67 protein-coding genes and 1 pseudogene are annotated in these 83,991 nt (G+C 43.4%); 4 read left to right on the top strand and 64 right to left on the bottom strand.

Annotation, left to right across the window (positions count from 1 at the left end):
* Positions 1 to 337: 337 nt before the first annotated feature.
* The 4 genes from AC58QM_RS32865 to AC58QM_RS32880 all read right to left on the bottom strand — a co-directional run bounded on the left by AC58QM_RS32865 (position 338) and on the right by AC58QM_RS32880 (position 3,433).
* Positions 338 to 976, bottom strand: coding sequence for a hypothetical protein (locus AC58QM_RS32865; protein WP_497288964.1), 639 nt, complete (start codon positions 974 to 976; stop codon positions 338 to 340).
* 301 nt (positions 977 to 1,277) lie between these two features.
* On the bottom strand, positions 1,278 to 1,775 hold the full coding sequence (locus AC58QM_RS32870; protein ID WP_497288965.1) for a phosphoglycerate mutase family protein: 498 nt from the start codon (positions 1,773 to 1,775) through the stop codon (positions 1,278 to 1,280).
* A 347-nt stretch (positions 1,776 to 2,122) separates the two neighbouring features.
* Positions 2,123 to 2,698: a dihydrofolate reductase family protein gene (locus AC58QM_RS32875; protein ID WP_497288966.1), complete on the bottom strand. Its 576-nt coding sequence runs from the start codon at positions 2,696 to 2,698 to the stop codon at positions 2,123 to 2,125.
* Between the two features lie 213 nt (positions 2,699 to 2,911).
* The gene (locus tag AC58QM_RS32880; RefSeq protein WP_497288967.1) at positions 2,912 to 3,433 is read right to left on the bottom strand and encodes a hypothetical protein; all 522 of its coding nucleotides are present in this window, start codon (positions 3,431 to 3,433) and stop codon (positions 2,912 to 2,914) included.
* A gap of 188 nt (positions 3,434 to 3,621) precedes the next feature.
* On the opposite strand from AC58QM_RS32880, the gene AC58QM_RS32885 reads away from it, so the two are divergent.
* Positions 3,622 to 4,578, top strand: coding sequence for a stalk domain-containing protein (locus AC58QM_RS32885; RefSeq protein WP_497288968.1), 957 nt, complete (start codon positions 3,622 to 3,624; stop codon positions 4,576 to 4,578).
* Between the two features lie 91 nt (positions 4,579 to 4,669).
* Here the strand turns inward: AC58QM_RS32885 and AC58QM_RS32890 are convergent, their stop codons facing one another.
* The 16 genes from AC58QM_RS32890 to AC58QM_RS32965 all read right to left on the bottom strand — a co-directional run bounded on the left by AC58QM_RS32890 (position 4,670) and on the right by AC58QM_RS32965 (position 28,534).
* The gene (locus AC58QM_RS32890; protein ID WP_497288969.1) at positions 4,670 to 5,137 is read right to left on the bottom strand and encodes a hypothetical protein; all 468 of its coding nucleotides are present in this window, start codon (positions 5,135 to 5,137) and stop codon (positions 4,670 to 4,672) included.
* A gap of 64 nt (positions 5,138 to 5,201) precedes the next feature.
* Positions 5,202 to 5,732 carry a stalk domain-containing protein gene (locus tag AC58QM_RS32895; protein ID WP_497288970.1) on the bottom strand — a complete coding sequence of 177 codons (531 nt, stop codon included), beginning with the start codon at positions 5,730 to 5,732 and terminating at the stop codon, positions 5,202 to 5,204.
* Positions 5,733 to 5,909: 177 nt separating this feature from the next.
* Entirely contained in the window at positions 5,910 to 6,209 is a 300-nt protein-coding gene (locus tag AC58QM_RS32900; RefSeq protein WP_497288971.1) for a hypothetical protein, read from the bottom strand.
* A gap of 26 nt (positions 6,210 to 6,235) precedes the next feature.
* Entirely contained in the window at positions 6,236 to 6,736 is a 501-nt protein-coding gene (locus AC58QM_RS32905; protein ID WP_497288972.1) for a hypothetical protein, read from the bottom strand.
* A gap of 269 nt (positions 6,737 to 7,005) precedes the next feature.
* Positions 7,006 to 8,028, bottom strand: a complete 1,023-nt coding sequence (locus AC58QM_RS32910) for a glycoside hydrolase family protein (RefSeq protein ID WP_497288973.1) — start codon at positions 8,026 to 8,028, stop codon at positions 7,006 to 7,008.
* 5 nt (positions 8,029 to 8,033) lie between these two features.
* Entirely contained in the window at positions 8,034 to 13,304 is a 5,271-nt protein-coding gene (locus AC58QM_RS32915) for a polysaccharide lyase family 8 super-sandwich domain-containing protein (protein WP_497288974.1), read from the bottom strand.
* A 201-nt stretch (positions 13,305 to 13,505) separates the two neighbouring features.
* Complete coding sequence (locus AC58QM_RS32920; protein WP_497288975.1) at positions 13,506 to 16,511, bottom strand: chondroitinase family polysaccharide lyase; 3,006 nt, start codon at positions 16,509 to 16,511, stop codon at positions 13,506 to 13,508.
* A gap of 119 nt (positions 16,512 to 16,630) precedes the next feature.
* Positions 16,631 to 18,253: a type 2 periplasmic-binding domain-containing protein gene (locus AC58QM_RS32925; RefSeq protein ID WP_497288976.1), complete on the bottom strand. Its 1,623-nt coding sequence runs from the start codon at positions 18,251 to 18,253 to the stop codon at positions 16,631 to 16,633.
* Between the two features lie 34 nt (positions 18,254 to 18,287).
* On the bottom strand, positions 18,288 to 19,172 hold the full coding sequence (locus AC58QM_RS32930; protein ID WP_497288977.1) for a carbohydrate ABC transporter permease: 885 nt from the start codon (positions 19,170 to 19,172) through the stop codon (positions 18,288 to 18,290).
* Positions 19,173 to 19,190: 18 nt separating this feature from the next.
* A complete protein-coding gene (locus tag AC58QM_RS32935) occupies positions 19,191 to 20,090 on the bottom strand; it encodes an ABC transporter permease (protein WP_497288978.1) in 900 nt (299 codons plus the stop codon).
* Between the two features lie 214 nt (positions 20,091 to 20,304).
* Positions 20,305 to 22,563 (bottom strand): helix-turn-helix domain-containing protein, encoded by a 2,259-nt coding sequence (locus tag AC58QM_RS32940; protein ID WP_497288979.1) that lies wholly within the window; start codon positions 22,561 to 22,563, stop codon positions 20,305 to 20,307.
* Positions 22,564 to 22,755: 192 nt separating this feature from the next.
* Complete coding sequence (locus AC58QM_RS32945) at positions 22,756 to 23,886, bottom strand: glycoside hydrolase family 88 protein (protein WP_497288980.1); 1,131 nt, start codon at positions 23,884 to 23,886, stop codon at positions 22,756 to 22,758.
* A gap of 33 nt (positions 23,887 to 23,919) precedes the next feature.
* On the bottom strand, positions 23,920 to 25,332 hold the full coding sequence (locus tag AC58QM_RS32950) for a sulfatase family protein (RefSeq protein WP_497288981.1): 1,413 nt from the start codon (positions 25,330 to 25,332) through the stop codon (positions 23,920 to 23,922).
* Between the two features lie 6 nt (positions 25,333 to 25,338).
* Positions 25,339 to 26,217, bottom strand: a complete 879-nt coding sequence (locus AC58QM_RS32955; RefSeq protein ID WP_497288982.1) for a carbohydrate ABC transporter permease — start codon at positions 26,215 to 26,217, stop codon at positions 25,339 to 25,341.
* Positions 26,218 to 26,251: 34 nt separating this feature from the next.
* Complete coding sequence (locus AC58QM_RS32960) at positions 26,252 to 27,142, bottom strand: carbohydrate ABC transporter permease (RefSeq protein WP_497288983.1); 891 nt, start codon at positions 27,140 to 27,142, stop codon at positions 26,252 to 26,254.
* 72 nt (positions 27,143 to 27,214) lie between these two features.
* Positions 27,215 to 28,534 carry an ABC transporter substrate-binding protein gene (locus tag AC58QM_RS32965; RefSeq protein ID WP_497288984.1) on the bottom strand — a complete coding sequence of 440 codons (1,320 nt, stop codon included), beginning with the start codon at positions 28,532 to 28,534 and terminating at the stop codon, positions 27,215 to 27,217.
* Positions 28,535 to 28,662: 128 nt separating this feature from the next.
* Between AC58QM_RS32965 and AC58QM_RS32970 the strand changes: the two genes are divergently transcribed.
* Positions 28,663 to 30,138 (top strand): sensor histidine kinase, encoded by a 1,476-nt coding sequence (locus AC58QM_RS32970; protein ID WP_497288985.1) that lies wholly within the window; start codon positions 28,663 to 28,665, stop codon positions 30,136 to 30,138.
* Positions 30,139 to 30,173: 35 nt separating this feature from the next.
* On the top strand, positions 30,174 to 30,860 hold the full coding sequence (locus AC58QM_RS32975) for a response regulator (RefSeq protein ID WP_497288986.1): 687 nt from the start codon (positions 30,174 to 30,176) through the stop codon (positions 30,858 to 30,860).
* Positions 30,861 to 31,035: 175 nt separating this feature from the next.
* Here the strand turns inward: AC58QM_RS32975 and AC58QM_RS32980 are convergent, their stop codons facing one another.
* The 44 genes and pseudogenes from AC58QM_RS32980 to AC58QM_RS33195 all read right to left on the bottom strand — a co-directional run bounded on the left by AC58QM_RS32980 (position 31,036) and on the right by AC58QM_RS33195 (position 82,547).
* Positions 31,036 to 31,872, bottom strand: a complete 837-nt coding sequence (locus AC58QM_RS32980) for a DUF4362 domain-containing protein (RefSeq protein WP_497288987.1) — start codon at positions 31,870 to 31,872, stop codon at positions 31,036 to 31,038.
* 56 nt (positions 31,873 to 31,928) lie between these two features.
* Entirely contained in the window at positions 31,929 to 32,267 is a 339-nt protein-coding gene (locus AC58QM_RS32985; protein WP_497288988.1) for a DUF3139 domain-containing protein, read from the bottom strand.
* Between the two features lie 221 nt (positions 32,268 to 32,488).
* Positions 32,489 to 33,571, bottom strand: a complete 1,083-nt coding sequence (locus tag AC58QM_RS32990; RefSeq protein WP_497288989.1) for an MraY family glycosyltransferase — start codon at positions 33,569 to 33,571, stop codon at positions 32,489 to 32,491.
* A gap of 45 nt (positions 33,572 to 33,616) precedes the next feature.
* The gene (locus tag AC58QM_RS32995; protein WP_497288990.1) at positions 33,617 to 35,212 is read right to left on the bottom strand and encodes a DUF5050 domain-containing protein; all 1,596 of its coding nucleotides are present in this window, start codon (positions 35,210 to 35,212) and stop codon (positions 33,617 to 33,619) included.
* 160 nt (positions 35,213 to 35,372) lie between these two features.
* Positions 35,373 to 35,630 carry a hypothetical protein gene (locus tag AC58QM_RS33000; RefSeq protein WP_497288991.1) on the bottom strand — a complete coding sequence of 86 codons (258 nt, stop codon included), beginning with the start codon at positions 35,628 to 35,630 and terminating at the stop codon, positions 35,373 to 35,375.
* Positions 35,631 to 35,781: 151 nt separating this feature from the next.
* On the bottom strand, positions 35,782 to 36,522 hold the full coding sequence (locus AC58QM_RS33005) for a class I SAM-dependent methyltransferase (protein WP_497288992.1): 741 nt from the start codon (positions 36,520 to 36,522) through the stop codon (positions 35,782 to 35,784).
* A 59-nt stretch (positions 36,523 to 36,581) separates the two neighbouring features.
* Entirely contained in the window at positions 36,582 to 37,004 is a 423-nt protein-coding gene (locus AC58QM_RS33010; RefSeq protein ID WP_497288993.1) for a hypothetical protein, read from the bottom strand.
* A gap of 149 nt (positions 37,005 to 37,153) precedes the next feature.
* Entirely contained in the window at positions 37,154 to 38,128 is a 975-nt protein-coding gene (locus AC58QM_RS33015) for a phosphotransferase enzyme family protein (protein WP_497288994.1), read from the bottom strand.
* A gap of 33 nt (positions 38,129 to 38,161) precedes the next feature.
* Positions 38,162 to 38,830: a carboxylesterase family protein gene (locus AC58QM_RS33020; protein ID WP_497288995.1), complete on the bottom strand. Its 669-nt coding sequence runs from the start codon at positions 38,828 to 38,830 to the stop codon at positions 38,162 to 38,164.
* A 65-nt stretch (positions 38,831 to 38,895) separates the two neighbouring features.
* Positions 38,896 to 39,168: a hypothetical protein gene (locus AC58QM_RS33025; RefSeq protein ID WP_497288996.1), complete on the bottom strand. Its 273-nt coding sequence runs from the start codon at positions 39,166 to 39,168 to the stop codon at positions 38,896 to 38,898.
* A 4-nt stretch (positions 39,169 to 39,172) separates the two neighbouring features.
* The gene (locus AC58QM_RS33030) at positions 39,173 to 39,517 is read right to left on the bottom strand and encodes a hypothetical protein (protein ID WP_497288997.1); all 345 of its coding nucleotides are present in this window, start codon (positions 39,515 to 39,517) and stop codon (positions 39,173 to 39,175) included.
* A complete protein-coding gene (locus tag AC58QM_RS33035; protein ID WP_497288998.1) occupies positions 39,495 to 39,851 on the bottom strand; it encodes a hypothetical protein in 357 nt (118 codons plus the stop codon). Before AC58QM_RS33035 ends, AC58QM_RS33030 begins: the two co-directional genes overlap by 23 nt.
* Positions 39,852 to 39,980: 129 nt before the next feature.
* Complete coding sequence (locus tag AC58QM_RS33040; RefSeq protein WP_497289030.1) at positions 39,981 to 41,015, bottom strand: aminoglycoside phosphotransferase family protein; 1,035 nt, start codon at positions 41,013 to 41,015, stop codon at positions 39,981 to 39,983.
* 150 nt (positions 41,016 to 41,165) lie between these two features.
* Positions 41,166 to 42,356: a hypothetical protein gene (locus tag AC58QM_RS33045; RefSeq protein WP_497288999.1), complete on the bottom strand. Its 1,191-nt coding sequence runs from the start codon at positions 42,354 to 42,356 to the stop codon at positions 41,166 to 41,168.
* 88 nt (positions 42,357 to 42,444) lie between these two features.
* Positions 42,445 to 43,239: a creatininase family protein gene (locus AC58QM_RS33050; protein ID WP_497289000.1), complete on the bottom strand. Its 795-nt coding sequence runs from the start codon at positions 43,237 to 43,239 to the stop codon at positions 42,445 to 42,447.
* A gap of 144 nt (positions 43,240 to 43,383) precedes the next feature.
* The gene (locus AC58QM_RS33055) at positions 43,384 to 44,715 is read right to left on the bottom strand and encodes an LLM class flavin-dependent oxidoreductase (protein ID WP_497289001.1); all 1,332 of its coding nucleotides are present in this window, start codon (positions 44,713 to 44,715) and stop codon (positions 43,384 to 43,386) included.
* Between the two features lie 16 nt (positions 44,716 to 44,731).
* Positions 44,732 to 45,262, bottom strand: coding sequence for a GNAT family N-acetyltransferase (locus AC58QM_RS33060; protein WP_497289002.1), 531 nt, complete (start codon positions 45,260 to 45,262; stop codon positions 44,732 to 44,734).
* A 12-nt stretch (positions 45,263 to 45,274) separates the two neighbouring features.
* Entirely contained in the window at positions 45,275 to 45,751 is a 477-nt protein-coding gene (locus tag AC58QM_RS33065) for a DinB family protein (RefSeq protein ID WP_497289003.1), read from the bottom strand.
* Positions 45,748 to 46,938: an amidohydrolase gene (locus AC58QM_RS33070; RefSeq protein ID WP_497289004.1), complete on the bottom strand. Its 1,191-nt coding sequence runs from the start codon at positions 46,936 to 46,938 to the stop codon at positions 45,748 to 45,750. Before AC58QM_RS33070 ends, AC58QM_RS33065 begins: the two co-directional genes overlap by 4 nt.
* 14 nt (positions 46,939 to 46,952) lie before the next feature.
* A complete protein-coding gene (locus AC58QM_RS33075; protein ID WP_497289005.1) occupies positions 46,953 to 47,969 on the bottom strand; it encodes an LLM class flavin-dependent oxidoreductase in 1,017 nt (338 codons plus the stop codon).
* Positions 47,970 to 48,001: 32 nt separating this feature from the next.
* Positions 48,002 to 48,754 (bottom strand): amino acid ABC transporter ATP-binding protein, encoded by a 753-nt coding sequence (locus AC58QM_RS33080; RefSeq protein WP_497289006.1) that lies wholly within the window; start codon positions 48,752 to 48,754, stop codon positions 48,002 to 48,004.
* Positions 48,751 to 49,461, bottom strand: a complete 711-nt coding sequence (locus AC58QM_RS33085; protein ID WP_497289007.1) for an amino acid ABC transporter permease — start codon at positions 49,459 to 49,461, stop codon at positions 48,751 to 48,753. The genes AC58QM_RS33080 and AC58QM_RS33085 overlap by 4 nt, the downstream gene beginning before the upstream one ends.
* The gene (locus AC58QM_RS33090) at positions 49,458 to 50,234 is read right to left on the bottom strand and encodes an amino acid ABC transporter permease (protein WP_497289008.1); all 777 of its coding nucleotides are present in this window, start codon (positions 50,232 to 50,234) and stop codon (positions 49,458 to 49,460) included. Before AC58QM_RS33090 ends, AC58QM_RS33085 begins: the two co-directional genes overlap by 4 nt.
* 49 nt (positions 50,235 to 50,283) lie before the next feature.
* Positions 50,284 to 51,159: a transporter substrate-binding domain-containing protein gene (locus AC58QM_RS33095; protein ID WP_497289009.1), complete on the bottom strand. Its 876-nt coding sequence runs from the start codon at positions 51,157 to 51,159 to the stop codon at positions 50,284 to 50,286.
* A gap of 44 nt (positions 51,160 to 51,203) precedes the next feature.
* Positions 51,204 to 53,231, bottom strand: coding sequence for an ABC transporter ATP-binding protein (locus AC58QM_RS33100; protein WP_497289010.1), 2,028 nt, complete (start codon positions 53,229 to 53,231; stop codon positions 51,204 to 51,206).
* 17 nt (positions 53,232 to 53,248) lie between these two features.
* Positions 53,249 to 54,142, bottom strand: a complete 894-nt coding sequence (locus AC58QM_RS33105; protein ID WP_497289011.1) for an ABC transporter permease — start codon at positions 54,140 to 54,142, stop codon at positions 53,249 to 53,251.
* Between the two features lie 41 nt (positions 54,143 to 54,183).
* The gene (locus AC58QM_RS33110; protein WP_497289012.1) at positions 54,184 to 55,110 is read right to left on the bottom strand and encodes an ABC transporter permease; all 927 of its coding nucleotides are present in this window, start codon (positions 55,108 to 55,110) and stop codon (positions 54,184 to 54,186) included.
* Between the two features lie 21 nt (positions 55,111 to 55,131).
* Positions 55,132 to 56,784 carry an ABC transporter substrate-binding protein gene (locus tag AC58QM_RS33115; protein ID WP_497289013.1) on the bottom strand — a complete coding sequence of 551 codons (1,653 nt, stop codon included), beginning with the start codon at positions 56,782 to 56,784 and terminating at the stop codon, positions 55,132 to 55,134.
* Positions 56,785 to 56,816: 32 nt separating this feature from the next.
* A pseudogene (locus tag AC58QM_RS33120) lies at positions 56,817 to 58,151 on the bottom strand (LLM class flavin-dependent oxidoreductase).
* Positions 58,152 to 58,286: 135 nt separating this feature from the next.
* Positions 58,287 to 59,180: a LysR family transcriptional regulator gene (locus AC58QM_RS33125; protein ID WP_497289014.1), complete on the bottom strand. Its 894-nt coding sequence runs from the start codon at positions 59,178 to 59,180 to the stop codon at positions 58,287 to 58,289.
* A gap of 32 nt (positions 59,181 to 59,212) precedes the next feature.
* Complete coding sequence (locus AC58QM_RS33130; RefSeq protein WP_497289015.1) at positions 59,213 to 59,506, bottom strand: HPr family phosphocarrier protein; 294 nt, start codon at positions 59,504 to 59,506, stop codon at positions 59,213 to 59,215.
* 293 nt (positions 59,507 to 59,799) lie between these two features.
* Entirely contained in the window at positions 59,800 to 60,792 is a 993-nt protein-coding gene (locus AC58QM_RS33135; protein ID WP_497289016.1) for an alpha/beta hydrolase, read from the bottom strand.
* 40 nt (positions 60,793 to 60,832) lie between these two features.
* Positions 60,833 to 61,831 (bottom strand): LacI family DNA-binding transcriptional regulator, encoded by a 999-nt coding sequence (locus tag AC58QM_RS33140; protein ID WP_497289017.1) that lies wholly within the window; start codon positions 61,829 to 61,831, stop codon positions 60,833 to 60,835.
* Positions 61,832 to 61,903: 72 nt separating this feature from the next.
* Complete coding sequence (locus AC58QM_RS33145) at positions 61,904 to 64,216, bottom strand: FAD-dependent oxidoreductase (protein ID WP_497289018.1); 2,313 nt, start codon at positions 64,214 to 64,216, stop codon at positions 61,904 to 61,906.
* A 254-nt stretch (positions 64,217 to 64,470) separates the two neighbouring features.
* Entirely contained in the window at positions 64,471 to 67,740 is a 3,270-nt protein-coding gene (locus AC58QM_RS33150; RefSeq protein WP_497289019.1) for a polysaccharide lyase family 8 super-sandwich domain-containing protein, read from the bottom strand.
* A 166-nt stretch (positions 67,741 to 67,906) separates the two neighbouring features.
* Positions 67,907 to 69,736: an FAD-dependent oxidoreductase gene (locus tag AC58QM_RS33155; protein WP_497289020.1), complete on the bottom strand. Its 1,830-nt coding sequence runs from the start codon at positions 69,734 to 69,736 to the stop codon at positions 67,907 to 67,909.
* Positions 69,737 to 69,832: 96 nt separating this feature from the next.
* Entirely contained in the window at positions 69,833 to 71,275 is a 1,443-nt protein-coding gene (locus AC58QM_RS33160; protein WP_497289021.1) for a hypothetical protein, read from the bottom strand.
* A 27-nt stretch (positions 71,276 to 71,302) separates the two neighbouring features.
* Positions 71,303 to 72,145: a carbohydrate ABC transporter permease gene (locus tag AC58QM_RS33165; RefSeq protein WP_497289022.1), complete on the bottom strand. Its 843-nt coding sequence runs from the start codon at positions 72,143 to 72,145 to the stop codon at positions 71,303 to 71,305.
* A 13-nt stretch (positions 72,146 to 72,158) separates the two neighbouring features.
* Positions 72,159 to 73,052 carry a carbohydrate ABC transporter permease gene (locus AC58QM_RS33170; protein ID WP_497289023.1) on the bottom strand — a complete coding sequence of 298 codons (894 nt, stop codon included), beginning with the start codon at positions 73,050 to 73,052 and terminating at the stop codon, positions 72,159 to 72,161.
* A 207-nt stretch (positions 73,053 to 73,259) separates the two neighbouring features.
* Complete coding sequence (locus AC58QM_RS33175; RefSeq protein WP_497289024.1) at positions 73,260 to 76,748, bottom strand: polysaccharide lyase family 8 super-sandwich domain-containing protein; 3,489 nt, start codon at positions 76,746 to 76,748, stop codon at positions 73,260 to 73,262.
* Positions 76,749 to 76,861: 113 nt separating this feature from the next.
* Positions 76,862 to 78,232 carry an ABC transporter substrate-binding protein gene (locus AC58QM_RS33180; RefSeq protein WP_497289025.1) on the bottom strand — a complete coding sequence of 457 codons (1,371 nt, stop codon included), beginning with the start codon at positions 78,230 to 78,232 and terminating at the stop codon, positions 76,862 to 76,864.
* Positions 78,233 to 78,342: 110 nt separating this feature from the next.
* Complete coding sequence (locus AC58QM_RS33185) at positions 78,343 to 79,596, bottom strand: response regulator (RefSeq protein ID WP_497289026.1); 1,254 nt, start codon at positions 79,594 to 79,596, stop codon at positions 78,343 to 78,345.
* Complete coding sequence (locus AC58QM_RS33190; RefSeq protein ID WP_497289027.1) at positions 79,593 to 81,389, bottom strand: cache domain-containing sensor histidine kinase; 1,797 nt, start codon at positions 81,387 to 81,389, stop codon at positions 79,593 to 79,595. Before AC58QM_RS33190 ends, AC58QM_RS33185 begins: the two co-directional genes overlap by 4 nt.
* A gap of 276 nt (positions 81,390 to 81,665) precedes the next feature.
* Positions 81,666 to 82,547, bottom strand: a complete 882-nt coding sequence (locus AC58QM_RS33195; protein ID WP_497289028.1) for a helix-turn-helix transcriptional regulator — start codon at positions 82,545 to 82,547, stop codon at positions 81,666 to 81,668.
* A 117-nt stretch (positions 82,548 to 82,664) separates the two neighbouring features.
* Here AC58QM_RS33195 and AC58QM_RS33200 point away from each other — a divergent pair, with 117 nt between their 5' ends.
* Positions 82,665 to 83,681 (top strand): Gfo/Idh/MocA family protein, encoded by a 1,017-nt coding sequence (locus AC58QM_RS33200; RefSeq protein ID WP_497289029.1) that lies wholly within the window; start codon positions 82,665 to 82,667, stop codon positions 83,679 to 83,681.
* The last annotated feature ends 310 nt before the right edge of the window (positions 83,682 to 83,991 follow it).

Below are 83,991 nucleotides of genomic sequence, written 5' to 3' on the forward strand. Positions count from 1 at the left end.
AACGAAACATCCTAATATATCTCGCTATCTTTCATTCGTCATTGATATCTAAAGGATGAAATCCTGCGAATAGACGAGCTTGCGTGAGGAAATTAAATCATACCGAGGGAGCTGAATAAAGGATAAGGAATTAAAGAATATCTTGTCAAAATCGGGAATGGGATAAAGTTCTTGTCAATTGGCCGTGACAACCACTTTATCCCATTAAACAGAAAACTGCGATGTAACTCCCTGTATGTGGGATCAGCTAACTTACGGAACTAGCATAGGTTAAATCGGAAAGGGTCAGAGTTCCTGTCTGCGACCAGGAAACACTTTATCGCTTCAAAATCAGCGTTTATGTTAAGAAAGTTATCTCTCTTGTACATTGATTATAGGCGACTTTATACGTCTTCCCAGCATTAAGTCCCAGCCTACGAATGTTAAGTGGGTTTAGGCGGAAATCGTCATTAGAAATGTCCGGAATACGAACATAGCGAAGCCGTAACTGCGTTGTATTGTGCTTCAAAGTTAGAAGTCGTCCTCCCCCAGGTAAAGGTAAGTAGATACCCATCGAATTCGCCAGTCCGTTTCCAATAACGACGCTTCCTATCCTTGCCTTCGAACTGGAATTCACCAATATGTTACGGACCGTCACTGGTTTTCGACGCAAGGTTAATGTTTTGTTTGCAGGATTGTATGTCCCTATGAAGCGTGTGTCAGGTTTGAAGTGAAATGTTTTTGCTAAAGTCTTACCTACAATCATAAAGTTAGCAGTACATTCACTTGAACCTTCTTGTGTAACCGTCACCTTGCGAGCTATCGTTCCGCGACGCAGCGTAATAACGGCACCGTCTGGAATTATACTCAAATTATTTTCAATGGCACCGCCACATTCTGTATTAAGAACTACTTCCGATGTGAAATCGGTTCCTGAGACGAAAACATCAATCTCTCCGGAAACTGTTTTTTGGACTTGCTTGATTTTTGTCGCCATAGAATTACACTCCTTGGAAATTTCAAATTTCACTTCCAAGGATAAGGTATGCATTCTTACAAGGTGAAGCGTGGGATTTAGTTATGCTTTAATCAAATTCGGGTAATTTTTTTCATACTCTCTTTAGGTATCGTTATAAATGACCACTATCAATTTTTTCTATTTTCACTGCAAACACACTTGACAAAATTATACCGTATTTATCGTAAAGGGTTGCACTAATCTGCCCGTTACATTAATGAAAACAGGGAGCTGCTGTGGCAAGCTGCTCCCCATTTGTTAGTGTACTATCGTTCCTACGTTAGTTTAAATGACAAGTGCTATTGGAAAATTTTAAAATATCTGCTTTGGGATGATAGTGTAATAAATGAATCCCGGTGTTGTTGGTATGGAACCAGACATTATTATTTGAAGGTAACTGGAGGAAATTTTCAATGAGTTTCGTAATAGTTCCTCCGTGAGAAACAATGGCAACTCTTTTATATTGGCTACTATTCTCTTTTATGTAAGAAAAGATTTGTTTGATTCGCTCATAAAATTTTATGTCGCTTTCATCAACTTCCTGCTCGCATAGATTATCAAGATATCTCACTTCACAATCAACGATACTCGCTAAAATATCCGCCGTTTGCCTTGCACGTTGAAATGTACTTGACCAAATAAACTCTGGTGGAAATTCTTTTGAAACACGTGCAGACATTTTTTTACTTTGCTCAATTCCTAAGCTTGTTAACGGTTCAAGTACATTTACTTTCTCATCCTCTGATTCTCCATGTCGAATTACTAATATCTCCATCATTAGTTTCACCTCAATTAATTACTTTCGCTAATTTTACCATCTGGATAATCGTTCTCCGATAGTTGAATGACTTTCCAGAAATAATAAGTAGCTCGTTACTTATCAAATCTGATAAATAATCGTAACTAAGCTCACCAACCTGGACTGCCTCACGGCAATTCCAGTTTAAAGTTTCGATATTGGTAAAACGTTATTTCTCTCATAAATTAAGACGCTAAAAATAAACGAATGTTACGTTATCCTACCCGATACTTGAATGAAAAAAAGGGAGCAACTGCCACGGCAGTTTGCTCCCTTCTAATTGTACTATCGTTTCTTGTTAGCTTACTCTACTTTAGGAGAAAAGGTCATCTAACCGTCTGGTAAACGAGGCCAAGAGCTCCAGAATCGAATGTCTTGTTTTCGATAAGTTTAAGATTGACCTTCTCCTTGAGGCCTTGGAATAACGGCAACCCACTGCCGACTAGGACGGGAGAAACCGTAATTTTATACTCATCTATTAAATCAAGCTGCATAAGGTAGTGTGCTAACCTAGGGCTACCGAGGATGACCATATCCTTGCCTGGCTGCTGTTTGAGGTTCTTGATCTCTTCCTCGACATCTTCTTTCACCAGTCTGGAATTGTTCCATTCGACGTTCTCCAGCGTCGTGGAAAAAACAATTTTGGCTGTGTTTTCGATCCACTCGGCATGATCCCGTTCATGCTGTGAGGATGATGGGTCCGAAGGCACAGATGGCCAGTAACTGTGCATCATCTGATAAGTCCCACGTCCCCAAATGACCGTGTCGGCTGTACTCAGAATTTCTTTCGCGTGTTTCTCCAATTCAGCATCGTAGGAAACCCAGCCAATGTCCATTGCACCGTTCGGCCCTTCTACAAAACTGTCAAGCGATGCGTGTAGAAATAGAACAAGTTTTCTCATTTTCAGTTCTCCTTTTTTTCATGAGGGATGTCTACATTATACATGAACTACTAATCTAAACTGCCATTCGTAATCCTGCACTTCAAACTTCTAATTCATTGTTTTGTCCTGCTGTTACATTCACTATAAATCATTACGTAACGTAAGGTTCAAGAGGGAATCTGATTTTTTTTGCAGACAACTCTATTGTGCTAAACTCTACTGGTTCCCATACTAACTCATAGATGCAATATCATATCGTATTTGGTCTACCTCATTGTCAACATACCAAAATTCCAAAGTTTCCTTCCCATCAACATACCCAATTATACTCCCACCTTGTTCCCACCTTGTATAGTAGCTAGAACCATATAATTGCTTTACTTTGTCAATTGATTCTCCAATGCCTATTCCTTTGTTTGTTCTTAATGATTCGGCATTTAAAGATGTAATACTAATACGGATAATTTGATCGTTACCCTTTTTTGTAGCAATCACCAGACCATCATTTAATTTGTAATAGTCAAAAAGTGCATTTTCTATTCTTTCATATTCCTTACCGTATTTACCGATAAACCAATCATCCTTCATACTTTGATGTAGCTTTAAACCATTGATATTTTCATTACTTAAATTTGTATTGTCTGTAATAAAAGTGTAGTAATATCGTGGGGAAAAATTAGAACCCCAGAAGTAGATAGAACCCATAACGATTAGAATTAATATTGTAATTCCAATCCTCTTCCTCTTCTTCATTTGTTTACCCCCTAAACGAAATCCATGGTTTATTGGAACACCCCTTATATATTTTACCGCAATTTGGAAATTTTTCACCTTTCCATTTACAATTAATACAAAAAGAAAAAGAAACATTTATGATTTTAAATACTCTAACATATGTGGAAACAATTTAAATTTCATTTTCAATAAAAGGAGTCCTTCCAATGACTTTACGCTCGTTTAGAAGAACTAAGCTACTAATGCTTACAATTGCTTCAATTGTAGCCTTAGGTGCAAACGTACCACTTGTAGAAAAAACCGCATATGCTGAAGCAAATACTACTACAAGCGAGACTATCACGTATATCAACGGAATTATCAGAAACCAAAGCACACTAGCTCCGCTACGGCCGTTTGCCGAGTCGTTGGGATTTACGGTCGACTGGAACGCAGAAACCCAATCCGTTACCGCTCGAAAAGATGGTAAAACCATTCAATTGACATTAAATAAGCATACCTTTTATGTAAATGGAAAAGCATTTGAATTGGACATCGTACCTCTAGTGCATCGAGACATGACAGAGGTTCCCGTTCGTTTTATAAGCGAAGCCTTTGGAGCTAATGTTCAATGGGACAGCATCAACCAAAGAGCCATCATTGATAATAGAATCATGATCCTGATAGAACCAAATGACCAAGAACTTTTTCAAAAAATGCTAGAAGATCCCCTTGCTCCTGTCGGAAATGTATACCTGCGACCTGCAATCGAATTCCTAGATGAAGAAACGATTAGGTTAAAGATCATTATTCCCGCTAATTTGAGTAGTTCAAATGAGCCTAGCTATGTTACATATACCTTTCGTCGGAGTCATACAGGATGGAGCATTTCTAACGTCAAAACGGATCACTCCAATGACTTCGATTTGCAAATTGATGAGAATGAAGCCATTTATCTGACCTGGCAAACAACGACTGACATCATTGTTAAAGCCCAAGGATCTTATGCATTTAGACCAGCTAATAACAATATGAAATGGGACGGAGACTCTTTCATGTTTATTACCCAGTCGCCAAATGGGAGTTATCGTACGGTCTTAGTAGATATCCATACAGGGCGCACAGCAAATTTTTCCGGTTTTACACATGATGCACCACAAATTGCAAAAACTCTTGGCCCATAGACAGAAAGTGACTTAACTAGCATCAAAACTAAAAACAGACCCAACGATATCTCGTTATCTCGTTGGGTCTGTTTTTATGACGGTACATGTCTTACACCGTGCCTGAGGAATCCGGTACGTCCGGACCATCGACGACATCGATCACACCGATAGCCAGAATGCTGATAGCGGCCGCTTTTCCAAGCTTTTTCACACCGTTTTTCAACCGCGCTTTATCGCTGTCCTTGAAGCCTGTCACGACATCTTTTCCGCTATCAACCACATACTCGATGCCATGGCCAACTCCTCTTGCCGTCGTAATGGCCGTTTGTTCAAGTTCATGGAGTCCAGCTTTCGCTTGCCGCTTATCCGCGGTAATTAAGCCTGCGCCTACATCCCATACTCCGCTCGCTGCATGGCCTGCGATCTTACCCGTTTTGACCGTTACCTGTTCTACATCATTCCCGATTTCCTTGATATAATCACTGCGAACAAGCTCCCCTGCCACACGGACAGTTCCTCCAAGCACTTTGCCTGCCACATCGCCTGCCAGCTTGCCTAAATCCTTTAGAAAATCCATCTCAAGCACCTCCATTCCTCAGTATATGCTATATTACGATTGTCGAAACACTTGGTTAACCTAACTATTCGCTATAGATAAAATGATGCTTTATTGAATTACTCGAAACGCAAATGGTCACGTTTTGATTATTACCGTCAGTTCCTGTAATGAAATAGTATACCGGGGTCAAATCTGAAGCATCTGGCGGGATTTGTTTTTGTTCCTGATTACTAAGTATCCTTATATTAAATTGTTCATCAACATGAACAAGATGATATGTCTCATATGCAACAATCTTCGCTTGATCTGGTGTAACTTTTGGGCCTAGCACTTGGCTAGAATCAGACGAGCTATGCGTAGTTAAGATGACTGTGGACGTTTCAGCCTCATATTCAATTGAACCTGAGATCTGATTAGCAATAAACCGAATGGGTGCGTAAAGATGACCGTTGTAGTTTAAGGTAGCGTATTCGTCTTCAGTATCAACATGTTTTGAATTAATAACGTAATGAACTGTCTGAAAAACAGGATTAGATACTCCACTATAACTGAACGCATCGCTTGAATTCGAAAGTACAATCAGTATGGTGACAATGAATAACAACTTCTTCATAAAAGCACTCCTTCAAAAGTAACTAATAATTAAACTTATGTTGAACTATCGTTCCGTGGATTTGTCACCGTTTAAGCTCAATAGCCTTCCACATCGTACGTCCATCTTTGTCATAACCAGTCATCTCTGTGGCGTTAAACATCTCTCCTGTTCTACCATCAAAGAATACGTTCATTCTCAAACTCTCATTTTTACTATTTTGAGAATTTTGCTAGTCATTTGAATAAGCAAAGGTTCTTCTTCTGTATTCTTCTTTGCTTCTTCATATCCAAGGTGTAACGCTTCCAATGCCGTATAGGTATTTTTTACGTTCGTCTTCTCAGGGGTTGCTGATGCAACCGGTTGCTCATTGGATACCGTTGTAGTTTCGTGAGAAGAACTTACGAATGGGACGATCTTGAGAGCGTACAATAGGAAGACCACACTAATTATTATTATAGAAACACCTATACCAACAACATAACTCTTTTTTATCAAGGTCGCTTCTCCCCCGATTAGATGAACTAAGATTGTTCTATGGGTAATTGGCTTATTTCATACCAACCAGATTTACCAAAGGAATGGAGCAGTTGGTTGAGCCTCTTCTCATCAAATTTCTCGAAATTGTACCGCTCCTGCATCTTCTCCTCCCTAAGATACCACTTACCAGCAATGGTCTTAGCAGAAAAATAGTCCTTATATTCCGATACTCCATCTTTTACATACTCGAATTGCAAATAATATATATTTTCCACGTCATCTACTGGCAGCTGACCTGGCTGTTTGGATGCAATCATAAATTTGTACGCTATGATTGTGTCTGGATCAGAAATAACCTGAATCAGCATCGGTTGAGACTTCTGCGGATGCTTCGTGGAATATAGCGAGATGTTGATGTTTTTGATTTCCGGCTGCGAAATTCCCCCAGGCTCCCCTGTCGCGATGTCAGGTGAACGCTCTACCTGAGGAGACGGGATAGTTGTTACCGTTGCTGGGGACTTGTCTGTCTGTGACGAACATCCCACCAATAACAACACTAACAGTATTAAAATGAAGTAATTGTACTTCAGGTTAATCCCCCCTTGCCCACTACATATTACACCAACTTTTTAATTAGACTCATAACACTAAGCAAAAGTTACAGTTATTCCCAAAATTATTTTCTATCCATTTCAATTCAAGCGGGAATGTCGAAATTGCGGCTGGCCCATCTTTTGAACAATAAAAAGCTGACACTCCTCATTATGGAGGGCGTCAGCTTTACCAAACCTACTATTTACATTTTGTATGCTTTTCAGTTTCCAAGAGGAATGACCATATTCCATGTGTTCCGACCGCCAAAATTCCCATCACCATCGGCCGTAGCCGCGAACAGATGCGTTGGTCTGCCATTTCGGAACAGCAGAAACGGCCTCTCAAAATTGCCCATCTGTTTCTTGGTCCCATCATCCCAAGTGACATGCCGTGAATACGCTTTGGGATGCTCAGCAATCTGCCAATTCAACCCATCCCGTGAATAGGCCTGAATGCCGCCGTGCCTTTCGTTACAGATGTTACCCTTCATATCCTTGGCGATCATTGCGTAGCCATCTTCCGTTTTCCAAATAAAAGGATCTTCCAAATGAACATCCGCCGGGGGAAAAATTGGTTTCTCGCTTAAAGAGCGGTAAGCTCCGGTATAGTGATCCGCCCAAGCTGCACCAAGCGCCATATCACTGAACGTATGGCCTTGATAGGCTCTGGATTTGTAAATGAGCAGCACCGACCCGTCTTCATGTACACATGGTGCCGGATTCGACGTTAAATAGCTGTCAAACTTCCCAGGGCGAACATCCAAAATTGGCTCGTCCCGCCGCACCCACGGTCCTTGTACCTGTTCAGCAACTGCCAGTCCGATTCGTTTGTTAGATCTGGCTACAATGCAGCGGGGATCATCCAATCCGTAGGCTTCTCCTGGCTTGACATCTGCGAATGGGTACGTAGTACCCATATAAAAAAGAAGATATTTACCATCGTGTTTGACGATGTGCGGATTGTGCGTGCTGCGACCGTCCCAGAATTCGGCTCCTCTTGCGGGAAGTACAACCTCCTCGAACATGTAAGGCCCTTCAGGCTTATCGGATACGGCCCGCACGACTTCGGAATGCACTAACCATCCGGGATGCATGGGCAGATGCTTGGGCCAACGCGAAGCAAACATATGAAATTGCCCGTCCTCCCCATGCACAACCGAACCGCACCAGACCCAGTAACCCGACATTTGGAATCCTCCGTTTATGGGAGCCGGCAACAGCCGTTCATATAAGTTTGTGGTCATCGAATCTACTCTCCAATCCATGCCAGATTGTATAAAGCTTTAACTGTTTCCATTCGCAAAGCTGTTGAAGAAGGCGAGAGGATTTCGTTGGATCTTCCTGAAAGAATGCCGATTTCGATTGCCTTATTCACATCTGCTAATGCCCAGGTTGATATTTCACTTTGGTCCGTATAGCTGCCAAGTTTATGTTGGAATGACGTATAGCTGCCATTCAAATACTCATAAGCTCTAACTAATAAGACGGCCATCTGTTCACGAGTCAATTCTGCATTAGGATCAAATGTCTGATCAGTGACTCCCGACACCAAACCAGCCTGACTAGCTGCTGCAACATCTTGGGCATACCATGCGTCTGGCTTCACATCATCAAATACGGAAGTCACCACGTCTTGCTGCTGTAGGTGCAACGCGCGTACCAATAATGCAGTAAACTCTGCTCGAGTGGTCTTCCCATTGGGGTTAAACTCACTTGAAGTAACGCCTTCAATGATGTGCTTCGCTGACAATACTTGTACCGCTCGTAAAGCCCAATGCTTATCAGGCATATCTTCAAACTTTTTATCGTATTCGAACACCGCATAAATGCCCGGTTGTTCCGGTGTGAATGTAGCTTCGTTAGTCGTTAGATCTATCGTCCCACCGACATATTTCCATTTTCCACTAGCTTGATTATAACTGTACACACCTAGCAGTTCGGGATCCTTGCCTGTAGGATCAAACGGCAGAACGACTTCAACGCCTGAGTGAAGATTGTTGACTGACCACGTTTTGCCCTCATCTGAGCGAATGCTTAGATCCAATTCAATGGCTTGACTTGCCAGATTGACACGAGCTTTAGGATCTGTCGCTCCAGCCTGAGTGATCGAAGTATCCGTGACTGGCCGCGATGTTATTTCGAGTGTTGTTTGATGAACTTCCCCATCTACTCTCGCAATGAGCGCCTTGATTAATTCAGGGTGAAGTGTCATCTGTGCATGCTCTCCATGAATTTCCAGAGGAACATTCGGAATCTGCTCCGTTGGTACAGAGACAGTATCCTTGTCAGGTCCCATATTCACCGTAGCTTTACCGTCTTTCACGATGACGATAACTGGGTGAACATGGGGTCCAGAATTCGTTGTGCCAGATCCTGATTCCCCTTCAGGATCCGTTGGATTAGCCAACGTAGACACAGCTACATCAAGGAATGCAGCGCTCCAGTTTCCTGCCGCATCTCTCCCTTTCACCTGGAAGGTACACAATTGATTTGGCAATAAACCTTCAATTTGTTGATCATGGAGGTGACCTGGAACTAATACAGTTTGGTCTCCCCACTGGATTTGATATTCTGACACCCCTACATTATCTTCAGCTGGCGTCCAATGCAAAGTCACCTTGGATGAGGTCACATTCGATGTTGTCGCGCTTGCATCATGCCCCCACGTAGGTGCGGTCGTGTCGGGTACTGGCACCATTTGCAAAGAAATTAGCTGCGATTTCCCCATTGTATTTTGCACATTAACTTTCAATTTCACCTTAGGACTTAGCTGTTGAATCTGTATCCGATCATCTTGGCTAATCACACTTTGCGCCGACTTATCGAGTTCAAGCTCAATAAAGCCATTATTCTCTAATGTCGGATCTGCCACCGCTAACTCATAAAGCCCGGTGTACTTATTGCTATGCATGAGAACGGATGCTTTGCTATTTACGGTCAAGCCGTCTACGGTCGTCACTTTATCTTTCCAAAAGTTAAAGCCAACCAATCCAAGCTTATTCTCGCGAACCGCTTGCACATCCTCTGAATTGGCCACAACTGTGTAATCTGGAGATGAAGCGTACTTAGACGTTGCTGCCTTGCTGGCATTCGGCAAAATGGCATATTCATAGCTTGCTTGGTTAGGATTGGAGCCATGATCAAACCACATGGTTAAGAAATTATTATTCAAAAGCTCGGTTGGCACCGTTGATTCTGGCGGATTACTCAGGTTCGTATCAGAATATCTGCCTTCTTGCTCCGCACGCATCAGTTTCAGAGGTTGCGTTCCAGGGAACACATAACCGATATCAGCTCCCGCTGCATTCCCTTGCAAATGAACCCATTCCGGTTGCTCCACCGTTTCTTCCCCGAAGAAACCACTCTTGGATTCACCATTTACATAGAGTTCATTCGCATTATTAGTAGTAAGCTTACGCTGCTCTACGATGGTCTCCACAGTCATATTATCAGTACTTGTCAAATCGGAGCCTACAGCAACAATTTCATTGTCAAACGTAAACCAGGACTTATTTACTTTCATTTGTGTGCCAATCTGATTTAAGTTCATGCCCGTCACGCCATATTTACCTAAAACTGCGCCACCTGCCCAGGAATTCGCTGGTGCCCCTTCCCCATCACCAAATTGATAAATTGCTGATGTTCTAGGTCTGACAACAACGGTCGTACCTGGTAATCGATACCAGTTTACAGTTGCCCAGTACTGATCGGTGTATTGCGATAAATCGTCATTGTACAGGTAAGTCATGCCATCGCCGGTATACCAGCCTTTCGGATTCTCACCATTGGTCAACTCGTAGGTTGCAATTCGGTTGGAGCTCTTGCTAACACCAAAGAGATACCCATCGCCAACATGTACACTGCGAGCCATCGCGTTGAATTCAAAGTGCTCCTGAGTTTCCGCTATCGGTTGAATAGCAGGGTCTTCCATCCATCCTTTTATCGTATCAGCTAGATCTAGAGGAAGTTTAGAGTACGTCATCCCTCTTGCCAATTGGAATTGGAAATGATATTTAATCAAGCTCTTTATATAGGCTGCCCTTTCCGGTGAAGCTGTTTGGGCGATACGCGACATACCTACCAGAATGGATTTGGCTGAACCATAGGCATCCGACGTATCCCTGACAATGGCACGTCCGCGCGTCATATCGAGAATCTGTCCTTTATACATCAAAGGTGCATAGCCTTCTTGGATCCAGCGATACACATTCTCCGCCACAGGAACGGTGGGCTCCCACGTGCTGCCATTCAATAACAGCAATAAGTTCCCCATGCCACTAATGAGTACTTCACCATAACTCCCTGTATACGCAATATTCCCATGTTGAATAAAAGAACCATCCTCATAGAAACCATCGCCCGTTGTCACATAATCAAATAGTGGTGTCATGCCGTCCCGGGCCTTGATCATACGATCATAGTTTTTCTCAACAAGCCCAAGTCTCGCTTCAATCAACATAATGTCCGAACGATTCGCCCCCACCTGCGTAAACGTAGGTAAACTTACGTCGCCAATATAATGATCAACACTTGTCGTGTTTCTAGTGATTTGTTCTGGCGTCAAATCGTCATACATGAAGATGAGAATATCCGCCAACCGTGTGGGAATGCCTATATCCCAGTTCCACCAATTTCCAAATTCAATCCCTGTACTCTTGTAGCTATGATCTAACAGCCAATCTAAAGCTTGAATAATATCGGTCTTCAGCGCAGCGTTGTTGTAGAGTGACGACCCCATCGTTGCGTAAGCTTGTGCCATTGTTTTCAGGCGCGTATAGTGATCCAGTAAATAGGTTGAATCCGTAGCAGAATATACTAAATCGCCCCATAGTGTATTCGTGGCACCCCTCATCTGCAGGCTATCCCAGTACATTTGAGCATTCGCAGTAGTGCCATCTATTCTGCTTTTAATCTCACTGTTCGTAATATCCAAGGAATCCTTGCCTGTTAATGTTTCCTTCCAGCGAATCCTAATCTTATCGTATTCTAGCGGATCCGCCAGTACCGGAGCTTTAATCTCAATCGTGGCAGATGCTAGTTTAGTATTCGGCGCTGTTGCCGTAATCGTGGCTGTGCCTACTTTCAAAGCGGTTAATTTACCATTCGTATCCACCCGAACAACACTTGGATTCGAGGATTGCCATGTCAGCAGCTTGTCGGTTGCGTTAGCTGGCGCTACTACGGCCTCCAGTTGATAGGTCGTATAATTGGTCATGTCTACTGGCGCATTTGTAAAACTTACACTTGTAAGAGGGACATAAGGCGTTACAGTTACCAACGTTTGACTTGTAAGTGCCCCATTCAATTCAGATGTAGCGGTAATCGTCGCTATACCATCAGCAATTCCAGTGACGACCCCATTCGTATCTACCGTTGCGATATTCATATCGGAGGAATGCCAAATCAGCTTCTTGTTCGTGGCGTTAGCAGGCTGGAAGACGACAGGTAACGTAAGCGCTTTCCCTTCAACCAAAGGAGCTTCGCTCGGTAAGCTAATGTTCGTTAAAATGATGGGTCTGACGACCGTTATAGGAATGGTCTTCGTATACGCGCCTTCATACGTGCTAACCGTAACCGTCGTGTTCCCTTCATTGACCGCATGAATCAAGCCATACGTCACCGTTGCAACGGTTGGATCAGCCACCTGCCATGTTAATCGTTTATCGGATGCATCTGCTGGCAGGGTACTTGCCGTAATCGTAGCACTGGTTGTTTCTGACAATTCAAGTGTCTCGGGTGAAGCAGATAGACCTGTCACGGGCACATAATCAGCCAGCTTTAAATCATCCACATACCACTCGGCCACAGTATTGTCTATTTTATTTTGATTGAGGTAAATATGTCTTATATTTGACCAACTATTAAGACTTCCATTTTGACCAGTTATGATAGTCGCTCCAAGGAAACGATCATTTACAAAGTAGCTTACCTGTCTGGTAGCTGTATCAACGAATAGTTTCAACCGGTACCATGTATTGGCTTCAAAGTTAGCTAATATTTGGTTGTTTACATCTAAAATCTTCCCCGTGGAAAATGAAATGATATTGGCATTCGTAGTTGTCGCAACAGGAACATTCCCATTTAAACTCCTGAATTGAATTGTTCTAAGATGCTCGGTACTCTTCATGTAGACAGTAGCTTCGAATATGAATTTCCCCTTTATCCCTGTATTCCCTGCTATTGTCCCTCCCAAGTTGTTTTTTCCAGCATTAAGATTTTGCGTATTAGACACTAGCTTTAGACTGTAATCATTGCGTGAGGGAGCTTTCTCCATGATGACATAGTCGGTATTTGCAGCAGAATTATAGGTACCCCATCCACCTCCAATTGTCCCGTTGTAATTGGTTCCATTGTAAATCTTCGTGTCTTTCGCAGTCGCACTTTCATCATAATTCACACTAATATACGTCGTCCCCGCTGAGTAGCCAACTGGCACCCGGCCAACTCCCGGGAACCCGACAGAGAAGATAATCACAACAACCAATACACAAACTAACCATTTTTGTATCGACAATCTCATAAGGATTCCTCCCTTTTCTATAAAATTGTTGCTTCTTTCTTCTGTGACATAACTGCAATTAGGCACCCTTTGGATGCACCCTATGGTCTTCTAATTGCAGATTATCTCACGAAAGGAACTGGTGTATATCCTCAAACAATCGAACATATTGATTTCTTTGTAAAGGCTTATCGGCATTTATTGCATCATCTATCTTTTATGCTAATCTTGTCTTTTCTGCAAAACGAACTCCCTTGGCATCGCGTCTTTGCATGCGATTTCAATCACAGTATGTTCATCCCCATATGCTGCAATGCGAGAATGAGTCCCGTCTCCCTTTACCATCCACCTTCCTTTAAGGGTGATGTGCATGTTACGCGGAATGCTTGCCGCATTAATCCACGCTCGGGAATATACGCTAACTTCAATTCGATTTCCATCCTCATCATATTGATCGGGTTCAATGCCTTCATATAATCGCAAGTCAGGATCTACTGCGCTTACGATGAGTTCATCGTGTGATTCTCGAATCATGATCATCGCAGGTGTATCCGTTTCGACAACCCACCCCGTGTTTACGCTCGTATTGGCCTCGAACAAGGCATAGGCGGTCGTCTGATTCGCATGATCCTTCACGATATGTGCGTTGCGATCTTTCCGCATTACGCAATAGGGTGCCGCTTCCAGGCTTTGCATGCGCTGGCTAAACGCCTCGATGCCATCTCGATCCGTTTTTACAAGTATCGTATATTCATAGCTGCCTTGTTTCGGCGCGTAGCCATGCCCCAGCCAAGCTGTAGCAAAATCCCCCTGCGTATCCGCATCCGTCGCTTGATGCTTGGAATGTTGAGTATCCCTAGAAATGGACAGCATTTGTCCCCCTGGAATATAGTAGCCATTCTCCATATGATCTAGCAGCCATACAGGCTTCTCCAACTCACGCTCATACGCGTACGGAAACTCACGAATAGAGGTGGGATCATTCACCCAGATGGGACTCCCTTGATCAGCGAGGTGATTCTGAAACAACGTCGTTTCCGTTGGATAGACTGTATTGCTATTCTCAATATCTGAACCCAGACAGATGATGCGATTATCGAAAAAGAAGACCGATTTACGCGCACGGTGGCTGCCTTCATATTTCGGATGCTCGTGCAGCTTCATCGCGAACATACCGTTCCGTCCTTCTAGATTCAAACCACCCGCATACGTTTCATCCGAAAGCAGCATTTCTTCAAAGCCACTAAATGTATCCACGTTTCGCACATGGGAGCGCAGTTCTGGTATCGGTTTATGCACCGTCGTTGTCCCTGGCCAGCGGTTCCAATCCCAGCCATCATGATAATACCCACTGGCTTCATTCGAGATCGGATCGCCCTGACTCATGATTTGCACATGACCATGTGAAATATACCGCCCATAGAGGTTGGCGCTTACATACGTCTCGTTAGCCCACAAATACCGACTGTGACCCCTTGCCCCAACAAGCCACGCATCTCTGCGATGAATCGCCAATGCGGCAAAATTCATCGTCCAATGACCATTAGGATCCTCTTCGGGTTCAAGGCCCATCGCTAGAAAGCGTTCGACAACGTCTGACTTCACCTCGTGTTGGGTCAGTCGCAGATAGGCAGCAGCCACCTCTTCATCCACCGATTGCAAGCCATCAGGAGTACCAGATAGGGCCATATATTTAAATGGTTCTACTTCCAACGCTCCCTTCCCAGTTGGATGACGTGACGACAGGCTTAGCAGCCATTCGTATTTATTGCAGTACAATCGCATCGCTAGCAACGCCTTGCGTACAGACTTGTGAGCGAGCCCATCAATCCGATAGACCGTACCGCTAATTAAATAGACTACAGGCGTAACGCCAAGGAATCCGCCAATAGCGTAAGCGGGGTAATGATTAACATGATGGTACGCAGATCCATCTGATTTGTAAGCAGACCTCAGTCCATGTGCCGGTAACAGTGATTGACTGAGCCATGCTCTAAACGTGGACAGCTCACGCACTTTCAGAGGTGTATCCGGCATGATCAAAAGACTTGCCAGCATGCCTTGCAGCGTTGTATTGAAAATATCAATATTGCCTTCTATTTCTTCAAGGGGTGTATGTATACGTCCTGCGCCGCTGTACCAATACATCGTTTGCTGAGTTCGTTCTAGACGTCCAGCTTGTTCCAGCTCTTCGCGCATTAAGAATGCGGCCGGATAATACGAACGGAAGTTGTAGCCGAAATGATGGACCGTTCCTTGGCTGCTGCCATAGGTCCACCCTTGCTCATCCAGATGATCTAGTACATCGATAAACATCGCTAGGAGCTCATCTTTCCACCTTGGATCTTCCGCAGCACGATAGCTGATGGCCATATCCAGCATAAAATCCGTATAAGCCGATAGCTGTATACTATTGGCCAACACTTTCAATCGTTCTTTGTCCGCCTGCGGGAAATGGTCGAAGAAAGGAAGATCGATGGGACGTCCTGAGATCACACCACCTCTTCGCGAAATGCAGAAAGTAGAAAATTTCTCCTTCATCTGCGCCTTGTCATTCTTGGTGATCGTTTGCGATTGAACAATCAGTTCCTCCAATCGCTGATTCATCACCCCATGTGCCCATTGCTGTTCGGATGTAATAACCTCTGGTATAGGAAGTCTTCGATCCAGTTCCTCGAAAGCATACAAACTCAGCCAATGCGCATTCGCTTTCTGATCGGCCTCGAGATTAACGAACGGTACCTGTCGATCCCGTGTATGAAAACGCGGATCAATTCGCGTGTTCAGCATTAGCTGATTGATGTACAAAGTCCCCGTGCTAACTGTTTTCGGTGCGCAAATGGTCAGCGTGTCCATCTCTGGATGTGGAACCCCATGCATATCCCGCTCGTATGCGACCCAAGCTGTTCGCCATCCGCGAAAATTGAGGTGAAAATCAAACTCGCAATCGACCACCCCATCACGTCCAAATTGAAAGGTAAGCACATCAGCTAGGGGTTCACTGTTATAGATCCATACCACGAACGAATCGCGTTCCTGGCTGATCGAACCCTCTTGAAATGGACGATACCCAACAGGCTCGGTCAATCGTAAGTAGGAATCTGAACTATACGTCCATTGCAAACTATGCGTACCGTATTTGTAATGTTGATCACTAATAGATAAGTCAGAATGGTTATCCCATACCAATTGTGGCGGGATGTCATGATCAAAAGAAATTATCTTCATATCTACTCCCCTTGCTGTTCTTTGTAATGAGAACTATGTAATAAGAAAAGAAAGACCATCCCTTCGTCATTAGACTATGGGACAGCCTTCCCTATGGTTGTTAAGAGAAGCGACCGTCGTTATTTCGTAGCCTCATAGCGATCATAAACCGTTTGATAAATTTTCATCATTTTATCAAGGCCCATTTCATTCAGCTTCTTCACGTAGTCGTCCCATTCTTTATCAATACCGCCGGACATCATCCATTTCGCATACATTTTAGCAACGTAAGCATCTACATCCGTCAAATAGCGCGAGATTTGATCGTTTTCCTCCGCTGTGAAATAAGCTTTCGGGAACGCATCATTCACAAGAAATGGCGCATACACACTATCAATGTCAATTTTGGTCCGTTTACCAGATGATGGAGCAACGGCCATGTCAGCAATCGCCTTCGTAGTCGCCCATACAGAGTACGCCGTAGGAGGAACTTGTTTGAAATCATCCTCATTCGCTCCTTGCGGAAGGTTCACGACATCATATTTGCCATCTGTGCGTTCTTTCAAGCTTTGGCCGCCAAGGACACCTCTGCTCAGCTGTAGGGAATTTTTCGGGTCATACATATTATCAATCCAACGCACCGTTGCTTCTGGGTTCTTGTTTACATTTGTAATCGCGAAGGAACCTCTAAGCAGAATTCCTGCCGGATACTCCGCCCACACTTGCTTCTGACCATTCGGCCCTTTGAGTGGTGGCAGTGAGACGTAATCTTGATTGGCTGGATTCCAGTCGAAAGCAACACCGACAATTCCTTTTGCCGTTTTGGCATTGAATACCTTCGCATCCTGCGTGAAACTTTCCTGATCGATTAAGCCTTCGGAGATCAACTTGTTCACATATTGAATAGCTTCCTTGTAAGCTGGTTGCACAGCTGTGTATATCACTTTGTTATTCACAACGGATAAGTGATTGTTACCGGATTTATGAACATCACGATCGATTTGACCGAAAGCGCCGAATAATGAATTGATGTCGTTATTCCAATTTTGCAAGAAGGACATCGGGATCTGATCTTTCTTATTATTGCCGCCAATATCGTTCTCTTTGAACGCCTTCAATGTTTTATACAATTCGTCTGTCGTCGTCGGCATTGGAAGTTTTAACTCATCTAACCACTTTTTGTTGATAAACATCGTTGATTTCGTTCGTGAATAGGTTTCATCAATCGTCGGCAGCGAGTAAATATGACCGTCTGGCGCCGTCAATTGCTTTCTATAAACCGGATTATCCTGCAGAAGCTTCTTCAAATTCGGTGCATAGGTATCGATATAACCTTCCAATGGGATGAGAATCCCTTGCGAACCATATTTAACAACGTCGGTATCTTCGTTCAAAATACCATGTGCATAGAAAGCATCAGGCAGCTCACCACCGGCGAATAACAGGTTTTTCTTTTCCTGCCAGCTGCTTCCCGGGGTTAAATTCCAATTAATATGGATGTTCGTTTTTGCTTCAATATCCTGAAAAAACTTATAATCATTCAAATCTTTCCCTGACGGCGGTTTGAAAGCTGCAATGTTTAATGTCAGCTTCTCTTTTGCAATTGGAAAATCGGTTGCGTTCACATTACTTGGCACTTGCGTCTTCGTCTGTTTCTCATCAACGGATGCAGCTTGCTTGTCTCCACAGCCTGCAAGTCCAACAGCCAAACTTAATGTCAGTGCAATTGTTCCTATTGATCCTATTGATCCTTTACGATTCATATGCGAGCACCTGTCCCTTCGAATAGTTAATCTCTTATCCTTTTAACGAACCCACTAACGCACCTTTAACAAAGTATCTCTGAAGAAACGGGTACAAGATCATCATAGGTAAACTAGAGACAATAATAATGGCGTATTTCATTAGTTCTAGCTTTTTCTGTTGCTCTTGAGAGCCGTCCATTAGATTCTGTAAATCAGAGCCTTCATTCATAATTAGAATGTTCCGCAAAATGATTTGCAGAGGCTGCAAGGCATTGCTTTTCAGATAAATCAACGCCTGGAAATAGGAGTTCCAATGGCCTACGGCATAAAAGAGCACCATCACCGCCACAATAGGCATCGCCAGCGGTATCGCGATTTTCACAAAAAACTTAATATTCGAGCAGCCATCAATCATGGCCGATTCGAGCACTTCAGCAGGTACATTGGATTGGAAAAAGGTACGAACGATGATGACATTAAATACCGAAACGGCATTGGGGAGAATCATCGCCCATGTTGTATTTAACAAACCGAGGTCTTTCACCAGCAGGTAAGTTGGAATCAGCCCGCCTCCAAAAAACATCGTAAACACAAGTAAGAACATAAATACATTTCTTCCAACCAAATCTGATCGGGACAGTGCATAGCCGGCCATCACCGTCAACACAACATTAATTGTTGTTCCAGTGACCGTATACCATAGCGAATTTTTGAATCCAGTCCAAATGGTTGCATCAGAGAACAACCTTTTGTAGCCATCCCATGTCACTTGTTCAGGTAGAAACAACAGTTTCCCGGAATACACCACGTCCGGATTGGTTACGGAAGCCGTTACTACGAAATAAAGCGGATAGACAACAAGTAGGAGCAGAATGATGATCAACGCATAATTGATCACGTCGAACGTCAAATCCGCCTTATTTTTAGCCACCTTCATACATTCCCCTCCGTCCTTTTACCATAAGCTCGTTTGTTTTAACGATTTGGCTATTTTGTTTACGCTCAGTAATAAGATGAAGTTAATCACGGTATTAAACAAGCCAATCGCTGAAGAGTAGCTGTATTGCGCTTGCACAAGTCCCGCTTTATACACGTATGTCTGGATTGTTTCCGAGGAATCGATGTTCAATTGATTTTGCATCAAATAGACTTTCTCGAAACCCACACTCATCATGTGGCCCATGTTCATAATCAGCATAATGATGACCGTGGGCATGATGGCTGGGATATCAATGTGGACCACGCGCTGGAGCTTTGATGCTCCGTCAACAACCGCTGCCTCGTGATATTCCGGATTAACAGCCGTCAATGCTGCCAGATAGATGATCGTTCCCCAGCCAATATTTTGCCAAATCCCTGAGAAAACGAAAACGGTCTTGAACCAGTCCGCATTGCCCATAAAGAAGATCGGTTCGATATGGAACATACCGAGCAGACTGTTCACTGCACCTGTTTTGGGAGACAAAAGCAAATACACAATCCCAGCAACAACAACGGTGGAGATGAAATGCGGCGCATATGTAATCGTTTGCACCAAACGTTTAAATCGTTCGTTCGTCAATTGATTGATCATTAGCGCTAGGATGATCGGTGCAGGGAACGCCACGAGAAGTTCGTACACACTGATACCGAGCGTATTTCTAATGATCGTTCCCAGTTGATACGATTGAAAGAAACGTTCAAAGTTATCGAAGCCCACCCATGGACTGCCCATGATCCCTTTAATGGGATTAAAGTTTTTGAATGCGATCTGCACGCCATACATCGGAATATAATGAAAAATAATAAAGTAGGCCAACGTCGGCAGCAGAAGCAAATATAAATCGTAGTTACGTATAATTCTTTTTGCTAGCATTTTGTTTTCACCCCCACTGCATCTAGTTTCGTTTTAACGTTATTAAAGTATTGACTCACTTGTATCCGCCTTCATAACGTCATTTAATCATCCGCACGACTACTGGTAAATAAGTGAGATCGCTATTTCGACTATGCGAAATCTGTAATAGCCGCTGTTACCGCCGAATATGTTGAATCTGAACCTCACATATGCGATTTCAAGCAACAATCTCTTATTTATTTTGTTTCCGGTATTCCCCCGGAGTTAATCCCACTTGTTGTTTGAACTTGCGGATAAAGCTAGACACATCATAATAGCCAATCTGCTGCACAATGTCCTTCACGGAAGTATGATCATTGCGAAGCAGCCTCTTCGCTTGTTCAATCCGGACCTCATTCAGATAATCCATGACGGTTCTACCTGTCTGTTCTTTGTAATATCGGCTCAAATAGGATAACGAAATTGAAAAGTGCTCGGCAATCTTCTGTACAGAGAAATCGTAGTCACTATAGGATTGCAAAATGTAATGATGAATTTGCCCAATCATAATGGCAGGTGATTCGGGCTTAGGCTCTCCTAGGGAATGACATAACGTTGTGCACGCACTAGTAAGTACGTCAGCAATTTCATCCAACGTTGTAAAGTCGGTCAAAGTTAGAATGTCCGGTAAGCTATCACTTGCGCTTCCTAGATGTCTAGTTTCCATTAGGGCAATAAATTTACGAATGATGTCATAACAAAGCTCTTTGGCGATGAACAGCGTCATGCCGCTTTGTTTTATTTTCATAGCTATTTGCTGGACACCTGTCATGATCAGATTGGTATCCCCTTGTTGCAGTACCATGTCCAGTTCATCGAGAACACGTCTTGGATTTAGCAGATCCACATGATCATGTGCCATGAGGTCTTCGAAGAAGATCACATGCTGATTACCTTTAATCATCTTATAATCAATCGCCGTTGAAGCTTCCAAATAGGAACGTCCTACTTGAGAAAGCTCCTGATAACTGTTGCCGATCCCCATCGTGATCGGTACATGTAAAGCCGTACTAATCTTTCCATGCAGCTGATTTAACCACATCTTCCGATAGGTTGAAGAACCTTGCCAAGACAGAATAAAAATGACTCTTCTTGCCTCTAAGCTAATTTTCACATGTCCTGCGACATCTTCCCCGAACTGCCCTTCCACTTCCTTTATTAGCATTTCCTTATACAACGCTTCGGACATAGGAATTTCTAAGATCATCACAGTCATATCGGGAAAAGGGAAACTCACACCTACTTCCTCGCCCCGCTCGTTCACTTCCTCCAAGGTTTGAAATTCCCCATTCAGTATACTGCCGAGCAGATGGTCCCTTATCGCTGACCGATTCTCTTCCAACTTGCGGCCCAAGGACTGATTCGAATGAGCAATTTCATGGATAGCGCTGCCAATGGCTTCGAAAATATTTGATTTCTGAAGCGATTGACCACGAATGGTCTCGACGAGCGCAGCCAGCTTTTTTACCGGATTATAATTCAATACCATGACCAGATACACGAACCCGCAGCCTATGATCAAAATAATGAGCAAACAAATAATCCACTTTAAGATGGCTAGTTTGACGGGGGCGGCGACTGCATCGTGGGGCAGCATCGTGACATAAGTCAGACCGCTTTGTGCTGATTTTTGTACGGAAATCACATATTTATTATGCTGAAACTCCTGCAAATGACCTGCATTGTCACCCTTAACGATTTGCTTGTAAAAGTCTACTGAATGCAGTATTTTCTCTTGTCTATAAGCCGAAATAACGTTCCCATTTTGATCGAAAACAATTGCGTTACCGGTCTTCAACAGCAGATCCGGATTCAACCCTTTGAGTAGAGTATCCTCTTTCAGCTCAAATAAGACCGTTCCATACGGTTTTTGGTTGCGCATCGGAATTGGCACTAGATAGGAAATCAACCGTTGAACAGGCAAACCTTCCATCCGAACATCCTCTGCTGGCCGAAGCATCGTGGTGTTGACTTCGTTCAAATCATGATCAAATTGTTCCTCGTTCCATTCGGCAAAGTGGTAAAAGTTGTTCACATAGTCTTTCACCTTATAGGTGCTTAACGAGGAATATAATCTCTCTGAGCCACGAATATGCAAAACAACTTCACGAATACTATCATCTACAGCCATTCCTGCCAAAATCTTTTTCCCCTGATACTCACTAAACATATCCTTTGACAATGTATACGGTGACAACTCAGGTGATTCCGTGATCTGGATCGCCAGCTTATTCATCAGAATAAGTTTGTTATCCACCTCGTTCTGGAGGGAATTCAGAAGCGATTGATTGTTCCTCTTCATTTCGTCCCCGACAATTGTTGTTAATTGGTAATACCCCGTAATACCCAATAAAAGAAGGGGTACAAAGAGCAGCAAAATAAATGAAAACAAATAGCGATTAAAGACGGTCATCACCCTGCGTCGACTTCTCATAGCGTTCATCATCATCATTTTCGTTCATCCTTTGGGGTTGAGATAGGGTATCATCCGAAAATCATATTCATATTCAAATTAACTTTCATTTCATTATGCATAGTTTACCCCTCCTCCAACAGGTGAATGTTTTATACCCCCCATTTGGACGTCAAAAAGAACGCACAGCTTATTCACTGTGCGCCCTTATTAATTACCAGTTGCAAAACTTTACCTCGTATTCCGTTCATACCAGTAACCTGGTATGCCGCGTTCAAGGCGCATTAATGCCTCCAAATAGTAATAATCGCCCCAAATCATATAATCATCCAAGCCACTATTGCCTCTAACATGATAGGAACCGTGTTTGAGTAAGCCTTCTGCTTCTTCACCAATGGTTGCATACTTGCTTACCAGTGAATGCATCGTTTGATCCAGTCCCTGCTTGATCCAGCTGTGATCCACATCTTCTTCCGAGATCAATTCCAGCAGCTCTAGCATCCCGCAGGCTGTGATAGCCGATGCCGAGCTATCGCGACTTGTATTCGCTTCAATCGGTACGTTGAAGTCCCAATAGGCAACATGATCTTCTGGTAAATGATCGAGGAAGTACTTTAACAACCGCTTCGCCGTTTCCAAGAAGGCAGGATCTTTGGTGTAACGGTACGAAAGTGCAAACCCGTAAATGCCCCAAGCCTGACCACGTGTCCAAGTCGATCCATCGGTATACCCTTGATGGGTACCACCACCGAGCGGGTCTCCTGTCTCTTTTTGAAAATAAAACGTATGATAGGAAGAATCGTCGCCACGCACCAGATATCTTCTGGATAGTTCAGCTTGCTTGTAGGCGACTTCGGCATATTTCGATTGGCCAGTGACTTCGGAAGCCCAATAAAGCAAAGGCAAATTCAACAAGCAATCAATAATGATTCGGCCGCCATTCTTCTCATCGTTCTCTGGCCCCCATGCTTGTAAAAAGCCACCTTGCTCACGCCATCTGCCGAGCAAATGATCCGCCGCCTGCAAGGCAAGCTCACGTGCGCTTTCATTCTTCTCGACGATCCATCCGGCCAGTGCGGACAATCCGTACAGAAAGCCAATATCGTGATGCTCTAAGCATATTTTCGCTTCCAGCCGTTGTTTAAAATCAGCAATTTGTTGGTTCGCTTGTACTTGAAAAAAGTCATCTTGACTGTACTCATAGCTGAGCCAAGTAAGTCCTGTATGAAACCCTTCAATCCAATCCTCATTCGCGGACCATGCATAACGCTTCTCATTGGTGATGTGCGGAAAAGTACCTGGATGTTGTTCCAGGTTCCGTCTAATTTTGCCGATTGCATCTTCGATTGCTTCACGCCACATTGCTGTCATCCTCTCTACATGTCCCAATCATATTCATGCCAGTTCAAACTTGTCCTGGGTGCGATCTAACCAGCTTTGCAATTCTTCCTCTAATGCTACCCATAGCTCCGTCTGCGGCCGTTCCTTCAAGATGACAGGATGAAGCTGATACGGATCTTTCTCATGATCATAAAATAAACGTTGCACTTCTGCGCCAGGTACATAACCTTTATGCACGACATAGGTATACTGGCTTGTGCGGATTCCCCGCCAGCCAAATCTTCGATTGTCTAAACCTGCAGCTGCGAAGCGCTCTATCGCATCCTTCCTTCCAGGGAAGGCGCATATGAAAGCTGAAGAAATATCGGTCTTGCTCGTTCCGAGAACATCCCCAGACAAATCAATGCCTTCCACCGAAGGAGGCACTGGGACACCGAGCATGCCAAGCAGCGTAGGCATAATATCCACGCTGTTGAATAGCACATCCGTGCTCCCCTGCTCTATCGTACCTTGCCAGTTCATCACACAAGGGATCGCAATCGATTCCTCGTGCCAGGAATGCTTGGCCATTAGACCGTGTGAACCCATAAGCTCACCATGATCCGATGAGAGTACGATCAGTGTGTTCTCTGCGAGACCTAGCTCCTGAACCTCTCGCCAAATCCGGCCGAACTGTTCATCCATGCCCGATACCGCAGCGAAATAATCCCGCGTATACCGAAGCAGTGCCTCATCCCCGCTCTCAAAGGGCTCACCTGTATGCGCCGCCAGCTGCTGCGAGCTCACATTCGACCGCAAGCTCAGCTCCCGCCCGCTGTAGAGCTCCTTATAGCGTTCCGGCACAAGCTCGAAGGGGCTATGAGGTGGATTCCATGAGACAAATAACGCAAAGGGCTCCGTGTCCTGTTCTTTGCCTTTAGCTCGAATAAAATCCAGCGCCACATCGGTTTCATGCTCCAAGGACCATTGCTCAACCTGAATCATCTCTGGCGTGTCTTTCCAATAATGCGGCTTCAGATGATGATCGTACGCACCGTAAGAATACCAGAAATCAAAGCCGTGCCTTTTTGGCCCCGGCGGTGTAAAAGCATCCCACTCGCGCGCGCCAGATTCCGGCTCTGGACACCCATTCTGCTCAGGTAAATCCAGATGCCATTTGCCAATATACCCTGTTTGATACCCCGCAGCCTTCAGCACATCTCCAATACCTACCTCGCTTGGACTCAGCATCACATCTGCACCGATTTTGCAATTTGTATAGACGCCCGTCGATTGCGGATACTTGCCAGTCATGAGCGCCGCCCGGTGCGGCGAGCACAGTGGCGTACAAGAGAGCGCATGATTAAACACCAAGCTCTCTTGTGCGAACTGATCGATATTCGGAGTAATCACCGGATCCTCGCCCGCAAACCCAACAGCTTGCTTACGCCACTGATCCGCAAAAATATAAATGATATTTGGTTTCATTATCGACTACCCTTTAACCGCTCCTGCGGAAATCCCTTCAACGAAATGGTCTTGAGCCATGAAGTAAATCAGAATAGTAGGAATAATAGCGCACACTGCCGCTGCCATTAGCGGTCCATACTCCGTCGCATGCTCAGATTGAAAATGCTGCATACCGAGCTGGAGCGTAAATAATGAGTCTGAATTTAAGTAAATTAAAGGACCTAGGAAATCGTTCCAAGCATGCATGAATGTGAAAATCGTCAAGCTGGCAATCGCTGGCCGAATCAATGGTAGGATGACCCGCGCATAGATGCCGAACTCACTCAGCCCGTCAATTCTGGCCGCTTCCGAGAGTTCTTCTGGTATCGACATAAAAAACTGTCTAAACAAAAACACACCGAATGGACTAAAAGCCCCTAGAAGAATCAACGCCCAATGCGAATCCATGAGTCCGATTTTCTTCATTAGCATGAACTGTGGAATCATCATGACCTGATAAGGCACCATCATCGTCGCCACATATAGGAAAAACAATTTATCTCGTTCCGGGAATTTCACTTTGGCAAATGCGTACGCTGCCGTGGAACATGTAATAATTTGCAGCAGCGTGGTCAGTACAGCAATTTTAATTGTATTCAAGTAGTAGGTGAAAAAAGGAAGCTCCGTCCATACTTTGCTATAATTCGACCAATAGAAATGGCTCGGTATCCACTGAATCGGGAAACTAAATATTTCGGCTTCGGATTTCACAGATGCGGATAGCATCCAAAGGAAAGGAACAACCATGGACAAAGCAACAGCAGTAACGACGAGATATACTACCGTTTTTCTAACTACTGCGCCAAGCTGCGGGCGCCTCGACAGCCTCATGGTGATCTGACTTGATTCTAATTGCATACTCATGCTGGCTTCTCCCTTCTCTCAAGCAATCCGCTCGTTAGGAATAGTTCACCCAACGTTTTTGTCCTCTAAATTGAATCAGCGTAATAATTAAAATAATGGTGAATAGCACGTAAGCCATCGCAGACGCGTAGCCGTATTCAAAACGTTGGAAAGCCGTGTAATAAATATCATAAACCAGCATGTGTGTTGAGCGACCTGGCCCTCCTTTGGTTAACACGAACACCAGATCGAAGACTTTGAACGAATTGATAATGCCCATAATAACGGTAAAGAAAATGACAGGTGAAAGCATAGGGATTGTAATATTGCGAAATTGCTTCACTTTGCCTGCGCCATCAATTTCTGCCGCTTCATAGAGATCCCTAGGGATTCCTTGTAAGCCGGCTAAATAGAGAACCATGTAATAACCAATGGAATGCCAGATACTGACGATAATAACCGAAGCAAGCGCCCACTGTGTGGATGCAAGCCAAGTAGGTGGATGATCAATGCCGATGCTTCTGAGCACCCCATTAATGGGTCCCATGGTCGGGTTATACAGCAGCTGCCACACGACAGCTACGGCAATCGTCGCTGTAATGTGCGGCAGGAAAATCGCCGTCCGAAATATTTTAACGCCTCTCAAGCCTTTGTTGAGGGCGACTGCTGCCAATATCGCAAGAATCAGTGTCACCGGTACGGAGACCCCCGTCATGATTAAACTGTTGAGCAGGGAGATACGAAACGTTTCATCCTGCCATAAGTGTATATAATTCGATAAACCTGCCCATTTTATTTCGCCAAAGCCATTCCATTCTGTAAAGCTCATGAGGAAGGAAGCACCAACCGGTATGCAAATGAAAATCAAAAATCCAAGTATATTGGGAAGTAAAAATGTATACCCTGTCAACCGATTACGTCGTAATGCTTTGCTTGAATTCTTCATCTGCTTCACCCCTATGGAAGCAATCGAGCTTCACCTTCATTCGGCGAAGCCCGACTGTCTTAGTTCTATTCCTTATTTCTTGCCTGCTTTGTATTCCTTGGCATATTTATCTGCCCATTCGGAAGCAACACGCTGCCCAATCTTCTGAATCGCTTGATCGACGGTTTGTGCGCCAGTTAGCGCCATTTCACCTTCTTGTTTGTAGACGCTGTTTACCAAAATGTTTTTCACACCAGGCAGCAACGGATATTCGGGATATTCTTTTTGTTCTACGAAATAACGGATGTTTTTCGGCTTCAAGCTGCCGTCGCCCATATAGGTTTTACGAATATCATCATTGATATAGCCTGTGAGGAAGCCTTTAGCAGCAAATTGCTTTGCGCCTTTCACACCAGTCATGAATTGAACCACTTTGAACGCCTCTTCTTTGTGTTTGGAGTTCTTACTAACCATCAACGAAACTGGAGTCGCTAAGCTTGTGTTCGCAGCTACACCTTCTGGATGTGGAATTGGAACAACGTCCCAATCAAAGTTGATCTTCTTCTCCGTCTCTGCTTGTCTAAGCTGTGCCACATGCCAATCCCCGATCAGGTTCATCGCCACATTACCTTTTTGGAAAGCAGCATTATAATGAGCGGACGTTGTAATTTGTTCTGACCAGCTCATGATCGAGCCGTCTTTTTCCATGTCCAAACGGAATTGAAGTCCTTTCTTGAATGCGGAAAGGTCTTTATCGATGATCGAAGCCCCGGTTTGAACACCTTGCATATACCACGTCTGTGCCCATGGATGAATAAAAGCGCCATAAACCTTATTCGAACCCTCGCCTTTCGTCATCTTCTTCGCTAACTCACGGAAATCGTTCCATGTCATATCTGCTTTCGGATACGTAACGCCGGCTTGGTCGAACAATGTTTTGTTGTAGAACAAGATCCAATTGGATTTCCGATACGGAAGTCCGTACACTTTATCATTCACTTTTAGTGCATCGTACAACGGTCCATATCCAGAAACATCGACATTCGCTTTTTTGACATAATCATCTAAAGGCTCTAGAATGCCAGTATCCAAGAATACATCCATCGTACCGCCGAACAAATCAATATTTTCACCCGAGGATAGCTGCATGCGAAGCTTCTCGTAGTACTGTGCTTGAGGAATCGTTTCAAATTGGACTTGGATATTCGGATTCTCTTTGCTAAACTCGGCATAAGCCGTTTTAAACGTCTCCAAATCATCCGGCAGCACGGTAGCTTTCAAATTAACTTGTGCCGCTTTGGCATCCGGGGAAGTTGTGTTTTTATCCCCTGCCGATGTACCAGCGGAGCCGCATCCTGCTAGCAACCCTATCAATACTGTACCGGTCACACCCAGCTTTATCATTTTTTTCATTGGACACCCACCCTTTTTTTGGTATGATTTGTTTGCATTTTCTTAATTTGAATTATACGTAGATGCCAAGGAGTCTGACAGATGAATGTTTTATTCCCCCTTTTGACCAATGAGAAGGATGTGATCTGATGCTGTTCGTTACCTTAGTCCTGCTTATTTTCACCATATTGTTCACGTACAAAAAGCTAAACCATGCATCTACCCGCTTCATGTATGGCATTATCATCGGCTGGGTGCTTTCCTTCGTATCCTTTACGTTGTACCTGAGTAAATTTAATTACTACTACAATGTCATTCAAGGTTTCTTTGATTTCAGTCCTGGTACTTGGAATTATTTAGTCTTAACTAAATTCAATCCAAATTGGCTCATTCGCATGCTGAATTTCGGCGTCGGACTATTCTACTGCTCCCTGCTTGGCTTCGCCGTTGCGTTCACCCGCAGTCTCAGCTTGACGAGCCAACGGTTCGTTTATGGCGGTATCTCCCTCTTTTTTATCATCGAGACGGCGTACTATGATCCCGCATTTCATATTTCCTTGAGCCACGTAATCGATAGTCTGCTGATCTTGAACACGATCGATACGGCCTTAGTGAGCCTTCGCTATCTCATACTTTTTGTTGCTTTTGGCTTACTAATCAACTACTATTTGAATTATCCAAAAATTAGATTTATCAAATATTTAACGCTATATCATGTTCTGCTTTTCATTCCACTCGTCGTTATCCATCTGTTTATTTTCTCATGGGCCCCGAAAGTATTGGTCAAAGAAACGTATTTGAAGGGATATTTCAACTATCTGCAGCCTCCTCTTGGCTATCAGTCAATCTTACTCCCTGTGTTTCCATTTGCCATTTATTTGACCCTGATCTTGATGATTTACTTGGTGTACAAATTTAATGCCATTGAGAATTACCGCAAAAACCGAGATATTCAAATTAATAAAAGCATCGACACGGCTACTCTCGGAACGCGTACTTTTACACATGCGCTCAAGAATCATTTGATTGGTATCCAATCCGAAGCGGCCTACTTAAAAGAACGTCATCAAGCGGACAGTGAGTCCCAGTATAGTCTCAACCTCATTTTACAATCGTCGCAATCTGCGCTATCCAGTATTAACGATGCCGCAGATAAATTAAAAAATATGAACCTGAATCTCCAGCCGATGTCCATCGACCTCCCTGTACAGGAAGCGATTGCGCGATTAAGTGAGCAAACCAGCAGCTGCCAAGTTATTTATTCGCCTAGCACGCAACCCACGAACAGCTATATTGATTTCAGCCATATAACCGAAGCGATCTATAACCTGCTCCTCAATGCCAGCGAATCCCTGCAATTCCGCGATGACGGCCGTATTGTGATCGAACGGAGCCAGCAGAACGGCTGGGCGCTCCTTCGGATTGCCGATAACGGTCCTGGCGTGCCTGAGGAGCATTTGGAAGCCATTTTCGATCCTTTTTTCACGACGAAAGCTTCAATTAATAACTGGGGGATCGGCTTGTCTTACTGTCATAAAATCATCCTAGGCCACGATGGTAAAATTGTCGTAGAAAGCAAAAAAGACGTTGGAACGACCTTTACCGTGTTCTTGCCCATGATCTAAAGGAATGGACAGCTAATGAAAGGGGAGCCTGCACAATGACACAACAACCAATTCGCATTCTCATCGCCGATGATATGGAAGCCCACCTTAGAAGACTGGAAAGAACATTCGCCAAATATGATGATTTTACCTGTGTAGCTCGTGTTTCAACGGGACATGAAGCCGTTATTCAAGCAGCGCTGCATCAACCGGATGTGATTCTCATGGATATCGAGATGGAATCTCAGTTTGCAGGTATTCAGGCTGCTAAATTAATTAACGAAAAGTACCCTCAGATGCGAATCATTGTACTCACCGTTCACAAGGATGAGAATTTCATCTTTGCAGCTTTTCAGACAGGCATCACGGACTATTTGTTAAAAACCGCCACTGACGTTGAGGTCATGGAAGCCGTGCGTGCCGCTTATATGAATGTTTCTCCGATCCGTCCCATGATCGCCGAGAAAATTCGTGAGGAATTTGCTCGCGTGAAGCGAGCGGAGAGCTCCCTGCTGAACATTATTCAGATCATATCGGAGCTTACCCCCAGCGAATTACAGGTGCTACGACTGCTATGCGAAGGCAAAAAGCGGAAGCAAATTGCTGAGGAGCGCTGCGTGGAATATGAAACGATAAAAAAACAAATCAACTCCATTCTCAAAAAATTCCAAATGCCTGATTCGGCATTGGTCATCCAAACGATTAACGATTTGCGTATTTTCGAAGTGATGAAGAAGCTCTAGTCTCGGTTCGAGTCACAGAAAAAACGAAAACTTCCGAAGCTTTGCGTTTTTGCATATCGATTCTAAGGCCTCTCCGCGCAAAAATTTATGATCGCCAAAAAGGAGAACGATCACAATACCTTCCATTGCGATCTTTCTCCTTTTATGTATATCCAATATACGTTTTTATTAACTTTCACAAGTAATTTCCCTTAACCGCTGGTAGCTGTTTATACATGTCTTTTGCCTGCACAAGATCGATAATTGCTTTTGCCAATTTAGTCATTACTTTACCATCTTCGCTATTATCACATTCTGTCCAATGAAAATGACGATTTCCACTATTAATATTAACAGTTAAATCATAACTTACGTAAGGCTTCCGATTGCATTGGTTGGATAATTGTTTCTCTCCTAAGTAATTTGCAAGAACCATTTCTTTATATATTTTTTGACGGTCTTCCATATTAATTTGAAAATCACTAATCACGGTTACTTCCCCATTTTGGAGGTCTTTAACCAACTTTTTATTGATTGTATTGATTTCATTCTTTTGGTTAACTCCATACCTTAAATCAAAGTCAAAAATATCATTCTTCTTTACATCAAATGTTAATTGGAGAACTTCAATTTCTTTTCTTTCTCCATCACAACCTGAAAGCGTATACTTAAGAAATGTATCAGTTTCCTTTCTTTCTAACTTCTCACAAGTATATGTCCTTACTACTGGTGCACCGAATTTATCTTTTGTTGTGTCATATCGCATTTCAATCTTATTATCATTATATTTTAAATCGTTGAAAATAGGATCTCCCTCAACGGTATAATGAACCACTCGTTGTGAACTCACATTTTTATTAATAAATGCATCCAACTTTTCGCGATTCGTTACGATTATTCCGTGGCTATTAATAACATCTTCCTTTTCATTGATTTTGTAGCTGATTTCCATTCCTCCACTTGTTTGTTGTTTAGAACAACCTACTATCATCGAGAGCGCCATTACGACAATTATAATATTGCCTAATCTCATCTATCAGAAATCCTCCTTGATCGTTTCTATATTTGTTAATGAACAACATAAATTGTTTACTTGGCAACAATATTTTTAAGATCTGAGTCAGTAATTCCTAATTGCTTGCCTTCTTCTGTAATGCTATGGCTAAACTGTATGACGTCATTATGAGCAAAATATATGTACTCAACATACGGTTCATTTTCGAAGACAACAACCGTGTAAAAGGACGGTAATTTAATACCCCAGATTCCTTTAACTGATTTAATGTCATTCTTGTTATAATGTTGTACATTCAAAAGGTAGTTAGTCACTTTATTCGAATAAATTAATTTGTTAACACGGACGTAAGAGTAGGGTGTGATGAAAATTAATATCACTACTATGATTAGTATCCATTTCAATATTTTCAATGCAACAGCCCCTCCCCCCTATTTTATCCTAACATCCAGTTAAAAGGTAAAAACAACCAGTAATCATCAATTATTGTAATGCTCACACCAGTCCGCTTAATGAACAATGCTGCCCGTTAGCGGAATGAAGGGCTGCCACGCGGCAGCCCTTCGAATGTTTATCTATCATTTGGCCTTCTTTACATGGGATATCCAACTGCATTTGTTCAGCAACGAACCGATTAATTCTCCTCACGAACTCGCCGTAACTTCCGAAGTAGTTGATAAAATGGACGTTTGCCTTTAAATATGCCTACTAATTCGGCACCAGCTAATGTTAGCAGGGCTATCATTAATAACAACATAACAAGCGTGATAGCAGATGTGGATGCTTTTGTAAGTATAATGGCACACATACCAAGGAATGATGAAATGCCATATAACGTGTACACCGTGCTACGACGACTAACCCCAATGTCTGTCAGTCTGTGATGAACATGTCCACGATCTGCCTCATATAGTGGACGACCTTGAATACCACGACGCGTCATTGCAAGGAGCGTATCCAACAGCGGAACACCTAATATTAATAAGGGAATAATAAAAGATACGAATACAGCTTGTTTAAAACCAAGTATTGAAATGACAGCCAGTACAAATCCAAGAAATGCAGAGCCTGATTCACCCATAAAAATTGAAGCAGGTTCAGAGTTGAATATATAAAAACCTGCTAAGCTTCCAAGTAAGGTTGCACTTAATACCAGTACTATGATATTTCCAGTTAACCCTGCAATTATACAAAGTGTAATACATGAAATTCCCGCAATTCCAGTGGCCAGACCGTCTAAACCATCTATCCAATTCAGAGCATTAATTAAACCCACTATCCATAAGACTGTTAATAATATTGAAAACCATCCTGGGAAATAAATATCTTGAGCAAATGGAATATGTACTTGGTCAACTGTGAAACCCGATAAGGCTACTGTCACCGCAGATAGTATTTGACCAAGCAATTTCCACTTAGCAGACAAAGTGTAAACATCATCAAGGACACCTACTATTTCAATAATAAACGCTGCAACAAATAACCCCCAGAAAGCGGGAAGTGACGGAATTATTGTGGGATACATGATAGAAACTGATGACATAAAGGAAATGAATATAGCTAGTCCCCCTAGTCGAGGCATAATTGTACTATGCATTGTACGATGATTAGGAACAGCTACAGCACCTATCGCAATGGAAACCCGTCTTATTAAAGGTATGATTAGTACTAATATGATTCCTGAAATAATAAATCCAATTAGTGGTGAAACAAACATTAAATACCACTCCTAAAATAAAATAATGTAGAATCGCCATATCGACTATTTGTTGGTCAACGATATCATCTGTATGCCAGATCCGCCAGATGTATCAACAAGAATCCCCTCGTCGGACGTAAGCACGCGCGAAATAGGATCCGCTACTTTCAACTGCAGGTGGCCTAAACTGTCCAGCAGTACGACACCGTAATCTTCGTTTTCATCAAGCCGGCAGATCAGTTGATTGTTCATCACTTGCACTTCAGAGACCGGCGTTATCCATACGAGCGGGTCTTCTCTGTTCAAATCGACCTGGTACAGATTGAACTGGTTCTCTTCTTTCTTGGTTGCGTAAAATACGTTGCCATCGATGCTGTCAAACCATGACGTCGCATGCTCAGAGAGTTTCGTTTCGCCCGTCCCATCCAGCGCGGACGAATATAATGCGTGATTCTCATCTTTTACATAGTACAGCTTGTTAGCAATTATTCGAAACGAACTGACGCTTGTGTCGACGATCATCGTGCTTTTATTCGTTTTCAGATTAATTTTGTAGATTTTATTTAAGTCAGTTTGTCCATGTGATGCTAATACGTACACATCATCTCCGATTACGGATGTCGAGGAAGCATTTGCAACGTCTTCAACATTTCCGGTATATGTGACATGACTGCCGTATAACACGCCTGAATCTCCTACACGCTTTCTGTACGTTTCATCTTGACCTGGAGGCACTAAATACAAGTTGCCTCTTTCGTATGCCGCAGCGCCATGAAGGACGATCAACGTGCCGTAAGGAGAGTCTCGGAAGTCCAAATATCCTGAGAGCATCAACTCAGCTTTCCCGTCATCACTGATTTTCACGAACTTGTCGCTACCCGTAACACCTCCCCCGATGTGGTAAGTAAACCACAACAAGTTGTCACGGATTTGAAAGGATAGTACCCTTGGCATCCTATCTGTGGTGCCGAAGTCATAAGCATATATCTCCTCCTTGAAGGAGGGCTGCTGCACGGGAGCACGATATACATGGTTCGTAGTCCCCGTCGTTTCGACGAAATAATAATATCCCTTGAAAAGGGCAACATCGTTCTTAGCTGCATATGCAGGAAGGTCGACTGTTTGCATTTGAGGGTTATGGGAAGTGATGCTAAGCCCGCTGGTATTATCCCATTTGTAATCCCATCCGAAATCGTCATGCGCGAATCGCCATGTCATAGGGAAATACGTTACGTCTCGGAAGCTTAACAGTGGATACTTTTCATTTGTGTTGTCAATTTTTTTCCCGTCAATCGTAACTGTCGATGCGGGGACCTCGGCTACGTAGGTAGCCGCATTACGATGATCTGAATTATATGGCACATATGAGGACGTTACCTCATTTTGCTTCAAGTTTAAACCTTCATCTGGTGACCAATTCACTTCCAAACCAAGCAGTCTAGTATCATGCCAAGTCATCGGAAAGTAAGTGATATCGCGATAAACTAAGAGCGGGTATTCACGGAACTGATTTTCAACCTTATTACCATTCAAGTTTACCTCGAAGTCTGGCAGCGTAACCCTCACGCTAACATCTGCAGCTAGAGTGCTCCCCACAGGCAACAATAAACTCATGCATAATGAAAAAACACCTGAATATCCCCATATTTTTCTTATCATGACTTTATCTCCTCTCACACATAACTAGACGCAATAAAATTGTAAAAAGTTTCTATTTATTTGAAAAATGATTGTACCCAAAGATAGGACTGTAAAAATCAAATAAAAAGCCCGCGTTATACGCGGACTTTGTTCTTGTCATCTTACATTTTTATATAGATTAAATTTTAGATATCACTACCGAAGCAATCATTCCAGCAACAGGAATCCATAAGAGATATGATTTTAAAAGTTTTACTAACCGGCTGTGTTGTGCATTTACCATTTTTGTATGGTCGTGATTCATTTGTAAGTCGGTTGCTGCACCTGTCGCATTCCATGTGTTAAAATAGTTACTGCCAGAGGAAAATAGAAGGACGGTAACTACCAAAAAAGCTAACGAACCCATAAATAAATAATCTGAAATTTGTTGTAGCATATCTTATCACTCTCCTCTTCGATGTTCTATATATAATTATACAACAACAACGAATTGAATTCTATTATTTTACTTTTTCGGAATGTTTTCTCAACTGCTTCAGTGCAGCTCCTTCGCATTATGTAGCTTAATGACCAAGTTTACAATTATTTTACTTCGAACATTCAATTACATAAAAAAATGTACCTTCTCCATATCCATCTTTCACTCCATGAACAACTACTTTATGAAATCCATTAGACTTGATTGTATTTTCAAATTCTTCTAGAATGTAAAGACGAAGTGGAAAATCCATTATTTCCGTTTTTTCAATTTGCCCATTTATAACTGATTGATATTTGAACTTGGTAGTCAGCATACTTTCTACCTCGTTATATTGAACTTTTTTGTATGTAATGATCAATTCATCCTCGAACTGCTTCCTTTCCGTTTCTACCCATTCAGGAAGCTCCTCGATTCCACTGTTTTTTAACATAATCGTTAAAAGCATTTTCCCGTTACTCTTTAGAGCAGATTTCAAATTATGAAGACTCTTGTCAACCAATGCATCAGGCAAAAGAGAAAATGAACCAAAGGGGATTATGATGAGATCATACATATGATTCCCTTTGTACTCTTCAATTTTTTCATGCCAAACATTTGGCTTAAGATTTAGTTTCTCCCCTTTTGCTTTACATACTTTAAGCATTTCTTCACTAATATCAAACCCTTCAATACTGATTCCCTTTTGCAGAAAAGGGATAAGCATTCTCCCGTTCCCGCACATGGGCTCCAATACTTTCATATTCTCGTCTTTAACAAAAGAAAGGTAAAAATCCAGTTCTTTTCCTTCAGAAATTGATTTACTGCTTTCATACAATTTAGTACAAAGTTCTCCGTAGTAATCAGACATATCATTACTCTCCCTATATTCATCTAGTTAGTAAGTTATTCAACTTACTTAGTCAGATCTTACTGTATCAAATGTTCTGAAATCCCTCTGAAATATATAAATAGGAACATTAATATTATTATTTCGTTTATTGTCACTAGAACAACAATAATCAGTTGTTGTTGCGTATTAAAATATTTTCTCCATATTATTGTTTGATTAGCTACATCAATAGCATCTTTATATGCTGAATATCTAGGAACAATAAAAAATACGATTATTACTATTAATAAAGGTATGAATGCAAATGGCAACAAAATAATGGTAAGTAAGCCTAACGCAAATAGAAAGCCTGATATCATTGCTACTAATCTAAATAGTATAGGAAAAAGAACAGTGAGAAGCATTTGAAGGCCTGTAATCCTAAGCCATTTCAAAATTTGACCATTATATAATTGACCAGTTCCCGGTAATATTACAGAAAATATTGCAGGGTAATTCACATTTTTCCTTATATTCTCCAGTGTGTTATACCTCCAAACCGACGTCTTTGATAATGAGTTACGGTTTTGTACATGGATGAGAGCAAAATGCCCGAAACGCTAATAAATATGGAAACGCCGGTCACCTGCTTAAGGTCACTGGCGTTTTTTTAGTTTAACAAGAAATTTTCGCCTTTAAGATATTTGATAAAATAATCTTGAATAACGGATGGAAAACTTTTTGCCAACGCTTGTTGTTCGTTTGGATTTAAAGCGTGGAAAGCGAAATTCCTTATTATTGACCATATAAAAAAAGCTTCTAATAACTCTATATAATTCTCTTGTAGATGATTTACTTTGCTATATGATGCAATAAATGTTTTCCTATTTTCAATTGAAAGATGTAAAAAAGTTTCAGCCATATCAAATAAATAAAAGCCATAACCACAGTTCGAAAAATCGATAGGTCTAGGAATACCTTCATAAAACACATAATTACTTTCATGAAGGTCAGAATGAATAATTCCCCAATTGCTTTGTAAGCGTTTAATATTTTGTATCACATTTGCTATTTTTTGTGCTGATTCTTCCACATAACCAAACGCTTCGCTTGAGATAAACGCTAAATGTACCAACTGTTTTAATTGATTAAGTGATACATATAAATGATCAGAATTGTATGTTGGACTATTAAAGTCTTCAGGTGCAGTCCACTGCATAGAATGTCTATGTAAAACCGCCATTAATAGAGCTAAATTTGCAGTTTCATTACGTGTTGGCTCTCTATTGAGCACTATGCCATTAACCCACTGATGAATAGTCACAATGTGTTTTTTATCGCTATGGTCAGTTGATACATCTGTTACCAAGTCACCTTCAAGATTTCTTACAGGAGTAGGTACCATGAGATCTGTATCTGCATCCAAAGCCTCAAGCCAAATGAGTTCTGATTGGATATTTTCCTTTGATTTCATAGAATGAGTCGAGATATGAATTTTGATAAGAAACTTCAAATTATCGTCGTTTGTATCCACTCGGAATGTAACATTATCACTTTTCCCGAGGTAAACAAGTTTATCACATATGATCGGGTATTGAAGTAACGCTTCGTTCGCCACTTTAACATAATCTTCTTCAGAAAGCATAAAATCCACTCCAGTTGATGCAATTTGTCCTCATTAGGGTAGTTCCATTCTTTGTTCAAGTAGCCAAGCATATAGCTCTTGGTTGCTCAAGGTTGATCGCAAAATATCATGTCCCAAATCAGGGTAAATAGTAAGATTTACACTTCCTCTTTCTTGATGCTGTTCTACAGCGCTTACCATGTTTGTCATTTGTTCTAATGGGACAATCCCATCTCTAGCTCCATGAAAAGCCCAGATTGCCGTATTTTTAAGCTGCTCTGCTTTTGAAACTTGTCCACCTGAACTCAATGGCACAATTGCAGCATATTTTCTCGGATTATGGATAGCTAAATCCCAAACACCATATCCTCCCATACTATACCCTATTAAATAAATACGACTTGGATCTACGCGGTAATTAGATATAAGCTCATCTACCAAAGCAGTGACTGCATCACTCTCCATATTCCAATAAGACTCACTTGGGCATTGAGGAAGCGCAACGATAAACGGTAGTGATAATTCACCTTCATTTACTATTTCAAGCAACCCATAATTTGATAATTGGGATACATCCTCCCCCCTCATATCCATACCATGTAAAAAAATAATAAGTCCCCACTCTTGAGTTGAATCTTCATATCCTTCAGGATGAGAAATAAGATAATCTATTTGTACTTTTTTGGTTATTTCGGCGTTCAGGCTTCTTGGTTGTATTGTCATTTCTATATTCCTCTCATAATCAAAATCGGATGCAAGTTATGAATTAACTATAAATAGCAACATGACTATTTCTTTTCTTTTACGAAAGTTCCAGAGTCAAGAAATAATACTTTTGTCTGTGAATTTATTTGCTTTTTACTACGGGCAATAGCAATACCAGGATAATATTCTTCAGTAGACGAACGTCTAAATTCTCCATATTGGGTATATATGCTGAGTGTTGATTTATTTACCGTATCAAGGTTAGTTGGATATTTTATTAACATAGCAATTGTAGAAAATACAATGCCAATAAAAATAAGCACAATCATTATTCTTTTGGCTTCGCCTTTATTCATTGGATCAGTCTCCATATTTGTCAGTTCTTACAGGAATGCCATGTTCTTTAGGATGATTAAAATAATCTTCATACGTTAACGAACTGACGACTTCAAATTTTTTAGTATCTGGATTATATTCAAAAACGACAAGTTGTTCCCAACCGCTCCCGTTTCCTGTATCAATAACACCAACTCTATTAGGTGCAATTTGTACTACTTTCCCACCTTGGCTATTCACATTTACGTTTGGTAATGGTGATTGAATATATTCCTTCGTATTTAATTTAAATGCTATTACAATCAAACAAACTAAAATTCCAATTAAAATAGCTTTAGTGAAATTATCATTTGTAATTGTTGGCTCCACCTTTCATCCATTCAATTTTCGTAACAATCCAACCTATATCTTCAATTAAATAAACATGATAGCTTTGAATGCCTCGGTATTTTTCATTTTTAAAGTCACAATCACATTCAAGTAAATAAACACGGTCTCTAAACTTCTTTTCACTTAAAGTGATATGAATAACCTTAAAATCATTGGTATTGGATCTTAAATATTGTTCAATTGAAGTTTCAGGGCTAGAATCAATATTTCTTGTATCAAGGAACAATTTTATTATATTTGCAACATAGACCATAGAAATAAATATGAAAAAACTAAGAATTACTAATTTAATCTTTGTCTTTGTAATTATCAAAAAATCCACCTCTGGTTACAGAACCTATTTCAAATTATAACATATTTTGGAACTAATCTGCCCATTAGCGGGGAAAAGGGCTGCCATACGGCAGCCCTACAAATGTTTAACAATCGTGTTCTTGGTTATTTAGGCTATAAACCCAGATGTGACCATTAAGGGTATGTTCTTCATCTCATAGATTTTTTGGAGAGCATGGACATGCTTCTTCTTCTCGGCATCAGCCTCTGTGTGGAGATACCCTTGCACAAGCCTGTACCCGAATACGAGAAGGATTATCTCGTAGACACAATGATCGGCGATTCGTGATACATCCGCGTACTCCGAAAAACCTTTGTAATACGCAGGGATGCATCGCTGGTAGTGCTCGACCATGCGATCAATATCCGGTTCATCCGCGATCAGGCTTGCGAGATCCTCGCCTAAGTAACCCCATCCGCAGGTATCCCAATCGATAAGTACGAAATTCCCGTCAGCATAGATAAGATTGGTTACCCAGAAGTCTCGGTGACATAGCACGCGGGGCAATTTTTCAATGCGGGCGAATATCTCGTCTGCTTGCTCATCGATGTCGATGAGCATTTGCCGTACGTGTAGAGGCAATTCGCAGTCCTCCGATCGTATATAATCGTAGACGACCGGCCATGAACGGTAACGCAAATACGTATTCTTCATGAGATCCGCATGGCTCAGGTTGGTCAGTCTCTGCAGCACGGCGGGTTGCCCCGCATACAACATGCCTTGAAAGCGCCCTAACTCCAGCGCAGCCTTTTCATACATGTCATTGGTCAATGCTAAACCGGTTACGCCATCGATATATTCCAGCCACAGATGGTATTCATTAACTTCGGTATTGAACTCGGCGTGATAACATATTGGCCAGCGGAGAGCTTGCGAGAAAGTCGCTCCCAAGTCAGACGAATAGAGATCATATTCCCGACGCCATGAATCCGGATCGCCATAACGCTCCCATTTTTTCTGAATTTTCAATACTATACGATAAGGTAATTTTTCACCATCCACTGTTTCGGCGATCCCCGTTACCAGGTACACATCTCCCACAGTTCCGCCCTGTAGTCGCGTAGTCTGGCAGTCGGTGGAGATGATATTCGTCTTGAACTGTTGGTTTAAAGCAACAATCAGCTTTTCAAGTTCTATATTCATGTATTCCTCCATTTTCTTCTTTGCCGATGAGGTAGCGCGTATTATCCTGGATATACTCGTTATCGAATTGCGGGGCAAGATACCCATCAATTGAGAAAACACCAGCCATATACCAGCTGCTTACATAATTATAACAAAAGCCATCCTATATTATGGGATGACTTTTGTTATAACTATTTTGTCCGTTAACCGCTCAGCAGCCCCTTGTTCTATTATTTCACTCCAAAGGTTCCAAGATTCTTCTGCCAAATGAAGTAGTTCCTGAGCAACGAACAACAGATGACTTGTTTTTTCATTTTGATTTATACTATCGATTTCTTCTAAGTTACTAAGCAGCTTATCAATAACCATGATAAATCTAAGTGACGTAGTCGCAGTAAAACCGAACCGAGCAAGTTTGGAATTTCCGTCCCAACCTACATCTCGAAGTCCTTGCATATAGTTTAGAAATAACTCTTCCTTATACTCAGATACCTTGTTTACTGGAATTTTCTTCTTTAATAAAGCATATCCAAACATTCTACCGAGCTCTTCGCCTACACCTGAAATGCTTGCAAACTGCCAATCAATGGCTATCAAAGAATCCTTGCCATTCAATTGCTCAACCCAAATGTTATCCCAGTGCACATCTTGATGAGCAAATACACGGGGCAATAATTCCAATGCCTCCAGCAAGCTATTAACTCGGTTTCTATTGTTTTGATAAAGCTCCCAAATAGCGCCCTTATTATTAAAATCATTCAACCTCGAATTCCAAATCACTTTTTGCTCCTCGATGGGCTTGGCATAAGCAGTACAAACCTCTACCCAAGAACGCATCCATGTATGACATAAAAAAGACACGGTCGGGAGAGGAGTTCCTGTTAGGTAAACGCCATTATAATTTCCGAGTAAGCGGGATATTTTACACATGTGTGTGAAGGACCAGTCAATTTGGATAGATTCAATAGCTATATCCTCGAGCCAAATCCAGACGGTTTCATCAGGATACTCTTCTACTGCATGGCATAAGGGAGCTCTCATACCCAATGGCAACTGATTCAGTATCCCTGATTGATAAACCAAAGCTTCACGTTTCCAGTAATTGTAGTGATCAACTTGATTTCGCTTGGAATCGGGTTTTAATATTTTAAGAATCAGGGAATAATCTTGCTTTTTATTGTTGTCTAGAACTATACAAGTTACCCTAAAGACTGAACTTTCTTCCTTGTTTTCTCCAAGTGCGCTGTAATTCCATGTGAATAGTTCTAAGCATTTAGAAGAAAAAATTCGCTGTAATAGTGACAGTAAGTAAGCAGGGTCAATTTTAATCCCTTTTTCCGTTTTTGCAGTTACCATCATGATTAGACCTCGGTTTCTTCAAAATTCAGGCAATCGATACATGCGGTAGCCTGTTGTCATGGAGCTATAATTCACCATTAGAGTTCCATCATCTTTGAGTTTTCCTACGGTATACCTCATCTAAAAAATGCTTCAAACCTTTCGTTCTCTTCTGGATAAATGTATGCCAAAAGACTCTTCCTTTTTCAGCCAATTCTTCGTTTGAATAGCTTCCTTCTTCGAACTTCCCCCAACAACCATCGTCAGTAAGTTTGTCCCAACCCAAGTAATCTGCGTAAAGACGGTTTTCTGAAGGTATGTCTGAGCCCATTGATTTTGTTTTAACCAATTCAGGACAAAGCCACATAGCTGTACATACGGACAATAACCCACCATGCATTTCGTTCAAGCCTTGTAAGCCTGCCGCTTCTAATGCTTCTTCCCAGGCGTTTTGATTATTATGATAGGCGGAAATTAAGATGATCTCAGGGTATTTGTAATTCATATGCTTGACAAATGCTCCCTCCCAATAGGAGCCGCCATGTCCCGTGCACACCAAAAACTTCCTAAAACCTTGTCTTACTAGGTTGCAAATAATCTCCTCCAACATGGCTGTTAAAATATTAGGACTTACCGTAACTGTCCCCTTAAAATTTGCGTGTTCTTCAGAAGTATTAAACGGGATTGTAGGTAACACGTAAGCATTCAATTCTTTCCCATAAGCATCAGCGTATAGCTCTGCCATAAGCGTATCTAAATGCATTGGCAAATATGGCCCAAACTGTTCGGTTGCCCCTACCGATAGAACAGCCGTATCAATTCCACTATTTGAAACTTCCATTGTTGTGTTCTTAAAACTAAGTATACTAACACTCCCTAAAAAGACTGGATTCATAATATTCATGTAATTATACCACTTTTACCCTGTCGAGAATGGCTATAACTAACTATTCCTACTTATGAATAATGAACTAGGATGTCCTTACTTCAGGTAAACACAAAAAGGAGCTGCTACTAAGCAACTCCTAAATTGAACAGTTGTCTATTCCTATTGAATGCTTATACCCTCCCTCGTATACCGATTAGTCGGTACCGGCACCCCAAGATTTCCACGTAACGTTTCCGCTTCGTATTCAGTCCGGTAAAGCCCGCGCTCTTGCAGAATGGGAACGACGAGATCAACGAAATCATCTAACCCTTTGGGAAGCGCCGCTGCTATGATAAAGCCATCTGCGGCATTTTCTTCGAACCAAGCCTGCACGCGATCAGCTACGTATTCAGGCGTTCCGGTAAACTCATTGCGCGGCGTAGTTACCTGCAAAGCCACTTGTCGCAGCGTCAGATTGTTTTCTTTGGCCGTTTGCTTAATTCTATCCGTTCCACTGCGGAAGCTATTGCTGCCGAAATCGCCTAGATCAGGGAATGGCTCATCCAGCGGATATTGAGAAAAATCGTGATGTTCAAAAAATCTCCCCAAGTAATCCAGTGCCTTATCAATCGTAACTAGGTTCGCAACCTCTTGATATTTGCGCTCGGCCTCTTCTTCCGTACGTCCAATAATTGGAGCAATGCCGGGTAAAATAACGACTTCATCCGGATTACGGCCAGCTGCTTCAACTCTTTTTTTAATATCTGCGTAATAGGCTTTCGCCTCATCAATTGATTCATGGCCAGCGAAAATGGCATCCGCTACCTTTGCTGCGAACGCTCGCCCATCCTCGGAAGCACCCGCTTGGAAAATGACGGGTTGCCCTTGTTTGGAACGAGCAATATTAAGAGGCCCCTGCACGGAGAAGTACTCGCCTTTATGATTCAGGGTATGAAGCTTGCTCGGATCAAAGAATACACCGCTCTCCTTATTACGAACAAAGGCATCATCTTCCCATGAGTCCCACAACCCGCGTGTCACTTCCAAATATTCATTTGCAATGCGGTAACGTTCAGGATGGGATGGATGTTCGGTTTTGCTGTAGTTTTTGGCGGATCCTTCGAGCGGAGATGTCACCACATTCCAGCCAGCACGACCACCACTGATTAGATCGAGAGAAGCAAATTGTCTCGATACCGTAAAAGGTTCGCTGTAAGAAGTGGACAGCGTCCCAACAAGGCCAATATGCGAAGTGACAGACGCGAGTGCCGAAAGAATCGTAATCGGTTCAAAACGATTGAGAAAATGGGGAATCGATTTTTCAGTTATATAGAGACCGTCCGCGATGAAGACCAAATCGAATTTTCCTGCTTCCGCTTTCTGAGCCTGCTGTTTGTAGAACCCTATATTCACACTGGCATCCGTAATCGCATCTGGGTGTCTCCAACCCGATACGTGACCTCCGACACCATGGATGATAGCACCTAGTTTTATTTGTTTGTGTGTAGTCATACTGATCTCCGTCCTTTTACAAGATTGCTGCCGTCTGTATGTGCAGACGATAGCTTTTCACGAGAATATCACCTTTTTGAATATCTTTATCAAAAGCACGTTCAAAGCCTAACCGCTCATAGAGTTTCACAGCGGATTCCATCATATCTGAAGTATGCAAGTGCAACGTTTCTGCGCCTAACGCAGCTGCGCGTTTCACATTTTCCTTAATCAATGCCGTTGCGATCCCCTTCCCTCTTGCGTTTGGCGATACCGCAAGCAAACGCAGAATCGGTGATTCGATGGCAAGTTCAGGCGCGCCATAGGCAGCTTCTGAAGAAAGAAACAGCTGTGAGCTGCCGACAACTTCATCATCAATCACAGCGATAATGCGCGCAATTGGCTTCTCGTTATCTACGGAAGCAAGAATGTTATCCTTGTATTGCTCCCAGCCCTCCGGAGGCAAAACAGTCTGATATTGTCCATAAGCATCTTCCAACACTTTGCGAATAGCATTGCGATCCCCATCCGTCGCTTCCCGAATCTGAGCCTCTTTGTCCTCCGGCATCCTTAACCCCTCCTATACCCTTGCTTCCAACGCACTCTTTATTCGATCAATTTGTCCTATATGGCCTTGAACATGAGCAATAAACGATTGAACCACATCCGTTAAACGCAAGGTTTGACCTTTGAAATTAACACCCGTTTTAGCCCAATCTTCCTCTGAAAGCCGTAGAAATAACGCATGATTATAAACGAGCAAGGATTGAAAAAGAGTTAAAATATCGGATGCTGTTCCCTCATTAGCCTTCGCCCCAGCAACCCATGCGTCTTGCTCGAAAGCTGGCAACTGCGCCGTTGCCCCTGCAAGAATCGCACGGATTCGGAAAGAGACGACAATATTGTGATCAGCCAAATGAGATAGAACTTCGGTAACACTCCATTTATCCAAAGCTGGCTTCCAAACCAACTGACCTTCAGTTAAATCTCCGATAGCGTTCTGTAATTGTTGGTGTGTAAGCAAATATAGAGATAAATCTGGAATCGTTGAACTCATGTCGAAACCTCCTGTGATAACTCGAGTGATAGCTCCTCCAAAGATGTTTGAGCTAAAAGGGCAAAATATGCAGCACTGCTAAGCAAAGCACGTTCATCAAGATCAAAAGCTGGATGATGCCATTCTTGTGGTCCAGCAGTACCTATGAAAACGAAGACGCCAGGCACTTGCTTCTGATAAAAAGCAAAATCTTCGCCTGCCGGTGAAGGTGCAGGTGTGATGACCGTTAAACCGGCCTTTTCTGCGGCTTTCGAAGCCAACAAGGCTAGGGCTTGATCATTCACTACAGCCGGCGGACCTTTAATCCAGCGGACAACTGCTTTCGTCCCATAGGCTGCGGCCACACCGTGAACGACTTCCTCCATCCGTTTGATGACAAGCTGTCGTACACTTTCATCAAACGTCCGGAGTGTGCCATCGAGAATCGCTTTATCCGGAATGACATTCCAAGCTGTCCCGCTGTGAATGCGTGTCACACTGATGACTGCACTTTGCAGCGAGCTAATGTTACGGCTGACGATGGATTGCAGTGCTGTCACGATGTGTGCGCCAGCGACAATCGGATCAATCCCCGCTTCTGGCACTGCTGCATGTGTGCCTAGACCTTTCACTTCAATGACAAAGCCGTCGGCTGCTGCCATTAAAGGTCCAGATTTGATGCCTACCGTTCCGACGGGCAAATCCGGTTTGTTGTGCAGGCCATAAATCGCCTGCACGCCTTGCAAGGCTCCGCTGCCAATGACCAGTTCGGCGCCTTGCGCCTTTTCCTCGGCAGGTTGAAAAATAAAACGGACCGTTCCCTGTAGCTTTGCCACCTGCCGCTTGAGTAGAAGCGCGGCTCCTAGCACAGTCGCCGTGTGAAAATCATGGCCACAAGCGTGCATTTTGCCTGGCACTTGGGAAGCAAAGGGCAACCCCGTTTCTTCCTGAATGGGAAGCGCATCGATATCAGCACGAATCGCAATGACCGGTCCAGCTAGCTTTCCACCAACTTCGGCGATAAGTCCTGTTTTGAGCGGATACTGTTCCGCAATGCGAATCCCCGCCTCGGTGAGCCATGTACGAATCGCAGCGGTCGTCTGCACTTCCTCATGAGATAACTCAGGATGCTGATGCAGCTGCCGCCGGAAACTGATTAGTTGCTGTTCAAATTCAGTTTGTGATTGCTCTATCGTTAACTCACTCATCTAGATAACCCTCCTCAGCCCTCTACCAACAATTCCGAGAAGGCTTCGCTCAGCAATTCAAAAGAACGCAGCCGTTTACTGAAATCTTTCACGGAGGTTGTTACGATAAATTCATCGATCTTGTACTTCTGTTGAAGCTCGAGCAACTTATTGCGTACACTTTCTTTCGTGCCCCTTGTAATCTCCGCAGGCTTCTCTTCAACTGTGAACTTCGCTTGCGTTTGGCGGCCATATTCCTCCGCTTGTTCCAAGGTGCCCACCGTTAAAGTTTTGCCATTTTCCAAATGGATTTTAACGTTCTTATATTCACCGGCCAACTCATTAGCTTCTTCTTGCGTTTCGGCGACGATTAAAGAGAGCGCAAGCAGCAGCTGAGGTTCAGTGCCATTTTCACGATTAAAATGTTGGTGATACGTCTCGAACGCTGCTTCGGCTATAGCTTGATCGCCATTAATAAACTGTGCGAATACATAGGGCAACCCTGCCTCTGCTGCTGATTGTGCACTTGCCGTACTTGCGCCTAGAATAAAGATATCCACAGGAACAGTTGGAATCGGTGAAACACGCAAGCCCTTCAGTGGATGATCGTCCCGCAGTTGATTTTTCACAAATTGCTGCAGATCGTCCAGCTTCTCGGCCAAGGCAGGCGCTTCAATAATGCCCTGCTGCAGCGCTTTCGTAGAACGAGGAAGGCCGCCAGGCGCTCGGCCGATACCAAGATCAACCCGGCCCGGTGCAAGAGATGCCAGCACGTTGAAATTTTCCGCAACCTTGTAAGGGCTGTAATGTTGGAGCATGATGCCGCCGGAGCCAATGCGAATACGCTCTGTTTTGGCTAGCAGATGTGAAATGAGTACCTCAGGCGAGGAGCCCGCTACCCCTTCGGAATCATGATGCTCCGATACCCAGAATCGGTGATAATCTAACTTTTCTGCCTTCTGCACAAGCGCAATGGTATGCTGAAAGGCATCGTAAGCTGTTTCTCCCGGAAACACGACACTTTGATCCAAAATACTTAGTTTAATTCCCATACAGTCCACTCTCTTTCGCTTCAGTCTTTATGCTATATGGTGTAGCTCCATTCCGGTGTAATGCGTTTTAGAAATTGCCTCGTGCGCTCTTCCTTCGCATTGCTGAAAATATCCTGCGGCTTGCCTTCCTCAACAATTATGCCTTCATCCATAAAAACCACATGATTGGCAACCTCACGGGCGAAACCCATCTCATGGGTTACAATAATCATCGTGATGCCTTCTTTGGCAATCTTCTGAATAACTTCAAGCACCTCGCCAACAAGCTCGGGATCCAGGGCTGACGTAGGCTCATCGAATAAAATAACCTCTGGATTCAAAGCCAACGCACGCGCGATGCCCACTCGCTGCTGCTGTCCGCCAGAAAGCTGGCTTGGATAAGCATCAAGCTTACTGCCTAGACCAACTTTTCCCAGCACTTTCACACTGGTTTCTCTAGCCTTTTCCTTAGAATTCTGCTGGACAATGACAAGACCTTCCATGACATTTTCGAGCACCGTTTTATGTTTAAAAAGGTTATAGTGCTGAAACACCATGGCTGTTTTCTTCCGAAGTGTGTGAATTTGCTCCTTGGTTGGCCGCTTACAGTCGACTTTATAATCACCGATCGTTACTTCGCCTTGGCTCGGCTTCTCCAAATAATTCAAGCAGCGCAGCAGTGTTGTTTTCCCCGAACCGCTAGGACCTAATATGCAGACGACATCGCCTTTCTGCACACTGAGATCGATGCCTTTAAGCACATCGTTTTTCCCAAACGACTTGGTGATATTCATCAGTTGAATCATGATACGCCACCTCGGTTATACAGATTGATTCTTTTCTCAAGTAAGCCAGTTAGTCTTTCGATTAGGAAAGTGATTCCCCAGAACAGAAGGGCTGCAGCAATGTAAGCCTCGAAAAACTTCCAGTTGGTCGTAGCCACAATTTGCGCCTTGGCGTTTATTTCGACGACCGATACCGTAAAAGCCAGTGTGGAACCATGCAACATCCCAATCAAGGTGTTGGATAAATTCGGCAGGCTGACGGCGAAGGCTTGCGGCAAAATAATACGACGCAAGGCTTGACTTGTGGTCATCCCAATCGAATACGCAGCTTCTATCTGTCCCCGATTGACAGCCAAGATGCCTGATCTGACGACCTCGGAGAGATAAGCTCCAGCCGTAATAGAGAAGGAAAGAAAAGCAAAGCCGATCATTGGAATAGAGACGGAACGAAAACTCCACCCCATCGCTGATGCAATGCCGTCAATAATCAGTGGCAATCCGAAATAAATGAGCAGCAAATGCATCAGCATCGGCGTTCCGCGAACAAACGTCACATAAGCAGCAGCCAAATAACGCAGAAAAGGAACTCGGTATAGTCGGATTAATGCAGTGGCAGCACCGATAATTAGACCGAACAACACAGAAACAACGGTAATCACCAACGTAGTCGGCAAGGCAGACAACAACTGAACAAAGGCTGTCCAGATAAATCCAGGATCAATGGTCACGCCTTAACGCCTCCTTTATCCGGCTGCGAGGCCCATACACCTTTAAACCATTTACGTGACGACGGTTGACGCGTTTCTGTCACCACAGGCTGTTCGTGTTGGAGTAATCTATTCTCGATGTATAAGAACAACTTCTCTAGTCCAAAGCAGATGACGAAGTAAATGAGCGAAAGCGAGATATACGTTTCCATAAAATGCTGCGTCGCCGTTCCTAATGTCTGAGCTTTCCCCATCAGCTCCATTGCGCCAAGGGAAAATGCCAAGGAAGTATCCTTCAAATTCGCAATGAGCAGATTGGTAAAGTTGGGAAGGGCAATCGCCAGCGCTTGCGGCAAAATTATGCGAGTAAACGCTTGATAGCCTGTCATGCCAACCGAATAGGCGGCTTCTACTTGACCTTTGTCGACTGCTTTGACTGCGGCTCTGATTACTTCTGAAATGTATGCCCCTGCATGCAAAGCAAAGGTCAGAATAACAAAAGCTAATACCGGCGCTTTCGACACATCAATCTGTATGGCTTTCAACACTTCCGGCAGCCCATAGTAAATCAGAAAGAGCTGAATGAGGATTGGCGTTCCCCGAAAGAACGAGACATAAATCTGCGATAAGCGTTGAAGAATGGGTACTTGATACAACCTTGGCAGCGCAATTAGAAATCCAACCACAACGCCAAGTGCCATCGAACAAGCGACAATGAATAAGGAGATGTGGATATAAGTCAGTAATTTGGGTAAAAAATCAAACACATAGGTGATATCGAATTGGGTTGCCATAACGGCGATCTCACCTTTCTTATTTACATGAAATGCCTAATTGGGCATCTTAATCATCTTTTTTCGTATAGTCGCCACCCAGCCACTGTGTGCTTAGCTTTGACAATGTGCCGTCAGCCCTCACTGCTTTTAGTGCTTCATCAATTTTACCCGCCAGCGCCTGTGCATCCTTATCGTTCTTGCGGAACAAGAACCGAACTTCGGCTTCTTCAATGATTGGACCTACCGCTTTTAATTTACTTTGCGGGTCAACCAGTGGAAGTAAGAAGTCAGCACCAAGGGAAGCATCTGCACGCCCGGTAGTCAATTGACTGACAAGATCGTTGGCAGCTCCGCTTTGGTACACAATTTTGATCGCATTATCATGTGTCTTGTTGTAATTCTCGAGCAAAGTGGCTTCTGCACTAGTAGCTGTCGTCAACGCTTTCTTGCCTTTCAAATCATCGATGGACTTAATTGTCGTATTATCTTTTGCAACAAGGACCTTCGTTTTCCAGTAAGCATAAGGCTCATTATTAAAGTAATACTTCTCTTCCCTATCCTTGTTTTTCTCAATTTCATGAGCAACGAAATCAATTTTATTCGTCTCCAAACTGAGCAACAAGTTGGCAAAATCCATCGTTTTGAATTCAAATTCATAATCTGGTAAACGTTTGTCCAGCTCTCTTACCAGTTCGATGTCATACCCCGTCAACTTGCCTTCCTTATCTAGAAAGGCTACATTCGGAAATTGAGTGCCTGTGCCTACGATAATTTTTTTGACTTTTACAGGAGCCGTCGTTGCTGCCGGACTTGCCGCAGGAGCATTTGTACCCTCAGATGCGGCTTTGGGGGATGCATTCGTGGTTGTGGTTTTGGATCCGCAACCTGACACGACCAAAGCCAATGTAAGTGTGGTTACTGTAAGTGTCGTTATTTTTTTCATGATGAACCCCTCCATTTTTTATTTTAATCATGATCAGTTTCTGTTCACAAAGGGTAATGGCAGGCCGTCCAGTGCCCTTCCCGAATTGGCAACAACTCAGGCTGATCTACTTTACATTTTGCAGTTGCTGCTGGACAGCGTGTGTGGAATCTACAACCAGACGGTGGATTCGCAGGAGAAGGGATCTCCCCTTCGATCTCGATCCACGCTCTCTTTTGCGTGGGATCCGTCGATGGGATAGAAGAAAGCAAACCCTTCGTGTAGGGATGGGAAGGATGGAGAAACAGCTCTTCGCTGGGGGCGATTTCAACCAGTTTTCCCAAGTACATAACACCAATCCGATCGGACAGATGGCGAACAATGTTTAAGCCATGAGCAATAAATAAGTAGGTTAATCCCAGCTTTTTCTGCAAATCCTGCATTAAATTAACAATTTGAGCCTGCACGGATACATCCAACGCAGATACGGCCTCATCCGCAAGGATAAACTTGGGATTGAGCGCGATGGCTCTAGCGATTCCAATACGCTGTCGTTGACCTCCCGAGAATTCATGTGGAAACCGATCATACATCGATCGATTCAGACCAACTAATTCCAACAGGTCTTCTACTTTGGCCCGCTTCTCCGTCTTGCTTATGGATTCATGGATATCAAATGGCTCGCCAATAATATCGCCAACTTTCCAACGCGGGTTCACAGAACCGTACGGATCTTGGAAAATGACCTGCATGTCTCGCCGTACGTCTTGCAGGCTACTGCTCGAAAGCTTAGATAATTCTTGTCCTTCGAAAAGAACCTCTCCCTCTGTAGCACGCTCTAATTGAAGCAGTACTCGGCCTAAGGTTGACTTTCCACTGCCCGATTCACCGACTAAGCCAAACGTCTCCCCCTTCTTAATCGAGAAGGAAACATCATCAACTGCACGTATATAAGACCTCGAACGACCGAATGTTCCTTTTCCTATCGGGTAAAATTTTCTTAACCCTTTTACCTCGAACAGCGTGTCGTTAGTTGCAAACTTTTCCCCTGGGACATCGGAAGATTGATGATCTATCTCTGTATCTACAGCCCCTGCAAATTGCTGCCAGTCTGCACGGTCAACTAACTCTTCAGAGTACCAGCATGCCGTAAGACGTTCATTCACGAACCGCAAAGGAGGACTATCTTTCACACAGCGATCCGTTGCAAAAGGGCATCTTGGATGAAATCGGCAACCTGTTGGCAGATCCGAAAGATGAGGAATCGTTCCTTCAATAGAGAACAATCGGGATGACCGATTGCTATCCATTGTCGTAATCGATCGAAGTAACCCTCTCGTATACGGATGATGGGGCTTAGCGAACAATTGCTCTACACTTGCTTGTTCAACGATTTGTCCGGCATACATCACGATGATTTTGTCTGCCATCTCAGCCGCAATTCCCAAATCGTGTGTGATGAGCAGGATGGACATATTAAACTCTTCTTTAAGCTCCTGCAGCAGATGAAGAATCTGCGCCTGAATCGTGACATCAAGCGCAGTTGTTGGTTCATCTGCAATAAGTAACTGTGGACTGCATGTGAGCGCCATAGCAATCATCGCACGCTGCAGCATCCCGCCAGAAAGCTCACCAGGATACTGGTTCATTCGGATTTCTGGCTCTGGGATGCCTACACGCTTTAATAAATACACAGCTCGTTCCCAGGCTTGTTCCCGATTCCCTTGTTTATGCTGGGTAATGACTTCGGTAATTTGACTACCTATCGTAAAGACCGGATCGAAAGCAGCCATGGGCTCTTGGAAGACCATAGCCATCTTTTTCCCTCGTAATGCCCGAAGATCTTTCTGTGACAACGTCGTTAAATCTTCGCCATCCAGCACGATTTGACCACCGGAAATACGCCCATTTTCATAATCGATTAAACGCATGACAGATTTCGAAGTCACCGATTTACCACTGCCGGACTCTCCGACGAGACAGATGGTTTCGCCTACGCCTATTTTCAAAGAAACGTCTTGAATGGCCGTGAACGACCCTTTATTCGTTGTGAATTGTACACTTAAGTTGTCAATTTCAAGCAGTTGCTTCAACTTGCTCCGCCTCCTAGCTATGCCCTTCTCTGCTTTGGATCTAGGGAATCACGTAGTTTATCTCCGATTAAATTAACGGATATGACGAACAACGTAATCGCGAGGCCTGGAAATGTACATATCCACCAAGCCACTGTTAGATAACCTCGCCCTTGCGAAAGGAGGGATCCCCAATCTGGAATCTCTTTGAGCACGCCTAAACCAAGGAAACTTAACCCTGCGCTGACCAGAATGGATGCACCTAAACCGATCGTGGACATAACCAAGAGAGGCGACCAAGCATTCGTTAAGACATGACGGAAGAATATACGCACGGAAGAAGCGCCTATCGACCGAGAGGCCGTAATGAAGGGGCGATTTTTTATGCTCAAAATCTGTCCTCGCATAACCCTTGCGTATTGTGGAATGGAAGCAGCAGCAACAGCAAAGATCAGATTAAACAAATGAGGACCTAGAGCAGCAGCGATAGCTAATGCCAGTAGAATGCCGGGAATCGTCATTAGCACATCGATAATCCGCATGAAGATCGTATCAATAACACCGCCGATGTACCCCGACAGTGCACCGATACTGCCTCCAATGATGCCTCCTGCAAGTACTGAGGAGAAACCAATAATGAGGGAATCACGACTGCCATAGACGACAAGACTGAAGACATCTCTGCCAAAATAGTCCGTTCCAAACAAATGTGCCTTGCTTGGCGCATGCATAATTTGATCAGCGAGCATCGCTGTAGGTGTATATGGAGCAATCCATTGTGGAAAAAGCGCACATCCAATAATAAACAAGGCCATGATCGCTGCGAGATACACCAGAATTTCTGAAGCATTAAATGTTCTAGGTATCTTCGTGGATCGAAGCTGCCACTTATGTCTCCGCCAAATCGTTCTTGTAGAAAGAACCTCTTTCATAGTCCCCTTTCTCCTCTCCGCTATGCTTTTCTATCCTAATTTTATTGTGTTCGACGAACCCGTGGATCAATGAAGACATAGGAAATATCAACTAACAAATTTACCGTGACATAAATAATTGCTGAGAAAAATACCACGCCTTGCACAACCGGCAAGTCTTTGGACATAATGGCGTCTGCGAGAATTCGACCAATTCCTTGTCTGGAGAAGACGGTTTCGATGACAACGGTACCTGCCATTAAATCTCCGATATGAATGCCAATAATCGTGACCGCCGGAATTAATGCATTGCGAAGCGCATGTCGATACATCACTAATCGTTCGGATAGTCCTTTTGCACGCAGTGTCACAATAAAGTGTTCATTGATGACTTCGAGCATTGCGTTACGTACCATTCGAACGATAAAGCCAGCTCCCACGAATCCGAGTGTGAGTGAAGGTAGGACAAGTGTGATGAGTCCTTTTGACCCCATGGCTGGAAACCAGCCTAAAGATACGGAAAAGATGAGAATTAACAGAATCCCAGACCAGAATGTCGGCATCGATATGCCGAACAACCCGACGATACGAGCTAACACATCAATCCATCGATTGCGGTGTATGGCCGAGAGAACGCCCAGCCCTACACCAATAATCGTGGAAATAAGTGTACTAGCCAATGTGAGTGCCAAAGTTGCTGGAAGATGTTTAAGAATTTTGGGCAACACAGGTTCACTGTTTAGTAATGATTTACCAAAATCCCCATGGATCATTGCCATGAAATAGTGGCCAAATTGGACATAGAAGGGTTCATTCAAGCCGAGCTGATGTCTTAAATTTGCAATCGCCTCTGGCGACATGGAGGAAGGATCAACCATAGAAAGTACGGGATCTCCTGGCAGTACATACAGAATACAGAATACAAGGATTAAGGAACCAAGAATGACCAGCAATGAAACTAGTAGTCGTTCCGTTAATATCCTGCTCATATCAATTAGCTCCCTGCAGCATTATTTTTGAATAAACGTATCATTGAAGAGTGGATAGCCTAGTGAGTCGAATTTCAGACCTTTTACAGTCTTAGATGCGGCTACCGTATATGGGAACACATAAACAGGAATGATGACCGCGTTATCGATAATCGATTTTTGTACTTGTTTATACAGCTCTGCACGCTTCTTATCATCAGGTTCGATAGCTCCTTGCTCCAGCCATTTGTCAACCTGCGGATCGGCAAGACCAGGAAGAGAAGGTCGAGCTTTCGGATCGCTTGTGTGATAGAAGGCGTAGAGTGCATTAGGATCAGAGTTTACTTGGCTGTTTCCATAAATATCATAGTCACCTTTGGTGTAAACAACATTGGCTGTATCCTTCGTAATTTCTACTTCAACGACGATACCCACTTGTTTTAACTGTTGCTGAATAATGACAGCAATATCATTTCGTTTCTCACGGTTAGGTGATCCATCTACATAATGCAGCGTAAGCTTCTTGCCATCTTTTACACGAATGCCGTCTGTACCTTTGAGCCAACCGAGTTCATCCAATAATTTGTTCGCTTTAGCCTGATCAGGTTTAACCCCATTTTCTAGGGAGGCATCATAACCGAATACACCAGGAGATAAAGGTGACCACGCACGTGGATACGTACCCAAATAAAGTGTTTTGACAATAGCGTCCACATCAATTGCTGCTTGAAGCGCTTGTCTGGCTTTGACCTCACCCCAAGGCGCTTTGCGTTGATTAATAAATAACGTATAAGGCAATCCATTCGTATTGACTTGGTGAACTTGAACGCTAGAGTCAGACTTCAACGAAACAATATTCTGAGGTGGAATCGTCTCGCCAGCAAGAACTTGCTTACTTTGAACGCTTCCGATCCGAGTTGCTTCTTCGGGAACAATACTAAAGGTGATTTGATCTAAATAGGACTTCCCTTTGTTCTCCACAATCTCAGGTGCCCAGTTATAATCGGGGCTGCGTTTAACTTGGATGGAAGTATTCTCTTCCCATTTCACGAAGGAAAATGGCCCAGATCCGACTGGATTTTTACCAAATTGATCCCCATATTTCTTGGCCGCTGTTGGTGAAACAATCCCAAGTAACGCTTGACTCAGGTTACCTAAGAACGCTCTGGAAGCTGTCTCCAGATTAATCTTGATCGTGAACTCGTCAATCACTTCCGCAGATTTATAGGGTTTAAGTAACGCTACTGAATTGGCCGCTTTCGTTGCCGGATCAAGAATCCGATCATAATTAAATTTCACAGCTTCTGCATTAAATGGCGTTCCATCTTGGAACTTCACGTCTTTACGTAATTTAAACGTGTAGCTAAGCCCATCAGGTGAAACTGTCCATTCCGTTGCCAGCCACGGTTTGATCGAACCATCTGGTAATTGAACAACCAGACTATCATAAATGGTACGAAGCACCCTCACGGCTACGGCAAGCCCGCTGCGATGCGGATCTAGGGAGTCAGGAGACGTTGCCAACGCATAGGTAAGTTCTCCGCCCACTACCGCCGTTTGTTTAGCCTCTTGCTTAGGATTCGCTGATTGCGAAGCATCCGAACTTCCATTGTCTTTTGAACCACACCCTGTTAACACAAGGGCTATAGCTAACGATAACGCACTAAACTTGATCCAACCTTTTGATCTATTCATATGTAACGCTCCCCCTTGATCGGTTAATCCAATTAGTTACTTACAGTTTCTTTCACATAGCGATTTGTTGGAAAAGGTAGACCCAAATTCCCTCTGAGCGTATCCGACTCATATTCCGTTCGATAAATGCCACGTTCTTGTAGAAGAGGAATGACCAGATCTACAAAATCGCTTAAACCATTCGGAACGCCTGATCCCACGATAAATCCGTCTGCCGCCCCGCTCTCATACCATTCTTGTATACGATCTGCAACTTGTGCTGGGGTACCGATAAATAAAGGTCTTGGTGTAGCGGATTGAATAGCAACTTGACGAAGGGTCAGCCCTTGCTCCTGCGCATTTTATTTAATGCGATCCGTCGTGCTTTGGAAGCTATTTTTACCCAACTCACCCAAGTCTGGGAAAGGGGCATCCAAGTCATATTGGGTAAAGTCATGATGCTCGAAGAAACGACCTAGATACGCTAGTGCTTCCTCAATCGTTACCAAGTTGGCTACTTCTTGATATTTTCGCTCTGCCTCTTCTTCTGTAACACCAATAATCGGACCAATGCCAGGCATAACAACAATCTCATCGGGATTTCTACCGAAGCCCACGGCTCTGCCTTTTACATCTTCATAAAAGGATTTCGCATCCTCCACAGTCGGTTGACCTGTAAAGATTGCATCTGCCTCTTTGGCAGCTAGGTTTTTCCCATCCTCCGAAGAGCCCGCTTGGAAAATGACAGGTCTGCCTTGCTTCGATCTACCGATATTAAGCGGTCCCTGTACGGAGAAAAACTCGCCTTTATGATCTAAACGGTGGAGTTTATCGGGATCGAAGAATTGACCTGATTGTTTATCCCTTGTAAAAGCATCATCTTCCCATGAATCCCATAACCCTTTGGATACCTGTAAATATTCCGAAGCAATCCGATAGCGTTTAGGATGATCCGGATGTTCCTCTAGTTTTTTATTGTAGTTCAGCGCCGAGCCCTCCAACGGGGAAGTGACCACATTCCAACCTGCTCTGCCATCACTGATATGATCGAGTGAGGAGAATTGTCTGGACACCGTGAAGGGTTCACTGTAAGAAGTAGATAACGTACCTACCAAACCAATCTTGGAAGTTACAGAAGCCAGTGCGGAAAGGATCGTAATCGGCTCAAACCGATTCAAGAAATGGGGAATCGACTTTTCATTGATAAACAATCCGTCTGCAATAAACAGTAAGTCAAATTTACCAGCTTCCGCTTTCTGTGCTTGTTCTTTGTAATACTTGAAATTTACACTGGCATCCACAATCGCATCGGGATGTTTCCAAGATGACATATTGCCGCCCACTCCATGAATGATAGCCCCAAGTTTAAGTTGTTTTTGTTTTGGCATTGTAATTCCTCCTCGAAAATAATAAACAATAATTCCTATTGGTTTTATCGGTATTATGCTTAGTACTTACTGTATCACCGGCTTATAAGGCGGTCAATCGAGGATAAAGATGTTCTATTGATGAATAGAATTGTTCTATCTAGCGATCTTTTTCCAATTCATATCCAGCAAGGCATCCAGTAACAAGTCTGCAAAATCGTGACTAGATTCTTTCAACGTGACGAGAATTGTACGCAAGGAGAGCCCTCCCAATGCCTGAATATCAATTGGAACAAGGTGTCCCTCTTTCACTTCTTGGCGTACGCATAGTTCCGGTAGAAAGGAAGCACCCAACCCTTTAGCTACAAGCTTCTTGGCTGTTTCTAAATTATCGATGAGGTATTCGATTTGCGGCGGATGATCCAGTGTTGCAAATAGCCGATGAATCTTCACCCAATCAAGTGATCCGCATTCAAAGAAGACCAGCGACTCGTGACCTACATCTTTAATAGACAAAGGTTTCTTGGTCACAAAAGGATGACTGGGATAGACGAACAAACGGATTGGATCCTCGTAGTATCCCAAAATATCTACTTGCGGATGGGTTACGTTGCGAACAAAGCCAATATCAATTTCTTTATTGAGCAGCTTCTCTAGAATAACTTCCGTAGGAGCCGTTGTTAATTTGATTTGAAGATGAGCATGCTTTTTTTTAATACTTGGAAGAATTTCAGGTAGAATGTAATTGGAAACAGAAACGGTGCAACCGACTCTGAGTTCACTGTAATCCTTGTTGACGTGTTGGAGCTGTTGCTTCCCTTTCTTATAGCTCTGAAGGATTTGTCCTGCAAAGGGAAGAAACTGTTTTCCTTTTTCTGTTAGTGTAAAATTTCTACCCTCTCTCTCGAAGAGTAAGGTGTTTAAATCACGTTCCAATGATTGAATACGAGCAGTAACGGAAGGTTGAGATAAGAACAACGCATCCGCTGCCTTGTTGAAACTGTTATAATGAATGACATAGACGAAAGCTTCGATATTTTCAATATTCATTGCCCATTACTTCCTCTCTGGGTCGTACTTTATTATGAACTTCGAGAGTATCCCGTAAGAATCCCATCGTCCTGATTATGTAAATAGATCGATACACTTTCGAACGCTTCCTGTGCATCGACTCCGTCTAGCTCAAGCGCAATTGTTGATTGATCTTTCAGTGACATGTTCCATGACACGATGCCTAATAAGCCCTTCGCATTCACCTTTTCCCCTTGAGAACCCAAATAAATTTGACAAGTGTATTGATTAGCAATAGTCACAAAACCCAACACGCGATCTAGAGTCCAAGGTTGATTCAGTGTAAATGTCCAATCAATTCTCATAAGAACGCCTCCTCTAAGCTGTAATTCAAATAAACGGCTACATCGTTCTAAAATAAAAAAAGAGACACATTTATCCTAATAAGGATAAAGCATCTCCAGTTATCTGGTTGATTCCGATTATTCCGATTAATTTACTTGTAATTAAATTATAGGTACTCAGACAACCTTTTGTCAACGGTCCCTATCAAATATTTTTATGTGCGTTCTCACGGATTCTTCTCTTCCCTTGCAAACCACACTACATCGTTTCGTGTACACACCCTCTTGTCATTGTGTACACGAAACGATAGCCATTATTCCCTAAACGTAATATTCAACCATTCTATACATAATTTAACCCAATTCGCATTGTGATTATAGTTCATCGGATCAGGCAAAGGCTTTTTGTGCTTAACTGCAGGCTCATTGAAGAAATCCAGTAGCTCCGCATCACTGACACTTGACTTCCCATTACTTTCCGTTAATTCCTTAATCGCTACTTTTCTGTAAAGCTGTACACAATCAGCGTTAAGATAATCCTGGCCATTTGTATACCATGAATCATCTGACGTTGAAGTACCGTGGCCGATAAAGGGGAATATGTGCAACTCAAAGGGAACAACGCTTTTCCTTAACGAAGAAGCAAAAATCATGGCATTTTCAACTGGAACCGTCATATCTTGAATCGTATGCCAAAGGAACACTGGCGGCGTATGTGGCCCAACGCTATGTTCCAACGAGACTTCGTCAAGCTGTTCCTTCGTCGCGTCATCCCCAAGCAAGTTAATAAACGATCCTTTATGCACGAATTCACCCGTAGAAATAACCGGATAGCCCAAAATAACGGCATTCGGCTTGTTGGAATATTCCTGAATGCCTCGAACATCCTGGAGAAACTCCCTGTTCCAATGAACGGCGAGACTTGCTGCGAGATGTCCGCCAGCGGAAAAGCCACATATCGCGATATGATCCGGATTGATGCGCCATTTTTTCGCATTTTCGCGGATCAGAATCATGGCGCGGGAAAGGTCACGCAGCGGCTGTTTGTGCACGGGCTCCATGCTTGGCCGCAACCGTGTCGTGTACGTCAGCACAAAAGCTGACTTCCCAGCCTCCAAAAATTTCATCGCAACACCTTCCCCTTCAGCCGAACTGCACCCCTTATATCCCCCTCCGGGGATAACGAGAACTGCATCTTTGGCGTGAAGGCCATCTAGTATATACGTCGTAAGTGTCGGAATAAAATCTGTACCTGTGTCATAGGTATACTCTTCTTTTGTCCAAAGATTGATTGTCTGATTTAACATAGCGATCCCCCTTGATTCAAAACTTTAAATACAATCGAACTTATTGCTCTTTATCCATACCTAAACTGGGCCTAATGATGAAGTCTGCCTGAATTAGGGCTGATTCTACCTCGGCATGATGGCCGCCAATCAACTGAAGCAGCTTCTCCAATGCCAGATTGGCTGCCTGGATTCTTGGATATTCTAAGGCAGCAATGGGCGGGTTCGTCTCGCCAACCATGAGAATGTTCTCAGAGCCGATGACCGCTAACTTGTCAGGCACACGCCAGCCTCTTTCACGGCATGCGGCAATTGTACCGATAGCCATCAAATCATTTGCGCATATGATGGCAGTAAAATGGAGTTCAGACAGCTGCATGATGGCATTATAAGCCATTTCATATCGCCCTCGACCTTCTAGCACCTGATACTTCATATGGCGAAAAGATTCATGCGTTTCCAAGATATGAATGGCCGATGCCATGCGCGCTTGCAGCGGATTCAAGCTGTTGCCATGGGACATTAAAGCAATCTCACTGTGACCTTCCTGCTTCAGGAGCCGAAAGATCTCCGCATAAGCCGCCTGCCAGTCCACGTCAACATAAGTCAGCGGGACTTCCAACTGGACAGGTTTCATGATAGAGACCAGAGGGATGTTCCTTTTGTTAAACGTATCCAGGAGATCAGCTGGCAGGCTTTGACCGAGCAGGATAATCCCATCTACTCTTCCCGCTAGTTGAGCCTTAAGTACCTCCGCATGTTCATCTCTATAGGTATGGTAAGTGATCATATAACCATATTTACGAGCCGCTTCCTCCAATTGAAGGAGTATACCCGCTTCAAACGGATTACCGATAAAATTGGTCAGTACCCCTAATTGTCCGCTCCGCTTGGTCTTCAAGCTGCGGGCCGTTAGATTGGGCTGGTAATTTAGCTCTTCCATAGCCTTAAGCACCCTAAGGCGTGTCTCTTCCTTCACGATGCTTTTATTATTTAATACATAGGAAACCACTGCCACCGAAACTCCGGCATGTCGTGCTACATCGTTGCGAGTGACCATAAACTATACTCCTTATCATCCTTTACTCGAGTAAACAAAGTGTATAGCATTTTCACATCCCAATGCAACTCATTAATAACAACGAACCTCGTAGATTGCGGCAGAAGGGTCACCGTTCGTTGCATGAACAACAATCCGTAATTTATCCGTCTTCACTGCTTCAGACAAGTTATGCTTCATCTGTCTCTGATAATTGTCCTTCACATGAACAAGATCCTCCCAGCGATCTTCTCTCCATGCTTGGATGGTGTAAACCTTCGGACACTGTGGATCTTTATAAAATGGCGGGTAATAATGGTATTCCGTCAGCAATTGCCCTGGGAATGCGAGATGCACTTCACGAATCGTCACAGGTTGCTCCCACGCCAACTGAAGCCACTGAGATAGCGGCTGCTGCGGGTCCGACTTCCATAAATTTGTAGACTGTTGAGGTCGTGTAACGCCACTAATGGCATTCACTGCGCCATAGCTCGGCTGCGCGGGTTCCACCCGGTAGCTAAGCGCGTACTTCACACCGCGCATTTGTCCGTTGCCCATATCCCAAGCGGAAGTTTGGCCAGGCTCAATTCCGCCGGCACGATGCCAGATCACATGCTCATTGCTGGAAAGATCGAGACGAATGTACGAGTTTGGTTGCACATTAGTCAACTGCACCTCCCACTCGATCCATTGCACTTCGCCAGGAGCAACTGATAATTCCGTTGTGGCGAGAACTGTTCCCGTGTTCACACGGTAATCCCAAATATCGTTTACCGGAACCAGCGACGCTTGGACGATTTGTTGCTGATCCGACGTGTTGGTCAAGCATACGGAGACTTTATGCAGCTCTGATGTTCCCATCGCAATCCATTGACCGAGTTTCGTTAAGAGCTGAACCTCAGGCTTTTTCACCACATGTAATTCCAGTTTCTTAGGTGCTGTATCCCACCAGCGTTTCAGTAAAGGCGTTTCCGAATCACGACTCTCTGGACCGACGCCATGGACGATGGCTTCGCTGCTGGCAGACAACTGTGCCGAACGTGCGAGATCGTGCTCATCTTCATTCCTGTTATTCGGTAGAAAACAGCCATCCTTTACTAGCGTTTGCTTCAACTCATGAATATGTTCATTGGAAATGGTTCTAATCGTGACGTTCTTACTGACCGCAAGACCAGCTGCTGTTCCTACAGCCTGCCCCATTAGAGCTGTTGTACCCATGACACGAACGGTTCCCAGAGCTGCATGAGTCACACTCACATTGCGACCGGCCATCATGAGATTGTTCATGTCTTTTGCTATACATATGCTAAGCGGTACTCCGTAAGGTCCACAGTAACTTTTCACATCGTAATCACCCTGATAACCCGCTGCTGAATTCGGTTCGCTGGTGGGAGCAAGCAATCCGCCAGGTGTGTGTAAATCGATAAACCAACCTCCGAACGCAATCTCATCATCAAAAACCTTACGGTTTAAGATATCATGCTCGGTCATAAAATAATCCCCGATAATCCGGCGGCTTTCGCGCTTGCCCGGAACTTGACCGATCCAATCGATGGCAAAATTAGCTGCAAGCTCCATCGTCTCCGGATCCTTGTTCTTGATCCAATCCCATACGCCTAAGGTATGCCGCGTCAATTCATGCCGGATATTCTCTGTATCATAAATCGTATGCCATGGAATCCCGATTTCTAGCCACCAATATCCGCCTCGGACATCATACGGCGTTCTGCCCTGCTTATAGAAGAAGCTCGCATCGTCATATTTTACTGCCCAATCAGGAGCTTTAAACGGTACAGGACGTCCCATATCCTTAGCCTTGAAATGGATGGAATTGCCCATTGTATCTTGGCTTGCTTTAAGCGGGGCATGAGGCTCGTTAAATTCTTCACGACCTTCAGACCCCATTCGCCATTCGCAACCAGCCAAGTCAGCTACAATACCGTCTCCTGTACAATCAATAAAGACACTCCCGGAGATCGTTATCTCTGTTTCGCCATTCGCAATTCGTCCGATGACAGATTGAATATTTTTATTTGCATCCGTAATCACATGCTGGATTGAAGTATTTAAATGAAAAGTAAGATTAGGTGTATTCATAGCCATATCGTACATGACCATGTCCCATACACTGTTCGTCCAACCGTTCTCCAAAATTTCCTCATGATTGCGCGCCCGCTCTTCAATCAGAAGCTCGGAGAGAATACCCGTTTCCCTCGCATAGGCGTGGAAGGCAGCCGCCCCGTGGGGTGTTACCCGAATTTCGGATGAGCTATTCCCTCCGAAAACAGGTCTGTCTTGTACAATACAGGCTTTAGCGCCATGTCTTGCCGCAGCTACCGCTGCGCAGAATCCGGCTAAGCCGCCTCCGCAAACGACTACGTCATAGTGCTCATTTTTTTGTTTCATTAATAAGATCCTCCCTTTGATTTTACTCGAGTAAATTTTTGAGCAAATAGATAACCAAGCAACGTGGTTGAATGGTTATTGTGTTCTTCTACCTATTTATTTACTCGAGTAAATAGTATCATAGCTCTTTCGTCTATTCAAGAATAATTTCCAATATTCCTCTCGAATTCATACCCCTTCTGAGAGATCTTTGCGCTTCATACAAAGATCTCTCATAGGTACCATTGTGGGGAGCAGTCCCTTATTATTTCAACTTACATACCCCACACTTCAATCTCAAACAACCGGGCATCCATGTTACTTCCGACAGAGGTGCCATCGGTGATGTACATCCGAATCTTCGTCGTGGTTACTGCCGTGAAACTTAGATCGTTGTACTGACCGCTCATTCCGTCTTTGGTATTGCCCGTGACACTCGCTCCGGGAATATCTACCCAAGCGCTTCCATTCCAGTACTGCATTTTATACGTGTTGATCTGCCAGTCTGGTCCACTTGTGGAGCCGCTCCAAATCTTGACATTGTTGATCGTCTTACTCGAAGACCAATCCAATTGGAACCAGTGTGGTTCCGCCGTATTCGTGGACAGCCACCTGCTGCTTTGAACATTTTTGATACCGTCAACAGCTAAGTCCTTGGTGTAAGCGCCATTCGTCGAATCAACAGAAAGCGTTGCGGAAGGCGAAAGATTAGTCAAGCTGACAGGACTAAACTTTATCGCATCAGCGTTCACATAAGTACCATTGGCATTATCCGTTAACTCTACATACCCGGTAGTTCCTGCTGCAAAGTTATACGTTCCCAACATAACCCAGGCTCCCCCAGGTACCGTCTGCTCGTTAACCGTATACAGTTGAGACCCACCGTTATAATAAATTGTAAATGGGGCATTGGTTGGTCGACCTGAGTTACCATCCGGTATTCGATAGTACACATTATAATTGCCTGTCGTTGGAATCGTTGGTCTCCATCTCACTTTATCTGCGCCTGTCCCTGAATTATTATAGACGTAGTCGGATCCATAATAATTCGGTAATACAGTCGAAGATAACCATGTGCCAGTAAATTCTGCCGAAGTATTATCAATGATGATGTCGCTTGGTGAGATGGGTGTCCCGCCGGTATAGCTCAATTTGACTTTAAACGTTTTTCCTTTAGCAGCATTCACATTAACGCTCAATTTAATCGTCGGGGATAACTGGGTAATTGTAACTCCCGAATCATAGGAGAGATAACCCGTTGCACTTCGGTTAATTTCAATGTTGATGCTGCCCGCGTTGGCTTGTGTCGGATCGGACACGGCTACTTCAATATCAGAACCTGCATTTTCCTTTGTCATGATGGAGGCCTTCTTATCACTGGAAAGGAAGTTGGTTCCGCTGACCTGCACCCATTTGAGTGCATCCGCCCAGAAATTCATGCCAACAACATTTAATGCCGTTTCTTTCACGGCTTGAACAGAGGTAGAGTTCTCCAATACAGAAGCCGTTGGACTGCTTGCATAGCTGTTTACCTGTGTACTCGTTTTACCTGGCAACATCACATACGAATAGGTCGAATCCGTTGGATTAACGCCATGATCAAACCACATGGTCAAATAATTACTGGTTATATTCGTCGTAGAGGTACCTGCTCTTCCATCAATATCGCTCCATTTACCTGTTCTTGCTTCGCGCAGCCCATTTACCGTCGAGCCGCCAGGGAAATAATAGCCGATATCCGAACCGGATACACTCCCAGCTAGATGAGCCCAGTTCACACCTGTCATCGTTTCCGACCACCCTAATGCAGTGGATTTAGCGGCTCCATTTACCGTTAATGCATTATTGCCGCTGCTGTTCAGCTTGCGGTTCTCTGCAATCGTCTCCACTTTTTTAGGTGTGCCGTCCCATCCATTGCCCGTCTGGCCTGTATTCGTGATCCCGGCACCAAGCGCCACGACTTCATCGTCGAACATAAACCACGATTTCTTCGCCGTTAAATTACTGGTCCAGGCATCGAGCTCCATGCCAGTTGCCCCATAGGTTCCCAGAATCGATGTGCCGCCAACCCAATCTTTCGAGCTTAAATAACTACTCCCACTGGAGTTGGTTCTTGACATTGTATCTACCGTAGTTCCAGGTAACCGATATTTATTGACAGTCGGCCAGAAATCATTTGAGAATTGAGAAAGGTCATTATTATATAAATAAGTCATCCCATTTCCGGTATACCAACCTTTTAAATTCTCGCTATTTATTGCTTCAAAACTGTAAATGCGGTTAGACGACATGCTGATCCCCAAACCAAATCCAGGACGCAGATGAACCGTGCGAGCCATATTGGGGAACTGCTTATTCTCGATTAATTCCCCTCGGGAGGTCGCATTGGTATCAATTTCTTTGCCTAGTACAATCATATTGATTGGAACATACGAGAAAAAATTCTTATACGTATCCGTGTCTATCCAGTATTTCACCATACTCCTAAACGCTGTTGCGTCTGTTGTCGGGGCAGATTGTGATATCCGTATAATCGATTTTATTACACCGATGCCGGCATCATGGTCCTGCGCATAGGAACGCGAGATATTCCTTCCTCTCGTCATATCCATCATTGCGCCTTTGTAGATTAAGGGCTCAAACGAATCATATACCCACTTATATACATTATGCTTGTCGACATCTGTGACTGCCCATGTGGAGCCATTAAGTACATACATCAAGTTGGCTATATCCTGCAATAACCCCGTTCCATATCCTCCCGTATACGGATGCCTGTCATGCTGGATGAACGAGCCATCTGCATAGAATCCATCTCCGTTAGTCACATAATTAAAAACCGTGCTCAGCCCATCTCGAGCGTTAGCAATTTTCGTTGCGTTTTTGACAATAATACCGCGAACACCGATAATGGTGCACTCCCATGTTCGATTGGCCCCGGTCATCGTAACTGTTGGTTGGAAATGCTCGATGGCATTCATATAGTTGGTGATTTGAGTGGCGCTTAATTGCCCGTACAGCAGCACCACAATATCATTGAGCGCAAGTGGTGCACCTATCTCAAAATCCCACCAGTTATCATATTTTGTATTGCTCGGGTTAGTAGGGGTACCGCTTGCGTTATACCGATTCGTATTCATCCAATCTAGACCTGTGATAATATCCGCGAGTAACGTTGCATCGTTCTGAAGCGTTGAACCTGTCGTGGCATAAGCAAGTGCCATTGACTTTAACCGACCATACGTCGATGTAATTTGACTAGAAATCGTCGTGCTTGCCAGATCGCTCCACAGATAGGTACCTGGTGAATTATCCATGGTGCTCCAATTTGAATTGGCTGTCGCCGTAAGCGCTGTAAGTTGAGCAGCTATATCTGGATCAAGTGGATTATAAGCTGTGCCTCCGGTTAGCATCTCCTTCCATTTGTCCCGGAGCGTATCATACTCATCCGCGGCTGAAACTTGCCTCACATAAACCGAATTCATCGTGACAAAAAACAAGAGAGTAAGTAACGTTAAGATTGTCCGTTTTACTATTGTACTCATTGCTATTGCCTCCTTCGTATGTACTAATTCCCCACTAATTTCCCCACACTCCATTTTCAAATAAAGTTTATATTTCAAACACCTCCCTTCCGGTGACAGCGCTTTCATTACCTTGAAAATCAGACAGGAGACATTTCAATCTCCTGTGTGCTCATCCACGTTGCCTTTAATGACATCTAATTTCAAAAATTCTGGCATGATCCAACCCATTCGTGCTTAGGACTTCTAGACGGATCTTACTAACATGTTCCAATTGAACGTGGGTTGTTACCTGCCTCTGATAGTTATCCTGAATGTTCATCACTTCACGAGTGTCACCGAGTGGACTTGCCGAATAAGCAATGACACGGAAATCTTTTAATGTCTCAGGTTGTGGTCCCCATGCGAGCTTCTTTTGCAAGTTGTCCTCATGTGTTAATGTCAGTCTCCGGTGCATACCTGTGTCCAGCACAATGGTTATTTCATTTATGGATATAGGAGTTTCCCATTCCAGCTCAATCCACGGCTCCCGATCTTCAGGAAGTGACATCCATCTATGCGTACCAGGAAGGACCAAATCCAGTCTGACACCATTGGTTCCATGCATAGAACGGGTGTATCCATCTATCATATTCGAAGCTTGCCCTTCTGGCTGCTCAGATGAAGCTCGAACAACAGCTTGACTTGCCAAATTGTCACTCGTAGGAATACCAGGAAGGAATGCATCCTGTTTAATAAGCTGCTGTTGTGTTTTCCGAACCAATTCTTGGTTGTGGTACGCCACATCTAGCGGAAGACCTTTCTTTATTGCCATTGCCGCAAATGTGCCAGCCCCTTGCCCCATCACACCACAGGTGGCCATGACCCGTGTACTTGAAAAGGCAATATGCGTAGCGGAAATATTACGGCCTACAAACATGAGATTCTCCACATTCGCGCTAATCATTGCACTTAGTGGTATGCCATACACATGATTGGTATGTGGTTGATGGCAGGGATCGATCTCTTTGGCTTCTATCCCCTGTGGCGGATGTGTATCCATTGGCCAACCACCATATGCAATCACATCTTCAAAATGGACTGCATTTTGTAAATCCCCTTGTGTTAGCATATGTTTGCCGATGAATCGACGCGATTCCCGCTTGCCAGGTAAGAAGCCAAACCAATCTAGCGCCCAATTCTCAGACTCTGGGTGGTGACCACTATTTTTGATATGATCCCAAACGCCCATCATGATGGCAAGCAACTCATCCCGGATCATTTCGTTATCTGAGATCGTATCCAATAATCCCCCAAACTCCACCCACCAATATCCGTATTCCCACGAGGAATGATCGCGATATTTCAAATCCTCCTCGGAATAGCGTTTCGCCCATTCTGGTGCTATAAACTTCATCGGTTTCCCCATATTTCGGGCAGTAAACAACAACGAAGAACCAAGACGATACGGATCGGATATTTCTCCTGCAAATGACTCCCCAAATTGCGCGGATGATTCCCGGCCTGTCGTAAATAACGCGCCCGCCTCTTTCCCGAGACGTCCGTCTCCCGTGCAGTCCATGAAGATATCGGCAACAATTTCGAAGCTATGTTCTGTACTTTCTCTCGAAGCTAACGCAGAAATAATCCGATTGCCATCCATTTGTACGCCGATAATCGTTGTATTAAGCATCAAGGTCAGGTTCGTTTCTGCACGGCACTTTTCATATAAAAGGAGATCTAGCATCGAAGCGCTTCGCTGTGGATTGCGAACAGCACATTCCAGCAGAATTTCTTCCAGGATGCCGCCTTCCCTGGCTTCCGTCTCTAAGGCAGTCCCCCGCTTGGAATGCGCCGCCCCCACGATGTGCATTCGAATCTCAGATGAAGCATTGCCGCCTAGAACGGAGCGATCTTGACAAAGAATAACGTTTACACCGTTACGAGCAGCGGCAATGGCAGCTACTACGCCAGATATTCCGCCTCCAGCTACTAAAACATCTGCATGTATGAGATCCCTGTTTTTTTCTCCAATCATGATGGATAAACTCCCCCACTATTCATTTTAATTTAAAAGAAAGGGATGGAGTCACTAACCTCTTCATCCCTTCCAAGTTTGCATATGAAGTAACAATTAGAACAGACAACGAATGACATCCTTGTTGCCATTGTGTAAATAAAGTAGACCTGCAATTAAAAAACCAACTCCATCGACAGCATCGTACCACCTAGCACCTGTATGTCCAACAAACATATCCTGTTGATAAAGGGATTTTACCGCTTCTTCTGCAAGCCTTTCTGCTGCAATTCGATACTCCGCTCTCCCGCTAATACGAGCATATTCAGCGAGAAATACAATATTCCGCCCATAGTGCTCGGCATATCTAACTTGTCCTGGTGGTATAGACATACAGTCCCCAACTGTCACATCTGCCCATCTTTTAGCGCTAACTGCAAACAACTCGCTATGATCTATATTTTCCAATATTGTCATTGCCATTGACATCGGATAATCATGACTTGGGAACAGAAAAGCCCACACATCACTGTATGAATCCGGCATATATACCGTTTCTTGCTGGCCGAGATCCGGTGTTCCATCTAGAAACACTCTACCGTAGTAACTCTCTTGCTTTGCATCATAGCCATATTTCAAATATGCCTGCAAAGCAGTCAGAGCCATCGTTTTTAATTCTAAAGCTATTTCACTGGCCCGCTTATCACCTTCACTGGTTACAACTTGGATGTATTCGACTGTACGGAGTAATGTTCTAGCCCAAAGGCCGACCTCTGTGGTTGTTACTTTGCTATCCCAGCGCTGTTGGGTTGGGCAATTGACAATGAGATTCGTTGTTGTATTTCGATGGCTATAACTAAACACCGCGATCTTAAGTGCTTTCTCCAACAACTCAATATCCTTCGTTTTGCTGAATAAAAAACCTAATGACTGTACCAGAATGCCTCCCGCTTCAATGAATGCATAATCCTTCTGCTGTGAAGAATGACGATCGAAACCACCCGTTAACGGATCATACACATGATGTTTCTCACACATCCTGATATGGGTTTCTACAGCTGTTGGATTCAAACGATACATATGTTCCCAATCGGGTACATACGGCCTCATTTCATGAAAGGTAGGTTGCTGAGTTGAATCGAAATCCATCAATGGAGGTCCGTAGTAAAACCATACATTGCGATCTCGAAAAGCATCATAGAAATGGTGGTTTCCCCATAAGAACAGACCTTGTTCTGATACACAGTGTTTCATAAAATAATCAAGATACTGATCAGCCTCTTCCAGATAACGAGACTCTCCGGTCTGATTAGCAAGGTGAACCATTGCGTTTAATGTAGAATGATCCCAGTAGGCTGAGCAGCCTTTCGGTGCATGAATGAGTCGATAAGCTCTTTGCATAAAATCATCCGAACGCGTATCATCCACCGGATATTGCTTAGTCACGGGATCTAGCGTAGCCATAAACATAGGGGTATGTACATCGCCATATGTATCTTTGCCATGCTCGATTAGAACATTTATATGGGATTGCACGATCTTCAATATATTTACATTCATATAAGTTCTTCCCCCGCTGTATATCGATTAGCCTTTCAAGCCTGTATTCGCAATCCCCTCTACAAACCATCGTTGACAGATAGCTACAATAGCAATTAAGGGAGCAAGTGCCGATACGGAAGCGGCCATGATACGTGGGTAATCCGTTCCATTCTCATCTGAGAAACTCGATAAACCGATGGGGATCGTAAATAAATCTCTGCTTCTAAGTAGAATTAGCGGGTTCTCGTACTCATTCCAATGCCAAGTAAACGTTAAAATTAACAACGTAACTAAAGCTGGTTTTGTTAAGGGCAGTGAGAGCTGCCAGAACATCCGCCAATACCCTGCCCCATCTACCTTGCTAGCCTCCAGCAGCTCGCTGGGCAATGTCAAGAAAAACTGCCGCATGAGAAAGGTCCCCAGAACGGTAAACATCCCTGGCAAAATGATAGCAGCATGTGTATTCACTAAATTCATTTGATCAAACAGAATGAACCTTGGAACGAACAGCACCTGATGCGGAATTATCATTGTACAAATATAAATTAAGAAGATACCCTCTTTAAATTTAAACCTCAATTTAGCAAACGCGAAGCCTGCCAGCGCACTCGTTACAATTGAGCCCAAAACCTGCAAAAAAGTGATCTTGATTGAGTTTATATAGAAGACCGAAAACGGGACCGATCCTGACCATACACTTTTATAATTATCAAAGTTCCACTCCTTCGGAATCCAACGAATTGGATACTCGAATAAGCCCGCGCTATTCTTGAAGGATCCCGATAACATCCAAATAAATGGTAGAACCATACCAATTGCAATGGCCGCAAATACTAGCGTCAGCATACTTTTTAGAAACACACTCTTATTTAACACTTGGCTATTCACTCTGTTCACCTCCCTAGTAGTAATCCTGCCATTTCTTTTGGCCTTTCCATTGAACGATCGTAACGATGAAGATGACGATAAATAGCAACCATGATACCGTAGATGCATAGCTCATTTGTTTGAGTTCAAATGCTTGCGAGTATATGTAAAGCGCTAACACCAAAGTAGAATTGAGTGGCCCGCCATTGGTCATAACTTGAACAGATGCAAATACTTGAAAAGAAGCAATCACAAGTGTTATTGCAATCATGAAGCTGGTCGGTTTAAGCAGTGGCAATGTAATATGCCAGAAGCGCTTCGTTCCGTTCGCGCCATCAATTTCTGATGCCTCATAGTAATCCTTCGAAATACCTTGAAGTCCTGCCATGTAAAGCACCATCGCATATCCAAGATAGACCCAGACCGTCATGATAATAATACTAATGAGTGACCAATCGGGACTTGCCAACCATCCAGGAGGATTACTTACGCCAAGTGACCTTAAGACGCTGTTGATAGGACCTTCTGATGAATTGTACATCACTCTCCACACCACAGCGATAGCAATCAAACTGCTCATATAGGGAAGAAAAACTAACGTACGCAGTGTCTCTTTAAAGAAGACATGTTTGTTCAGGACGATGGCTAAGAGCAAACCACCAAACATCGCTGCAGGAACGGTAACAGCAGAGAAGATAACATTATTCGTTAATGCCTTTAACACCTTTTCATCATGAAAAAGTTTAATTACGTTGTCCAATCCGATATAGGTGAGTCCCTGCATACCCTTTAAATAATTCCAATCTGTAAATATCAATATCAAACTAAATACCAATGGGAGTAAAATAAACGCACAAAATCCCAGCAGATTTGGAAGTATGAATAAATAACCAGCTACGTTTTCTCTTGTTTTTTCTTTCCATTTCATTGCTCGCAGCTCCCTTCTTAGTATTTAGTATAAAATAACTTCAGCCTTAGCAGAATGGGAAAAAGTAAGTATAAACCGTGATATCCTATGATTTAGTCTAGCCATCTAAAATGATAATGTTCATGAAATGATGACAACTCCTCAACCTTTCAATTTATTTGATTACGCAAGAAAGGCCGCATTCGAGCGGCCCTTTTTCTGTGAAACTTAATTAGCAACTGGATTAAGTTGAATGTAATCGAGAGGCATTTTATAACCGAATGAACTCGTATTTTTACCCGTTACTGTAAATCGGAACAACTGGGTTCCTGAGCTGCTTAGTGTCACATTACCCAGATCTAGATCGACATATTTGCCTGATGGCCGGTACATATCGATAGGTGAGCTTTGATTGTTACCGTTGATTTGTAATTGATAAGTCCCGTTATCACTAAACCTCATGACTCTGATTGTTACATGATAAGTTCCCGCTTGAGCAACAGGTACGGCATACTCAATATACTCATTTACACTATAAGCATTGAACATCCAGTATTGTCCTCCGCTTGCATCTACATTGGTTTTAACCACACCCGTATTAGCTGTCAAGGCTTCTGCCTCATACTTATTCGTCCCAACCGTTGTGGCGCCAGCCGAATTACTCACCGTTGACAAATTGCCTGCTGCGTCATAAGCCTTCACTGTGTAGCTGTATGTTGTCAACGCCGTCAGACCAGCATCACTGTACGAGGTAGTCGTTGCTGTGCTGACTTCTACCCCATTACGATAAATCTTATATCCAGTGACCCCTACATTGTCCGTCGATGCTGTCCAGCTCAGATTGATCTGGCTGCTGGAAGCCGCCGTGGCTGTCAAATTCGTCGGTGCCGTCGGTGCCTGTGTATCACCTACTGGAGTTGCCGCAGTGAGACTAAGATAGTCCAGCATTAATTTGTATCCCGTAGCACTCGCGTTCTTACCTGTTGTCGTTAAACGAAGCAGATAACTTCCAGACGTACTGAAGGTATACGACCCAAGTTTAATATCCTTGTACGCGCTGGAGGTGCTCCAGTATAAATCCTGTGCGTCCCCCGCATTGGACCCATTGACTGAGAGCTGGTAAATGCCGTTGTTGCTGGCTTTCATTACTCTAGCGTTCACATCGTAGGTGCCTGGTTGCGTCACATCCAGACTGAACTCAACGTAGTCGCCAACGGCATTATTGTTGAAGCCCAACTTCTTCCCGCCACTGACATTGGCATCGTTGTAGGTCGTGGCCGTATCCGTTTGGGTGTTGATAGGCAACGTTTCCGCCTCGTAAGGATTCGGAATTGAGATCTGCGCTGGATTTGGTGCCTGCGTTCCACTTAAACTAAATTTCACTTTGAAAGCTTTGCCACCCGATTTTTTCACATCAACTTTGAATTTAATGGTCGGGTAATATTGAATGACGGTTACTTCATTGTCTTTCGAGATCAGGTTCGTCGCATTTTTGTTAACGTCGATATAAATCGTGCCGACATTGGTCTGAGTCGGATCGGATACAGAAACCTCGAGATCATTCGTCGTTTCCTTCATCATGACAGAGGCTTTTTTGTCGGAGCTGACAAGTCCTGCCGTTGCGGGTTCGTCGTTCCAGAAGTTGATCCCCGTCATATTCAGACTGTTTTCCTTTACTGCCTGCACCGAGGGGGTATTTGCCAAAATGGTGATGTTGGGTGCTGCTGCATAACTGCTTACCTCTGCACTTGTCTTATTTGGAAGCAGTACATAAGAATAGGACTGATTTATGGGGTTTACCCCGTGATTTAACAAAAGTGTTTGATAATTTCGAGTAATTGGTGTCGAATCACCATAGGATGAAGAGGCATTCAGCTGCCTCCAATTGCCCGCCCGAGCTTCTCGTAGTCCTTGAACGGTTGCTCCTCCAGGGAAATAATAGCCAATATCCGAACCTGCAACATTGCCTGCCAAATGCATATAATTGGCACCCGTCATCGTTTCCGACCAACCCAGTGCGGAAGATTTGGCTGAGCCATTGACAGTCAACGCATTGTTACCGGTGCTGTTTAATTTCCTGTTCTCGACAATCGTTTCGGTTTCGATACCATCCGTGCTAGTAATTCCCGCACCTAGAGCAACGATTTCATCATCGAACATGAACCAAGATTTTTGGGCCGTCAAGCTCATACCTACAGGATGCAACTCCATACCGGTAACGCCATATTGTCCAAGGATCTCCGTTCCTCCCACCCACTTTTTGTCACTGCGGCTGTTCGCCACTTGAGTCGTACTTTTTAGCACGGTAGTACCAGGCAGCCTGTAGTTATCCACAGTTGGCCAGAAATTATCGTTAAATTGGTTCAAATCGTTATTGTACAGATAAGTCATACCATCCCCAGTATGCCAACCTTTATTGTTCTCCGCGTTGATGGACTCATAATTACTAATGCGGCTGGAGAACATGCTGATGCCTAAACCGAATCCAGGTCTAAGATGAACAGCACGATCCATGCCGGTAAATTGCCGATATGTCAACAACTCTCCCCGCGCCGTAATGGAGGTATCATTCAGAATTTGATTTGCAGCAACAATCATGTCGATCGAAACTTCATTAAGAAAGGTTTTGTCCGTGTCGAGCTGCAGCCAGTATTTAACCATCTTCTTGAATGCGAGCGCATCTGCGGATGGAGCAACTTCAGATAACCGCGTAATGGCAACCATCACATCGATAGCCGCATGATTATCCTGCACTTTATTCCTGGACATTTCCCTCCCCCGAATCATATCCATCAAGTTTCCCTTATAGATGAAAGGTTCGTAGGCTTTATAGATCCATTGAAAGACATTCATTCTGTTGGGATCCGTTACCTCCCAAGTTGAGCCGTGCAAAACATACAAAAGATCAGATATTCCTTCCAGAAGCGCTGCCCCATAACCACCATTGTATGCATAGTAGTTGTGCTGGACAAAGGAGCCATCCGCATAAAAGCCATCCCCTACCGTAACATTTAGCAGCAAGTCGCTGATCCCATCTCTGCCTGCAGCAATTCTTGTGGAATCCTTACTGTTAATCCCCGAAATTGCGATCACCTGACTCTCCCACAGCCGGTTGGCACCAGTCATGGCTACACTTGGCTGGGCGTAGGAGATCGCTGCCATATAGTTAGAGATTTGCGTTGCAGTCAAATCCTCGTACAGTAAGGTCACAATCTCATTTAAGGCTAATGGAGCGCCAATTTGCCACGGCCACCAATTCTGGTACATGTTACAGCCGACGTAGAATTGATTGGCATTCATCCAGTCCAAGGCACTGATGATATCCCCCTTGAGCAGGGCGTTGCCCTGCAGGCTGGAACCGTACGTGACATAGGCTTGTGCCATGTCCCTCAGGTAGCCATAGGTTCTTGAAACACTTTCAGAATCGTTGCCAAAAGGTGCATTATCCCAAAGGCGTATTCGGTTTGATTGCTTGTGCATGCTGTCCCACTGTTCCTGTGCCTGCTCAGTAATCGATGTGATTCGTGCGGCTATGTCAGGGTCTGATAGATTATAGCTTGTGCCGCCGGTAAGCATGGTCTTATACCTTTCCCTTAACGAATCAAACTCATCAGCGGCACTTATTTTCTTTTCAGGGAAAAACAAGAGAACTGCAAAGCAGACCATAACAATTGCCAGGGTCAAACAAGTAATCTTTTTAATAGAATTTTTCAACATTATGTTCCCTCCTCAAATTCAAAATGAATGCGCTGTCAAATTTACATTAAAAAATAGACCACCTCCTTAGGTAAAAGGGTGTGGTCTATCTCGGTGTCAAACTTGCTGTTTAATTATTTAGTTGCTGCTTTAATTGCGTCATCTGCCTTTTTCTTGATCGTCTCTACCGTTTTATCAAGTGATTGAGCGTTCATTAAGTATTTCTCTGCTTCTTCTACCAATACTTTTCGTTGCTCTGCTAAAGCTGTCGTTTTCGTACTTACCTTATACGTATAGTTAGCTTTGAGCACATTCATGAAGGATTCTTTATCAAAGTACTGACCTTTATCAGCAATGATAATCTCAGCAACTTTGTTAATGTCAGACTTCACGTTACTTGGGATGCGTCCGCCCGCAACCATTTCCAAGTTACCCTCTTTCAAGTACCAATCTAAGAACTTCATTGACGCTTCCTTATTTGCACTTTTCGCATTAATGGAAATGAAATCACTAAAGCCGCCGCCATTTACATTTTTACCCTTTTCCATTTGCGGTACTGGTGCGAAAGCTACAGTGAAATTGCGATCCGGATATGCTTTATCATCCTTAATATATCTAAACAAATATGTTCCCGAATAAACCATTGCGGTTCTACCTTTTAGCAACACATCCTGCGGTTGAAGCTTATTGGCAATTCCCTCTGCATAAGGAACCATGGCTTTGGCGTCTATTAACTGCTTCTGTATCTCTAGGCCTTTCTTTAAAGCAGGATTATTCAAGTTGGAGCTGCCATCTGCTGCGAAATAGGGATTAGTTGGCTGCGCAGAAATGAGAACGTCAAGCGCAATCGGCTCCCACGTAGGATTTAAGTAAGCGCCCACTTGTCCTGGTTTCGTCAGCTTCTTGCCAAGTGCCAAGTACTCATCCCAAGTCCAATCTGTCGGGACTTTCTCGCCGGCTGCATCCAGCATGGCCTTATTGAAGAACATCACCTGCAAACTTTTGGAACCAGGGAGATAATGAATTTTATTATCCTGTTTGATAATATTATTGGAGCCAATCACCGCATCAACATTGAAATTGACTTTCTTAATCAGATCATCAAGAGGCTCTACCATGCCCGATTTGATACGTCTATCCAAGCTGACATCGTTGTAAGAAACGAATAAATCAGGCGCGTCATTGGTGGAAAGAAGTGCCGTATCCAGTTTGGTATTACCTGGTTCATCATTCACGAACCGCACGTATTCAACTTGAATATCTTTGTTAGCCGCATTCCATTTATCCACGACGGCTTTAGGACCACTTTCTTCCGGAACGCCACCCCAGAACTTTAACTTCACTGTTTTTGCTGGTGCTGCCGGTGTTGCCGTTGCTGCTGCAGACGTAGCTGCAGTGGTCGTAGTGCTTGTACTTCCGTTGCTCGTTTCTGTTTTACCACAAGCGCTCAAAGCTAACGATGATAACATCGCAACTGACAAGCCAATGACTGAAAGCCTTTTCATTTGGTAATCCCCCTCAACTTATTTTGACCACATTTCAGTTATACCAAATGGCGTGACAACTTCGAATGGGAGATTCTATAGACTTAAGGTGTTTTTCTCAGATTCGTATTTTATTTACCCAATATCATCTTGCGATATTCCAGCGGGAATACCCCTTCTGTTTTTTTGAAATATTTACTAAAATGGTTTGAATCTCCATACCCGACCATTTCACTGATTTCATATATTTTATAAGTAGGATCAGCTAAAAGCTCACGTGCCCTCTTCATCCTCACCTTGGTTATATAGTCGACAATTTTATCACCTGTTTCTTTTTTAAAGAGAACACTTAGATAATTCTCAACAAACCCAATTCGCTTGGCCAATTCAGATACCTTTATGGAGTTATTAAATTCCTTATGAATAATGTCTATGACTTCTTGAATTTCTGGCCTATATCGCCCAGCTGCCACATTTAGTTTGTCAGAATAAAACATATGCCTATCAAGATCATGAAACTTGCGATCCAAGCTCATCTCAGCTGCTTCATAAGCGCGATGTAATTCATAAATCGTACAGGGTTGAGAAATGCCGAAGCTAAGCGATACACGGGCATACGTAGCCGAAGCATCACGCATTTCCTCCAAGGTTATCTCAGAGAAGCCGCTTAGAATCAAGGCAAACTTACCATTTAACGTTTCTACTAGCTCGCCTCCGCCATTCTTCTTCATGATTTCCTCCAAAATGTTACCCACGGTATAGCCCAGCAATTGTTCACTTTTGAACCTATTTTCCTCATTGACCCGCCGATACTCATCGATCGAAATACAGACAACACGATACGGCGGCTCGCCACATTGCAAATCCAACTCCTTCAGTAAAGCATCCGTTTCCAATTTCGAACTATGTTTCATTAATAAATTCTGAAGTTGTCCCCGTTTAACGCCACTCTTCAACTGTACCACCTTCGAGACGAGTTGATCTTTTTCTGATTGCTGAATACGGGAATTTTCAATCTCCTCACCAATTCGCTTACATTTCTCAAGCAGCTCTTCCGGCACCCAGGCTAGCTTGAGCATGTAGTCAACTGCGCCCAATTGCAAAGCTTTTTGTACATAATTAAAATCATTATAATTAGATAAAATCAGACAACGTACATGCGGCCACTGCCTCGTGATGTTCGTCATTAATTCGATGCCGTCCATCTCTGGCATACGAATATCCATAAGCACAATATCGCAGGGAAACCTTTCTAGCAAAGCCAAGGCCTCCACGCCGTTTTCTGCTTCGCCAATAACTTCAAAACCATGTTCATTCCACGGGATTAGCGTTTTTAAAGATAATCTAACCAAAATCTCGTCATCAACAATTAATATTCGTATCATAGTGTCGGCTCCTTATTTATGAATGGCAATTGAATACGAGCTTCTAACCCGCATTCCTCAAGTTGATGTAAGGTAATGCCGTATGAAGTACCAAAATAAAGCTTGATTCGCTGGTCTACATTTCCAATACCAATACCGCTATATTTGGCATGTGAGGGGGTTACTCCCTCCTGAATGCGTATTAATTCCTCTGGAGCGACACCTTTGCCGTTATCTTGAATGGAGATCGTATATCCTAATCGATCCTGCTGCCAATACGCATGAATCTGAATATGTAATGGCAATCGTCCACCGTGTATAAGACTATTCTCTACAAGGGGTTGAAGGCTAAATTTCAAGACATAGCTATCCAAGAGGTCCTCGGGGACATCCATAGCAATGCTAATATTGTCATTATATCTAATTTTCTGCAAATACATATAAAGCTCCAAATACTCTAATTCTTGCCGAAGTGTGACATAGTGATGTTGCTGCTTCATCGAGAACTCCAATAGCTTACCTAGTGCTGTTATCATGTCACTTACATTTCGGTTCGTATTGGACAACATCGCCATAAGCTTAATAGAGTTCAGTGTGTTGAATAGAAAATGAGGGTTAATTTGTGCCTGTAACGCTTGAAAATGGGCTTCCTCTTTCTTCTGTTGTTCTTCCACGACATGGGACATCAGCTCTTGAAGCTTGACTGTCATACGATTAAAGCTATTACCTAGAAGCGATATCTCATCTCGCCCTTTTACCTGAACAACAGTCTTGAAATCCCCTGCTCCTACTAACCCCATGGAATGCAGGAGTGAATAGATTGGCTTGGTAAATCGCAGCAGGAAATAGATAAATAATAGAATGGCAGCAGCAAAAAATAGCAAAATACTAAGAATAGATTTGGTTTTCGACTTGTTTAACTGAGCACTAAATTGATCATTGGGTATAAAAGTCAGCAAACTCACGCCCAATAGAGAAACTTCAGCTTCATTGACCAAATAGGTGTTTCCTTCATGATTAAAGCGCATGACCTGATCTTTGGCTCGAGTTAATTCTGATAATTGTTCATCTGTGAAATTTGTAAACGCATTCCCTTTCGTGTCCATGAATCGCCCTTCATGGTCTCTCATCATCATATCCGGCAAGTTTTGAGAAGAAGGTTCACGCTTTCCGAAGAAAACCTCCCACGGCACACCTACACTGATAACGCCTACACTTTTCGACCCCGTAGCATCTCGTACAGCTCTGGAAATCGTTACATAGCTGCTCGAAGTGCCTGCGTCGGCATAGCCAAATTGTGGGTTAAGTTTGTAGAACAATGTCCATATCGGATAGCCCATCTGCTTATTTGCAGCGATATACCATGGCTCCTGTATGAGATTAGCGTAATTATTATCAATGTTAAAATCATATAACGTACTGAGCGCCAGCTGATTATTATCTAGATAGATGAGGAAGGCCCTAGTATCGAGGAGTAAATCTCGAATGGTCCCCAGCGACGTTTGTACCCTTTTAATAGTCGAATAGGACTGATAGTCATTCTTCCAATTAGATAGCTTGGAGATATCACTTTGTTTCACATCAGACTCTACAAAAGCTGTTGCTTTAACCATTTTACCCAGTAAATCGTCTATCCCTTTTGCCTTACTTTCAACCAGCTCCTGATTGGTCGTATACACTTCTTTCTCCAGCAAGCTTTTCGAAGAATACGTATAGGAGAGAAATATAAATAAAATAGGTACAACAATTAAGATAATAAACGTAAAAATCAACTTACCTCTAATGGAGTGGATGATGTATTTAATGCCTTTCATGCTGCTCCTCCGTCCGCTTAAAAATGCCCTATAGCATCAGTTTACATGAATGCCTTCCTTAGCCACAACCAACATTCTTTTCTCTCCATCATAAGCTGTCGAAATAGGTTTGAATATCATCATTTAAGGGAGATTCTTAACTCTTACCGTGTAATTCTAAGAGGATTTCAAATCCCCTTGTTTCAAGTACTGATCACTTTCCCTTGAAAAGAAATAGACCGTTTAGCGTTGCACGCTAAACAGTCTGTTCTAGTTATGAAGAGTGGTACCTCTCCATTATTTTTTACATTGCGAAGGACTGTAGTACTTGAACTGTTTGAAGATGCGATTAAAATAATTAATGCTTCCAAAACCTACACGATCCGCTGCCTCAGTCACCGATATGTCCGTTGTTCGTAACAAGTGTTCCGCCACATTGACACGGTGCAAATTGACAAATTCTACGAATGTACGTCCAGTCAAGCGTTTGAACGTTTTGCAAAAATGATGGATGCTCATATTGACCATTTGTGCAGCCTCTTCCAAAGCGATGTGCCTTGCGTAATTTTCTCGAATGAATGCGAATAATAGGTCAAAACTCTTCGTTCGTCTCCGGTCATCAAAAAGCTGATTGTCCCTCTGCGCTATCCCCTCAAAATTAACATTCCGTCTGACTGCCGCTGTCATAATCAATTGTAAATAGGAGCGAACAGCTAACTCGTAGCCAAGCTTTCTCTCTTCAAACTCACTAATAATTTGAAGAACAGCTTGTTCAAATTGTCCATAGTCCTGATCTTCAGAGCTCAGTTTTACAGGAAATCGCTTTTGCCCTAACATAAATGGCAAGATCAGGGCACCATATAAAGGATCACCCGCGTCACTACTGAACAACGACTTATTAAAAACAATTGCATAATAGTCAACATCCATATTGTTCACAGAATAACCTGAATGCAGCTCACCAGAATGTACAAAAAGCAAGTCACCTGGCGAACTTTCGTAGGGACTCCCTCCAATATCAAAAACGGCATGCCCTTTTACTAGATAAATAATTTCTAAGTGATCATGCCAGTGTAAATATAGCACTCGTTCTCCTGCACTATAATTATGAAATACGTTGATAGGGAATTGTTTTTCAGGCAAGTATGTCATCTCTTTAAGTTCCTGATTAGCCGTCACTTGTTCTTCCCCCCACACGATAACAAAATAGTGCAACTTTTCAACACGATCATGTATAGAACAGAATTTCTTATTTCGTTATCATTATTATATACATCGAATAGGAGGAATTCATCTATGAAAGCAATAAGAATTGTCCAAGCAGGTTGCGGTGGCATGGCGAATGCATGGATACAATACGCTTTAGAACGTCAAGACGCGGAACTCGTTGCCTTTGTAGACATCTATGAGGAAGCTGCGAAGAAAATGAATGAGAAATATGGATTGTCCCTCCCATGGTACGCCTCTGTCGAAGAAGCAATCGGACAATCCAATGCTAACGTTGTTTTTGATTGTACAATTCCAACAGCTCACAAAGCCGTTGCGACAGCTGCGCTGGGTGGCGGGTGTCATATCCTTAGTGAGAAGCCGATGGCCTCTACATTAGAGGAAGCTGAACAACTTGCAGATTTGGCAAAATCTAAACCCGAATTGCAATATGCGATTATGCAAAATCGTCGCTATCTGAAGGATATCCGAGCGCTGCGTGGACTCATCGCACAAGATGTTATAGGTCATGTGAACTTCGTTACCGCAGACTTTTTTATCGGTGCTCACTTCGGAGGTTTTCGAGATGCAATGAGCAGCCCGCTCATTCTAGATATGGCTATTCATACGTTCGACCAAGCTCGTTTTATTATCCAAGCAAATCCAGTATCAGTATACTGCCATGAGTTTAATCCCAAGGGCTCTTGGTATGAAGGAAATGCTGCCGCCGCTTGTATATTTGAATTTGATAATGGCGCGGTCTTCACTTACAACGGTTCTTGGTGCTCTGAAGGAGCTCCTACCTCATGGGAAGCTGCTTGGCGCGTTGCAGGCAATAAGGGAACAGCCATATGGAACCAATCAGCGCCTTATGCCGAGATTGTTACACCAGGCCAAGATACTAAATTTATCTACGACTATCAACGAGTTGAAGCTCCCTATACCTGGACAGGGCGTGAAGGTCACGCAGGCTGCCTAGATGAAATGTTTCATGCTATTCTAGAAGGACGGCAGGCTGAAACCGCCTATTCGGATAATATTTTTAGCACTAAGATGGTATTTGGTGCAATCGAGAGTGCGAGGACAGGACAAAAGGTGACCCTCTAGGGTTACCTATATCTCCCATAGCCTCGGTGTGATTTTTCTTTACACCGAGGCTATACGATTCTCCACTTCCCGCAATCTAACTGGATTTTCTCCATCTATTTGAAGCCGAATCCTCCAATTCGAAAGGTTAACTGTATTTTCTGCAGTTAAATTCCTTGGATTTGCCCAATTCTTCAAATTTCAAACAAATTAAATGTACTTTTGCACCTAGAATTAAAAGTGGACGTCTCTTAGTGTAGAAGTAATAATAATCTTAACTATGAACTAAGAGGTGTTTGTCCATGAGCGATTCAAGACAACGATATAATGA

The sequence above is a fragment of the Paenibacillus sp. J22P165 genome (assembly GCF_059692015.1).

Excerpts from the sequence above, each read along its gene's own strand:
- AC58QM_RS32865 (WP_497288964.1), bottom strand. The coding sequence starts at position 976 with ATGGCGACAAAAATCAAGCAAGTCCAAAAAACAGTTTCCGGAGAGATT.
- AC58QM_RS32870 (WP_497288965.1), bottom strand. The coding sequence starts at position 1,775 with ATGATGGAGATATTAGTAATTCGACATGGAGAATCAGAGGATGAGAAA.
- AC58QM_RS32875 (WP_497288966.1), bottom strand. The coding sequence starts at position 2,698 with ATGAGAAAACTTGTTCTATTTCTACACGCATCGCTTGACAGTTTTGTA.
- AC58QM_RS32880 (WP_497288967.1), bottom strand. The coding sequence starts at position 3,433 with ATGAAGAAGAGGAAGAGGATTGGAATTACAATATTAATTCTAATCGTT.
- AC58QM_RS32885 (WP_497288968.1), top strand. The coding sequence starts at position 3,622 with ATGACTTTACGCTCGTTTAGAAGAACTAAGCTACTAATGCTTACAATT.
- AC58QM_RS32890 (WP_497288969.1), bottom strand. The coding sequence starts at position 5,137 with ATGGATTTTCTAAAGGATTTAGGCAAGCTGGCAGGCGATGTGGCAGGC.
- AC58QM_RS32895 (WP_497288970.1), bottom strand. The coding sequence starts at position 5,732 with ATGAAGAAGTTGTTATTCATTGTCACCATACTGATTGTACTTTCGAAT.
- AC58QM_RS32910 (WP_497288973.1), bottom strand. The coding sequence starts at position 8,028 with ATGACCACAAACTTATATGAACGGCTGTTGCCGGCTCCCATAAACGGA.
- AC58QM_RS32915 (WP_497288974.1), bottom strand. The coding sequence starts at position 13,304 with ATGAGATTGTCGATACAAAAATGGTTAGTTTGTGTATTGGTTGTTGTG.
- AC58QM_RS32920 (WP_497288975.1), bottom strand. The coding sequence starts at position 16,511 with ATGAAGATAATTTCTTTTGATCATGACATCCCGCCACAATTGGTATGG.
- AC58QM_RS32925 (WP_497288976.1), bottom strand. The coding sequence starts at position 18,253 with ATGAATCGTAAAGGATCAATAGGATCAATAGGAACAATTGCACTGACA.
- AC58QM_RS32930 (WP_497288977.1), bottom strand. The coding sequence starts at position 19,172 with ATGAAGGTGGCTAAAAATAAGGCGGATTTGACGTTCGACGTGATCAAT.
- AC58QM_RS32935 (WP_497288978.1), bottom strand. The coding sequence starts at position 20,090 with ATGCTAGCAAAAAGAATTATACGTAACTACGATTTATATTTGCTTCTG.
- AC58QM_RS32940 (WP_497288979.1), bottom strand. The coding sequence starts at position 22,563 with ATGATGATGATGAACGCTATGAGAAGTCGACGCAGGGTGATGACCGTC.
- AC58QM_RS32945 (WP_497288980.1), bottom strand. The coding sequence starts at position 23,886 with ATGTGGCGTGAAGCAATCGAAGATGCAATCGGCAAAATTAGACGGAAC.
- AC58QM_RS32950 (WP_497288981.1), bottom strand. The coding sequence starts at position 25,332 with ATGAAACCAAATATCATTTATATTTTTGCGGATCAGTGGCGTAAGCAA.
- AC58QM_RS32955 (WP_497288982.1), bottom strand. The coding sequence starts at position 26,217 with ATGAGTATGCAATTAGAATCAAGTCAGATCACCATGAGGCTGTCGAGG.
- AC58QM_RS32960 (WP_497288983.1), bottom strand. The coding sequence starts at position 27,142 with ATGAAGAATTCAAGCAAAGCATTACGACGTAATCGGTTGACAGGGTAT.
- AC58QM_RS32965 (WP_497288984.1), bottom strand. The coding sequence starts at position 28,534 with ATGAAAAAAATGATAAAGCTGGGTGTGACCGGTACAGTATTGATAGGG.
- AC58QM_RS32970 (WP_497288985.1), top strand. The coding sequence starts at position 28,663 with ATGCTGTTCGTTACCTTAGTCCTGCTTATTTTCACCATATTGTTCACG.
- AC58QM_RS32975 (WP_497288986.1), top strand. The coding sequence starts at position 30,174 with ATGACACAACAACCAATTCGCATTCTCATCGCCGATGATATGGAAGCC.
- AC58QM_RS32980 (WP_497288987.1), bottom strand. The coding sequence starts at position 31,872 with ATGAGATTAGGCAATATTATAATTGTCGTAATGGCGCTCTCGATGATA.
- AC58QM_RS32990 (WP_497288989.1), bottom strand. The coding sequence starts at position 33,571 with ATGTTTGTTTCACCACTAATTGGATTTATTATTTCAGGAATCATATTA.
- AC58QM_RS32995 (WP_497288990.1), bottom strand. The coding sequence starts at position 35,212 with ATGATAAGAAAAATATGGGGATATTCAGGTGTTTTTTCATTATGCATG.
- AC58QM_RS33000 (WP_497288991.1), bottom strand. The coding sequence starts at position 35,630 with ATGCTACAACAAATTTCAGATTATTTATTTATGGGTTCGTTAGCTTTT.
- AC58QM_RS33005 (WP_497288992.1), bottom strand. The coding sequence starts at position 36,522 with ATGTCTGATTACTACGGAGAACTTTGTACTAAATTGTATGAAAGCAGT.
- AC58QM_RS33015 (WP_497288994.1), bottom strand. The coding sequence starts at position 38,128 with ATGCTTTCTGAAGAAGATTATGTTAAAGTGGCGAACGAAGCGTTACTT.
- AC58QM_RS33020 (WP_497288995.1), bottom strand. The coding sequence starts at position 38,830 with ATGACAATACAACCAAGAAGCCTGAACGCCGAAATAACCAAAAAAGTA.
- AC58QM_RS33025 (WP_497288996.1), bottom strand. The coding sequence starts at position 39,168 with ATGAATAAAGGCGAAGCCAAAAGAATAATGATTGTGCTTATTTTTATT.
- AC58QM_RS33040 (WP_497289030.1), bottom strand. The coding sequence starts at position 41,015 with ATGAATATAGAACTTGAAAAGCTGATTGTTGCTTTAAACCAACAGTTC.
- AC58QM_RS33045 (WP_497288999.1), bottom strand. The coding sequence starts at position 42,356 with ATGATGGTAACTGCAAAAACGGAAAAAGGGATTAAAATTGACCCTGCT.
- AC58QM_RS33050 (WP_497289000.1), bottom strand. The coding sequence starts at position 43,239 with ATGAATATTATGAATCCAGTCTTTTTAGGGAGTGTTAGTATACTTAGT.
- AC58QM_RS33055 (WP_497289001.1), bottom strand. The coding sequence starts at position 44,715 with ATGACTACACACAAACAAATAAAACTAGGTGCTATCATCCATGGTGTC.
- AC58QM_RS33060 (WP_497289002.1), bottom strand. The coding sequence starts at position 45,262 with ATGCCGGAGGACAAAGAGGCTCAGATTCGGGAAGCGACGGATGGGGAT.
- AC58QM_RS33065 (WP_497289003.1), bottom strand. The coding sequence starts at position 45,751 with ATGAGTTCAACGATTCCAGATTTATCTCTATATTTGCTTACACACCAA.
- AC58QM_RS33070 (WP_497289004.1), bottom strand. The coding sequence starts at position 46,938 with ATGAGTGAGTTAACGATAGAGCAATCACAAACTGAATTTGAACAGCAA.
- AC58QM_RS33075 (WP_497289005.1), bottom strand. The coding sequence starts at position 47,969 with ATGGGAATTAAACTAAGTATTTTGGATCAAAGTGTCGTGTTTCCGGGA.
- AC58QM_RS33080 (WP_497289006.1), bottom strand. The coding sequence starts at position 48,754 with ATGATTCAACTGATGAATATCACCAAGTCGTTTGGGAAAAACGATGTG.
- AC58QM_RS33090 (WP_497289008.1), bottom strand. The coding sequence starts at position 50,234 with ATGGCAACCCAATTCGATATCACCTATGTGTTTGATTTTTTACCCAAA.
- AC58QM_RS33095 (WP_497289009.1), bottom strand. The coding sequence starts at position 51,159 with ATGAAAAAAATAACGACACTTACAGTAACCACACTTACATTGGCTTTG.
- AC58QM_RS33105 (WP_497289011.1), bottom strand. The coding sequence starts at position 54,142 with ATGAAAGAGGTTCTTTCTACAAGAACGATTTGGCGGAGACATAAGTGG.
- AC58QM_RS33110 (WP_497289012.1), bottom strand. The coding sequence starts at position 55,110 with ATGAGCAGGATATTAACGGAACGACTACTAGTTTCATTGCTGGTCATT.
- AC58QM_RS33115 (WP_497289013.1), bottom strand. The coding sequence starts at position 56,784 with ATGAATAGATCAAAAGGTTGGATCAAGTTTAGTGCGTTATCGTTAGCT.
- AC58QM_RS33125 (WP_497289014.1), bottom strand. The coding sequence starts at position 59,180 with ATGAATATTGAAAATATCGAAGCTTTCGTCTATGTCATTCATTATAAC.
- AC58QM_RS33130 (WP_497289015.1), bottom strand. The coding sequence starts at position 59,506 with ATGAGAATTGATTGGACATTTACACTGAATCAACCTTGGACTCTAGAT.
- AC58QM_RS33135 (WP_497289016.1), bottom strand. The coding sequence starts at position 60,792 with ATGTTAAATCAGACAATCAATCTTTGGACAAAAGAAGAGTATACCTAT.
- AC58QM_RS33140 (WP_497289017.1), bottom strand. The coding sequence starts at position 61,831 with ATGGTCACTCGCAACGATGTAGCACGACATGCCGGAGTTTCGGTGGCA.
- AC58QM_RS33145 (WP_497289018.1), bottom strand. The coding sequence starts at position 64,216 with ATGAAACAAAAAAATGAGCACTATGACGTAGTCGTTTGCGGAGGCGGC.
- AC58QM_RS33150 (WP_497289019.1), bottom strand. The coding sequence starts at position 67,740 with ATGAGTACAATAGTAAAACGGACAATCTTAACGTTACTTACTCTCTTG.
- AC58QM_RS33155 (WP_497289020.1), bottom strand. The coding sequence starts at position 69,736 with ATGATTGGAGAAAAAAACAGGGATCTCATACATGCAGATGTTTTAGTA.
- AC58QM_RS33160 (WP_497289021.1), bottom strand. The coding sequence starts at position 71,275 with ATGAATGTAAATATATTGAAGATCGTGCAATCCCATATAAATGTTCTA.
- AC58QM_RS33170 (WP_497289023.1), bottom strand. The coding sequence starts at position 73,052 with ATGAAATGGAAAGAAAAAACAAGAGAAAACGTAGCTGGTTATTTATTC.
- AC58QM_RS33175 (WP_497289024.1), bottom strand. The coding sequence starts at position 76,748 with ATGTTGAAAAATTCTATTAAAAAGATTACTTGTTTGACCCTGGCAATT.
- AC58QM_RS33180 (WP_497289025.1), bottom strand. The coding sequence starts at position 78,232 with ATGAAAAGGCTTTCAGTCATTGGCTTGTCAGTTGCGATGTTATCATCG.
- AC58QM_RS33185 (WP_497289026.1), bottom strand. The coding sequence starts at position 79,596 with ATGATACGAATATTAATTGTTGATGACGAGATTTTGGTTAGATTATCT.
- AC58QM_RS33190 (WP_497289027.1), bottom strand. The coding sequence starts at position 81,389 with ATGAAAGGCATTAAATACATCATCCACTCCATTAGAGGTAAGTTGATT.
- AC58QM_RS33200 (WP_497289029.1), top strand. The coding sequence starts at position 82,665 with ATGAAAGCAATAAGAATTGTCCAAGCAGGTTGCGGTGGCATGGCGAAT.